The following is a 111991-nucleotide window of genomic DNA, read 5'->3' as shown; positions in this document are numbered from 1 at the left end:
GGTGGCGCTGGCGCCTTTGACGGTGACGTCGAAGCGGGCGAACTCATCGTCCACCTCGCTGGCGTCGCCCGCTGCGGTTTCCCATTTGTACTGTCCGTTGGACGTACCCACGCCGATGCGCGCCTGGTCGGCCGGGCGAGTGCCCTTGTTGACGAAGATGCCGGGCCAGTTCTCTTCACAGGTGAGGTAGGTGCCCCATGGGGTGTAGCCGTTGCCGCAATTGTTGTTGGTGCCTCGGCACTGGGTGCCGTCCGGCGAGAATTTGGTCTTCACATGGTCGGTGCCGCGCAGGGGGCCAGCGATGTCCATTTGCGAGGCGGTGGTGAAGCGGCGGTTGAGCGGGTCGTTGTCGACCACCTGCCAGCGGCCACTGACTTTCTGCAGGCGCACCACGCCAGCGCCGTGGGCGTTGATCTCCTTGCGCACCTCTTCCACTGGGCGGTTGCCGCTGCCATCGGTGGTCGGGCCGGCGGGGTGCAGGGCGGCGGTGTCGATGTATTCGAAGTTGATCGCCAGCAGGCCATCTTCGGAGCTGCCGTTGATGGGGAAGAAGTGCATGCCGTCATGGTGCATGCCCATGGCGTTGGCCTGGTCGGTCGAGGTGTTGCTGCCGTCGGACTTCCACGGATTGCCATTGCTGTTGAGCGGCGTGCCCCAGGGGGCTAGCACGTAGGCGCTGTAACCGGCGGCGACGACGCAGGCGTCGGTGCGCGAACCTGGAATGGACTGGAAGCCCAGTGCCAGTGCGGGCGGCTGCGGGTCGGTAACCGGAGGCTTGGAGGCTGCATCGTCGTCCGAGCCGCCACCACTGTCGAAGCAGCCCGTCAGGCCGGCCCCGGCGATCATGGCAATGGCCGCGCCGAGGCTGCCGCGCATCACGCTGCGACGGCTCAGGTAAGCATCCATGACGCTGGCCATCGGCAGGTTACCGCTCAGGTTGCGATCCAGGTTATCGCCGCTTTCTCGACTCATCAGGGTGTCCTTAAATTGGCTGAGTTGGAGGAAAGCGCGACTTTAGAGCGCAAGTGTGATGATTGATTGGCAGAAATGTTAAGGGGTTTTTAAAACTACCCGTTCTTACCGAGCGTTCACAAAGATCAATTTGGAATTGCTGTCGGATTTCTGCCATTAAACTGTCACGCGAACGCCGCAACATCCAGGGCCCAACAGGAACGTGGATAGGGACGGCAGGCAGCATGCACAGGCGTGAAGTAATCAGCTGGATGGGGATCGGTGCACTGGCACCGCTACTCGGCGCCTGTTCCGCACTGCCCGGCTCGCGTCGCGAGGACGCCAGCCTCGATTTGTTGTACATAGCCGATACCCTCGATGCACGCCAGCCGGGCCCGGCCGTGGTGCCGGCCACGCGGTTAGGGCCAGTCAGCCATCTGGGCCGCGCACCCTGGATGACTGGCGCCAGTGCCAGCGTCGCTCACCCGCAACTTGCACCACTGCTCGATGCCAGCCAGGCGTCAACCGCTCAGTTGGGAGGCTACGCGGTGCTGGGCGCCTTGCTTGAGCAGTTGCGCGCGCAAGCCGGTTCGGGGAATAGCCTGACCCTGGAAAACGGCCAGGGCTGGAATGGCAGTGGCCTGGCCTACCTGACCCAGGGCGAGAGCGGCCTGCAAGGCAGTCAACTGCTGGGCAGTGAGGTGCGGGTCAGCAGCGATGAGCGCGTGCTCTGGCCGCAGCGTTGCGCCGGCCTGTATCGTCAGTCTTCCTCCGTTACCCTCGGCGCCGGGCTTGCTGGCGAGCAACGCCAGGCCTTGGGGCTGGAGGCGCTGCACCTGTTCGAACGCGGCGGTGTACGCATCGCCGTGGTAGGCGTCACCGACCCCTACGCCCAGGACCAGAAAGCCTCATTGAAGCAGTGGTACCACTCGCTGAGCCCGGCCTTCGAACAGGCCCGACGCGAGGCCGACCTGGTGGTGGCCCTGGCCGATGTCGGTACCGGGCCGGGTTTGTGGCTGGCCGAGCGTGTCAAGGAAGTTGACGTCGTGTTGTGCGCCCGAGGTCAGGACCTGTGGCCCGCACCCGTGCCGGTGACCCAGGCCAGCGGTCGCCAGGTGCCGGTGCTCTTCGCCGGTTGTCGTGGCAGTGGGGCATTTCGGCTGCGTTGCCAGCAGGTAGCTGGACAATGGCAGTTCGATGCGCATTTTTTCCCTGCGTTCGCGTACCAGCTTTCACCCGCGGCGCAACGGCGCGCAGGCCAGTTGCAAAGCCAGTTGCGCCAGCAGCGCGCAGGTCATGCGGCCTGGCTTGACCAACCGTTGGCCCGCGCGCCGCAAGCGCTATGGCGCCGCGATACCCGCGCTGGCAGTTGGGACCAACTGCTGCACCAGGCCTTGGCGGATGACGGCAGCATGCCAGTGCTGTTGCCCGGTCTGCGCTACGACTACCCCGTGGCAATGGGCGATGCCATCACCCGTGAGCATCTGATCAGCCTCACCGGCAGCTATCCGGCCCCGGTGGTCGAAGCGCCAGCGCGCCAGGTCGAACACGTGCTGGAAAACGCCGCCGAGCAACTGTTCGGCGACCCATTGCTGCTGGACAACAGCCAGGACCTGCCGCGCTGGCAGGGCCAGCCATGGCGCGTCAGCTACAGCCCGCAGGGCAAGCGCATCACCGGCCTGGATCCGGTCCAGGGGGTGTGTCGCACCTTCGGCTTGCAGTTCGACGCCCAGGCCGGCGAACCACTGTGGCAGCGGGTCGAGGCCTGGCTGGCGGACCAGCCGACAGGCTGGCAGCTGGCGCCGCTTCAGTTGCCTGAAGTGCGTTATGTGCAGGGACACCCCGGCTGGCACCCACGGCAGGTGGCCTCGTGAGCCTGGGCGCCAGGCTAGTGACCGGCAGTTGCCTGACGCTGGCCGCCTGGCTCGCCGCCCAATGCCTGCTGCAACTGGGGCGCTCGCCGCAACCGGCCAGCCCGCCTGCCGCCGGCGACACACCGCTGCCTGGGCTGATGGTCGGTCACTGGTCGGCGTCAGGCAACGACGGTGCCATCGCCATCACGCGTCTGCCGCTGCAGTACCTCGGTGGCCTCAAGGCCCAGCCACTGTCCGCCAGTGTGGTGGTGCTGCGCTTCGGCCAGCAGGTGCGCACGCTCGGGCGAGGCCAGCGCCTGGCGCCGGGGATCGTGTTGCAGGACATCGACGCCGATGGCCTGATTTTCGACAACCAGGGGCGGCGTGAACGCCTGCCCTGGCCGCCACGCTCCGCCGTGGCCGGCTTCAAGCGGCAAGGATGAAAGATGCTCGTTAGATACTGCGTTGCCGCGACCATGAGCCTGGCGCTGACGCTTGCGTGGGCCGAGGAACCCGAGGTGTTCGAGGAGGATGGCACACCGCGGTATGAGGTGAATTTCGTCGATACCGAATTGGGCGAGTTCATCGACAGCGTGTCGCGTATCACCGGCACTACCTTCATCGTCGATCCACGGGTCAAGGGCAAGGTCACGGTCCGCACCGTCGACCGTCACGATGCCGATGCCATCTACGATATCTTCCTGGCGCAGTTGCGCGCACAGGGGTACGCCGCCGTCGACCTGCCCAATGGCAGTGTGAAGATCGTACCCGACCAGGCTGCGCGCCTGGAGCCGGTGCCGGTGGAGTCCGCCGGCCAACCAGGTGAAGGCAGCGATGGCGTGGCCACGCGGGTATTCAATGTACGCAACGCCGCCAGCGAGCAGATGCTCGGCATCCTCAAGCCGCTGATCGACCCTCGGGTCGGGGTCATTACGCCTTATCCGGCGGCTAACCTGCTGGTGGTCACGGACTGGCGCAGCAATCTAGAACGCATCGACAGCCTGCTACGTCAGCTCGACCAGGTCAGCGACGAACCGTTGCAGGTCATGCCCCTGCAGCATGCCAGCGCTACCGACACCGCGCCGTTGCTGACTCGTCTGTTGGCCCGGGAGCAGGGCGGCGACAGTACCCAAGTGGTCGCCGACCCTCGCAGCAATGCGCTTCTGGTACGCGGCAGCACAGACCGTGTGCGTGCCCTTCTCAAGCAGCTCGACCGCCCCAGTGACAACCAGCACAGCAGCAATACCCAGGTGATCTACCTGCGCCATGCCAACGCCGGCGAGGTGGTGAAGGTGTTGCGCGGGCTGAGTCAGGACGGCGCGGTGCCCGGCGAAGGCGAAGAGGAGGGCAAGGACAAGCGCTTGGCTCCGGCCAACGACCTGGGCATCCGCCTGGAGTACGAAGAAGGTACCAACGCGGTGGTGATGGTGGGGCCCGACAGCGCGTTGGCGGCCTATCGCACGATCGTCGAGCAGTTGGACATCCGTCGCGCCCAGGTGGTCGTCGAGGCGATCATCGCCGAGGTTTCCGACAGCCGCGCCCAGGAACTGGGTGTGCAATGGCTGTTCGCGGATGAAAAGTTCGGCGCCGGTATCGTCAACTTCGGCAGCAACGGGGTGAACATTGCCAACATTGCCGGCGCGGCGGCCAGTGGCGACAACGAGGCACTTGGCGATCTGCTGTCGGCCACCACGGGGGCCACGGCGGGCATCGGCCATATCGGCGGTGGCTTCAATTTCGCCATGCTCATCAACGCCCTCAAAGGCAAGAGCGGCTTCAACCTGCTGTCTACACCGACCCTGCTGACCCTGGACAACGCCGAAGCGTCGATCCTGGTCGGTCAGGAAGTGCCGTTCGTCACCGGCTCCGTCACCCAGAACAACGCCAACCCCTACCAGACCATCGAGCGCAAGGAAGTCGGGGTGAAGCTGCGGATCAAACCGCAGATCAACATCGACAACAGCGTGCGCCTGGATATCGTCCAGGAGGTTTCGTCCATCGCCGACTCCACCACCGCCAGCGATGTGATCACCAACAAGCGTGAGATCAAGACCAAGGTGATGGTCGAGGACAACGGCCTGGTGATCCTGGGCGGCCTGATCAGCGATGAGCTGAGCACCAGTGACCAACGCGTGCCATTTCTGGGGGACATCCCGGGCCTTGGCCGGTTGTTCCGCTCCGATGCCAGCAAGAACACCAAGCAGAACCTGATGGTGTTCATCCGCCCGCGCATCCTGCGCGACGGCCCCAGCCTGGCTGGCTTGAGCGAAGACAAATACCGCACCTTGCAGCAGACCACGCCGCTGAACCTGCCCGGCCTTGCCGGCGCTCAGAGCGCTACGCCGTTGATGCAGGCGTTCCCCGCCAGCCGGGCACGCCTCGAAGGCGGTGACTGGTGATGCTGCCCTACCGCCTGGCGCGTCACGCGGGGCTCGCCATCGCGCCTGCCGAAAGTGGCTGGCAACTCTGGCTGCGCCACGGGGCCGACAGCTGCCAGTTGCAGGAACTGCTGCGCGTCCACGGCCAGCCCAGTGCACTCCAATACCTGGCGCCAGATGCTTTCGATGCGCGCCTTGGCCAGCTGTACCAGGCGGGCGAAGGGGCCAACGAAGCATTGATAGAAGGCATAGGCGAGCAGGTCGACCTGGACAGCCTGATCAGCGACATGCCGCGCATCGAGGACTTGCTCGAAAGTGACGACGAAGCCCCGGTCATTCGCCTGATCAACGGGCTGTTCGGCCAGGCCTTGCGCCTGCGCGCTTCGGACATCCACATCGAAACCTTCGAGCAGAGCCTGGTGGTGCGCCTGCGGGTCGATGGCCACTTGCGCGAGGTGCTGCGCCCACCTCGGGCGCTGTCAGCGATGCTGGTATCGCGGATCAAGGTCATGGCGCGCCTGGACATCGCCGAGAAGCGCCAGCCGCAGGACGGGCGCATCACCTTGCGCGCTGCTGGGCGTGAAGTGGATGTGCGTGTCTCGACCCTGCCTGGCATCCATGGCGAGCGGGTGGTGATGCGTGTACTCGACAAGCAGGCCAGCCTGCTGGCGCTGGACAACCTGGGTATGCCGGCCGCCGTGCTGCAAGGCCTGCGCGCCTGTCTGGCGCGGCCCAATGGCATCGTGCTGTCCACCGGGCCGACCGGTTCAGGCAAGACCACCACCCTGTATGCCAGCCTCAATGGCCTCAACGATGGCAGCCGCAATATCCTTACCGTCGAGGACCCGGTGGAGTACGCCATTACCGGCATCGGCCAGACCGCTATCAACCCACGAGCCGGGCTGACCTTCGCCAATGGCCTTCGGGCCATCCTGCGTCAGGATCCGGACGTGATCATGCTGGGGGAAATCCGCGACCAGGAAACCGCGCAGATCGCCGTTCAGGCCAGCCTCACCGGCCACTTGGTGCTGTCGACCCTGCACACCAACAGTGCGGTAGGTGCCGTGACGCGCTTGCGCGACATGGGCATCGAGCCGTTCCTGATCGCTTCATGCCTGCGTGGCGTGTTGGCCCAGCGCCTGGTGCGCCGGCTATGCCATTGTGCGGTGGCGCATCCTCTGCAAGTGGCCGAACGCGAGATGTGGCCGGAACTGGCGACGCTGGGCAACAGCTACCACCCGGTAGGCTGTGCGGATTGCCAGGGTAGCGGCTATGTCGGACGCATTGGCCTGTACGAGTTCGTCGAACTGGATGCAGGCCTGATCGGCTTGTTGTATGACGGTGCCAGTGAAGTCGCCATGCACGATTACCTCGCCCCACGACGCCAGAGCCTGCTGGCCATGGCCAGCGATTGCCTGGCAAGCGGCCAGACTAGCCTGGCCGAAGTGCTGCGCGTGGTGCAGGGCTGAGCCATGCCGACCTACCGCTACCACGCCGTCGATCTAACCGGCAAAACCCACAAGGCTAGCCTGCAAGCCGACAGTGAGCGCCATGCCCGCCAGCTACTGCGCGAGCAAGGGCTGTTCGCCCGTCGATTGTCCGGTGCCAAGGGCGGGGGGCGCACGTCTCGTCGACAGCGGCTGAGCCGTGCGCAGTTGTGTGAGCTGACCCGTCAACTGGCCACGCTCACAGGCGCTGGTATCCCGTTGGTCGATGCCCTGGCCACGCTTGAGCGCCAACTGCGCGAACCGCAGTTGCACAGCGTGCTGGTGGCCTTGCGAGGCTCGCTGGCCGAGGGCCTGGGGTTGGCTCGCAGCCTTGCCCGTCAAGGGGCGCCATTCTCTGGGCTTTATTGTGCGCTGGTCGAGGCCGGCGAGCGTTCCGGGCGCCTGGCCCAGGTGCTCACACGTCTGGCAGATCATCTGGAGCAAGTCCAAAGGCAACAGCACAAGGCGCGCACCGCGCTGATCTACCCCGTCGTGCTGATGGGCGTGTCGCTGGCGGTGGTGGTCGGGCTCATGACGTTCGTGGTGCCCAAACTCACCGAGCAGTTCGCCCATGCCGGGCAAGGCCTGCCCCTGATCACCTCGCTGTTGATCGGGCTGAGCCAGGGCTTGGTGCAGGCCGGTCCCTGGTTGCTGGCATTGGCACTGCTGCTCACGGGTCTTTCTGGCTGGCTGCTGCGCAAGCCGTACTGGTGCCTGCGCCGCGATGAGCTGCTGCTGCGCCTGCCGCGCATCGGCACCCTGCTGCAGGTGCTGGAAAGCGCGCGGCTGGCGCGCAGCCTGGCGATTCTCAGCGGCAGTGGCGTGGCATTGCTCGAAGCCTTGCAGGTGGCCACCGAAACCGTCGGCAACCGGCGTATCCGCCTGGCCATGGAGCAGGTGCGCCTGCAAGTGCAGGGCGGTACCAGCCTGCATCGCGCCCTGGACGCCAGTCAGCAATTCCCGCCGCTGCTGGTGAACATGGTGGGCAGCGGCGAAGCCAGCGGCACCCTGTCCGACATGCTCGAACGCGTGGCCGACGACCAGGAGCGGGGCTTCGCCCGCCAGGTGGATACGGCCATGGCGCTTTTCGAACCCCTGATGATTCTGGTGATGGGCGCGGTGGTGCTGTTCATCGTGCTGGCGGTCCTGCTGCCGATCATGCAACTGAACCAGGGCCTGCAACTGTGAACACAAGGAGTACCGACATGCAGCAACGACGCACCCGCCAGAGCGGTTTCACCCTGATGGAAATCATGGTGGTGATCTTCATCATCGGCCTGTTGATCGCCGTGGTCGCGCCCAGCGTACTGGGCAACCAGGACAAGGCCATGCGCCAGAAGGTCATGGCCGACCTGGCCACCCTGGAACAGGCCCTGGACATGTATCGCCTGGACAACCTGCGCTTTCCCAGCAACGAGCAGGGCTTGGCCGCTCTGGTGAAAAAGCCTGCGCAGGAGCCGCTGCCACGGGCCTGGCGCAGCGATGGTTACGTGCGTCGCTTACCGCAGGACCCTTGGGGCACGCCTTACCAGTACCGCATGCCGGGCGAGCATGGTCGGGTCGATGTGTATTCGCTGGGGGCCGACGGCATGGCCGGCGGTGAAGGGCAGGATGCCGACCTGGGCAACTGGGAGCTGTAGCCCATGACGGACCAGCGCGGTTTCAGCTTGCTTGAGCTGCTGGTGGTACTGGCCATCGCCGGGTTGATGACCGGGCTTGCCGTCGCCTCACTCGAGAGCGGTGGGGCGAATGTCGACCAGGCGTTGCAGCGCCTGGCCGTCGAGACCCGCGCACAGGCTGCGTTGGCACGCCACACCGGACAACTGCGCGGGTTGCGCTGGACCGGCCAGCATCCACAGTTCGTCCGCAGGGAGGGGGCACGTTGGGTCGTCGAACCGGTCACCTTCGACCCTTGGCCCAAGGGCTTGCGCCCTGACTGGCCGGCCAGCGCGCAACCTCGCGTGCTGTTCACGGCCCAAGGCTGGGCGCAGCCGGGCAGTGTGCGCTGGCATTGGGCCGAGGGCAGCCAGCGCTGGGACTGGAGCCGCGATGGCCGTTTGCGGGTAGCGGCGGCGCCATGAAGCACAGGCAACAGGGCTTCACCTTGCTGGAAGTCACCGTCGCCCTGGCGATTGCCGCCGTGCTGGCGGTCATCACCAGCCAGGTCTTGCGCCAGCGCCTGGCCGTTCAGGATAGCGTGCAACACCACCGCCTCGGGCTGCTCTGCGCGCGGGAGCTGCAAGCGCGCTTCACCGTCGAGCAGTTTTGGCCGACCGTTAACCAGGTTGGCGGCGTGCTGAGCCAGGGCGGGCAAGCCTGTCATTGGCAATTGCAGTTGCGTGGCACCGGTGTGCGCGACTTGCGCCGGGGTGAGTTGCAGCTTTACGCCGACCGCGACCAGCGCCTTGCGCTGGGCCAGTTCAGCGTATTTCTGGAGCGCCCCTGATGCCCGCGATCAGCTGTTCTGTAGGCGCTGGCTTGGCGGAGATCAGGCTATGAAAGCGACCATGGGAGTGACCCAATGAAGCGGCGCCAGGCGGGCCTGACCCTGATCGAACTGTTGGTCGCACTGGCCCTGACCGCGCTACTGGGCGTCATGCTTTCGGCGCTGGTCAATGGCTGGCTGAAGGTGCGCGAACGGCTGCAGTCGACGACCCAGGAAACCAGTGTGCTGGACTTTTGCCTGGCCCTGGAGCGGCGTTTCGACAGCCCGGTGCTGCGCCGTGTCCATGAACAACGCCTGCCACTGGCCAGCCGGTGGCTCGATTGGCAGCCCGACCGCCAGCAACTGCTGTGGGTGGCTGCTGCCGCCATACCAGAAGCCGAAGGGGGTTCACGGCTTCAGCGCCAGCGTCTGCGTTTCGATGTCCGCCAACAGCGCGTGTTACTGGAAAGCTCTGCCGACCTGTACGCCGCTGGCGCGCCCCATTGGGTATTGCGTGAGCAACTGGAGCGGGTCAGCGCGATGAACATTCTTTACCACCAGGGTGGCCGCTGGCTGGCCTGGCCTTCCGATCAACCGGCGCACCCAGGTCGCGGCGTGCGCTTGGAACTGCAGCGTGATGGAGCACCCTATGTCTGCACCTTCGTTCTCCCTTGGGGGCGGTCATGATGCTTGAGTGGCGTCGACGGACAGCGAATCGGCCCCGCTTGTTGCTGCGGCCGGGCATCGTCTGGGACTGGATGCTGATCGACACGAGGGGCGCGACAACAGAAGGGGTAGGTAAGCCGCCGGTGCAGGAGGATGTTCAGGTTGTGCTGATCATCCCCGCGCAGCATTGCAGCCAGTTCCAAGTGGCGGCACCGCCGCGGCTCAAGCGCGAGGAGTGGCCGATGCTTCTGGAAGATCGCTTGCTTGAGCACCCGGAGGATGTCGTGTGCGCGCGCCTCTGCGCCCCACCCGGGCAACTGCAGTTGTTGGTGGTGGCGCGCCAGGCCCTGGCGGGCTGGCGCGAGCAGTGTGCCGAGTGGGGGCTGCAGGCCGAGCACTGTTGGGCCGAGTTCCAGTTGATGCCGATGCCTGAACCAGGTGCTGCCTGGCAGTGGCGAAGATCGTCGGGCCTGACGCTGTTCAAGGGCATGACGGCCGAGGCGAACGAGCTGTGGCTGGCCTGGCCCGATGGACTGGGCGAGCTGCCAGAACACCCTTGGTCAAGCCTGCGCAGACAATTCATGGAAGGCCCATGGCCGACGCCCTTGGCGTCGCTGGCGCAATTGCCTCGTGTGTTCGAGCAGCGCGGTGGGGCATGCAAGTTGCCTGGCGTGTCGCGGCAACAGCGCGGTCTGCTGGTCGCCTGCCTGCTGTTGGCGTGTACGTGGGGCGGGGTGTGCCTGACCCAGCAGTGGCACCAAGCCCAGGTCTGGCGTGCCGAGGTGGCGGCGGTTGCCGGCGAGCATGCCAGCCCTCGCCAGGCTGCCCAGGCGCTCAAGCGCCTGCGGGAAGGCCAGGTACAGCAGCAGCTGCGCTTACGCCAGCTCGACGAGCTGCAAGCACGTCTGCAGGGTTGGCTGCGTGAGCACCCCCAGTGGCGGCTGCAAGCGGTGCGCTTCGACGGCCAGCGTTGGCACCTGCGCCTGGAGGGTGACGGCGTTGCGCCGCCCTGGCGTGAAATGGCCGAGACGGCCGGTGCGCGTGTCGAGGTTCAAGGCGGGACGCCGGCGCTGCAGTGGCAAGTGACCTTCGACCTGGGGGATGCGGTATGAACCTGTACGGGTTGCAGCGCAAGCGGGGCGTGCTCGCAGGGTGCCTGATCGGGCTGCTGGTGGCGGTGCTGGTTACCCGTGAAGGGCTGAGCCTTTGGCGTGAGCTGGGGCAATGGCGCGAACTGGCGCAAACGGCTGGCCGTTTGCCTGGAGGGCCGGCGTTGAGCCTTGAGCGTTTGCATCAGTCGGCCCTGGTGGCGCGCATCGACATCAGCCAGGTCGAGCCGCAAGGCGAGCGCTGGCAGGTGCGCGGCCAGGTCGCAGATGCGCAGCATCTTCAGGGCTGGTTGCAGACACTCCAGGCAGAGGGCGTGCAGCCGCTGCAGTGGGGGCTGGAGCAGGACGCCGGGCGCTTGCGGTTCGACCTGTTGGTGCAGCCATGAGCCGACGCGGATTGTTGTGGATGGCACTGGTGTTCGGGCTGACCGTGCTGGTGGAATTACCCGCCAGTTGGGTGGCGCGCGCCTCGGGGGCCGCGCTTGGCGGCGTCAGCGGAACGCTGTGGCACGGACAGGCGCAACATTGGGGGGCGGTCGGTCCGTTGCGATGGACCTTGCAACCATGGCGTCTGGTAGCAATCGGCGAGCTGGGTTACCAAGGCCAGGCCTGGCAGTTACGTGCCGAAGGTTGGCCATGGCGCTGGCGCTTGCAGGTGCAGGCGACAGGTGCGCAAGCGACTGCGCAGGCGGACTATCGCCTGGCGGGGCAATGGCAAGGCACGCTGACGGCGCAAGGCTCGGGGCTGAACTGCCAGGGTTCGGCTGGGCGCCTGCAGGCAGTGGATGTGGCGGTGAGCGCACCCTGGTCATTGGCGTTGGGGCAAGGCTCGATCGAGCTGGATTGCCGGGCGGGCTGGCATCTGCTGGGACACCTGGCGCTGCAGGGGCAGCACCAGGTGAACCTGGATGCCGACCTGATGCAGCGAACGGCGCAGGTCCGATTCCAGATGCAGCCCGATGCCGCCTTGACGCCCGTGCTGCGTGGCGCGCAATGGATGGAGGCACAGGCGACTTCAGGTCAGCGTCGCTTGAGGTGGTAGGCGGGCAGGGCGACGACGCCCCACCCGCCCGGTCCAGTCAGTCACGCTTGCCCTGTACGCTCGATGCCCACGCCTGGTTGCGGTTGTAGCCGCTGGTGCGCAGCAAGCCCAGGTCGAGCGCATTCTCGCCATCGGCCGCCCCCTTGCCTTTGGTCAGCTGGGCCACGGCGGTACCCAGGTCGACTGGCGAGTTGGAGGCGTCGATCGACACGTCACGGCGATAATCGCTGCCGCTCAGGGTTTCACGGGTTACGGCTTGGGCACGCAGTGCGACATCGCCTTTGGCCGACTGCAACCGCGCGCCCATCAACTGCGCTTCGCCTGCGACGTTCAGGTCGATACCTTCGCTGCCTTTGAGCGCTGTCGGGTGAGCGACGCTGTCACGCTGCGCGTGGGTGAGGTCGAGACTGAAGGTTGGCGAGAAGCCGGGTTCCGCCTTGCTCAAGGCCGGGCCGGCTTTCTTCGCGACGTTCCCTCCCAATGGCCCGGCCAGCGAACTGGCGGCATTGACGTAGCCCTGCGGGTTCTTTTCCTGGCTCAATCGCGCATCGGCATTGATTGTCAGGGTATCGACGCGGTCCTTGAGACTGGCCAGCTTCAGGTCACCGCCGACATCGCCGGTGATGCGCTCGGCTTCCAGGCTGGTGCCTTCCAGCTGTGTGTCGCCGAGGCTTGCCAGGCTGATGTGCCCGGCGCGCAGGGTATTGGCGTTCCAGGTCTGGTTGTCGCGCTTGTCCAGGTCGACCTTGACGCGGCCATGCAGGCCGCGGGTATCGGTCGCGCCCGTGGCCATGCTGAAACCGGCACCTGCAGTGATGTCCAGGTTGTTGCGGCGCTCGATATCCTTCGACGCTTCGATCCGCAGGCCGCCGTTGCTTGCGTTCAGCGCAATCTGTTCGGCGGAAACCTGCAGCCCTTGCAAGTGCGCAGCGAGGTTGTCGCGGGCGCGGCTGGTCACGCTCAGTTTTCCGCCGCTGGCGATCTGCGCATCGACCGCCTGGCTGGCGTTCTCGTCCACCCTGCCGTTGCTGAAGTGGCCACCGAGGGCGCCGCTCTGGGTAGCGCCCGTCTTGGCCGCCAGTTCCATGCCGCCGCCCAGGTTGGCGCCACTGGCCTGTTGGGTATCGCTGGCGGCCTTGACCTGCAAACGGCCGCCGCTGTCCAGATAGGTATCGCCTACCTTGGCGGTGCGATCGCCGATGCGGGTGCCTTCGAGCAACAGGTCGCCCGCGCTGCTCAGGCGTACTTCGCCTTTGGCATCGACCTGTGCGACCTGTGCCTTGGTTTGCTCGCTGTTTTTCTGGACGTGGTCGAGGTAGCCGCGGGTCTCGCCTCCGGTGCTGTCCGGGCGGTTGCCGCCCTTGGCCCAGGCGTTGCCATCAAGCTGGCGCGACGACTGTTTGCTGTGGTTGGTCGCCTGGGTCAGGGCCAGGTCGCCGCCACTGCGAACGAGGACATGGCCGTCACCGCCATCGAAGCGTGTGCCTTCGTAGCGGCCGTCGCTACCCAACTGTACCTGGATGCCTTGTTGGCCATAGAGGCTGCCGGGCACCGCTGTGTTGGCGACTTCCAGCTTGTCCAGTGAACCGCCTTTGCCAGAGGCACGCATGTTCAGGTCGCTGCCGGTGGTGCTGTCCACGCGCAGGTCGCCGCCATAGGCCAGCCGCTGCACAGTGGTCTGCTGAGTGTTTTCGGCTGCCCGCAGGTGATGCCGGTCGGCGTCGATCTGCAAGGCGCCGGCGTTGGCTCGCCACGCGGTGCCTTGGTCTTCGATGATGTCAGCCTTGCTGGTCACCGCGCTGCCGGACAACTCGCTGACCTGGGCATAGCCACGGCGCTGGTTTTCCAGGCGCTTGATGTGCTCCAGCGTCAGGTCGGCACCCACGCTGGGCGCTGCCATGGCATCTTCGGGCGAAGCTTGCTGGAAGCGCTGAGCCTCCTCGCCCAGTATCAGGCGCTCGATCGGGCGGGTGAGATCACGGTACTCCACGCTGGCCCCCAGGCTGCCACGCCAGTTGTCGGTGACTTCCTCACGCTGTTCGATGTTTTCCGGGGCGCGGTTGTCGATGTGCGTGGCGACGACCTGCAGGGTTTTACCGGCCTCGACGCGTGCCGCTTCGTTGGCCAGTTCGCCCGTGTCGATCTTCACGTCGCCGCTGGCCTGGAGTTCGCTGCGTTGCACTTTGCTGTCGAGCGCGGTGACCGTGTGGGTGTCGTGGTGGCCATCGAACGCACTGCCGAGCCGGTCGATGCCGCCGGTCACGGTCAGGCCGCCACCGCTCTGCTGAGTACGGGTGGTTTCTTGCGTGTCGTTACGTGTGACGCCCAGGGTCAACTGTTTGCCGTGCAGGCCTAGGTCACCCGCGCTGGCCTGAACCTTCGAACCATTGACCTGCAGATGAGCGCCGCTGTCGAGGGTTACCGAGGCGCCCTTGAGTTCGCTGGCAACCTGGCGGGTCTCGACGCGTTCACCGGTCGTCGTGGCGACTTCATAGCCCACGCTGGCCGCGTACTGGCGCGATTCAGGCTTGCCGTCCTGGGCCGCATGGGTTTGCCTGGCATCGGCGCTGAAGCTGCGCTGCTGGGACGAGGTTTGGATGAGGTCCCGGGACTGTGCACTGTCGACCAGCAGGTCGCCCTTTGCTTCGACTTGCAGGTGCTTGCCGGCCTCCACCCTGGCGCCCCGCACACGCAATGCGTCGGCGCTGGCCAGGCGCAGGTTGGTGGTGGACGACACGTCACTGATCAACACCTGGGCTCTTTGCGTTTTGCTCTCGTGCTTGTTGCCGAGCAGACCGAACAACTTGCTGCTGCTATCGCGCTGGGTGGACGTGCTGCTGCCCTGATCGGCTTCGATGGCCAGGTGACCTTTTTCGCTGTAGAGCACGGCATCGCCCTCGGCCATGACACGGCTGCCCTTGAGGCTGACTTGATCGGCGACCACCTGCATGGCGCCGTCGCTGGTGATGCTGCTGCCGACCACGGTCTGGCCTTGGCTTTCCTTGCCTTTGCGGTCGCCGAAGAAGGTGCCGGATACCAGATCGCCCCGGTAATTGCGCTGAGTGCCCTGTTCTTTCAAGGCTGTGGTCCGCACCTCGACGGTCCTTGCCTTGATGGTCTGGTCGCCGCCGCTGTGCAGGGTGCTGCCGTTGACCCTGAGGGTATCGGCAACCTTGACCGTCATGCGTCCGGCATCGAGGGCGCTGGCATTGGCCTTCTCGGCGAGTAGGTCCGAGTCACGGTCTCCGCGCCACAGGTCCTTGCGATGGCGCACCTTTTCCTGGATACGCAGGCTGTCGATACCGGCTTCGATGTTCAGATTGCCGCCACTGTTCAGCTCAAGGTCGCTGGGGGTGCTGAGGTTGGCCGCCACCATTTGCATGTCGTCCCCGGACTGCAAGGCCATGCCGTCGCGACCGTGCAGGGTTGTGCCGTGCTGCGCCTTGTTGGTGGTGGTGCGCTCACGGTTGTAGGTTTCCCGGGTGACGAACAGGAACTTCTTGTTCCACTTGTCGCGATTTCGCTCGATGGTTTCCCGGGTTTCGGCATCCAGGGTCAGCTTCTTGTCGGCCTTGAGCTCGACGCGCCTGGCGTGGCCGTCGACGGCGCTCAGGCTCAGGTCGTCGGCAGCGCTGAGCGTCAGCGCGCCTTGTTCGCTGCGCAGCTTGGCATGATTTTCGGCATCGCCCTTCACCTGCAACCCGCCAGCGGAGCGGATGTCGATACCCTCGCGGCCTTCGACCTCCATCGCCCCCATGCGCACTCCAGCGCCCTCGGCGGTACTCACCACACGAATGCGTCCGGCACGCATGGCGCCGAACAGGCTGGCGTCGATGGTCGAGGGCAGCGCAGGCAGGTGCTCGACGATCTGGCCACTGCCGTGGTCGATCCGATGGCGGCCTACGGTGATGTTCAGATCCTGCTTGGCCTGCAGCAGCCCCGTGCTGTTCAGGCGGGGTGCGATCAGGTCGAGCGCGCCTTCGCTGTTGCTCTGCCCACCTTCGAGCACCTGCAAGCTGCCGCTGGCACTGAGCGTGTCGAGGTACTGGAGTTGCTCGGCTTGCATCTCGGGCGTGCCGACCACGAAGCCTGCACGGGTGGTGTTGATGAAATTGCCGCCGTTGAGGGTGATGCCGTTGGGGTTGGCCAGAATGTAATCGGCCGGGCGGCCGAAGATTTCCTGCGGCCCTTCGATCAACGATGCGTTGCGGCTGACGACCTCGTTGAGAATGGTGGAGGCTGCCTGCCCCTGGAACTGCGGATTGGCGGCCAGGGCACCGGCCAGCTGCGACTGGCCGGCTTGCAAGGCGTTGTTGAGCACTAAACCGGGTCTACCCACGTTGTAGTCGAGAAACTGGTTGTGCGACAGGCCATTGGCGTTGGGGGCGACGATGTCGATGACCGGAACGCCGTGGCCGCTGTTGATCACGGGTGTGCCGCCTGGGCCTGGTGCCGCTTGCAGGCCACCTTGGGCCATAGCGGTGCCGGGGCTCAGCACGGCGAGGAAAATGGCCCAGCGCAAGGTATCGGGACGGGGGGATTTCAACGGCGAGAGTGTTTGCATGTTCTCGTTCTCTTTTTGTGGGTGAATCAGATGTTCAGGGACCACTCCAGCACCCAGAAGCCGCGCTCCAGACCGGAACGGGGCAAATCGCTGGCATACAGGGCATGTTGGTAGTCCAGGCGCAGGCGGCTGCTGGGCAGGCTCAGTTCCATGCCCACCGCTGCTCCCGCCAGGCGGTGCCTGGGGGAATCCCCGGCAAGCTGCACCCAGCCAAGGTCCAGGCCGAGGTAGGGGCGCACCTGCACCGGCCCGGTCCAGTCCATTGGCAGCACCTGGCTCAGGGTGTTGCGCCACAGGGCCGCATTGGCGCCGGCGTGGGTGGCCTGGCGGAATCCGCGCACGGCCGAGTCATCGCTGAGCAGGCGTTGTTCGACGGCGGGTAGCACGTCGTCGCTCCATTGCAGGGCCAGCTCGCTGTGCCAGCGCCATGGCCGGTGCGCGGGGCCTTGGCGCAAATGGAACAGGCTGGCGCTGTACTTGCGAAAATCCGGGCGAGGCGCATCGGCGCGCAGAGCCGATCGGTCCGCGCCGAACCAGTCCACGCCTTGGCTCATGCCCAGGTAGGCGTTCCACAAGCCATGGTCGAGCCAGAGCAGGTTGACGCCCGCTTCGAGCGTCGTGAGGGTGGGGCTCTGGAAGGCCAGTACCGCGTTGTTGCTCCGGTTGATCAGCTGCTTGCGGTTCAGTCGGCCGCTGACACTGAGCATGCCGCGCTGGTCGCGCCAGAGCGTGCGCTCGAGGTTCAGCCCTTGATAGCTGCTGCGACCACTGGTGGTGTGCGGACTATGGGGAATGGGCGCGCCATAGCGCAGTTCGCTGGCGTTGAGGGCGAAGGTCCATGGACCGTAGGGAATGCTGTAGTGCAGGTTGATGCCCTGGCTCTGGCCCGGCGCATCGACGACGGTCGAGACCCGTGACAGGCGCAGGTCGTCATTCAGGCCCAGCGGGCTGTCCAGGCCAAGGCTTAGGCTCAGGCGGTGGCGGCCGGTGAGCGCGCTGCCGCGGTTGTCGAAGTGGCTGTCCAGATGCCAGCGTGAAGCCACTTTGTGCGGCACGACGTGTACGCGGGTCCCACCGGGAATCTGACCAGGCAATAGGTCGATACCCAGTTCGTAGGCACGCAAGCGGTTGAGTTGGTCCAGCCCTTGTTCCAGATCGGGAAGGTACAGGGGGCGCCCCAGGACGTCTGGAAATGCGCCGCGCAGCGACAGTGGCAGTTCGGCCCCGGCGAATTCGATGGACTCGACGAAGCCTTCGATGACGACGATGGCGAGCGGTTCGCCATCGTGGGGGGCTTGTTGCAGGTAAGCGCGACTGGTGGGGTAGCCGGCCTGGACATAGAGCTGGGTGATGGCTTTGAGCAACCGGTTGATGCTGGCGATGCCCATGCATGCGGGGACCAGTGGTCGTACCGTGGTTTCCAGCAGTTGCGGCGCCAGTAGCTGGCTGCCGGCCAGCCGTACGCCGGAGGTTTTCCAGCAGTGGCCGTCACTCGGCTGGTCGGGGGAGGTGACTTCGGTGCTGTCAGGCGTCCAGGGGCGTTGCCAGCGTTGCAGACGTTGCTGGTGTTCCAGCTGTCGCAACGCGCGCTGCTGATCGCGCAGTTGCTGGCTGGCGGGGTCGTCGGCCAGGGCCTGGGCCATGGTCAGTGCGCCGGCGATCAGCCAGGCAAAGATGAGGATGAGAAAGTGGCGTGATGGGTACTGCATCGAACAACCCCGCAAGGTCAGTACCGTTCAGGTACCGGTATGCGGGGATTCTAAAAATGCAGCGCAGGGCCTGGATGCGATCCCGTGCCTAGGCGGGCGTAGGCACGGAGTGGAAATACCGTGCGAAGCTTCCTACAGCTCAAATTGAAATGTAGGACCTTAGGGGCGAATCTCGATCAGTGTTCCGTCCTTGACCAGGTCCCAGACTTCGCGCATGTCGTTGTTGCGCATGGCGATGCAGCCATCGGTCCAGTCCAGGGTGTGGAAGTACCACTCCGGGTACTCGTCGTTGATCGGCGTGCCATGGATCATGATCATGCTGCCGGCACTGATGCCCTCGCGGGTGGCGCGGGCGGCGTCGCTGATGTTGGGGTAGGAGATGTGCATGGCCAGGTTGAAGCGGTCGCTTTGCTTGCGCCAGTCGAGCCAGTACAGCCCCTCGGGGGTCTTCTTGTCCCCTTCGCGTTCCTTGGGGCCCTTGGGCTGCTTGCCCAGCGAAATGCGGTAGGTCTTGAGCGGTTCGCCACGGCTGATCAGCTGCAGGCGGCGCTCGGACTTGATCACCAGCACCTTGTCGATCAGCGGTTGCATGGCGGTCTGGGAGGGCGAAGGCGCCTGCGCGGGCGGTTGCGGCTTGCGGATGATGACCTCGGTGTAGGCCGCCTGGGTCACCGACGTAATGCAAAGGCAGAAAAGGGCGAACAACCAGCGCATGAAGCGGTATCCCTGAAAACTTAAGTGGTAGACGTGACGTTCATCGGTGGCAGGTATTCATGGCCAACGGGGAAGGCCTGCCCGATGCGGTCGCGATAATAGCATTCTAGTGTGCGAGTGACGGTGCGGAAAGCCAGCTCGTCCCACGGGATCTCGTCTTCTTCGAACAGTCGCACTTCAAGGCTCTCTATGCCCACATCGAAGTCGAGGTCGAGCAGTTCGGCGCGGAAGAACACATGCACCTGGTTGATGTGCGGCAGGTCGAACAATTGGTAGAGACTCATCGAACCGACCTGGGCACAGGCTTCCTCGACGGTTTCGCGACGGGCGGCCTGGTCGAGGGTCTCGCCGTTCTCCATGAAGCCGCCGGGCAAGGTCCAGAAGCCACGGCGCGGTTCAATGGCGCGCCGGCATAGTAGCACCTGGCTACCCCAGGTAGGCAGTACACCGGCGACGATGTTGGGGTTCTGGTAATGAATGGTCTGGCAATGTTCGCAGACATACCGCTGGCGGCTGTCGCCATCGGGTACCCGCTGAATGACCGGTTGGCCGCACGCGCTGCAGAATTTCATGCTGTTCTTCCCTTGTGATCGACCTATCTTGGCGCGCCAGGCGGGGTGCTCGCAAGCTCACGGGGCTTGGGTGCTTCGCGGCTTTGGTGCATCATGCTCGAAGGCCTTGGAAACGAGAGTGCGCAATGCTGGACGAGCTTCTTCGCCGAATGAGCAACCATGAACCTGCATCATTGGAAACCGACCGACGGTTCCCAGAAGCGGCGGTGCTTTTGCCCATTACCCGTAGCGAAGAACCCGAGCTGGTCCTGACCTTGCGTGCCAAGGGGTTGTCGACCCACGGTGGCGAAGTCGCCTTCCCTGGCGGGCGTCGCGACCCGGATGACCCTGACCTGGTGTTCACCGCGTTGCGTGAGGCCGAAGAAGAAATCGGCCTGCCGCCTGGGCTGGTCGAGGTGATTGGACCGCTCAGTCCGCTGATCTCGTTGCATGGCCTGAAAGTAACGCCATTCGTCGGTTTGATCCCGGATTACGTCGAATACCGCGCCAATGATGCCGAGATCGCGGCAGTATTCACCGTGCCGCTGGCTTTCTTCCGCCAGGACCCTCGCGACCATACCCATCGCATCGATTACCAGGGCCGAAGCTGGTACGTGCCCAGCTACCGCTACGGCGAGTACAAGATCTGGGGATTGTCCGCGATCATGATCGTCGAGCTGGTCAACCTGTTGTTCGATGCCGGTATCAGCTTGCATGAGCCCCCCGAGCGCTACATCGAAAACTGAGCGGGATACACCCGCCATCTGCCTTGAGCCATGAGGAGCCAACATGAAATACCGCCTCGGCGACCTGCGGGTCGAGAGTCATCCCACCAGCTGGGCTGCGCCCAATGCCACGCTGATCGGCAAAGTGCGTCTGCAGGCCCGTGCCAGCGTATGGTTTGGCGCGGTGCTTCGGGGCGATAACGAGTTGATCGACATTGGCGAGGACAGCAATGTCCAGGACGGCACCGTGATGCACACTGACAAGGGCATTCCGTTGAGCCTGGGCAAGGGTGTGACTGTCGGGCACAACGCGATGCTGCACGGCTGCACGGTCGGCGATTACAGCCTGGTCGGTATCAATGCGGTGATTCTCAATGGGGCACGCATCGGCAAGCATTGCATCATCGGCGCCAATGCGCTGATACCCGAAGGCAAGGAAATTCCCGACGGTTCGTTGGTGATGGGCTCGCCGGGCAAGGTGGTACGTGAGCTCACCGAGCAGCAGAAGCGCATGCTCGAAGCCAGCGCTGCCCACTATGTACACAATGCCGAGCGTTATGCGCGGGAGCTGGTGATCGACGATGAGTGAAGTGGTAGCGACCGAGCGCCCGGTTGCCTCGCCGTGCGTGAGCATCTGTGCGTTGGATGAACAGGATATCTGCACCGGCTGCCAGCGCACCGTGGCGGAAATTGGCCGTTGGGGGCGCATGAGCAATGACGAGCGCCGGGCGGTGTTGAAGCTTTGCCATGAGCGGGCGGTGGCTTCTGGCCTGATCATGGGGCAGTGATGGGGTGTTGCCTTTGAAGGGGCGGCGTGCCTGTGGCAGCGGGTTTACCCGCGAAGAAGGCGGCGCTAATCTGTCAGGCTTGCCCTAAGATCTCCCCCACCATGTTCTATCTCATCGCCTACATCAGCAGCGTAGTGCTGATCAACTACGCCTTCTCCAGTGCACCGCACCTGGACGTTATCTGGTCCGCCTGGGGTGGGCTGGTATTCATCCTGCGCGACATGGTGCAGACCCGTTTCGGCCACGGCGCCCTGGTTGCCATGCTGGTGGCGCTGGTGCTGTCGTACGTCACGTCGGAACCGGCCATCGCGTTGGCCAGCGCCACCGCGTTCTTCGTCTCCGAACTGATCGACTGGCTGGTGTTCAGCATCACTCGCAGGCCGCTGCGTGATCGACTTTGGTTGAGCTCGGCGCTGAGCATCCCGGTCGATACCTTCATCTTCTTCGGCATGATCGGGGCAATGACCCCAGTGGTCATCGGTACCGCGATGGCTTCCAAGTTTGCCGGAGTCACCGCGGTGTGGCTGGCCATGGCATTTCGTGCCCGACGGGCCGCCGTGGCTGGTTGATGGTGTAGAATAGCGGTCCTTTTTTCAGCGGGCAGCGCACAGCCTGGCGCGGCCCCGGACGCCTTCGAGGACCTGAAATGACCCGTATCGGAACCCCATTGTCGCCCACCGCGACCCGAGTACTGCTCTGCGGCTGCGGCGAGTTGGGCAAGGAAGTGGTGATCGAGCTGCAGCGCCTGGGCGTCGAAGTGATCGCCGTGGACCGTTATGCCAATGCACCGGCCATGCAGGTGGCGCACCGCAGCCACGTGGTCAACATGCTCGACGGCGTTGCCCTGCGTGCGGTGATCGAGGCCGAGAAGCCGCACTACATCGTTCCGGAGATCGAAGCCATCGCCACCGCGACCCTGGTCGAGCTGGAAAACGAAGGTTTCAATGTGGTGCCCACCGCCCGCGCCACGCAGCTGACCATGAACCGTGAAGGCATCCGCCGCCTGGCCGCCGAAGAGCTCGACCTGCCGACCTCGCCCTACCATTTCGCCGATACCTTCGAAGACTACGCCAAGGCCGTCGCCGACTTGGGCTACCCTTGCGTGGTCAAGCCGGTCATGAGCTCGTCGGGCAAGGGCCAAAGCCTGCTGCGTAGCGATGCCGACCTGCAGAAGGCCTGGGATTACGCCCAGGAAGGCGGACGTGCCGGCAAGGGCCGGGTCATTATTGAAGGCTTCATCGACTTTGATTACGAAATCACCCTGCTGACCGTGCGCCACGTCGGTGGCACCACTTACCTCGAACCGGTGGGGCATCGTCAGGAGAAGGGTGACTACCAGGAATCCTGGCAGCCTCAGGTGATGAGCCCGAAGGCGCTGGCCGAGTCGCAGCGTGTGGCCAAGGCCGTCACCGATGCACTGGGCGGCCGCGGCCTGTTCGGCGTTGAGCTGTTCGTCAAAGGCGACCAGGTGTGGTTCAGCGAAGTGTCGCCACGCCCGCACGACACTGGCCTGGTGACCCTGATTTCCCAGGACCTTTCGCAGTTCGCCCTGCATGCCCGCGCCATCCTGGGCCTGCCGATTCCGGTGGTGCGTCAGTTTGGCCCGTCGGCCTCGGCGGTGATCCTGCCTGAAGGGAAGTCGCAGCAGACCAGCTTCGCCAACCTAGACGCCGCGCTGAGCGAGCCAGACACCGCGATCCGCCTGTTCGGCAAGCCGGAAATCAACGGCCAGCGCCGCATGGGCGTATGCCTGGCGCGTGACGAGTCGATCGAAGCGGCCCGTGCCAAGGCGACCCGCGCTGCGCAGGCGGTTCAGGTCGAGTTCTGATCCTGAAGGGGCCGCTCTGCGGCCCATCGCCAGCTAGCCGGCTCCTACAGGTACAGCCTTGACGTGTAGGCGCTGGCTTGCCGGCGATCAGGCTGTGAAGGCCGTGATGTTCAAAGCGCAGTATCGCGTGTCTCTTTCAGGCACAGCACGGCAATCAAGCTGATCACCGCCGCCACCGACACGTACCCACCCACCCAGCTCAACCCGCCCATGCTCACTAGTTTCTGGGCGAAGAACGGTGCCGCCGAGGCGCCAACGATACCGCCCAGGTTGTACGCCGCCGACGCGCCGGTGTAACGCACGTGAGTCGGGAACAGCTCTGGCAGCAATGCGCCCATCGGGGCGAACGTCACGCCCATCAGGAACAGCTCGATGGCCAGGAACAACGCCACGCCGGTGGTCGAGCCCGAGGTCAGCAGCGGTTCCATGGCAAAGCCCGACGCCACCGCCAGCAGGCCGCCGACGATCAGTACCGGTTTGCGCCCGTAACGGTCGCTGAGCCAGGCCGAAAGCGGCGTGGCCAGGGCCATGAAGACCACGGCGAAGCACAGCATGCCAAGGAAGCTCTCGCGGCTGTAGCCCAGGGTCGAAACGCCGTAGCTGAGCGAGAACACCGTGGAGATGTAGAACAGCGCATAGCACACCACCATGGCCGCGGCGCCCAGCAGGGTTGGCAACCAGTACCTGGCGAACAGATCCACCACTGGCATCTTGACCCGCTCATGACGGGCGACGGCCTTGGCGAACACTGGGCTTTCCTCCAGCTTCAGGCGTACATACAGGCCGACCAGCACCAGTGCAGCGCTAAGCAGGAAGGGAATGCGCCAACCCCAGTCACGGAATTGCTCGTCGCTGAGCACCAGCGCCAGTGTCAGGAACAAGCCATTGGCCGCGAGAAAACCGATCGAAGGGCCCAGTTGCGGGAACATGCCGAACCAGGCGCGTTTGCCCTCTGGTGCGTTCTCGGTGGCCAGCAGTGCTGCGCCACCCCATTCCCCGCCCAGGCCAAGGCCCTGGCCAAAGCGCAGCAGGCACAGCAGGATCGGGGCCCAGACGCCGATGCTGTCATAGCCCGGCAGTACGCCAATCAGTGTCGTGGACACGCCCATCAGCAGCAGCGAGGCCACCAGGGTCGACTTGCGTCCGATGCGGTCACCGAAGTGGCCGAACAGTGCCGAACCCAGCGGGCGGGCGAGGAACGCGATACCGAAGGTCAGAAACGCCGCCAGCATCTGTGCGGTGCCGGAGCCGGACGGGAAGAACACCGGGCCGATCACCAGCGCGGCGGCGGTGGCGTAGACATAGAAATCGTAGAACTCGATGGCGGTGCCAATGAAACTGGCGGTGGCGACCCGAGCCGGGGAATTGACCGGGGCGGCTGGCGCTTCGGCGTAAGTGCTGCTGGTTGTCATTAAGTAGGTCCCTAACAGTCTGGTCTTGCTCCATGGGCTTGGCCCACGATCGCGCGCACTCGAAACGACAGGCAGGCACGGTCTCGCGGACGCCGGAAGCGTATTGTTGTGATCGCTCGACTGACGGCAGCCCAAGGGGGATAGGGGCGGGAGCGGGCACTGTTCGGGGTGTTGAAGCAGGACCGCGGGGCGTGTCAGTGAAGCGGACTGGCCGTATGGCGCCGGGTGCGGGTAGCAGGCGTGACGGCGGGGCTGGGTAAGCGTGACCCGAGTATAGCTATCGGGTCACGGTCCACACCAGTACCTTGCTGGCGCAATTGTCCTCTGTTTCGAGGATCTCCAGGCGATAGCGGCCGATCTTCAGGCAAACGGCGCTTTCCGGAATGCTTTCCAGGGCTTCGGTCACCAGCCCGTTGAGGGTCTTCGGGCCGCCGTCGCAGGGTAGGTGCCAGCCCAGGCTGCGGTTGATTTCTCGCAACGAGGCCGCGCCTTCGATGACGAACCGACCATCGGCCTGGGGGTGTACGTGGGGGTTGTCCAGGCTGTGTTCGTCCTCGAATTCGCCGACGATCTCTTCGAGAATGTCTTCGAGGGTGACGATGCCCAGCACTTCACCATACTCGTCCACCACCACGCCCAGGCGTCGTTGCTGCTTGTGGAAGTTCAGCAATTGCAGCTGCAGCGGCGTGCTTTCTGGAACGAAGTACGGCTCGTAGCAGGCGCTGTGCAGTTTCTCCAGGGTCAGTTCGGCCTTGGGTAGCAGGTGGCTGATCAGCTTGGTGTTGAGGATGGCCTCAACCTGGTTGATATCGCTGTGGTAGACCGGCAGGCGGGTGTGACGGCTGACGATCAGTTGTTCGATGATGCGTTCGATCGGGTCGTCGAGGTTGATGCCGTCCACCTCGTTGCGCGGCACCAGAATGTCGTTGACAGTGATCTTGTCCAGCGATTGCAGGCCATCGAGCAAGCCGTGGGATGTTTCCGGCAGTTCGTCCTCATCGAAGTCCTGGCTTTCCTGAGGGTGGAGGGCCACGGCGGTGGGTTGCACACGGAATGGGCGCAGGATGAGTTTGGCGCAACCATCGAGCAGCAAGGCGAGCGGCTGCAGCAAGGTGAGCGGGAGCTTGAGCAGGCTGGTACCGAGGGTGGCAAAGGCTTGTGGGTTGCGTCTGGCGAGCCGCCGGGGCAGGAATTCGGCGAACACCAGCAGTGCCGCGGACGCTGCCAGGCCGGCCAACCAGAAACCGTGCTCGCCGTTGTAGCGTTGGCCCATCAGGCACGCCAAGCCCAGCACCAGCAACTTGCCCAGGCTGGCGCACAGCACCAGGGCTTGGCCCGGCAGGGCGGAATGGCCATCATCGCCCTGGCGCAGCGTGCCGTTGAGCAGCACGCGGGCGGTCTCCACGGCGGTGAACAGCGCCGACCACAGTAGCGCCAGTGCCAAGGTGCCGAGTAGCGGGGCGTACGGCAGGGAGTCCATGGGCAGTCGTCAGATGTGCAGGATGAATTCGCGAACCAGCTTGCTGCCGAAGTAGGCCAGCATCAGCAGGCAGAAACCGGCCAGGGTCCAGCGGATCGCCTTGTGGCCACGCCAGCCCAGGCGGGTACGGCCCCACAGCAGCACGCTGAACACCACCCAGGCGACGCAGGCCAGCAAGGTCTTGTGCACCAGGTGTTGGGCAAACAGGTTCTCGAGGAACAGCCAGCCCGAGATCAGCGACAGCGACAGCAGCCCCCAGCCTGCCCAGAGGAAGCCGAACAGCAGGCTTTCCATGGTTTGCAGTGGCGGGAAGTTGCGGATCAGCCCGGACGGATGCTTGTGCTTGAGCTGGCGGTCCTGCAGCAGGAGCAGCAAGGACTGGAACACCGCGATGGTGAACAGGCCGTAGGCCAGGATCGACAGCAGGATATGCGCCAGGATGCCCGGTTCCTCGTCGATCAACGGCACGGTGCCGGGAGGGGCGAACTGGGCCAGCAATGCGGTGACTGCGCCTAGCGGGAACAGCAACACCAGCAGGTTCTCTACCGGAATGCGCAGGCACGCCAGCAGGGTCAGGGCAATCACGGCCACGGCGATCAGGCTGGCGGCGCTGAAGAAGTCGAGGCTCAAGCCCAACGGTGTGATCAGTTGGAAGTAGAGGGCGCCGCCCTGGGCAGCCACGGCGAGAGCACCGAGCAAACCGAGCAGCCGCTTGTCGGCTTTGCGGCCCTGCGCCAGGTGCAAGCTCTGATAAATGGTCGCTGCTATATAAAGGCCGGCGGCGATCAGGTTGGGGATGAGGCTGGGTGAGGAGAACATAAGTCCTGGTTGGCGAGCCTTAAAGAGACGGAGTTTGGCATAGAACGCGTTGCGCAAGGAAGACTGGGCCGACCCGGTCGGCCGTTTCGCTGGCACATCTGTCCTGTGGGTGCAGGTTTGCCCGCGAAAGGATCGGCTGCAGCACCGAATATCCAGAGGGTCAGCGCCAAGGTGTGCGCCGCCGCCGCACTTCGCTATAATCGCCGCCTTGCTGTGTCCGGGGTGTGTGCGTTTCCCCCCCCAGGACGCCTGACAAACCTCGGCTTTTACTGGGCCTGAAAGGATCACCATGTTCGAAAACCTGACCGACCGCCTGTCACAGACGCTGCGCCATGTTACCGGCAAGGCCAAGCTGACCGAAGACAACATCAAGGACACGTTGCGCGAAGTGCGCATGGCCCTTCTCGAGGCCGACGTTGCCCTGCCGGTGGTCAAGGATTTCGTCAACAGCGTCAAGGAGCGTGCGGTCGGCACCGAGGTGTCGCGCAGCCTGACCCCAGGCCAGGCGTTCGTCAAGATCGTCCAGGCCGAGCTGGAAAGCCTGATGGGCGCGGCCAACGAAGACCTCGCGCTCAATGCCGCGCCACCTGCCGTGGTGCTGATGGCCGGTCTGCAGGGTGCGGGTAAGACCACCACCGCCGGCAAGCTGGCGCGCTTCCTCAAGGAACGCAAGAAAAAGAGCGTGATGGTGGTCTCGGCCGACGTTTACCGCCCGGCGGCGATCAAGCAGCTGGAGACCCTGGCCAACGACATCGGCGTGACCTTCTTCCCGTCCGACATCAGCCAGAAGCCGGTCGCCATCGCCGAAGCGGCGATCCGCGAGGCCAAGCTCAAGTTCATCGACGTAGTCATCGTCGACACCGCCGGCCGTCTGCACATCGACGCCGACATGATGGACGAGATCAAGGCGCTGCACGCTGCGGTCAAGCCGATCGAGACCCTGTTCGTGGTCGATGCCATGACCGGTCAGGACGCGGCCAATACCGCCAAGGCCTTTGGCGAAGCCCTGCCGCTGACCGGCGTGGTGCTGACCAAGGTCGACGGTGATGCCCGTGGCGGTGCCGCACTGTCGGTCCGTGCCATCACCGGCAAGCCGATCAAGTTCATCGGCATGGGCGAGAAGACCGAGGCCCTCGAGCCATTCCACCCAGACCGCGTCGCTTCGCGCATCCTCGGCATGGGCGATGTGCTCAGCCTGATCGAGCAGGCCGAGCAGAACATCGACAAGGCCAAGGCCGACAAGCTGGCCAAGAAGCTCAAGAAGGGCAAAGGCTTCGACCTCGAAGACTTCCGCGACCAGCTGCAGCAGATGAAGAACATGGGCGGCCTGGGCGGCCTCATGGACAAGCTGCCGAGCATCGGTGGTGTCAACATGGCGCAGATGGGCAACGCCCAGGGCGCGGCCGAGAAGCAGTTCAAGCAGATGGAAGCGATCATCAACTCCATGACGCCGGCCGAGCGCCGTGATCCGGAGCTGATCAGCGGCTCGCGCAAGCGCCGTATCGCGCTGGGTTCCGGCACTCAGGTGCAGGATGTCGGCCGGCTGATCAAGCAGCACAAGCAAATGCAGAAGATGATGAAGAAATTCTCCGCCAAGGGCGGCATGGCCAAGATGATGCGCGGCCTTGGTGGAATGCTGCCAGGCGGCGGCATGCCGAAACTGTAAAACCTATTCGGACGCTCGCCTTTGACAAGGCAGGCGTCCAGAACCCCGCTGCGGCGGGATAATGGCCGTGAAATTCGCGGCTCAACCGGCAGATCTGGACGGTGAGGTGAGGCCTTGCCGAAAAAGGCATTTGCAAATGTCCGTGTATTCCCCGAGAATATGCGGCCTTTTGGGCACCCGTGTGCCCATTTGGCATTCAGATTTGCAGCACCGACTATAGGAACGATGTTCACATGGTAACCATCCGTCTTGCCCGTGGCGGCTCCAAGAAGCGCCCTTTCTACCACCTGACCGTGACCAACTCGCGTAACGCCCGTGACGGCCGTTTCGTTGAGCGCGTTGGCTTCTTCAACCCGATCGCTTCGGGCGCTGAAGTCAAGCTGTCGGTCAACCAGGAACGCGTCAACTACTGGCTGAGCCAGGGCGCGCAGCCGTCTGAGCGTGTTGCTCAGCTGCTGAAGGACGCTGCCAAGGCCGCTGCCTAAGTAATATGAACGCGACGCCAGAAAAGGCTGACGACCTCATCGTCGTTGGCAAGATTTTTTCGGTTCACGGCGTTCGCGGCGAGGTGAAGGTGTATTCCTTTACCGATCCGATTGAAAACCTGTTGGATTATCGGCGCTGGACGCTTCGGCACGAAGGCACTGTAAAGCAGGTCGAACTGGTCAACGGTCGTGGCTCCCAAAAGGGCCTGGTCGTGAAACTGAAAGGCCTCGATGATCGCGATGAAGCCCGTCTTCTGAGCGGTTACGAAATCTGCATTCCGCGGAGCCTTTTGCCCAACCTGGCTGCTGACGAGTACTACTGGTACCAGTTGGTGGGTCTGAAGGTCATCAACCAGGACGAACAGCTGTTCGGCAAGGTCGATCACCTGTTGGAGACCGGTGCGAACGATGTAATGGTGGTCAAGCCCTGCGCAGGCAGCTTGGATGATCGCGAGCGTTTGTTGCCCTATACGGCGCAATGCGTGCTCAACGTCGACCTCGAAGCAGGCGTGATGCGGGTCGAGTGGGACGCGGACTTCTAATCGATGGGTAACCTTCGCGTAGACGTCATCACGTTGTTCCCCGAGATGTTTTCGGCCATCACGGAGTACGGCATTACCAGCCGCGCGGTGAAACAGGGGTTGCTTCAGGTGACTTGCTGGAACCCGCGGGACTACACCACAGATCGTCACCACACGGTGGATGATCGGCCGTTTGGCGGTGGTCCGGGCATGGTGATGAAAATCAAGCCTCTGGAAGACGCCTTGGTTAGCGCTAGGCAAGCGACCGGAGCATCGGCAAAGGTGATCTACCTTTCGCCGCAAGGCCGCAAGCTGACTCAGCAAGCGGTCAAAGGCCTGGCCGAACAGGAATCGTTGATCCTGATCGCCGGTCGTTATGAAGGCATCGACGAGCGTTTTATCGAGGCTCATGTCGATGAGGAGTGGTCGATTGGTGACTATGTGCTTTCCGGTGGCGAGCTGCCGGCCATGGTACTGATCGATGCGGTTACACGACTGCTGCCCGGAGCTTTAGGGCATGTGGACTCGGCGGAGGAAGACTCCTTCACCGACGGTCTGCTCGATTGCCCGCACTACACCCGACCTGAGGTGTATGCGGATCAGCGTGTTCCCGACGTGTTGCTAAGTGGCAACCATGCACATATCCGGCGTTGGCGGATGAAGCAGTCCCTTGGTAGGACCTTCGAACGACGCGCCGATCTTCTGGAAAGTCGCTCGCTTTCTGGAGAAGAGAAGAAGCTGCTCGAGGAATATCTCCGCGAGCGGGACGATAGTTAACGTATCGATGGTGGATCGAGTTATCCATCTTAGGAGCACAGCATGACCAACAAGATCATTCAGCAGCTCGAAGCCGAGCAGATGAACAAGGAAATCCCAACCTTCGCACCAGGCGACACCATTGTCGTCCAGGTTAAAGTGAAGGAAGGTGAGCGTTCCCGTCTGCAGGCGTTCGAAGGCGTCGTTATCGCCAAGCGTAACCGCGGTCTGAACAGCGCCTTCACCGTGCGCAAGATCTCCAGCGGCGTTGGCGTAGAGCGTACCTTCCAGACCTACAGCCCACAGATCGACAGCCTGGCCGTGAAACGTCGTGGTGACGTGCGTAAAGCCAAGCTGTACTACCTGCGCGACCTGTCCGGCAAAGCCGCTCGCATCAAAGAAAAACTGTCCTGAGTGCAGTTTTCCGGGTGGCCAAGGCCACCCAGCGAGAACAAAAAAGCAGCCTTCGGGCTGCTTTTTTGCGTTTTGAAACCCTTGCGATGTATCAGCCATGACGACCCGAGACCAGGAAATCCTGCGCCGCACCGAACTGTCGGTGACCCGCGTGACCAAAGCCGTTTTCCCCAATACCACCAACCACCACAACACCCTGTTCGGCGGCACTGCGCTGGCCTGGATGGACGAAGTGTCGTTCATTGCCGCCACGCGTTTCTGTCGCTTGCCGTTGGTGACCGTTTCCACTGATCGGATCGATTTCAAGCACCCGATTCCAGCTGGCTCGATCGTCGAGCTGGTCGGGACGGTGATCAAGGTCGGCAATACCAGCCTGCAGGTGCAGGTCGATGTATTCGTCGAGAACATGTACCTCGATGGCCGTGAGCGCGCGATCCATGGCGTGTTCAGCTTCGTCGCCATCGATGAGGACAAACGTCCGGTGCCAGTGTTGCCAGAGGCCTGAGTTCATTGGGCCGGAGCAGGCTCGATCAACGCCACCAAGGTCCACCCTGGTTGCGGCGCGAGCGAGTTGTCCGGGCTGGCCACATGGACCCAACCATGGTCGTCACGGGCGAACAGCAGGTGCGCACGCTCCCCATGCAGCGCCTGATAGTCTTCCCAGTCGAATCCTTGGGTAAGGTGGGTGCTGTAGAGCTCTGCGCCCTGATGCAGGCGGTTGGCCAGTTGCAGGTAGGTCATTGGGCTCGCACCCAGTAAATGCCCGCGATGCTCCTCGGCGGCCCGATGTTTGTCGCTTCGCTGTTTTTCCAGTCCGCTGGCGAGCACGAACAGGCGGCTATGGCCGAAATCATGGCGAAAGCGCGCACAGGCCAGGGTGTTGATCTCGCCAGCCGGCGACAGGCCAAGGAGATGGCCGAGACCGACCAGGTCCAGGTGCGCGTCGGCATGTTGCGAGGCCGGGTTGCCGAAATAGGTGTGCAGCCCGTCCATGCGTGCAGCACGGATGTTCTCCCAACTCGAATCGGTCAGCAGTACCCGGCAACCCAACTGTTGCAGGGCTTTGCCGATGGCGCGCGCCGGCTCGTTGGCGCCGACGATGAGGAAGCCGCTCGGTGCCGGCTCGGCAACCTTGAGCAGGCGCGCCAGGGGCCTGGCTGTGGCGCTTTGCAGCACCACCGTGCCGATGATCACGGCGAATGTCAGCGGTACCAGCAGCAAGGCATCCTGGTGCCCGGCTTCGTGCAGGCGGATGGCAAAAATCGCCGAAACCGCTGCGGCGACGATGCCTCGCGGGGCAATCCAGGCCAGGAGTGCGCGTTCGCGCCAGTTCAGTGGTGAGCCCAGGGTGGAGACGAGCACGTTCAACGGGCGTGCCAGCAATTGTATGACCAGCAGCAGGGCCCATACGGCAGGGCCGAGGGCCAGTAGCGCATGCAGGTCCAGGCGCGCAGCCAGCAGAATGAACAGTCCGGAAATCAGCAGTACGCTGAGGTTTTCCTTGAAGTGCAGGATCTGCCGGACATCCACGCCCGGCATGTTGGCCAGCCACATGCCCATCACCGTCACTGCCAGCAGCCCCGACTCGTGAACGATCTGGTTGGCGGCAATGAAAATGCCCAGCACGGCCGCCAGCGATGCCAGGTTGTGCAGGTATTCCGGCAGCCACTGGGCGCGCATGATCTGGCCCAACAGCCAGCCTCCGGCGGCGCCGAGTGCACAACCGCAGAAGATCACCCCGGCGAAGGTCACCAGGCTCTGGCTCAGACCGTTACCCTCTGCGCTGGCAATGATGAAGCTGTACACCACCACTGCCAGCAGTGCACCAATCGGGTCGATGACGATACCTTCCCAGCGCAGGATGTTGGCGATGGTGGTGTTAGGCCGTACGACCCTGAGCATGGGCACGATGACCGTGGGGCCGGTGACCAGGGTCAGGGCCCCGAACAGAATCGCCAGAGGCCAGTCGAAACCCAGCAGCCAATGGGTCGCGACAGCGATCACTGCCCATGTGGTCAGCGCGCCGAGCGTCACCAACCGGTGCACCACGCTGCCGATCTCTCGCCACTGTGACAGGTGCAAGGTCAGGCTGCCCTCGAACAGAATCAGGGCCACCGCCAGCGAGACCAGCGGCATCAGCAACGATCCGAACAATGCCTGCGGGTCGAGCCAGCCCAACACCGGGCCTGCGAGAATGCCGCACAACAGAAGAAAGAGAATGGCCGGCAATTTCAGGCGCCAGGCCAGCCATTGGCAGGCGAGGGCGGCCGCTCCGATGCCACCGAAGCTCAGAAGGATTTGCTGTTCGCTCATGCGGGCTCCCTATGCCTGCGTTGTTATGAAAGACTAAGCGTCATTTCGTTCTTCGCCACCGAGTTTTCATGCCCGCTCTAGACCACCCACTGATCGACCAATTCCTCGACGCTCTGTGGCTTGAAAAAGGCCTGTCCGACAACACCCGCGTTTCCTATCGCAGTGACCTGGCCTTGTTCAACGGCTGGCTGCAGGAGCGTGGCGTAAGTCTGCCCGACGCCGGCCGCGACCTGATCCTCGATCATTTGGCATGGCGGTTCGACCAAGGCTACAAGCCGCGTTCCACCGCGCGATTTTTGTCTGGGCTGCGTGGCTTCTTTCGTTATCTGCTGCGAGAAAGGCGGGTGGGGGTCGACCCGACCCTGCTGGTAGAGATGCCCCAGTTAGGTCGTCCGTTGCCCAAATCGTTGTCCGAGGCCGACGTCGAGGCACTGCTCCTTGCGCCGGACCTTGGCGAAGCCATCGGTGAGCGCGACCGGGCCATGCTCGAAGTGCTGTATGCCTGTGGCTTGCGGGTAACCGAACTGGTCAGCCTGACGCTCGATCAGGTCAATCTGCGCCAGGGTGTTCTGCGGGTAATGGGCAAAGGCAGCAAGGAGCGTCTGGTGCCCATGGGCGAGGAGGCGGTGGTCTGGCTGGAGCGTTACCTGCGTCAAGGCCGCAGCGAACTGCTCAATGGCCGCCCCAGCGACGTGCTGTTTCCCAGCTTGCGCGGCGAGCAGATGACCCGGCAGACGTTCTGGCACCGCATCAAGCACCATGCCCGGGTTGCCGGCATCGACAAACCTCTTTCGCCCCACACTTTGCGCCACGCCTTCGCCACGCATCTGCTGAACCATGGCGCCGACTTACGTGTCGTGCAGATGCTGCTGGGCCACAGTGACCTGTCGACCACGCAGATTTACACCCATGTTGCCAAGGCGCGCCTGCAGCAACTGCACGCCCAGCATCACCCCCGTGGATGAATCATTTTCATGTTCCGCCGACCGGTACCCGTAGACCCATTCAGCACCCGTCTGATGTGGTAGGCTTGAGCGGTTTAGCACCAAGGGCCGCTTGGTTGCCGCGTTTTTGCGCGTACAACGTCCCCCGGCCCCGGTTCGCCTTCAGGAGTTCCCATGCGCTTGACCCAGATGTTCGCCGCCGCCGCCCTGGCGCTGGCCAGTACCTTTGCCGTCGCCGCGGCCACCGATGCCAATAGCGGCGCGGAGCAGGCTATTCGCAAGTCGTTGCAGAACCTCGAGCTGGAAGTTCCAGTGGAAAGCGTGGCCAGCAGCCCGGTCAGTGGCCTGTACGAGGTCAAACTGCAGGGTGGTCGCGTGCTGTATGCCAGTGCCGACGGCCAGTTCGTCATGCAGGGCTACCTGTTCCAGATCCAGGATGGCAAGCCGGTCAACCTGACCGAAAAGGCCGAACGCCTTGGTATCGCCAAGCTCATCAACGGCATTCCAGCCGCCGAGATGGTGGTTTATCCTGCCAAGGGCGAAACCAAGTCGCACATCACCGTGTTCACCGACACCACCTGCCCGTATTGCCACAAGCTTCACGCCGAAGTGCCTGAGCTGAACCGTCGCGGTATCGAAGTGCGCTATGTCGCCTTCCCGCGTCAGGGCCTCGGCTCGCCGGGCGATGAACAGTTGCAGGCGGTGTGGTGCTCCAGTGATCGCCGCGCGGCCCTGGACAAGATGATCGATGGCAAGGAAATCAAGGCCGCCAAGTGCACCAACCCGGTCAGCAAGCAGTTCCAGCTGGGGCAGTCGATCGGTGTCAATGGCACACCGGCGATCGTCCTGGAAAACGGCCAGGTGATTCCGGGCTACCAGCCCGCGCCGCAAGTGGCCAAGCTGGCCCTGGCCGGCCAGCAGCAGGCCGCCAAGTAATTCATTCAGTACGCCGTCGTCATGGGGTGACGGCATGTTTCACGGTCGGCGCAGGTGCCGGCCGTTCAATGGGGAGTTCACAGTGAAACCGGTCAAAGTAGGCATCTGTGGGTTGGGGACCGTCGGTGGCGGAACCTTCAATGTACTTCAGCGCAACGCCGAGGAGATTGCCCGCCGTGCCGGGCGCGGTATTGAAGTGGCACAGATCGCCATGCGCTCGCAGAACCCGAACTGCCAGATTACCGGTACCCCCATTACCGCTGATGTGTTCGACGTTGCGAGCAACCCGGAGATCGACATCGTCATCGAGCTGATCGGTGGCTACACCGTTGCCCGCGACCTGGTGCTCAAGGCCATCGAGAATGGCAAGCACGTGGTCACCGCCAACAAGGCGCTGATTGCCGTGCATGGCAACGAAATCTTCGCCAAGGCCCGCGAGAAAGGCGTCATCGTTGCCTTCGAAGCGGCGGTGGCCGGCGGCATCCCGGTGATCAAGGCCATTCGCGAAGGCCTCTCGGCCAACCGTATCAACTGGCTGGCCGGCATCATCAACGGCACCGGCAACTTCATCCTCACCGAGATGCGCGAGAAGGGCCGTGCCTTCCCCGACGTGCTGGCCGAAGCCCAGGCGCTGGGCTATGCCGAAGCCGACCCGACCTTCGACGTCGAAGGCATCGATGCTGCGCACAAACTGACCATTCTGGCGTCCATTGCCTTCGGTATCCCGCTGCAGTTCGACAAGGCCTATACCGAGGGCATCACCCAGCTGACCACCGCCGATGTGAACTACGCAGAGGCCCTTGGTTATCGCATCAAGCACCTGGGCGTTGCTCGCAGCACGCCAGCGGGCATCGAACTGCGCGTGCACCCGACGCTGATTCCGGCAGACCGGCTGATCGCCAACGTCAACGGTGTGATGAACGCCGTGATGGTCAACGGCGACGCTGCAGGGTCGACCCTGTACTACGGCGCTGGCGCCGGCATGGAACCGACCGCATCGTCGGTGGTGGCCGACCTGGTCGACGTGGTCCGCGCGATGACTTCCGACCCGGAGAACCGCGTGCCGCACCTGGCCTTCCAGCCAGACTCGCTGTCGGCTCACCCGATCCTGCCGATCGAAGCCTGTGAAAGCGCCTACTACCTGCGTATCCAGGCCAAGGACCACCCGGGCGTACTGGCCCAGGTTGCCAGCATTCTTTCCGAACGCGGCATCAACATCGAGTCGATCATGCAGAAGGAAGCCGAGGAGCAGGACGGCCTGGTACCGATGATTCTGCTGACCCACGGTGTGGTCGAGCAGCGCATCAACGACGCCATCGTCGCCCTGGAGGCCTTGCAGGACGTGGTCGGCAAGGTCGTGCGCATCCGCGTCGAACAGCTCAACTAACAAATACCGCCGTCGGGCCGCCAGCGCGGCCCGGGCCCCAGCACCGAAGGTTTGTACCCATGCGCTATATCAGCACCCGCGGCCAGGCACCGGCCCTGAACTTCGAAGACGTCCTGCTGGCGGGCCTTGCCAGCGATGGCGGCCTGTACGTACCGGAAAACCTGCCGCGCTTCACCCAGGAAGAAATCGCCTCCTGGGCTGGCCTGCCGTACCACGAATTGGCATTCCGCGTGATGCGTCCGTTCGTCGACGGCAGCATCGCCGATGCCGATTTCAAGAAGATCCTCGAGGAAACCTACGGCGAGTTCGCCCATGCCGCGGTAGCGCCGCTGCGTCAGCTCAACACCAACGAGTGGGTGATGGAGCTGTTCCACGGCCCGACCCTGGCGTTCAAGGATTTCGCCCTGCAATTGCTCGGTCGTCTGCTGGACCACGTACTGGCCAAGCGCGGCGAGCGTGTGGTGATCATCGGCGCCACCAGTGGTGACACCGGCTCCGCCGCTATCGAAGGCTGCCGTCGCTGCGACAACGTCGACATCTTCATCCTGCACCCGCACCAGCGTGTTTCGGAAGTCCAGCGTCGTCAGATGACCACCATCTTCGGCGACAACATCCACAACATCGCCATCGAAGGCAACTTCGACGACTGCCAGGAGATGGTCAAGGCCAGCTTCGCCGACCAGTCGTTCCTCAAAGGCACTCGTCTGGTCGCGGTCAACTCGATCAACTGGGCGCGCATCATGGCCCAGATCGTCTACTACTTCCACGCAGCACTGCAGCTGGGTGGCCCGGCTCGCTCGGTGGCATTCTCGGTACCGACCGGCAACTTCGGCGATATCTTCGCAGGCTACCTGGCCCGCAACATGGGCTTGCCGATCAGCCAGCTGGTGGTGGCCACCAACCGTAACGACATCCTGCACCGCTTCATGAGCGGCAACCAGTACGTCAAGGAAACCCTGCACGCGACCCTGTCGCCGTCGATGGACATCATGGTTTCTTCCAACTTCGAGCGCCTGCTTTTCGACCTGCACGGTCGCAACGGAGCAGCGATCGCCGAGTTGATGGCGAACTTCAAGCAAGGGGGTGGTTTCAGCGTCGAGCAAGACCGCTGGACCGAAGCGCGCAAGCTGTTCGATTCGCTGGCAGTGAACGACGAGCAGACCTGCCAGACCATCGCCGAGGTGTTCGCCACTACGGGTGAGGTGCTCGATCCGCACACCGCCATTGGCGTCAAGGCCGCCCGTGAGTGCCGTCGCAGTCTCGACACCCCGATGGTGGTGCTGGGTACCGCGCACCCGGTCAAGTTCCCGGAAGCGGTGGAAAAGGCGGGCGTTGGCAAGGCGCTGGAACTGCCGGCTCACCTGAGCGACCTGTTCAGCCGTGAGGAACGTTGCACGGTACTGGCCAACGACCTCAAGGCGGTCCAGGCCTTCGTCAGCCAGCACGGCAACCGCGGCAAGCCGCTGTAATCCCGGCAACCTGACAAACAGGCGCCTGCGACGTACTGCAGGCGCCTGCTTGCTGGCGATAGGTTGCGGCGCGCACTTATCGCTGACGAATTTTCCGAAACCCCTTTCAGATATCTCCTATATAAGGCGTTTGGTGCCCCGCCTAGAGTGACCGGTCCTCCCATCAGGAGCGGTTCATGCATCAGCCCCACGTCTTGCTCCACCAGCCACGCCCCTCTCACCAGATCCTCCTGCATCAGGCCTGTAATGCCGTGGGCGTTTTCAATGTGCGCGTCATTCCAACGCTCGATGACCTGTATGCGTGCCTGGCATGCGAGCAGGTCGCCGATGTGCTGGTCCTCGACCATGCCATTGCGCCTGAAAGCGGCATGGCCCTGCTGGAGCAGATCGCAAACAAGCGCTGCTTGCGCGCTTTGCTGTTCGTCGGCCAGGCGAACGAGGGCTGCCTGAACCTCGCCAACGAAGCCCGGCGGCGCGGTCTTTGGGTGTTGGCCGAGCTGCCTTGGCCGCTGCCAATGCCGCGCTGGCAACAGGCCTTGCAGCGTATTCAAACTGTCATCTCACCTACGCATGCTCATTGAAGCGAATGCTTCATGGCGAACTTTGCACCGTATTCGCAGGTCAGTTCCTTCATGTCCCACCACCCAGCGAGTGATCCGGATGGAAAGAATCTGCAAGCTGCTCAATGACGCACTTTCCCCTTATAAAACCCAACTCGGTGAAGCGCAGGCCAGCGGTAATCGCTTGCTGAGCGTGTACGACAGTCTTGGTAGCCTGACGCTCAGGCGCACCGTCAGTGTGCGCCAGTTGCAGGAACAACGCTTGTTGATCGACTTGGTGGATGGCCTGCACCGCGACCTGCAGATCGCAGAGGGTCGCTTGCAGCCCTGTGTGATAGCGGCACTGCAGCAACGGCCTGCAAGCCAGGGAACCTTTGCATGAAGGGGGTATCAGACACAGTAGGGCAGCCAGCCAGAACTTCGCTCCGGTGATGGCGGGGCTGTCACGGGAAGCCCATGAGGGCTTTCGATTGACCCCGGGCGTCTTCCCCAGCGCTCCGGGGTTTCTTTTTCATGGGGTGTGGAAAAAGTGGCGGCTCTGTTCCAGATAACTCTCACGTTGCTCGGGATCGAGCCAGTGCGAGTAATAGAGCGGCAGCGTGTCCTGACGAAGCGCCGGTAGCAACTGGTCGATATGCTCGACCACTTGGCGCCCCATCGGTGTGTCCGAGCAGCCTACGTGAAGGAACTGGAAGCGGTTCACACCCAAGATAGGGTAGAAGAGGTAGTCATCCGCCGAGCCCCCTTGTTGCCCTGTCAGGTAGTTGACCTCGTGCCGATACCCCAGCATCAGCTTCAGTCTCCCTTTCTGCTGCATCTGCAGAAGACTGGCGGTAGCGTCGTTGCCGTAATGGCGGCTGAAGGCTTCGTCGGGCAACTGACGTAGTATCGCGTCGATCTGGGCGCTGTAGCTGCGCTCGGCGACAATGCCTAGTTTAAGCCGTGTGTCGGTGAGCAAGCGCTTGAGATCCACCTGCTGGTCATCCAAAAATGGTTCGACCACGTCGCGGTCTTGCTTGCGGACCAGCAGCCCACCGCTCAGCACGCCCAGGGATGGAATGGAGAAATGCACGAACTTTTCCCGCTCTGGCGTCCACAGTAGTGTCGGGTCGCACGTGAGGCTGCGCGGGTCCTGGAGCATCTGAATCCCGCGGGCGCGGTTAACCCGCACGATGTCATGTTCATACTCCGGCATCTGCGAGATCAACAGCGGCAGCAGTTGGTCGATGACACCCTGGCCTTTCTCTGTCCCTTCGAAAATGGTGAACGGCGGCAGGTCTCGCACCAGCCACAGCACGCGTTCCTTGGCCAGCGCCGGCCCAGTGGCCAGGGTAGCCAGCAGGCCAAGCAGGCCGGTCAGCCGACGTAGCAGGCCAGGTGCTGGCATGGGCGGGCGCGGCAGTATCAGACTGCGCCACTCTGGCGCAGGTTGGCGATGGCGGCAGCGTCATATCCCAAGCGCTCAAGCACGGCGTCGGTATGTTCTCCCAGTGCTGGGCCAACCCACTCGGCAGAACCGGGTGTTTCCGACAGCTTTGGCACGATGCCAGGCATCTTGAACGGCTTGCCGTCAGGCAGGCGAGCCTGGAGGAACATTTCGCGCGCCAGGTACTGTGGATCGTTGAACATGTCCTCGGCCGAGTAGATCCGGCTTGCCGGTACCTCGGCGCTGGTGAGTACCTGCATGACTTGCTCCAGCGTCAGGCTGTTGGCCCAGCGGTCGATCACCCCATATAGCTCGTCGCGCCGCAGGTCGCGGCCATCATTGGTGGCCAGGCTTGGGTCGTTGGCCAGGTCGTCGCGGCCGACGGCGTGCATGAAGCGTTTGAAGATCGCATCACCGTTGGCGCCGATCTGCACATGCTTGCCGTCGGCGGTGGTGTGGATGGAGGAGGGGGTGATGCCTGGCATGATGTTGCCGGTGCGTTCGCGGATAAAACCGAACACATCGAACTCCGGGACCATGCTTTCCATCATGGCGAAAATCGCCTCGTACAACGCCACGTCGACGACCTGGCCCTGGCCGCCATTGACTTCACGATGGCGCAGAGCCATCAATGCCCCGATCACGCCCCACAGGGCGGCGATCGAGTCACCGATGGAAATCCCGGTGCGCACCGGCGGGCGGTCTTCGAAACCGGTGATGTAACGCAGCCCGCCCATCGACTCGCCAACCGCACCGAAACCGGGCTGATCTTTCATCGGGCCGGTCTGGCCGAAGCCGGACAGGCGCACCATCACCAGTTTCGGATTCAGAGCCTGCAGCACATCCCAGCCCAGGCCAAGTTTTTCCAGCACCCCTGGACGGAAGTTCTCGATGAGAATGTCGGCTTCGGCCAATAGCCGCTTGAGGACTTCGCGGCCTTCCGGGTGTTTGAGGTTAAGGGTCAGCGACTGCTTGTTGCGGGCCTGGACGAACCACCACAGCGAGGTGCCTTCGTAGAGTTTACGCCACTTGCGCAGTGGGTCGCCGCCGTCGGGGGACTCGACCTTGATCACCTCGGCGCCGAATTCGGCGCAGATGCGCGAGGCGAACGGGCCGGCGATGAGGGTGCCGAGTTCGATGACTTTCAGACCTGCGAGGGGTTTGCTGGGCGTAGGCATGTGGCATCCGTGGCGACTGGGCAGAGCGGTGGTTTTATCATAGGTCGCTGGCGGCAGAAACTGCTGCGCGGCAACGACGTCGCGTATCGGTTAGACTGTGCCACTTTTCTTTGCGCAAGAAGCCCGTCGACCATGGCCCAGCCGTCCACCACCTACAAATTCGAACTGAATCTGACCGATCTTGACCGTGGCGTGTACGAAAACGTCAGGCAGACCATTGCCCGTCACCCTTCGGAAACCGAAGAGCGAATGGCCGTGCGTTTGCTGGCTTATGCCCTCTGGTACAACGAAAACCTGTCGTTCGGTCGTGGACTGTCCGATGTGGATGAAGCGGCGCTGTGGGAAAAAAGCCTGGATGATCGCATCCTGCACTGGATCGAAGTCGGCCAGCCGGACGCCGAGCGCCTGACCTGGTGCTCGCGCCGCACCGAGCGCACCAGCCTGCTGGCCTACGGCAGCCTGCGGGTTTGGGAAGGCAAGGTGGTGGGTGCGGTCAAGGGCCTGAAGAACCTCAGCATTGCCGCTGTGCCGCAAGAGGTGCTGGAAACCCTGGCCACCGACATGCCCCGCACCATCAAGTGGGACGTGATGATCAGCGAAGGGACGGTCTTCGTCACCGACGACCGTGGCCAGCACGAAGTGCAGTTGCAATGGCTGCTCGGTGAGCGTGGCTGACCTTCATAGACCCTGACTGCCGAAGCCATTATGCGTATCGAACCTCGCCCACTGCCGCCGACCCTGCCATTTCTGGGTAACCTACCCCCGTTGTTGACGCGCTTGTACGCCGCCCGTGGCGTGCAATCCGAGGCTGAGCTGGACAAAAGCCTGGGGCGCCTATTGCCGTACCAGCAACTCAAGGGGATCGAGGCGGCGGTCGACCTGTTGGTGGAGGCGATCGACCAGCGCCAGCGAATCCTCATCGTCGGCGACTTCGATGCCGACGGTGCGACGGCCAGTACGGTGGGCGTGCTCGGCCTGCGCTTGCTGGGTGCGGCCCATGTCGACTACCTGGTGCCCAATCGTTTCGAGTACGGCTACGGCCTGACCCCGGAGATTGTCCAGGTCGCATTGCAACGCCAGCCGCAATTGCTGGTCACAGTCGACAACGGGATCTCCAGCGTGGACGGTGTGGCTGCTGCAAAGGCCGCGGGGCTCAAGGTGCTGGTGACCGACCACCACCTGCCGGGCGAGCAATTGCCGGATGCCGACGCCATCGTCAACCCCAACCAGCCGGGCTGCGAGTTCCCAAGCAAGGCGCTGGCCGGCGTCGGGGTCATCTTCTACGTACTGATGGCCTTACGTGCGCGCCTACGCAGCCTGGGGCGCTACCAGACCCAAGCCCAACCGAATATCGGCGAGTTGCTCGACCTGGTGTCCCTTGGCAGTGTGGCGGACGTGGTGCCCCTGGATGCCAACAACCGCATCCTGGTGCACCAGGGCCTCGAGCGCATCCGTGCAGGCCGCGCTCGTCCTGGCCTCAAGGCCATCCTGGAAGTGGCGCGGCGTGATCATCGGCGTATCACCTCGACCGACCTCGGCTTCATTCTCGGCCCACGGCTGAACGCGGCCGGGCGACTGGATGACATGAGCCTGGGTATCGAATGCCTGCTGTGCGAGGACGCCGCCCTGGCGATGGACATGGCCCAGCAGCTGGATGACCTGAACCAGGACCGCAAGTCCATCGAGCAGGGCATGCAACGCGAAGCCCTGGCCCAGCTCAAGGACCTGCCGGTCGAGTCCATGCCCTATGGCCTGTGCCTGTTCGACGCCGACTGGCACCAGGGGGTGATCGGGATTCTTGCTTCGCGCCTGAAAGAGCGCTACCACCGTCCTACCATCGCGTTTGCCGATGCGGGGGAGGGCATGCTCAAGGGCTCGGCGCGCTCTGTGCCGGGCTTTCATATTCGCGATGCGTTGGATGCCGTGGCAGCCCGGCATCCGCAGCTGATCAGCAAGTTTGGTGGACATGCCATGGCCGCCGGGCTTTCCTTGCCGGAGGCCAACTTCCCGGCATTCGCCGAGGCGTTCGACGAGGAAGTCCGTCGCCAGTTGCGCGAGGAGGACCTGACCGGCCGCCTGTTGTCCGATGGCACCCTTGCGGTCGAAGAGTTCCACCTCGACCTGGCCAAGGCCCTGCGCAACGCCGGCCCTTGGGGGCAGCACTTCCCCGAACCGCTGTTCCATGGCGTGTTCCAACTGGTCGAGCAACGGGTGGTCGGCGAGCGGCACCTGAAGGTGGTGCTCAAGAGCGAATGTGGTGCCGTGAAGTTGGATGGCATTGCCTTCGGGATCGACCGCGAGGTCTGGCCAAACCCCACCGTGCGTTGGGTGGAATTGGCCTACAAGCTGGATGTGAACGAGTTTCGCGGTAATGAAAGCGTGCAGTTGATGATCGCCCACATGGAGCCGCGCTGAGCGCTCCTTCAGACGGCAGATCTGCATGACGGCATCCACGCGCCTGTCTGGAGGGTTTGGGGGTGTGAATCGAGCGCCGCTCGCGCGGCGCATCGCGAGCAAGGCTCGCTCCTGCAGACGCGTGCGGTCATTGGGCCGTGCACCAAGGCGATCACGCGCAAATCGTGCAGGCATGACTGGCCCGAAGCAGCGGTAGGAGCGAGCCTTGCTCGCGATGCGCCGCGCGGGCGGCGCTCGGTTTCATAGCCACCGAAAATCTGTTGCCCTCCAATCTGGTCTAGTCTGATTAATGACCGGCACCGGGCCAGGGATGTGCACTTGAGTGTCCGGACTGGATCACCATTGGAGTCCTTGGGAGGTGCCCTCATGAGCCTGCTGCTCGAGCCTTACACCCTGCGTCAGTTGACGCTGCCCAACCGCATCGCGGTCTCGCCGATGTGCCAGTATTCTGCGATCGATGGCCTGGCCAACGATTGGCATCTCGTTCACCTGGGGAGCCGAGCCGTGGGTGGCGCCGGCTTGGTCATCAGCGAGGCCGTCGCGGTGACCGCCGATGGTCGGATCACTGCCGAAGACCTCGGCCTGTGGAACGACGATCAGATTGCGCCTTTGCAGCGCATTACCCGTTTCATTACCGCCCAGGGCGCCGTGCCGGGCATCCAGCTGGCCCACGCTGGGCGCAAGGCCAGTACGTATCGGCCCTGGTTGGGCAAGCAGGGCAGTGTGAAGATCGAAGACGGTGGCTGGCAGCCGGTGGGCCCCTCGAAGATCGCCTTCGACCCGCAGCACACGCCACCGCGCGAGTTGAGCAAGGACGAGATTCAGAGCGTGATCGATGCCTTCGTCGCCTCGACCGAGCGAGCGCTGAAAGCGGGCTTCAAGGTCGTCGAAGTCCACGCGGCCCATGGGTATCTCCTGCATCAGTTCCTCTCACCATTGAGTAACCAGCGCCGTGACGAGTACGGAAGCTGCTTCGAGAACCGCATCCGCCTGACCCTCCAGGTGGTGGAGGCCGTTCGCAAGGTCTGGCCGGCAGAACTGCCGCTGTTCGTGCGCGTCTCGGCAACCGACTGGGTCGAGGATGGCTGGAACCCGGATGAAACCGTCGAACTGGCGCGCCGCTTGCGGGTGCTGGGTGTCGACCTGATCGATGTTTCCTCCGGTGGCACCTCGGTCAACGCCGAGATTCCTACCGGCCCCGGCTATCAGACGCGCTTCGCTGAGCGCGTGCGCAAGGAGGCGGAGATTGCCACGGGCACCGTCGGTATGATCACCGAACCGGCCCAGGCCGAGCACATTCTGCGCACTGGCCAGGCCGACGTGATCTTCCTGGCCCGGGAACTCCTTCGCGATCCTTACTGGCCGCTGCATGCCGATGATGACCTGGGCGGCAACAAGGCCACCTGGCCGGCGCAGTATCAAAGGGCAACCAGCCGAGCCAACCCAATTCACGAATCGGATTTGCGGGATTAGGGCGTATGGCGACAGCGGTGGGGTGGGGCTGAAATCGAGCGCCGCGCGGGCGGCGCATCGCGAGCTGCGCTCGCTCCTACAGGCGCACGCGAACGCCTTGTGGGTACGATGCGATATCGCGTCATGCGCCAAGACGTTCGCGCACAAATCCCACAGATTAATTGGCCCGGAACGATCGTAGGAGCGAGCGCAGCCCGCGGTGCGCTCGATCTTATTATTGGCGCTAGACCTCTAAAGGAATACCCCAGCCGGCAACCTCAATGTTTGATCATCACATGCCGCACACAGGTGTAGTCCTCCAGCCCGTACATCGACAGGTCCTTGCCATACCCTGAATGCTTCTGGCCGCCATGGGGCATTTCGCTGACCAGCATGAAATGGGTGTTGACCCAAGTGCAGCCATACTGCAAACGGGCGGCCAAACGGTGTGCCCGGCCCGTGTCGCGGGTCCATACCGATGAGGCCAGGCCGTACTCCGAGTCGTTGGCCCATGCCAGCGCTTGGGTTTCGTCAGTGAAACGGGTAACCGAAACCACCGGACCGAATACTTCATGGCGCACGATCTCGTCATCCTGAAGGGCATCGGCCAGCACGGTCGGCTCGAAGAAGAAACCATCACCCGGCAAGGCCTTGCCCCCGGTGACCAGGCGGATATGCGGCTGGGCGACGGCGCGTTGCACTAGGCCTGCGACCTTGTCGCGGTGCTGGGCGCTGATCAACGGGCCAAGCTCGGTATCTTCAGCGTCCTGCAGGCCGGGTTTGAGGCTGGCCACCGCCTTGCCCAGTCGTTCGACGAATTGCTCGTAGATGCCATCCTGCACATACAGGCGACAGGCGGCGGTGCAGTCCTGGCCGGCGTTGTAGAAGCCGAAGGTGCGGATGCCATCGATGGCTGCATCCAGGTCGGCATCGTCGAACACCAGCACCGGCGCCTTGCCGCCCAGTTCCATGTGCATGCGCTTCACGCTGTCGGCGGTGGCGCCGATGATGTGCGCACCGGTGGGGATGGAGCCGGTCAGTGACACCATGCGCACCTTGGGGTGGGTGACCAGCGGGTTGCCGACCGTCTGGCCGCGGCCGAAGAGGATGTTGAGTACCCCCGGCGGCAGCAGGCTCTGCGCCAGTTCACCCAGGCGCAGCGCGGTCAGCGGGGTCAGCTCCGAGGGCTTGATCACCACGGTATTGCCCGCCGCCAACGCTGGCGCGATCTTCCAGGCCAGCATCATCAGCGGGTAGTTCCAGGGGGCGATCGAGGCAACCACGCCCAGTGGGTCACGGCGAATCATCGAGGTGTGCCCGGGCAAGTATTCGCCAGCCGCAGAGCCGCCCAGGCAGCGCGCAGCACCGGCGAAGTAGCGGAACACATCGGCGATGGCCGGGATCTCGTCGTTCAGCGCCGCCGTGAAAGGCTTACCGCAGTTCTGCGACTCTAGCCGGGCCAGTTCCTCGCCATGATTTTCAAGGGTGTCGGCCAGCGCCAGCAGGGCAAGGGAGCGGTCCTTGGGGCTGGATTGGGACCAGCTGTCGAACGCCTGGTCCGCTGCGCACACGGCCTGGTCGACCTGTGCCTCGGTGGCTTCGTTGATTTGCGCCAGGGCACTGCCCAGGGCCGGGTTGAGCACGGTCCAGGTTGGCCCCTCGCCGGTCACCAGGCGGCCATTGATGAGCATTTGGGTTTGCATGGAAGACACCTCCAGGGTCATTTGCCGCCGCCCGCAACGCTTTCGCCGCCGCGGGTCAGGTAATAGGCGCCGAGGATCGGCAACATGGTCACCAGCATCACCAGTAGAGCGACGACATTGGTGACTGGCACATCGCGGGGACGGCTCAACTGATTGAGCAGCCAGATCGGCAGCGTGCGTTCATGGCCTGCGGTGAAGGTGGTGACGATGATCTCGTCGAACGACAAGGCGAACGCCAGCATGCCACCGGCCAGCAGGGCCGAGCCCAGGTTGGGCAGGATGATGTAGCGGAAGGTCTGCCAGCCGTCGGCACCCAGGTCCATCGAGGCCTCGATCAGGCTCTGGGAGGTGCGCCGCAGGCGGGCGATGACGTTGTTGTAGACGATCACCACGCAAAAGGTCGCGTGGCCGACCACGATGGTGAGCACACCAGGCTCGATGCCCAAGGTCTTGAAGGCTGACAGCAAGGCAATGCCGGTGATAATGCCGGGCAAGGCGATGGGTAGGATCAGCATCAGCGAGATGCTCTCCTTGCCAAAGAAGCTGCGTCGATATAGCGCCGCCGAGGCCAGGGTGCCCAGTACCAGGGCTATCAGCGTGGCGAGGCTGGCGACTTTCACCGACAGCATGATGGCCTCGAGCACGTCCGGGCGCGCGAAGGCTACGGTGAACCAGTTCAGGGTGAATCCCTGGGGTGGGAAGCTAAAGGCTGCGTCCTCTGTGTTGAAGGCGTAGAGGATGATGATCACGATCGGAAAATGCAGGAAAAGCAGCCCGCCCCACGCAGCCAGGCGCAGCCCCAGCGAAGCACTTTCAGAGTGCATCGAAGGCTCCCAGGCGTTTGACGATGGCTAGGTAGACTGCGATCAGCACGATGGGCACCAGAGTAAAGGCGGCCGCCATGGGCATGTTGCCGATCGCCCCTTGCTGGGCGTAGACCATGCTGCCGATGAAGTACCCGGGCGGGCCGATCAGCTGCGGGACGATGAAATCGCCGAGGGTGAGGCTGAAGGTAAAGATCGAGCCTGCGGCGATACCGGGTATGGAAAGCGGCAGAACAACCTGCACGAAGGTTTGCCCCGGCGTAGCCCCAAGGTCGGCCGAGGCCTGCAGGAGCGATGGCGGCAAGCGTTCCAGGGCCGCCTGAATGGGCAGGATCATGAACGGCAGCCAGATGTAAACGAACACCAAAAAGCGCCCCAGGTGCGAGGTGGACAAGGTGCTGCCACCCACCCCCGGCACCGCCAACACCAGTTGCAAGAGGCCTTCGAGGTGCAACTGCTGGACGAACCACTGGGCGACGCCGCCCTTGGCCAGCAGCAGGGTCCAGGCGTAGGTCTTGACGATGTAGCTGGCCCACATCGGCATCATCACCGCGATGTAGAAAAACGCCTTGGTCCTGCCGGTGGTGTAGCGCGCCATGTAGTAGGCGATAGGGAAGGCCAGCACGGCGCTGGCCAGCGATACCGCCACGGCCATGCTCAAGGTGCGCAGGATGATGTCGAAGTTCGACGGATTGAACAGGGCGGCGAAGTTGCCCAGGGTCAGGTCCGGGGTTACCGCCATGGTGAAGTCGTCGAAGGTATAGAAACCTTGCCAGAGCAGGTTCAGCAGCGAACCCAGGTAAATCGCGCCGAACCAGGTGAGTGGCGGGATCAGCAGCAGCGCCAGGTACAGGTTTGGCCGTCGGTACAGCAGGTTGGAAAACCTGCGCAGCAGGCCTGGGGACGCCGCGGCCGGGTTCATTTCGGCAGGGCTCGTTCAGGTGTATCGAGGAGGGTTTCGCGCAGGGCCGTCATGGCCTCGCGTGGCCAGCGCGCCTGCACTCGCTGTCCCGGTTGCCAGGGCTGAGCCTGGTCCTGCCAGCGATCGTTGGCATGACTCACCGCCAACAACTGGCCACTGTCGAGCTGGACTTCGTAGCGGGTGGCGCTGCCCTGGTACTGGATGTCGCGCAGCAAGCCACTGACCTGGACCTCGGTTCCCGTAGTGGCCGCGTCACCGAGGCGGATGTGCTCCGGACGAATGGAGAACGGCGTGGCGCTGCCATTGAGCTGCTTCGCCAGTTCGCCCCGCAGGACGTTGGACGTGCCGACGAACTCGGCGACGAAGGTGGTAGCCGGTTTCATGTACAGGTTGCGTGGGGTGTCGACTTGTTCGATGCGACCCCGGTTGAACACCGCCACACGGTCGGACATCGACAGCGCCTCGGTCTGGTCGTGGGTAACGAAAACGAAGGTGATGCCCAGCTGGCGCTGCAGCTTCTTGAGCTCGCCTTGCATCTGTTCGCGCAACTTCAGGTCCAGGGCGCCGAGGGGTTCGTCCAGCAGCAGGACCCGCGGGCGATTGACCAGTGCGCGGGCCAGGGCCACACGCTGACGCTGGCCACCAGAAAGCTGCGCCGGTTTGCGCTCGCCATAGCCAGAAAGGGCGACCATCGCCAAAGCCTCGTCGGCGCGGGCATGGCGCTCGGCCTTGGCCACGCCTTTTACCTTGAGGCCATAGGCGATGTTGTCGCGCACGTTCATGTGCGGAAACAGTGCGTAGTCCTGGAACACGGTGTTGACGTCGCGCTGGTAGGGCGGCACGCCCGTGGCTTCGACGCCGTGAATACGGATCGAGCCGCTGCTGGGATGTTCGAAGCCCGCTATCAGGCGCAGGCAGGTGGTCTTGCCCGAGCCTGAGGGCCCGAGCATGGAGAAGAACTCGCCGTCTTCGATGTCGATGCTGACCTGGTCGACAGCCTTGACCTCGCCGAAGGTGCGGGAAACCTGGGTGAACTGGACGGCTAGGGGCATGTGTGGGCTCCAGGAAACGTTCTTACTCCTGCTCTGGCCCCTTCGCGGGCTAACCCGCCCCCACAGCTACTGCGCGGTACTCTGTAGGAGCGGCTTGCCCGTGAGGAAGCCAGGTCGGGTTTCAACCGGCTTCAGCGTCCGCCCATGATCGCAATGTAATCCTGGGTCCAGCGGCTGTACGGTACGAACTTGCCTCCTTGGGCCTGTGGGGTTTTCCAGAAGGCAATCTTGTCGAAGTTGTCGAAGCCGTTGGTCTTGCACCCTTCGGCACCCAGCAGCTCGCTGGCGGTACAGGCCGCCGGAACGGCCGGCAACGAGCCGAACCAGGCCGCCACATCGCCTTGCACCTTCGGCTGCAACGACCAGTCCATCCACTTGTAGGCGCAGTTGGGGTGCTTGGCCTCGCTGTGCAGCATGGTGGTATCGGCCCAGCCCGTTGCACCCTCCTTCGGTATGGTCGAGGCCACCGGCTGGTTTTCGGCTTTCAGGCCGTTGACCATGTAGCCCCAGGAACTGGAGGCGACCACGCCTTCGTTCTTCACATCGCTCATCTGCACGGTTGCGTCATGCCAGTAGCGATGGACCAGCGGCTGTTGCTGACGCAGCAGCTCGAGCACGGCCTTGTACTGCGTTTCGGTGAGCTCGTAGGGGTCCTTGATGCCCAGCTCAGGCTTGGCCGACTTCAGGTAAAGCGCGGCATCGGCGATGTAGATCGGCCCGTCATAGGCTTGCACCCGGCCTTTGTTGGGCTTGCCATCGGGCAGGTCTTGCGGGGCGAACACCACGCTCCAACTGGTGGGCGGTTGCTTGAATACGTTGGTGTTGTACAGCAGCACGTTCGGCCCCCACTGGTACGGGGTGCCGTAAACCTGCTTGTCGACCACGTACCAGTCACCGTTCTGCAGGCGCGGGTCAATGTGCTTCCAGTTGGGAATCAGCGCGGTATTGATGGGCTGCACCCGCTTGCCAGCGATCAGGCGGAGCGAAGCGTCGCCCGAAGCGGTGACCAGGTCGTAGCCGCCCTTGGTCATCAGGCTGACCATTTCGTCGGAAGTCGCGGCGGTCTTGACGCTGACCTTGCAGCCGGTTTCCTTTTCGAAGCCTGTGACCCAGTCATAGGCCTTGTCGCTTTCCCCACGCTCGATGTAGCCCGGCCAGGCGACGATATCCAGTCGTCCTTCGCCGGCGCCCAGGGCCTTGGGCAAATCGGCGGCCTGCAAGCTGGCGCTGGCCACTAGCGCGCCGCTCACGGCGCCGAGCAATGCGGTCTTGTGCACTGACATGGTGTTCCCTCTTCTTGGAGATCTTGGTCGGGGCAGTCATCAAGAAAGCTGTGAAGCCATTGTTATAAGCGTAGTGCGGTTGTGCAGGTTGTCGGCGAAGTCGAGTCTAGTTGGGTTTTGTGCCGGCAACGCAACATCTGGAAGCAAATCCACAGGTGGTGTTCATGGCGGTAAGCCTTACTCTGGCCGTGACTTTACGCGCCGTGGAGACGTGCACATGAACACCCGAGGCCTGCTCGACCAATTGCTCAAATCTGGCCAGGAACTGCTGAACAAGCAAACCACCGCAGGCGGCGCGGGCAAGCCTGCGGCAGGTGCCGGTGGCCTGGGCGGCCTGCTTTCCGGCGCCGGCGGCAGCGCCTTGGCTGCCGGGGCGATGGGGCTGCTGCTGGGCAACAAGAAGGCGCGCAAGTATGGCGGCAAGGTTCTGACCTACGGTGGCCTGGCGGCGCTCGGTGTGCTGGCCTACAAGGCCTACGGCAACTGGCAGGCACGCCAGGGCCTGGGGGCGGGCGCAGAGCCTCAGACCCTCGACCGCCTGCCTGCGTCCCAGGCCGAGCAGCACAGCCAGGCGGTGCTGCAGGCGTTGGTGGCAGCGGCCAAGTCCGACGGCCACATCGATGATCGCGAGCGTGCCTTGATCGAGGGTGAGTTCACCCGCCTGGACAGCGACCAGGAGCTGCAGCACTGGTTGCACGCCGAGCTGAACAAGCCACTGGACCCGGCGGAAGTCGCCCGTGCCGCGCAGACGCCGGAAATGGCCGCTGAGATGTACCTGGCCAGCGTGATGATGGTCGATCAGGAAAACTTCATGGAGCGTGCCTACCTGGATGAACTGGCCCGCCAGTTGCGCCTGGACCCAGCCCTGCGGCAGGAGCTGGAGACCCAGGTCAGGTTGGCGTCGACGCCATGATCAGGCAAAACGCCATATTGTCGGGCAAGGATGCCTGAAACAACGAATTTCAGCCGCAATTGCAGAGGAAGCCTGGGCTATACTTCGGCGATTTTTCCCGCTCGTTGTGAATTCCTGAGGGCTGAATGTGAAGAACTGGACCTTGCGCCAACGGATCCTGGCAAGTTTCGCCGTGATCATCGCCATCATGCTGCTGATGATCGTGGCCGCCTACTCGCGGCTGGTGGCGATCGAAAGTGCCGAGGAGGCGGTGGGGACCGACAGCATCCCCGGGCTTTACTACAGTTCGATGATTCGCAGTGCGTGGGTCGACAGTTACGTCACCAGCCAACAATTGGTAGGCCTGTCCAAGCGGCGTGAAATCACCGCGGCCGACATGGAGTTGTTCAAGAGCTTCGAGGATCGGCTCAAGCAACAGATGGCCAACTACCAAGGCACCATCCAGGGCGCCGACGATCAGGCCCGGTTCGACACCTTCATCCAGATGGAAGAAAACTACCTCAAGACTGTAAACCAGGTGCTTGAGGCGTACCGTCAGCGCAATTACGCCGAAGCCGAGCGACTGATCGTCGAGGTGCTTACCCCCGCCTGGCTGGAAGGCCGCAAGCATCTGAACACCGTCATCGAACACAATCGTGAGTCCGCCGGTACAGCCACCCAGGAAATCGTCAGCGCGGTAAGCACCGCCAAGGGCAGCATGTTGGTCTCACTGCTGCTGGCGATCGTCGCGGCAGGCATCTGTGGTTTGCTGCTGATGCGGGCCATTACCGCACCGATGCAGCGTATCGTCCATGCCCTCGACAAACTGCGCTCGGGTGACCTGAGCATGCGCTTGAGCCTGGACCGCAAGGATGAGTTCGGCGCCATCGAAAGTGGCTTCAACGAGATGGCCGAGGCCCTCGCCAACCTGGTCGCCCAGGCGCAGCGCTCATCGGTGCAGGTCACCACCTCGGTGACCGAGATCGCCGCCACCTCCAAGCAGCAGCAGGCCACCGCCACCGAAACCGCCGCCACCACCACCGAAATTGGCGCTACATCGCGTGAGATCGCCGCCACCTCTCGCGATCTGGTCCGCACCATGACCGAGGTTACCAGCGCTGCCGATCAGGCTTCCAGCCTCGCCGGTTCCGGTCAGCAGGGCCTGGCGCGAATGGAAGAGACCATGCACCAGGTGATGGGCGCTGCCGACCTGGTCAATGCCAAGCTGGCGATCCTCAACGAGAAAGCCAGCAACATCACCCAGGTCGTGGTGACCATCGTCAAGGTGGCCGACCAGACCAACCTGCTGTCGCTCAATGCCGCCATTGAGGCGGAAAAAGCCGGTGAGTACGGCCGAGGCTTCTCTGTGGTTGCCACCGAGGTGCGCCGGTTGGCCGACCAGACCGCCGTGGCTACCTACGACATCGAGCAGATGGTGCGGGAAATCCAGTCAGCGGTGTCGGCTGGCGTCATGGGTATGGACAAGTTCTCCGAGGAAGTGCGCCGCGGCATGTTCGAGGTGCAGCAGGTGGGCGAGCAGCTCAGCCAGATCATCCACCAGGTACAAGCATTGGCGCCGCGCGTGTTGATGGTCAACGAAGGCATGCAGGCCCAGGCCACCGGTGCCGAGCAGATCAACCAGGCGCTGGCCCAGCTCAGTGATGCCAGCACCCAGACGGTGGAATCCTTGCGCCAGGCCAGTTTCGCCATCGACGAACTGAGCCAGGTGGCTGCGGGGCTGCGCGGCGGTGTGTCGCGCTTCAAAGTCTGACGGCGATGAGTGACCTTCATCCCCACACGGTAGTGGCGGCCGATGCCAAGGGCGTGCTGTACCTGCAGTTTCGTATAGGCGAGCAGCGCTTCGCCCTGGATGTCCGGGAAGTCATCGAAGTGTTGCCGCGTCGCCCGCTGAAGCCGATCGCCCAGGCGCCGACGTGGGTCGCAGGCGTCCTTGCCCATCGAGGCGTGATGGTGCCGGTGATCGACCTTTCGGTCCTGAGTTTCGGTAGGCCCGCCGTGCAGCGCACCAGCACCCGACTGGTGTTGGTACGCTACCGCCAAGACCAGCAGCTCGGCCTGGTGCTCGAGCAAGCCACCGACACCCTGCGCTGCCACCCCGAAGCCTTCCAACCTTATGGCCTGGATAACCCTGATGCGCGTTACCTGGGGCCTGTGCTTCAGGATGCCGAGGGCATGTTGCAACGCATCGAGGTGGACGACCTGTTGACCGATAGCGTGCGGATGCTGTTGTTCCCGACCCAGCCCCTGCAGGTGCCGACATGAACCTGCATCGATATTTCCGATTTTTGCAGGAACGCATCGGCCTTGATGTGGAGTCGGTGGGCGAGGCCATGATCGAGCGCGCCCTGCGTCAGCGGTGCATGGCCCTGGACGCGGCCGATCTGGACGATTACTGGTTGCGTCTGCAGCAATCGACCGACGAACAGCAAGCGCTCATCGAGGCTGTGATCGTTCCGGAAACCTGGTTTTTCCGCTACCCGGAGTCGTTCACCGCCCTGGTCGGGTTGGCCCAGAGGCGCCTGGCAGAGCTCGCCGGCGAGCGCCCCCTACGCCTGCTCAGCCTGCCCTGTTCGACCGGCGAGGAGCCGTATTCGGCGGCCATGGCATTGCTCGATGCAGGCTTGAGTCCCGCTTCGTTTCACATCGACGGCATCGACATCAGCCCCAATTCGGTGACCAAGGCCCAGCAAGCCATCTACGGACGCAACTCGTTCCGGGGCAGTGAACTGGCGTTTCGTGAGCGGCATTTCCGTGAGATCGAGGATGGCCACCAGCTGGATCAAAGGGTGTGCTCACAAGTGAGCCTGCAGGTAGGCAATGTGCTCGACCCGGCGCTGTCGAGCCGTGATGGCCTTTACGACTTCGTGTTCTGCCGCAACTTGCTCATCTACTTCGATGTGGCGACCCAGCAGCGGGTGTTCGAGATGCTCAAACGCCTGATCCATGCCCAGGGGGTTTTGTTCATCGGCCCCGCCGAGGGCAGTCTGCTGGCACGCTTGGGCATGCGCCCATTGGGTATTGCCCAGTCGTTCGCCTATGTTCGCCAGGACAGCCATGCGCCAACGCCTGAGGTTCGGCCACGGCGTGCGATGCCCCTGCCATTCACGCCACGTTCGCCGCTGCCGCCGCCGGCACCGATGTCGACGGCCAAGCCTCGCCCGTTACGTACCTTGCCACCGGCGCAGCCTTCGCCTGAGCCGCGAGAGAGCGAGAGCGAGCTGTTGGCCAGCATCGCGCGCCAGGCCAATGCCGGTGACAGCGCACAGGCCCGGGCCAGCTGCCAGCGCTACCTGCGGCAATTCGCCCCCAAGGCGCAGGTGTATTACTGGTTGGGGTTGCTGAGCGACACCGACGGTGACGCCTCGCAGGCGCTGACCCACTATCGCAAGGCACTCTACCTCGACCCCCAGCATCCAGAGGCCCTGGTGCAACTGGCGGCCTTATTGGCAGCCCAAGGGGATGAGGCGGGCGCGCGACGTCTGCAGGAGCGTGCGGCGCGTGTAGGGCGGGAGTCTGAACGATGAAGGTCGATAGCGCGATGGAATTGATCGCTCACGATGACGATCGCATAGATGACTGCTGGAACCGCATCGGCGTGCACGGTGACAAGCAGTGTCCGCTGCTGGATCGGCACATACACTGCCGCAATTGTGAAATCTACGCAGCGGCCGCCACGCGCTTGCTGGACCGCTACGCGCTGTTGCAGGACGACGTGGTGCAAGCGGCCGTGCCGGTGGAAGCGTGTGTGGGCCGCTCGATGCTGCTGTTCCGGCTGGGCGAGGAGTGGATGGCGCTGGCCACCGCCAGTCTTGCTGAAATCGCCCCGGTTCAGCCCGTGCATTCGCTGCCTCATCAACGTTCGCGAGTGCTGCAGGGCGTGGCCAATGTGCGCGGTGCCTTGGTGCCCTGCCTGTCGCTGGCCGACTTGCTCGAGGTGGAGGCCGTGCAAGGCGACGCCCGCGGCGTTCGGGCCATGCCACGGTTGTTGATCCTGGCTGCCTTAGGTGGGCCGGTGGTGATGGCGGTGGATGAAATCGACGGTATTCACCGGCTCGACCCAGCCTTGCTGGATGGCGAACACGAAGGCGCACCGTTCACCGCAGGCGTGTTGCAGTGGCGTGGACGCAGCGTGCGCGTGCTGGACGATCACCAATTATTGTCTGCCGTGCAGCGGAGCCTGTCATGACCCCAGAACAATTGCGTGACGCCTCGCTGCTCGAACTGTTCAGCCTCGAAGCCGAGGCCCAGACCCAGGTGCTCAGCGTTGGGTTGATGGCCCTGGAGCGCAATCCGAACCAGGCTGACCAGTTGGAAGCCTGCATGCGTGCGGCCCATTCGCTGAAAGGCGCCGCGCGAATCGTTGGCATCGATGCCGGCGTCAGCGTCGCCCACGTCATGGAGGACTGCCTCGTGGCAGCCCAGGAAGGGCGGTTGTTGCTGCGCGCCGAGCATATCGACGCCCTGTTGCGCGGCACCGACTTGCTGATGCACATCGCCACGCCGGGAGACCCGGCCGGTGAGGCGGCTGTCCCAGCTTTCCTGGCGCAGATGGCGAGCCTGCTGGATCCCGCCACAGCCGCCGCGCCCTTCGCAGTCGAGGTTCCAGAACCTGAGAGGCTCGTGCAACCGCCAGTGATCGGGCCTGTCCCGGCAGAGCCAGAGGCTGACCTCGAACCGACGCCGCGCAAGGCGGGCAAGCGAGGCAGCGAGGGCAGTGAGCGGGTATTACGCGTGACCGCCGACCGCCTCAACAGCCTGCTCGATCTTTCCAGCAAGTCACTGGTCGAGACCCAGCGACTCAAGCCGTACCTGGCCACCTTGCAGCGTCTCAAACGCATGCATGGCCAAGGCATGCGCGCGCTCGATGGCCTGAAAACCCAGCTCGAAGGCAGCGGTCAGCGTCTGGAAGTGCTCGAAGCCCTGGCTCAGACCCAGCGCCTGCTGGCGGAAACCCAGGAGATCCTGCAGCAGCAGGCCGCCGACCTCGACGAGTTCGGCTGGCAGGCCAGCCAGCGCGCCCAATTGTTGTACGACACCGCCCTGGCCTGCCGTATGCGGCCGTTCGCCGATGTCCTGACCGGCCAGAGCCGCATGGTGCGCGACCTTGGTCGCTCGCTGGGCAAACAGGTGCGCCTGCAGATCGAGGGCGAGAAGACCCAGGTCGATCGCGACGTGCTGGAAAAGCTCGAGGCGCCACTGACTCACCTGCTGCGCAATGCGGTCGACCATGGCATCGAGCTGCCCGAGCGGCGGGTGCTGGCGGGCAAGCCGGCCGAGGGCGTGATCCGCTTGCGCGCTTCCCACCAGGCGGGTCAGTTGATGCTTGAGCTCAGTGACGACGGTGCCGGTATCGACCTGGAGCGACTGCGCCGCAGCATCGCCGAGCGCGGATTGTCGCCTGCCGAAACGCTGTCGCGAATGAGCGAGGCGGAGTTGCTGACCTTCCTCTTCCTGCCGGGCTTCAGCCTGCGCGACAAGGTGACCGAGGTGTCCGGGCGTGGTGTCGGCCTGGATGCGGTGCAGCACATGGTGCGCGACCTGCGCGGTGCCATCGAACTGACCCAGGTGGCCGGGCAAGGCTGTCGTTTTCAACTGGAAGTGCCGCTGACGCTGTCGGTGGTGCGCAGCCTGGTGGTCGAGGTAGGCGGTGAGGCATATGCCTTCCCGCTGGCTCACATCGAGCGCACCCTGGAGGTGGCTGCCGAGGAGATCGTGCAGGTCGAGGGCCGCCAGCACTTCTGGCACGAAGGCCGCCATGTAGGCCTGGTCGCCGCCACCCAGTTGCTCAACCGTCCAGCGGGGCAGGGCGATGAAAGCAGCCTGCGGGTGGTGGTGATCCGCGAGCGCGAACAGCTTTATGGCGTGGCCGTGGAGCGTTTGATTGGCGAGCGCGTGCTGGTGGTGATGCCGCTCGACCCGCGGCTGGGCAAGATCCAGGACATATCCGCCGGTGCGCTGCTCGATGATGGCTCAGTGGTGCTAATCGTCGACGTCGAAGACCTGCTGCGCTCGGTCGAGAAGCTGCTCAGCACCGGCCGCCTGGAGCGCATCGAACGCAGCGCCCACGGCGCGCGTGGTGCGGATCGCAAACGCATCCTGGTGGTCGACGATTCGCTGACGGTGCGCGAGCTGCAACGCAAGTTGCTGAGCACGCGCGGCTACGAGGTAGCCGTGGCGGTCGATGGCATGGACGGCTGGAACGCGCTGCGTGGCGAGGACTTCGACCTGCTGATCACCGATATCGACATGCCGCGCATGGACGGTATCGAACTCGTCACCCTGGTGCGCCGTGACCAACGCCTGCAAACCTTGCCCGTGATGGTGGTGTCGTACAAGGATCGTGAAGAAGATCGCAGGCGTGGCCTGGATGCTGGCGCCGACTACTATTTGGCTAAAGCCAGCTTCCATGACGATGCGTTGCTGGATGCCGTGGTGGAGCTGATTGGGGGTGCTCAAGGATGAAGATCGCCATCGTTAACGACATGCCACTTGCCGTTGAAGCCCTGCGCCGGGCCCTGGCCTTCGAGCCTGCACACCAGGTGATCTGGGTGGCCGGCGACGGCGCCGAAGCCGTGCGCCGTTGCAGCGAGGAACTGCCGGACCTGATCCTGATGGACCTGATCATGCCGGTGATGGACGGTGTCGAGGCCACACGGCGGATCATGGCCGAGACCCCATGCGCCATCGTGATCGTCACCGTCGACCGCAAGCAGAACGTGCACCGGGTGTTCGAGGCCATGGGCCATGGTGCGCTGGATGTGGTCGATACCCCGGCCCTGGGGGCGGGAGATGCCCGCGAGGCGGCGGCACCGCTGCTGCGCAAGATCCTCAATATCGGCTGGTTGATCGGCCAGCAACGCACCAGTGCGGCGAAGTCGGTATCGGCCCCGCTGCGATCGGCATCACAGCGCCGCGGACTGGTGGCCATCGGCTCTTCGGCCGGAGGGCCAGCAGCGCTCGAAGTGCTGCTCAAGGGCCTGCCGCCAGAGTTTCCCGCCGCCATCGTGCTGGTCCAGCACGTCGACCAGGTGTTTGCGGCCGGCATGGCCGAGTGGCTCAGCACCGCCAGTGGACTCCCTGTGCGCCTGGCCCGTGAAGGCGAGCCGCCGCAACCTGGGCAGGTGCTGCTGGCGGGAACCAACCACCACATACGTCTGCTGCAAAATGGCCAGTTGGCCTACACTGCCGAACCGGTCAACGAAATCTATCGGCCTTCGATCGATGTGTTCTTCGAGAGCGTTGCACGTTTCTGGAGCGGTGACGCGGTAGGCGTGCTGCTCACCGGCATGGGCCGCGACGGTGCCCATGGCCTGAAACTGATGCGCCAGCAAGGCTTTTTGACCATCGCGCAGGATCAGTCCAGCAGCGCGGTGTATGGCATGCCCAAGGCTGCTGCGGCCATTGATGCTGCGGTGGAAATACGCCCGCTGGAGCGAATCGCCGGGCGACTGATGGAAATCTTTGCAAAATGACGATATGTATTGCATCACGCCGCCTGGCCGGCAGTGACTGGATGATTACGGATGAATGATCTACCGATCGACGGTTTCACGACCACCAACGAAAACTCGGCAATGGTCCTGTTGGTCGACGACCAGGCCATGATCGGCGAGGCGGTGCGTCGTGGCCTGGCCCACGAAGAGAACATCGACTTCCACTTCTGTGCCGATCCGCACCAGGCCGTGGCCCAGGCAGTGCTCATCAAGCCTACGGTGATTCTTCAGGACCTGATCATGCCTGGCCTGGACGGGCTGACCCTGGTGCGCGAATACCGTAGCAATGCAGCGACCCAGGACATCCCGATCATCGTGCTGTCGACCAAGGAAGACCCGCTGGTCAAGAGCGCGGCGTTCGCTGCTGGAGCCAACGATTACCTGGTCAAGCTGCCGGATACCATCGAGCTGGTAGCACGTATTCGCTACCACTCGCGTTCATACCTGACCCTGTTGCAACGAGACGAAGCCTACCGCGCCTTGCGCGTGAGCCAGCAGCAACTGCTCGACACCAACCTGATGCTGCAGCGGCTGATGAACTCCGACGGCCTTACCGGCTTGTCCAACCGCCGTCACTTCGATGAGTACCTGGAACTGGAGTGGCGTCGGGCCATGCGTGAACAGCAGCAACTGTCGCTGCTGATGATCGACGTCGACTACTTCAAGGCCTACAACGACAGCTTTGGCCATTTGGCAGGCGATGAGACCCTGCGTCAGGTCGCCGATGCCATCCGGGACTGCTGCTCGCGTCCCTCCGACCTGCCGGCGCGCTATGGTGGCGAAGAGTTTGCCCTGGTGTTGCCCAACACGTCGCCGGGAGGCGCCCGGCTGGTGGCGGAGAAGCTACGCCAGACCATCCTCGGGCTGAATATCCCGCACAGTGCCCCCCACGCCGACTCGGTGCTGACCGTGAGCATTGGCCTGGCAACGCAGACGCCGAGTATCGGCAGTCATTGCCGGCAATTGATCTCGGCGGCGGACAAGGGGTTGTACCTGGCCAAGAACAGCGGTCGCAATCAGGTTGGTATCGCCTGACAGGGCCGCATCGCCGGCAAGCGGGTGCCTGCCGTGGTCGCACCGGGCTTGCTGGCGAGAAGACCGTGCAAGCGCTTTACGTCCCCTGGGCCGACACCATTTTCTACCGCCCGGCGGGTCTGCCGCCAGGCTCCAGACTGGGTTATACTCGCGGGCTTTTCACCGAATTCGCACGAGAGCTGCCCGCCCATGGAAATCCAACCGATTCTGAACACCATCAAGGACCTCACCGAGCGTTCCCAGTCCATTCGGGGGTATCTTTGACTACGATCACAAGCATGACCGCCTGATCGAAGTCAACCGCGAGCTGGAAGACCCCAACGTCTGGAACAAGCCTGAGTACGCCCAGGCGCTGGGCCGTGAGCGTGCCATGCTGGCGCAGGTCGTCGAGACCCTGGACAAGATGTCCAACGGCTTGACCGACTGCAAGGACCTGCTGGACATGGCCGTCGAAGAAAATGACGAAGGCGCCGTCAGCGACGTCGTGACCGAGCTGCAAGGCCTGGAAGAAATCCTGGCCCAGCTTGAGTTCCGTCGCATGTTCAGCGGCGAGATGGACATGAACAACGCCTACCTGGACATCCAGGCCGGCTCTGGCGGCACCGAGGCGCAGGACTGGGCCAACATCCTGCTGCGCATGTACCTGCGCTGGGCCGACAAGCGTGGTTTCGATGCCACCATCATCGAGCTTTCCGAAGGTGAGGTCGCCGGCATCAAGGGCGCTACGGTGCACATCAAGGGCGAGTACGCCTTTGGCTGGCTGCGTACCGAGATCGGCGTGCACCGCCTGGTGCGCAAGAGCCCGTTCGACTCCGGTGCCCGTCGCCACACCTCGTTCTCGGCGGTATTCGTCTCGCCCGAGATCGACGACAAGGTCGAGATCGAAATCAACCCGGCCGACCTGCGTATCGACACCTACCGCTCCTCCGGTGCCGGTGGTCAGCACGTCAACACCACCGACTCGGCGGTGCGTATCACTCACGTGCCGACCAACACCGTGGTGGCCTGCCAGAACGAACGCTCCCAGCACGCCAACAAGGACACCGCCATGAAAATGCTGCGGGCCAAGCTGTACGAGCTGGAAATGCAGAAGCGCAATGCCGCTTCGCAGGCGCTGGAAGACAGCAAGTCGGACATCGGCTGGGGCCACCAGATCCGCTCCTACGTGCTGGATGACTCGCGCATCAAGGACCTGCGTACCGGCGTCGAGCGTAGCGACTGCCAGAAGGTCCTGGACGGCGACCTCGACCAGTACCTGGAAGCAAGCCTCAAGCAGGGCCTGTAAACCGCATACCACCGCCGCGATACGAGGCCATCGGCCCGTATCGCGTGCCCTGCCCGACAGGGGCAACGAACACCTGATGGAAAGAATGACGACATGAGCGACCTCAACACCCAACCGCAAGACCTGCAACAGGAAGAAAACGCCCTGATCGCGCTGCGCAAGGAAAAACTTGCCGCCGAGCGCGCCAAAGGCAATGCCTTCCCCAACGACTTCCGCCGCGACAGCTACTGCAACGACCTGCAGAAACAGTACGCGGACAAGACCAAGGAAGAGCTGGAAGCTGCAGCGATTCCGGTCAAGGTGGCAGGCCGCATCATGCTCAACCGTGGCTCGTTCATGGTCATCCAGGACATGACTGGCCGCATCCAGGTCTACGTCAACCGCAAGACCCTGCCGGAAGAAACCCTGGCTGCGGTCAAGACCTGGGACCTGGGCGACATCATCAGCGCCGAAGGCACCCTGGCCCGTTCTGGCAAGGGCGACCTGTACGTGGAAATGACCGATGTGCGCCTGCTGACCAAGTCGCTGCGCCCGCTGCCGGACAAGCACCACGGCTTGACCGACACCGAGCAGCGCTACCGCCAGCGCTACGTCGACCTGATGGTCAACGAAGAAACCCGCCACACCTTCCGCGTTCGTTCGCAGGTGATCTCGCATATCCGCAAGTTCCTCATCGAGCGCGACTTCCTCGAAGTCGAAACGCCGATGCTGCAGACCATTCCGGGCGGCGCTGCGGCCAAGCCGTTCGAAACCCACCACAACGCGCTGGACATGGCCATGTTCCTGCGTATCGCGCCCGAGCTGTACCTCAAGCGCCTGGTGGTCGGTGGCTTCGAGAAAGTCTTCGAGATCAACCGCAACTTCCGTAACGAAGGTGTGTCGACTCGTCACAACCCCGAGTTCACCATGCTCGAGTTCTACCAGGCCTACGCCGACTACCGCGACAACATGGACCTCACCGAGGAACTGTTCCGCGAGCTGGCGCAGCTGGTCCTGGGTTCCACCGATGTGCCGTACGGCGACAAGGTATTCCACTTTGGCGAGCCGTTCGCCCGCCTGTCGGTGTTCGACTCGATCCTCAAGTACAACCCGGAACTCACCGCTGCCGACCTGCAGGACGTCGACCGCGCCCGTGAAATCGCCAAGAAGGCCGGTGCCAAGGTGCTGGGCCACGAAGGCCTGGGCAAACTGCAGGTGATGATTTTCGAAGAGCTGGTCGAGCACAAGCTGGAGCAGCCCCACTTCATCACCGAGTACCCGTTCGAGGTCTCGCCGCTGGCCCGTCGCAACGACCAGAACCCGGCGGTTACCGACCGCTTCGAGCTGTTCATCGGTGGCCGCGAAATCGCCAATGCCTACTCCGAGCTCAATGATGCCGAAGACCAGGCCGAACGCTTCCTGGCCCAGGTGGCCGAGAAGGATGCCGGTGACGACGAAGCCATGCACTACGATGCCGACTTCGTCCGCGCCCTCGAATACGGCATGCCGCCGACCGCGGGCGAAGGTATCGGTATCGACCGCCTGGTGATGTTGCTGACCAACTCGCCGTCTATCCGTGACGTGATCCTGTTCCCGCACATGCGTCCGCAGGCCTGAGTCAATTGAACGAGCCGCCTTTCGAGGCGGCTTTTTCTTGCCTGTACATCCGTATTGGTGGTGCCGGCCGCTTCGCATCCGCAGCCGCGAAGCGTCCGGCACTGACGAAACACTGTTCATGAGGTACCCCCCGTGACACCCGCAATGCCTCACCAGGGCGCCGCCGGCATCGCCACCGCCGTCGCCGAAAGCGTGCAATACCAAGGCCGCAAGACTGCCCGCCAAGGCAGCGAGCAACGCCGCCAGCTGATCCTCGACGCCGCCATGCGGATCGTCGTGCGTGATGGTGTCCGTGGTGTGCGCCACCGGGCGGTAGCCGCCGAGGCGGGTGTGCCGCTATCGGCTACCACCTATTACTTCAAGGATATCGAGGACCTGCTCACCGATACCTTCGCCCAGTACGTCGAGCGAAGTGCCGCCTATATGGCCAAGTTGTGGGCCAATACTGAAGTGCTGCTGCGCCAGTTGGTGGCGCAGGGTGATGGCAGCCTGGAGTCGCGGGCACGGCTGGCCGACGAGGTGGCGCGCATGACCGCCGACTATGTGTCGCGCCAGTTGCTCAACCGCCGAGACTTCCTCATGGCCGAGCAGGCCTTCCGTCAGGAGGCATTGCTGTGCCCGCGTCTGGCCGAGCTGGTCTGTGCCCACGAGCAGATCCTGCTGCATGGCACCCGCCAGCTGCTGCAAGTGGTCGGCTCGCGGCAACCGGAACAGGACGCCCACATGTTGACGGCGATAATCGAGCAGATGGAATATCAGGGCCTGCTCAAGGACGCTGACACGCAGGCCGATGGGCAGATGCTCGCTATGCTTACCCGATACTTGCACCTGGTGTTGGCATCGGGCTGAGCTGAGACCGAACTTTCAAGGAGAACTTGATGAAAGCCTGGCGTGTGGTGTTGTTGACGTTGTCATTCCTGCTGCTGGGCGGTTGTCTGGTGACCTTCCATGAGCCGCTGCCGAGCAACCAGGCGGCGCCCAAGGCCTTGCTCGGCAAATGGAGCAGCAAGGACGCGTGGGGCGAGCCGCTGAAGCTGGTGATCAGCCGCAGTGGTGCCGATGCCTACAAGGCGGTTGCCACTGCGAAGGGCAAGAAACCCGAAGAATATGTGTTCACTGTGTCGCGCCACGGCAACCGCTGGTACCTGTCGGCCGGGGTTCCCAAGCGCCTGGGCGGCAATTTCCTGATCGGCGGTTTCGACATCGTCGATGGCAAGGAGCTGGTGCTTTACAACCTGGACGTCGAGCAGGTGCAGCAGGCGGTCGAGAAGAAGGAGCTGAGTGGGCGCAGCACCGAGGTGCCTGAGGACAATGGTGAGGGCATATTGATCGACAGCCCGTCGGCGCGGGTATTGGCCTACCTGGACGACCCGGCCAACTCCGACCTTTTCGTCGAGGTGGCGCGGTTCCAGCGGGCCGGCAAATAACCGTGTTGGCTGCTTCGCGGCTAAAGCCGCTCCTACAGGGATTGCAGTACCTGTGGTGGATTTAGCCGCGAAGAGGCCGGTACAGGCAATGCAAAGGCTTGGCACTCAGTTCCAATAAGGAGTCCCCGGTGGACGAATACCAGCAAACCATCCGCGCCCTGTCCGACCGCATCGTCGCGGCACAGACCCCGATCCGGGTCCTGGACGCGGTGAAGTGGGACGACAGCATCCGCCAAGGCTTTCTCAAGGCCAAGGGCAAGGAACCGCCGGCCGTCGACCGTGCCTATTACCAGTCCCGCCCTCTGTCGTTCGATTCCAGCGCGGTCAAGGCCGAGTTCCAGAGCATCGAGCGCGATATCACCCGCCAGTTGGGCCAATTCAACCCGGTTGGGCAGATCATGCGGCGCATGTGCAAGGAGTACCGCATGGTGGTGCGCATGCTCGAAGCGCGTGGCACCGAGGATTTCGGTCTGATCTCGCAGGAGCTCTACGGCGCCGCTTCCGACGCCTTCCACGCGGGTGACCCGACCTTGGCCGATCTGGGCCTGATGCTCTCGGACTACCTGAACAACATCGACGGCCGTGGCGACCTCAAGGACGAACCGAAGAACCTTACCGCCAAGGAGGCCGTGGACATCCTCCAGCACCGCCTGAACAAGGTGTTCGGCGAGGCAGAGGAAACCATTCGCGTATTCGAGTCCGACGGTATCGTCGCCGATGCCGCGGCGGGAGCCGACTACATCAAGGTCCGCGCCGACGCCATGTTCAACAGCCGCGATGTGCGCGCGCTGGAAGTTCACGAGGGACTGGTGCATGTGGGCACCACGCTGAACGGTCTCAACCAGCCGATCTGCACCTTCCTGGCCAAGGGCCCGCCCTCGTCGACGGTGACCCAGGAGGGGTTGGCCATCCTCATGGAGGTGATCGCCTTTGCGTCCTACCCCTGCCGGTTGCGCAAGCTGACCAACCGCACCCGGGCCATCCATATGGTCGAGGAGGGGGCGGACTTCTTGCAGGTCTTCGCGTTCTTCCGCGAGCAAGGTTTCGAAATGGCGCAGTGCTACAGCAATGCCAGCCGGGTATTCCGCGGTTCGGTGCCCAATGGCTTGCCATTCACCAAGGACTTGTCCTACCTCAAGGGCTTCATCATGGTTTACAACTACATTCAGTTGGCCGTGAAGAAGGGCAAGCTGGAGCAGATTCCACTGCTGTTCTGCGGCAAGACCACCCTGGAAGACATGCGCACCCTGCGCCAACTGGTCGAAGAAGGCCTGGTGGAGCCCCCCAAATACCTGCCGGAGCAGTTCCGGGACCTGAGTGCGCTGTCGGCCTGGATGTGCTTCTCCAACTTCCTCAACCACCTGAGCCTGGACCGTATTGAAGCCGACTACGCGAACATTCTCTGAATGCTGGCGCCTGCTGGCCCTGAGCGTGCTGCTGGGGCTGGGTGGCTGCAGCAGCCTGCTGTTCTACCCTGAACCAGGGCAGGCGTTCACACCGGCGCGAGCCAAGCTCGACTACCGCGATGTCAGTCTGATGACCTCGGATGGTGTCCGTCTGCACGGTTGGTGGCTGCCGGCCAAGGCCGGTGTCCAGCTCAAGGGCACGGTGCTGCACCTGCACGGCAATGGTGGCAACCTGCCGGGACACCTGGGTGGCAGCTACTGGCTGCCGGAGCAGGGCTACCAGGTACTGATGATTGACTATCGCGGTTACGGCTTATCCGAAGGCAAGCCGTCGTTGCCGGAGGTCTACCTGGACATCGCTGCCGCGATGGCGTGGCTGGACCAGGCTCCCGAGGTGAAGAACAAGCCATTGGTATTGCTGGGCCAGAGCCTCGGCGGAGCGATGGCGATCCATTACCTGGCGGCCCACCCCGAGCAGCAGCAGCGCTTCAGCGCGCTGGTGTTCGACGGCGTGCCGGCCAGTTATCGCGCCGTCGGCCGCTACGCCTTGAGCACTTCATGGATGACCTGGCCGCTGCAGGTGCCACTGTCCTGGCTAGTGCCGGACGGCGACAGTGCGATTCGCTCGGTCGAGCAACTGAGCAGACCGCCGAAGCTGTTCTTCCACAGTATCGATGACAACCTGGTGCCGATGGACAATGGTATTCGCCTGTACCAGCACGCGCCGCCACCGCGGGTCTTGCAGTTGACCCGTGGTGGCCATGTGCAGACCTTCGCCGACCCGGTCTGGCGCCAGGTGATGCTGCGTTTCCTCGACGACCCCAGCCGTTTCAACGGTCTGCGGCGGCTGGCCGAAATACCCAATTACCCTGACGAGAAGAACAAGCAATGAGTGAAGAACGCAACGCCATCCCGCTGATCCTGACCGGCGTCGGCAGCATCATCGTGACGGTGGGGGCCCTCTGGTACTACGGTTACCTGCATTTCGCCAAGCCCGAGGACGCGTTGTTGTTGCAGGACTACACCATGCTCAAGACCGTTCCAGGGGAGGACTACAAGGTTTCCCTGGACCCGGCACCTCAAGTGGCCCAGTGCGTCGATGGGGTGCTGGTGCTGTTCGATACGCAGCAGAAAGGCCTGACCGGCGTGTTGGTGGACAACCGCAAGCGGGCGGTACGCTGCATGGGCGAGGAGACGCCGCAACAAGCGCAGTGAAAGGAGCGGTTCAAGGGTCAAGCTGCTGCGCAAGCTGTCGCGAAACAGGGCAGCCGCCGCAAGCGGATATTGTGCAGGCGATGTGGGAGCCTTGCGTCGCGAAAGGGCCGCAAAGCGGCCCCCGCGATCACGTCATTGAAGCTTACTGCACCTGGCTCACCGCCCGCGGCGCCACCGGCTGGTTGTCGTTGGAGATGGTGACCTCTACCCGACGGTTCTGTGCACGCCCGGAGTTGCTGGCGTTGTCCGCAACCGGGTACTCCTTGCCATACCCTTGGGCAACGATGCGCGCCGGATCGACGCCAGCGCGCACCAGTGCCATGCGCACGGCATTGGCGCGCCGTTCCGACAGGCTCTGGTTGTAGCTGGCCGAACCGACGCTGTCGGTGTAACCCTCGACGATCACCTTGCGCTCCGGATTCTCCTGAAGGAACTGGGCCAGTTTGGTGACGTTCGGGTAGGCACTGCTCTTGAGCTCAGCCTTGTTGAAGTCGAACAGCACGTCGCCGAAGGTCACCAACGTGCCACGGTCGGTTTGCTTGGCGTTGAGGCTTTCCTGGAGCTTGGCGATCTGCGCGTCACGGGCATCGAGCTTGGCCTGGGCACGTTGCGCGGCGGCATTCTTCAGCTCGTTTTCAGCCGAGCGCAAGGCGATGGTCTGTTTGGCCACCTCCACACGCTGGTTGGTCAGGTAGGCCAACTGGTCGACCTTCTTGCTGTCTTCACGCTCCATGAACGCCTTGTCGGCCTTGTTCAGCCAGTCCTGGGCGTCCTTGGTTTCCAGGGCCGCCACTTTGCTCGACTGAGGGTCGCTTTGCAAAGAGGAGAAGTTGGTGCGGGCCGACTCCAGGTTCGGGTTCGGGTCGTGGGCGCACGCGGCGAGGCCGACGCTCAGGGCCAGCAGGGTGGGAATCATGATGGCATTGCGCATAGTGTTCTTCCTTTGATCAGTTGCGAAGGCTGGGATTGGCGTAGGCAGGCTCATTGAGCACTGCGCAGGCCTTCCTCACGCACGTCCTGAGCGCCCTGGCGGGCATCCTGTACGGCTTTCTGGGCCTTGGCGGCCTGGGCCTTGCGTTCGGCCACGCGAGCGTCCCACTCGGCCTGCTCGGCCAGGCGCTTGGCCTCGTCGTACTTTTTGTCGTGCATGGCGATTTCCGCCTGCTTGAATTTGTCCTGGGCGGCTTTCATTTCAACTGCGGCGAACTCGGTGCCCCCGGCGCTGACCGCCGAATTCACCGCGGACTGGGTGACGGCGTACTGCTCGGTGGGCGGTTTACCGGCGCATCCGGCCAGGATCAGGCTACCGCCAAGGGCTAGCGCGGCCAGCTTGATTCCACGCACAGGGGTGGATGAGGGGGAGCAGGTGCGGCGCTTCATAGTCAGTTCCATTGGATCACTCCTGTTTACGACGTTGTCCGTAGCAGTCCATCGCTTGTTCCCTGACACGACCGCGTGCTGGCGCCTCACAGTGCACAACCGCAAGTGTGCAGGGTTTTAGCGTGGTGGCTAATGGCTGTGACTTGGGCGTTTTTCGAATAGTTCAGAAAAAATCACCTGGCCCGCTCCTGCAGGCGAGGCAATGCAACTGCAGGAGCCGGCTTGCCGGCGAGAGAGGAGGGCAGGGAGAGGCCAGGGCCCGGAAGGTCAGTTCTTGCCGTCTTTGGCCAAGTCGCTGAGTGCGTGAAGATGATGGCGGGACAGTGCGAGGAAGCGTGGGGTGGGGCCTACGTCTTCGTACAGTGGGTCGCCTTGTTCGTCGGTGGAAATGACCCGCTGGCCCTTCACATAGGGGAGGCTGGCCTCCAGCTCCTCGAGTGCGGCGGCGACCAGCTCGCCGAGCAGTTCCTCGGCCGAGCGTTTGGGGTACATGTCGATCAGCGCAGCCAGACGCGCTTCGGACTCAAGGTCCAAGTGCAGTATGTGGGGCGTTGGGCTCAGGGCGCCTGCTGCATTCTGTTCCCAGTGCTGGACGAGTTCACGGATTTTCATGATCACCTCTTTCTATGCCTTGAAGGACGGCATTGCATCGGACGCTTTGCTCTAACTTTAGTTTGCTTTGCCCGATCGCGGCTTGCCATGGCAGCTCGGCTGTGGGCACTCTTGGTGCCTGTGCTGTTACCTGGGCGAGCGCGCGGGCGAGCCGCGCCAAAGAGAGGGCCAATGACTGATATCGATGTGCGCTTGCGTGAAGATGTCCATCTGTTGGGTGAGCTGCTTGGCGAGACCATTCGTCAGCAGCACGGCGAAGCGTTCTTGCAGAAGATCGAGGACATCCGCCACAGCGCCAAGGCCGATCGCCGCAGCGCTGGGGAGAAGTTGAGCTCGACCCTGGCGGACTTGGCCGACGAAGATCTGCTGCCTGTCGCCCGAGCGTTCAACCAGTTCCTCAACCTGGCCAACATGGCCGAGCAATATCAACTGATTCGACGCCGTGACGCTGACCAGCCAGAGCCGTTCGAGTCGCGCGTATTGCCAGAACTGCTGGCGCGCCTCAAGCAGGCAGGGCACAGCAACGATGCGCTGGCCCGGCAACTGGCCAAGCTGGATATCCAACTGGTGCTCACCGCTCACCCGACCGAGGTTGCCAGACGTACGCTGATTCAGAAGTACGATGCCATCGCCGGGCAATTGGCCGCCCAGGACCATCGGGACCTTATCCCGGCTGAGCGTCAACAGGTACGCGAGCGCTTGCGCAGGTTGATCGCTGAGGCCTGGCACACCGAAGAAATACGCCGCAGCCGGCCCACACCGGTGGATGAAGCCAAATGGGGCTTCGCGGTGATCGAACACTCCCTGTGGCAGGCCATTCCCAACCACTTGCGCAAAGTCGATAAAGCGCTGTTCGAGGCCACGGGCTTGCACTTGCCACTGGAGGCGGCGCCGATCCGTTTCGCGTCCTGGATGGGCGGCGACCGGGATGGCAACCCCAACGTCACGGCCAGCGTTACCCGGGAAGTCTTGCTACTGGCTCGCTGGATGGCCGCCGACCTGTTCCTGCGCGACATCGATACCTTGGCCGCCGAACTTTCCATGCAGCAGGCCAGCGCTGCACTGCGTGAACAGGTCGGCGACAGCGCCGAGCCATACCGGGCCTTGCTCAAGCAGTTGCGCGACCGCCTGCGGGCGACCCGAGCCTGGGCCCAGGCCTCGCTGGCCAGCCCGCAGCCGATGCCTGCCGAAGTGCTGGTGGACAACCGCGACCTGATCGCACCGCTGGAACTGTGCTACCAGTCCCTGCATGCGTGCGGCATGGGTGTGATCGCCGACGGTCCGCTGCTCGACAGCCTGCGTCGGGCAGTGACCTTCGGCCTGTTCCTCGGCCGCCTGGACGTGCGCCAGGATGCTGCCCGGCATCGCGATGCGCTGTCGGAAATCACCGACTACCTGGGTCTGGGCAGTTACGCCGAGTGGGATGAAGACCGGCGGATCGAGTTCCTCCAGACCGAACTGAAAAACCGCCGGCCGCTGCTGCCGGCGCATTTCAAGCCCCAGGCCGACACCGCCGAGGTATTGGCCACGTGTCGGGAAGTCGCGGCGGCGCCCGCAGCTTCCTTGGGTTCCTATGTCATCTCCATGGCGGGAGCCGCCTCGGATGTGCTGGCCGTGCAATTGCTGCTCAAGGAAGCTGGCCTGACCCGACCGATGCGTGTGGTGCCGCTGTTCGAGACCCTCGCCGACCTGGATAACGCCGGCCCGGTGATGGAGCGGCTGCTGGGCCTGCCGGGCTATCGCGCCAGCCTGCGCGGCCCGCAGGAAGTGATGATCGGCTATTCCGACTCGGCCAAGGACGCGGGCACTACCGCAGCGGCCTGGGCTCAGTATCGCGCTCAGGAGAACCTAGTGCGTATCTGCCAAGAGCATCAGGTGGAACTGTTGTTGTTCCATGGCCGCGGTGGCACCGTAGGCCGTGGCGGTGGCCCGGCCCACGCGGCGATTCTGTCGCAGCCGCCAGGCTCGGTGGCGGGGCGGTTCCGCACCACTGAACAAGGCGAGATGATCCGTTTCAAGTTCGGTTTGCCAGGCATCGCCGAGCAGAACCTCAACCTTTACCTGGCCGCCGTGCTGGAGGCCACCTTGTTGCCGCCTCCGCCCCCTGAGCCGGCATGGCGCGAGGTGATGGACCAGTTGGCGGCCGATGGCCTCAAGGCTTATCGCGGGGTGGTGCGAGAGAACCCCGATTTCGTCGAATATTTCCGTCAGTCGACGCCAGAGCAGGAGCTGGGGCGCCTGCCGCTGGGCAGTCGCCCGGCCAAGCGCCGCGCCGGCGGTATAGAGAGCTTGCGCGCCATTCCGTGGATCTTCGGTTGGACCCAGACCCGCCTGATGCTGCCTGCCTGGCTGGGGTGGGAGACCGCGCTGACCAATGCCTTGAGCCGTGGCCAGGGCCCGCTGCTGGCGCAGATGCGCGAGCAATGGCCGTTCTTCCGCACCCGTATCGACATGCTGGAGATGGTGTTGGCCAAGGCCGACGCGCAAATTGCCGAGGCCTACGACGAACGTCTAGTGCAACCGCACCTGCTTCCTTTAGGTGCGCACCTGCGCGACCTATTGTCGCAGTCATGCCGGGTCGTACTGGGTTTGACCGGGCAACCGGTGCTACTGGCACACAGCCCCGAGACCCTGGAATTCATCAGCCTGCGCAATACCTACCTGGACCCGCTGCACCGCCTTCAGGCGGAGTTGCTGGCCCGATCGCGCAGCCGTGAAGCCGCTCTGGACAGCCCGTTGGAGCAGGCCTTGCTAGTGACTGTGGCGGGTATCGCCGCGGGCTTGCGCAACACCGGTTGAGGTCTGCAAGCGGCCGTCATGCCCGGGTTACGCCAAGGGGGCATGGCCGGGTGAGGAGGGTGGTTGCGCCGAGCGCAACCGCCTCTTGGGCAGGTCGTACATGGCGCAATCCTGAAACTTTGGGACGCTTGTCTGGCTGCCGGGCGCTGTGTATCTTGAGCAGCCTTTTGACCGATTTCTGGTCAATACCCGATTTTCCGGACTTGGCCCTGGTCGCCGAATCCATTGAATTGCATAGAAAAATATGAGGAGCACAAGATGCGCGTAATTCTGCTGGGAGCTCCCGGGGCCGGTAAAGGTACTCAGGCAAAGTTCATCACCGAGAAGTTCGGTATTCCACAGATCTCCACCGGTGACATGCTGCGTGCCGCCGTCAAGGCCGGTACCCCGCTGGGCCTGGAGCTCAAGAAAGTCATGGATGCCGGCCAGCTGGTCTCCGACGAGCTGATCATCAGCCTGGTCAAGGAGCGCATCGCCCAGCCTGATTGCGCCAAGGGCTGCCTGTTCGACGGTTTCCCGCGCACCATCCCGCAGGCTGAAGCCATGGTTGCCGCCGGTGTCGATATCGACGCCGTGGTTGAAATCGCCGTGGACGACGAAGAAATCGTTGGCCGCATGGCCGGTCGCCGCGTGCACCTGGCTTCGGGCCGCACCTACCACATTCAGTACAACCCGCCGAAAGTGGAAGGCAAGGACGACGTCACTGGCGAAGACCTGATCCAGCGCGACGACGACAAGGAAGAAACCGTGCGTCACCGCCTGTCGGTCTACCACAGCCAGACCAAGCCGCTGGTGGACTTCTACCAGAAGCTGTCGGCCGCCCACAACGGCAAGCCGAAGTACAGCCACATCGAAGGCGTTGGTTCGGTCGAGTCGATCACCGCCAAGGTGCTGGCAGCGCTGAGCTGATCCATCACCGTGCGTCACGACGGCCCGCTTGCGGGCCGTTGTCGTTTATACTGCCGCTCTTTTTCCCCGTTGCCTGGAAACCTGTTCGATGACCACCTTGCTGGCCCTGGATACCGCCACCGAAGCCTGTTCCGTTGCATTGCTGCATGACGGCAAGGTCACCAGCCACTATGAAGTCATCCCCCGCATGCACGCGCAGAAACTGCTGCCGATGATCAAGCAGTTGCTGGCTGAGTCAGGCGTTGCGCTCAATGCTCTGGATGCCATCGCCTTCGGTCGCGGTCCAGGTGCCTTCACCGGTGTGCGCATCGCCATTGGCGTCGTGCAGGGCCTTGCATTTGCCCTGGAGCGCCCGGTATTGCCGGTCTCCAACCTGGCCGCATTGGCCCAGGGCGCTCTGCGCGAGCGCCGTGTGCAGCAAGTGGCAGCCGCCATCGATGCGCGCATGGACGAAGTGTACTGGGGTTGCTACCAGGCCGAGGCCGGCGAAATGCGCCTGGTTGGCCAGGAAGCGGTACTGCCGCCAGAGCGCGTGAGCTTGCCTGAGGGGAGCCGTGGCGAATGGTTCGGCGCAGGTACCGGGTGGGGCTACGCCGAGCGCCTGGCCGTACCGGTCAGCGCCAGCGACGCAGGCGCATTGCCCCATGCATTGGATATTCTCAGCCTTGCCGGTTACGCCTGGGCGCGTGGCGAGGCCATCGCCGCCGAGCAGGCGCAACCGGTCTACTTGCGCGATAATGTGGCTACGCCAAAGGCACGTTGACGGTCGTTCGTCGGTTATCGCGGTTGTCGATAAACCTTTTGTGCGAACTGTGGTCCAGTTATCACTCGAGCATTAGCGATGGATCCCTGATGCTGCTAAATTGCCATCATTGGTCCAGAGTGCTCACTCCATGCGTATCGACGGTTTCTCATCGCAGTCCTATCCGATCAAGCGTGCACCGCGCAAGGCTCCGGTACGCGATGAATCTGTCGACGATGCCGAAGTGATCGAGGAGGCCGTTGACGAGCAGGCGGCCGCACCTCGACGCAATGGCGGCTTGCCCGCCCGTCAACAAGACCTGATCTTTCCCCGTGCCCGAGACCGCCGAACCGCCACTGCGCTGGCCAGTTACCTCAGCACCGCCGGTTTTACCGATTGGGACATGGAAGTACTTGGGCTCGACCTGTACATTTGAGGGATGACGCCCTCACCCCTGCCTTATTTTCTCGGTTGTCCGTCCTGGAGCGAAAACGCCTGGCGCGACTACCTGTATCCCGCCGATGCCAGCAGCGCTGAAATGCTTGGCTACTACAGCCAAGTGTTCAACGCCGTCGAAGGCAACACCACGTTCTATGCTCGCCCTGCGCCCAGCACCCTTGCCCGCTGGGCGCAGGTCATGCCTGAGCACTTTCGTTTCACCGCCAAGTTTCCCAGGGATATCAGCCACGAGGGTGACCTGCGTGACCAGCTCGAGCCTGCCTTGGATTTCACCCGCCTGATGGCTCCGCTGGGCCAGCGCGTATCGCCGTACTGGCTGCAGTTACCAGCCCAGTTCAGCCCCGCGCGGTTGGGCGAGCTGTGCTATTTCCTCGACGAGATTGGCGTACCGGTAGCTGTCGAGGTGCGCAACCTGGCGTTCTTCGCCAAGGGCGAGGAGGAACGGCTGCTCAACCGGCTGTTGCACGAACGTAGTGTCGAGCGCATCTGCCTCGATCCCCGTGCGCTGTTCAGCTGCAACTCCCGTGACCCTGCCGTACTGCACGCGCAGTCGAAAAAGCCCAAGGTGCCGCCACGCCCTGCTGCCTTCAGCCAGCACCCGCAGGTGCGTTTCATCGGCCATCCCCAGCTTGAGGCCAACGAAACGTTCCTTACCCCTTGGGTGGACAAGGTCGCGGTGTGGATCGAGCAAGGGCGCATGCCTTATGTGTTCCTGCACACCTCCGACAATCGCTTGGCCGCGGCGCTGGCGCAACGGTTTCACCAACGGCTGATGGCGCGCCTGCCCGGCCTGCCCGCCTTGCCGGAATTGCCGCGCGCCCCCGAGGTCGAACAACTGGGGCTACTCTGATCACTCGCCGACCCCGGAGGTTATGACCATGGATGTACAGACCCTACGAGCCGAGGCCTTCAAGGCACTGCACGAGCGTGACGGCGCCTTCGTCATCCCTAACCCGTGGGATGCTGGATCCGCCAAGCTGCTGGCCAGCCTTGGCTTCGAGGCATTGGCCACTACCAGTGCGGGCCTGGCCTTCAGCCTGGGGCGACCGGATGCCGAAGGCGCCTTGAGCCTGGATGAGACGCTGGACAACGCCGGTGTGATCGTCGATGCGACGCCTTTGCCGGTGGCCGCCGACTTGGAAAACGGCTTCGGCGATCTGCCCGAGCAGTGTGCCCAGACTATCCTGCGTGCCGCCGAAACAGGTTTGGTCGGTGGTTCGATCGAGGATGCCACTGGCCATGCCGATGCGCCGATCTACGACTTCGAGCTGGCTGTGGCGCGGGTGCGCGCCGCGGTGCAGGCTGCCCGCAGCCTGCCATTCCCCTTCACCCTGTGCGCCCGGGCGGAAAACCTGCTGCACGGGCGCCTGGATCTGGATGACACCGTCCGGCGCCTGCAGGCCTTTGCCGAGGCGGGAGCCGATGTGCTCTATGCGCCGGGACTGCGCACTGTCGATGAAGTGCGTGCCGTGGTACAGGCGGTGGCGCCGAAGCCAGTCAATGTGCTGATGGGGCTGGCGGGTGTGCCGCTGAGCGTCAATCAGCTGCAGGACTTGGGCGTGCGTCGCATCAGCGTTGGCTCGTCACTGGCCCGCGCGGCGCTGGGCGCATTGCAGCGCGCAGCGCTGGAGATTCGCGAGCAAGGCACTTTCAGCTACGGCGAGCAGGCCTTGTCGTTCGCCCAGCTCAACGACCTGTTCCGCCGCTGAGGCGCCATGCGCGCATTGGGGCTGCTGTGCGGCTTGCTGCTGTTGGCGGCGGGCCTCGCCTGGCAGTACGGCTGGCGCCTGCCTGATGCCTGGAACCCCTGGGCTGCGCTGGATGTGCGTCAACCGCCGAACCTGCTGACAGCCTATAAGTTGTCACGCCTGCGCAACGACCCCCGCTTATGCCGCCAAGCGCTGGAGATCTCTGGCTTGCGCTACCGGGCGCAAGCCGACAGCCCGGCGTCGGCCAAATGCCCGCTACAGAACGTGTGGCGCATCGAGCAAGGGCAAGCCCACCTGAGCAGTAGTTTCCTTGCCAGCTGCCCGTTGGCGGTGGCTTACGCGCTGTTCGAGCGCCATGGGCTGCAACCGGCTGCGCAGCGGGTGTTCGGCCAGTCGGTGGTTCGAGTGGAGCACCTTGGCAGCTTCGCTTGCCGCAATGTCTACAACCGCGAACAGGGCCGCCTGAGCCAGCATGCGACGGCCAATGCCCTGGATATCAGCGGTTTTCGCCTACAGGACGGCCAGCGCATCCTGCTGGCGCGAGACTGGCAGGCGGGCGGGCAGAAGAGGGCGTTCCTGGGTCTGGTGCGACAAGCGGCGTGTGACAGTTTCAACACGGTGCTCGGGCCAGACTACAACGCTGCCCACCACAACCACTTTCATCTCGATATGGGGCGCTGGCAGATCTGCCGTTGATTTCAGGCCTGGGCGCGAACGTTGTTCAGCACCACCGGGCGCGCCCAGTGGATATCGAATTCCAGGTCGTTCTGCTGCTGGGCCATGGTTGCATCGTCGTACGGGGTCGGCGCAGGGTCGAGCAGGTCCATCTCGAACTCGGCGATCGGCAGGTGCAGCGGGCGCGGCGAGGGCGCAGGGCCTGGCGCTGGGAGAGGGTGGCCCTGGCTCATGACGATAGGGCGCAGCCAGTTGTTGCTGACGTCGAGCTGGCGCTGCTGCTGGATCATTTCGGCGACGCTGAAAGGCTCCGGAGCCGGCTCCAGCAAATGGGCCTCAAGCTCTGCCTTGGGGAGGAACAGCGGCTCGGGCGGCGCGACGATGGTGTCCTGCACCGGGCAGGCGCGCTGGGTTTCGATCAGCGCCAGGGCCTTGGCCCCGCCAATCGGCTCACCGCTGTCTTTGTCGTACTGCACCCACGCCTGGCTGACGCTGTCGGGCTCTTCGGCCTGCTGTTCGGCCATCGCGCGGGCGAAGAAGTCCTGCCACAGGTGGCTGACGCCTCCGAGTGCCTGGGTATTCTGTCGACCGTAGTTGCCGACAGGCGACAGGTAGGTCAAGCCGATGGGAAGAGTATCTGACATGGCAGTCGCGCGCGTTGTGCTCTGGCAGAATAGCGGGATATTGCCTGTATCGGCCGAAGGTGCCGATTCATTAAGGGCTTGGTTTGATTTTTTAGGTGTGGACGATGCAAGAGCAAGGTGCGGGGATCAGGGTCGAAGCGATGTCGGTTGAATATGCGGAGCAGGCCGTGGCGTGGGCCGAGCGCCTGGGGCTGCCGCTGTCTGACGATGGCGCAGGCTTTGCCGTGCAGGTGGGCGCCGATGGCTTGCAGATCCAGCAGTTGGGCGCGCAGGCGCCAGGGCCGGTGCGGGTGGATTTCGTGGAAGGCCAGGCCGCGCACCGGCGCCTGTTCGGCGGTGGCAACGGGCAAATGATCGCCAAGGCCGTGGGCATTGCCCAGGGTGTGCGCCCGCAGGTGCTCGACTGCACGGCGGGCCTGGGCAAGGATGCGTTCGTGCTGGCCAGCCTGGGTTGCCAGATGACGCTGATCGAGCGCCAGCCGCTGATTGCCGCATTGCTGGAGGATGGCCTGGCACGGGCTCGCGCGGATGAAGAAGTGGGGCCGATTGTAGGGCGCATGCGCTTGCTGACCGGTAATGCCATCGAGCACATGCGCGCCTGGGAGGGCGAGCCGCCACAAGTAATCTACCTCGACCCGATGTTCCCGCACCGGGACAAGAGCGCGCTGGTGAAAAAGGAAATGCGCGTGTTCCGGCCGTTGGTGGGGGACGATCTGGATGCGCCGGCATTGTTGGAAGCGGCCCTTGCGCTGGCCAGCCACCGGGTGGTGGTCAAGCGACCGCGCAAGGCGCCAATCATCGAGGGGCCGAAGCCGAGCCATAGCCTTGAGGGCAAGTCGAGCCGGTATGATATTTATCCGAAGAAGGCGTTGAAGGCTTGATGCTGTTCTGCATGTGCGGGACTCTCCGCGGCTAAAGCCGCTCCCACTGGGATCTCACTGAATCCGAAGTGTGTGAAATCTCTGTAGGAGCGGCTTTAGCCGCGAACACCGACGAAGTCGGTGTCATACCTTCGTCACATCTTTGCGAACAAGCGAATTCCCTTGGGCAAAGCGCAGTCTGAGGTCAATGCTTATACCTGTGAAAAGCGCAGATCCTGAGTGGACCTGTTAAATTTGCTAGTTGTAAATTACAGTCCGTCTGCCAAAAATAGAGAGCATTCTCCACAGTGAAGGTGTTTGGGCCATGATTACCGTACCCGCTACCCAACAACAGGGACACAAGCGCTTCTATTGTAAGGGCCTTCTGTCTACTGAAATTAATGGTCAAGGCCACTGGCGCGCCCTTCAGGCCGCTGGCCATTTACTCGCGCAAAAGAACGAGAATGCGCCCGACTTGCCCAGCGCACTAATGGCATGCGATCAGAAGCGCTCAGTACTTTCCATGCTTGAAGGAGGCCGCTCGGTACCGCAGGTCTATTCGCCATACGGCCAGCTTACGCGGGGTGGTGGCGTCCCTTCATTGCTTGCCTTCAATGGCGAGCGACCGGATGCGATCACTGGAAACTATCTGCTGGGGAATGGTTACAGGCAGTTCAGTCTTGTAACAATGCGGTTCTGCAGCCCTGACAGTTGGAGCCCGTTTGGGGGCGGAGGCCTGAATGCGTATGCCTATTGTGCAGGAGATCCTGTTAATCGTACTGATCCAACAGGGCATTTTTGGGGCATCGGGAAATTCTTTAGAAGACTCTTTGGGATGAAGGCGAAGGCGCCAAAGGTAGCGAAAGCTGTTGTACCGGACGTCACGAGTCAAACAAGCCAAGTTCATAGCGTATCGACGCATACTCAGTCGACAGGCGGCGCAGGTGATAAATTTTCGAATTTATTCAATCAAGTTGAAATTGATGAACAGTTTGCGATTGAGCTACAAATTAAGGAATCATTGGGTGATAGTGGAATCGCTCAGTCGCAAAGTTTGAATCCTATTGCCTCTCCGGCCCCCCGAGCCAGAACAACCCTGGTCGAGCGAAGAGCGGCGCAGGAAGCATTAAATAGGGAGGCTGCGATTAAAAGGGCTTTTGCAGAGTTAGAAGAAGTCAATCTCAAGACACGCGGGGGTGCGAGTACAACGAGAGATGCGGCAATGATCGAACATTTGCAAGGTAATATCCGACGCTGGACTGGAGATTAAGAAATCATGCCGTTTTCTCTGTCTTTCGCAGGTGAGGCACAAAAGACAGAGATGGCATTTTAGGCTTTAGGCGAACATGTCATCTATCTGCTCTTCAAGGCTTGAACGCCCGCACAAATATCCCAACCACCTCCCGCACATGCGCCTCGGCCTCTTCACCTTCCAGCGGCCCCGCACACCCCAGCAGCAGCCGATAATCCGGCGCACCTTTCACCAGGCAAAAGAAGTGCTCCGCCGCCCGCAGCGGGTTGTCGATGCGCAGCAGCCCGCGCTCATGCGCGCCGCGCAGCAGCGCTTCCATCCCCGCCAGCACACGCTTGGGGCCGGCTTCGTAGAAATACTCGCCGAAACTCGGGTCCAGGCTGCCCTGGGCCATGATCAGGCGGCTGAGCTTGACCGCTTCGTCACTGCTGATCAGTGCCTGGAAGCCACGGGCAATGTTCAGTAGCACCTCTTCCACGGGCACACCTTCAGGGTACTCGAACAGCAGGTCGGGCAGTTGGATCTGGCAGGTGGCCATTACCGCAGAGCAGAACAGCGTCTGCTTGTCCTGGAAGTGGCTGTAGACCGTGAGTTTTGAAACACCTGCCGCCGCAGCGACCGCATCCATGCTGGTGTTGGCATAGCCAAGGCTGAGGAACAGCGACTTGGCCGCTTCGAGGATGGCCTCGCGCTTGGCCAGGTCCTTCGGCCGGCCCGGGCCAATGGTTGCGTCGTTGGGCATTGGAGTCCGCATCTGGTGGAAAAGTCGACCATCTTACCGGTTCGGACGGCATCCGGCTGCAAGGTCAGACCAATCGTTAATGTTGATTTTCTTTCCAGCACCCGCTTCCCGGCGCGGGTGGCCTGATTTAATATACTCGTCAGTATAAATATTCGATGTGCACTTCGCGAAAGGATTCATCATGTTGCGTCATGCCTTGTCCCTCGCCTTGCCCGCCGTCGCCGCGTTGTTGTTGGCGGCGTGTGGCCAGGAAGCCGCTTCACCAGCCGCGCCTCGTCCGGCTCTGGTGGTGCAACCGCAACCCGCGCAAGCCGCTGCCGACAGCTTCCCCGGCGAAGTGCGTGCACGCCTGGAGCCCGAGCTGGCGTTTCGTATCGGCGGCAAGGTCAGCAAACGTTTGGTCGAGGAAGGGCAGCGGGTCAAGGCCGACCAGCCGCTGGCCGAACTCGACCCACAGGACGTGCGCCTGCAACTGGAAGCCAACCGTGCCCAGTTGGCGGCAGCCGAGGCCAACCTGTCGCTGGTCCGAGCCGAACGTGATCGTTACCAGAAGCTGCTGGACCGGCAGATGGTCAGCCATTCCCAGTACGACAATGCCGAAAACCTCTATCGGGCTGGTCTGGCGCGGCTCAAGCAGGCCAAGGCCCAGTTCGAGGTGGCGGGTAACCAGGCCGAGTACGCGGTACTGCGCGCGCCACAGGCAGGAGTGATCGCCAAACGCCAAGTTGAGGTTGGCCAGGTGGTAGCAGCCGGCCAGACGGTGTTCACCCTCGCCGCCGACGGTGAGCGTGAAGTGGCCATCGGCCTGCCGGAGCAACAGTTTGCCCGCTTCAGCGTGGGGCAAAGCGTGAGCATCGAGCTGTGGTCGCACCCCAATCAACGGTTCGAAGGACGCATTCGTGAGTTGTCACCCGCCGCCGATCCGCGCTCGCGTACCTTCGCGGCACGTATTGCGTTCGCCTCCTCGCAAACACCGGCCGAGCTGGGTCAGAGTGCCCGGGTGTTCATCGCCCACGACGGTCTGATCCCGTTGTCGGTGCCCCTCTCGGCAGTGACGGCAGAGAACGGCCAGGCCTATGTCTGGCGGGTTACCCAGGACAGCCGACTGGAACGGGCTGCCGTGCGTCTTGGGGCTTATGGCAGTGACACTGTGCCAGTGCTCGAAGGCCTCAACCCTGGCGACTGGGTGGTCGCCGCCGGCGGCCATGTGCTGCGCGAAGGGCAGGAGGTGCGGCCTGTGGATCGCACCAACCGTGTGGTGAACCTGACGGCCAAGGAGTAAGTCCCGATGGGTTTCAACCTTTCCGCATGGGCGCTGCGTAACCGCCAGATCGTGCTGTTCCTGATGATATTGTTGGCCGCCATTGGTGCCATGTCCTACACCAAGCTGGGGCAGAGCGAGGACCCACCGTTCACCTTCAAGGCCATGGTCATCCGCACCCTCTGGCCCGGCGCCACGGCCGAGGAAGTATCGCGGCAGGTCACCGAGCGCATCGAGAAAAAGCTCATGGAAACCGGTGAGTACGAGCGGATCGTCTCGTTCTCCCGCCCTGGCGAGTCCCAGGTGACCTTCATGGCCCGTGACGCGTTGCACTCCAAGGACATCCCCGAGCTGTGGTACCAAATCCGCAAGAAAGTCGCGGACATCCGCCACACCTTGCCGCCCGAAATTCAAGGGCCGTTCTTCAACGATGAATTCGGCACGACCTTCGGCAATATCTACGCGCTCACCGGCAAAGGCTTTGATTACGCCGTGCTCAAGGATTACGCCGACCGTATCCAGATCCAGCTGCAGCGGGTGAAGGATGTGGGCAAGGTCGAGTTGATCGGCCTGCAGGACGAGAAAATCTGGATCGAACTGTCCAACCTCAAGCTGGCGACCCTCGGTGTGCCGCTGGAGGCCGTGCAGCAAGCTCTGCGCGAGCAGAACGCGGTCAGCACGGCTGGCTTCTTCGAAACCCCTAGCGAGCGCTTGCAACTGCGGGTGAGCGGGCGTTTCGACAGTGTCGACCAGATTCGTCAGTTCCCTATTCGAGTGGGGGATCGCACCTTCCGTATCGGTGATGTCGCCGATGTGCACCGTGGCTTCAACGACCCGCCCGCGCCGCGCATGCGCTTCATGGGCGAGGATGCCATTGGCCTGGCGGTATCGATGAAGGACGGGGGCGATATCCTGGTGTTGGGCAAGGCGCTTGAGGGCGAATTCGAGCGCCTGGCTCGAGGCCTGCCGGCCGGCATGGAGCTGCGCAAGGTTTCGGACCAACCGGCGGCGGTAAAGGCTGGGGTCGGCGAGTTCGTGCAGGTGCTGGTGGAAGCCCTGGCCATCGTGCTGCTGGTAAGTTTCTTCTCCCTGGGCCTGCGCACCGGCCTGGTGGTGGCCCTGGCCATTCCACTGGTGTTGGCAATGACCTTCGCCGCGATGCACTACTTCGGCATCGGCCTGCACAAGATCTCGCTCGGCGCACTGGTGCTGGCCCTGGGCCTGCTGGTCGATGACGCCATCATTGCCGTGGAGATGATGGCGATCAAGATGGAGCAGGGCTATGACCGGCTCAAGGCGGCCAGTTACGCCTGGAGCAGCACGGCATTCCCGATGCTCACCGGGACCCTGATCACCGCTGCAGGTTTCCTGCCGATTGCCACGGCGGCCTCCAGCACCGGCGAATATACCCGTTCGATCTTCCAGGTGGTGACCATTGCCCTGCTGACCTCATGGGTGGCGGCCGTGGTGTTCGTGCCCTACCTGGGTGAACGGCTGCTGCCAGACCTGGCCAAACTGCATGCCGCACGGCACGGCAAGGACGGCCACGCGCCAGACCCCTACGCCACACCTTTCTACCAACGGGTACGGCGCGTGGTGGAGTGGTGCGTGCGGCGTCGCAAGACGGTGATCCTGCTGACCATCGCCGCTTTCGTCGGCAGCATCCTGCTGTTCCGCTTCGTTCCCCAGCAGTTCTTCCCAGCCTCGGGTCGTCCCGAGCTCATGGTCGACCTGAAGCTGGCCGAAGGCGCGTCGTTGAGCAATACCGCCGAGCGGGTCAAGCAACTGGAAGCGCTGCTCAGGCAGCAGGACGGCATCGACAACTACGTGGCATACGTGGGCACCGGCTCGCCACGCTTCTACCTGCCACTGGACCAGCAGTTGCCCGCCGCCAGCTTTGCCCAGTTCGTGGTGCTGGCCAAGTCGATGGAGGACCGCGAGCGCCTGCGCAGTTGGCTGATCGCCACCATGGACCAGCAGTTCCCCGACCTGCGCGCCCGTGTCACGCGCCTGGAAAATGGTCCGCCCGTGGGCTATCCGGTGCAGTTCAGGGTCACCGGCGAGCACATCGAGAAGGCCCGCGCCCTGGCCCGCGAGGTGGCCGAAAAAGTGCGTGAGAACCCTCATGTGGTGAACGTGCACCTGGACTGGGAGGAGCCGAGCAAGGCGGTGTTCCTGGAAATCGATCAGGATCGTGCGCGAGCCCTCGGCGTGAGCACCTCGCATCTGTCGAGCTTCCTGCAAAGCTCGCTCACCGGCACTTCGGTGAGCCAGTACCGTGAAGACAACGAGCTGATCGAGATCCTGCTGCGCGGTACCCCGCAGGAACGCAGCCAGTTGGGCAACCTCGGCAGCCTGGCGTTACCCACCGACAACGGCCAGAGCGTTGCGCTCTCGCAGGTCGCGACCCTGGAGTATGGTTTCGAGGAAGGCATCATCTGGCACCGCAACCGCCTGCCGACCGTCACCGTGCGTGCGGACATCTACGACAACGAACAACCGGCAACGCTGGTGCGGCAGATCGAGCCGACCTTGAAAGACATCAGGGCCAAGCTGCCGGACGGCTATTTGCTGGAGGTTGGCGGTACGGTGGAGGACTCCGAGCGCGGTCAGAAGTCGGTGAACGCCGGCATGCCGTTGTTCATCGTGGTGGTGTTGAGCTTGCTGATGATCCAGTTACGCAGCTTCTCGCGCACGGTGATGGTATTCCTCACCGCGCCGTTGGGGCTGATTGGCGTGACCTTGTTCCTGTTGGTGTTCCGCCAGCCGTTTGGCTTCGTCGCCATGCTCGGCACCATTGCCCTGGCAGGGATGATCATGCGCAACTCGGTAATCCTGGTGGACCAGATCGAACAGGACATCGCGGCGGGTATGGAGCGTTGGCAAGCGATCATCGAGGCCACGGTACGACGGTTCCGGCCCATCGTGCTGACTGCGTTGGCGGCGGTACTGGCAATGATTCCGCTGTCGCGCAGCGTGTTCTACGGACCGATGGCGGTGGCGATCATGGGGGGGTTGATCGTTGCGACCGTTTTGACGCTGCTGTTCCTGCCGGCGTTGTATGCGGCTTGGTTCAGGGTGAAGAAGGGCTGAGGAGCGTGAGGAGGGCGTTGCCCTCCTTTCGCCGGCAAGCCGGCACCTACGCACGCGGTTGTAGGGGCCGACTTGCGCGATCAGGCCTCAGAGGGCGCCGAACACCTTCTTGGCCAGGCTGGTAGCGGCCTCGGCCGGGTTCTGGCGAATGCTCTGCTCTTGCTTGCCAATCATTTCGAACAGGCCATCCAGTGCCTTCTCGGTCACGTAGTTCTCGATGCTTGCGCTCTTGGCATCGACCACGCCCAACGCCACGGCTTGGCCGGCGAAGTTGTTGTACTGCTGGGCCAGGCCAACCTTGTCGGTCGCCTGCTTGACGATCGGCAGGAACTTGGCGCGAATCTGTTCGCGGCTGCTCTTGTTCAGGTACTGGGTCGCCGAATCGTCACCCCCGCTGAGGATGCCCTTGGCGTCCGTCACGCTCATGTTCTTCACCGCATCGACCAGAATCGCCTGGGCTTGCGGCACGGCAGCTTCAGCGGCTTTGTTCATGCTGTTTTCCAGGGCTTCGACCTGTTCACCCTTGCCGAACATTTTCATCGCCTTGGCAGCCTTGCCCAGGTTGCCCGGCAGTTCGATGCGCACATCCGGGTTGTTGCTGAACCCGCCTGGGGTGCTCAGTTGCTTGACGGCGAGTTGGGCGCCCTGGGTCAGGGCATCTTTCAGACCGCCAGTGGCGTCTTTCTGGCTCAGGTCGCCGAGCGACAGGGCCAGGGCGCTGGCCGACAGCAGCAGGCCGGCGCACAGGGTAGTGAAGCGCAGGGAGGCGCGAATCATGAGTATTTCCTTATCAACGAAAATGTACAGGCTCAGCGAACCGGATCGACCTTGATGCGTACCGGCTGCTGGTCACTGCCATCGAGTTTAACGCCGTGGTGTTCGGTGTTGATGAACAACAGTTTGCCGTTCAGTTCGATGCGGGCGCTGACCGCGTAACGGTGGCCGGGCTTGACGTGGGCCGGGTCATAGCTGAGACGGAACGGCAGCGGCACGTTGCCTTTGACCGGCCCGGCCTGGCTGGCCAGGGTGACCGCTGGCGCGTCCATCAAAGAAACGTCCTGCAGGCTCACGCTCAAGGTGGCTGTCGGTGGCAGGGCCATGCGCTGCAAGTAGAAGACTTCGCCCTCCAGGCTGGCCTGGTTGGACGGGGTGTGGCTGGAGCAGGCTGCGAGCAGGGATGCGCAACACAGCATAAAGAGTTTTTTCATGGAATCTCCGGTGTCCTTGGAGCTGGCTTGTGGCCAACCCCAGGGACTGTAGCGGATTTTCACTCCCCGCGAAGCCTTCAGGGCTGCGAAGTTTCCAAGGGATCGTCACGGTGCAGGGCCACCTGCCGTATCGACAAGCGCAACTCCGCCGACAGCACTCGCTTGGCCACGCCCTCGGCTAGCTCGCCCAGTTTGTCGTGGTAGCCCAGCTTGCCGTTGCCATCGGGGCGCAGCACATTCTGCTCGACCAGCGTCTGGATGAAATGGCGGAACAGGGTCTTGTCGAAGAACTCCGGGGCGTTCAGGCCATGCAGGATCGACAGTCGCTGGGCCATCATCACGCTGAGGTCTTCCAGTTCTTCAGCACTCAGGGTGTTCTGCCCGCTGTTGAGCAGCAGCGAGGTGGCCATGTAGAAGCGCTGCAGGGTCTGGGTGATGGTTCGGGCGAGCAGGGTCAGCAGGACGAATTGACGCGAGCTCGGTGCCGGGCGCATGTACAGGTCGTTCTCCTGGCGCAGCAGGCCCTGTGCCACCAGCGCTGCAAGCCATTGGTCGATCACCTCGTCCAGTTGCTCTGGCGTCCAGCGCAGGAACAGTTCGGCCTGCAGGTACGGATACAGCGCATGCACGTACTGACCAAGCAGCTCGCGGCTCATGCGCGAGCTGCTGAGGAAGAAGCTCGCCAGCAGTGCTGGCAGGGCGAAGATGTGCAGGACGTTGTTGCGGTAATAGGTCATCAGTACCGCGTTGGCTTCATCCAGGTAGAGGATTCGGCCCAGGGCATCCTTCTGCTCGGACAGCAGGTCCATGCGCCTGACGTGTTCGATCAGTGCCAAGCCATCGCCCTCGGGCAACGTGGTATGAGGCGAGTAGGGCACCTGACGCAGCAGGGCCAGGTACAGGTCGAGGACACGGCTCAGCGCCCGTTCGTCCAAGGCGAGGCGGCTGGTGGACAGCAGCGCCAGCGCCACCAGGTTGACCGGGTTGACCGCCGCCGCCTCGTTCAGGTGGCGGGCCACGGTCTCACCCAGGCGTGTGGTGGCTTCGTTGAGCCAGGTTGGGCGAAATTGTGGGGCCAGCTGCTGGTCGCGCCAGCCGGGTTGCTGCTGATCGAGGAAGCCTGCCAGGCGGATCGGCTCGCCGAAGTTGACGTAGACCTGACCAAAGCGCTGCTTCAGCGCCCCCAGGACCTTGAAGATGTCGAAGATCGACTCTTTCTTCTTGCTCGCCCCCCTCAGCTCGCCTAGGTAGGTGCGGCCTTCGAGCACGCGCTCGTAACCGATGTACACCGGCACGAAAACGATTGGCGTACGCGACGAGCGCAGGAAGCTGCGCAGGGTGATGGCCAGCATCCCCGTGCGTGGCTGCAGCATCCGACCGGTGCGCGACCTGCCACCCTCGACGAAGTACTCCACCGGGAAGCCCTTGGTGAACAGGGTGTGCAGGTACTCGTTGAAAACCGCCGTGTACAGCGGGTTGCCCTTGAAGGTGCGGCGCATGAAGAACGCCCCGCCACGGCGCAGCAAGCCGCCGATGACCGGCATGTTGAGGTTGATCCCGGCGGCGATGTGAGGCGGCGTCAGGCCGTTGCGGAACAACAGGTAGGACAGCAGCAGGTAGTCGATATGGCTGCGGTGGCAAGGGACGTAGATCACCTCGTGGCCGGGGGCGATGCCCTGCACCTGCTCGATATGGTTGACCTTGATGCCGTCGTAGATCTTGTTCCAGAACCAGCTGAGCACCACTTCCAGGAAGCGGATGGCGGTGTAGGTGTAGTCCGAGGCGATCTCATTGCCATAGCGCAGCGCCTGGGCTTCGGCCTTGGCATACGGGATATTCTGTCGTTCGGCTTCGTCAGTGATCGCCTGGCGCACCAGGGGGTCGTGAACCAGGCCTTTGACCAGGTTGCGTCGGTGCGACAGATCGGGGCCGATGACCGCGGTCTTGAGGTTGCGAAAGTGCACGCGCATCAAGCGTTGGGCCATGCGCACGGTTCGCTCGTGCCCTTTGTTGTGCTGTACCAGTTCGCGCAGGTGAATGGGGGCGGAGAACTGCACACGGGTCTTGCGGCCCAGAATGAGGATGGTCAGCAGTCGGCGCAGGCGGCCGGTGACAGCCCAGCTGTCGGCGAACAGCAATTTCCAGGGGCTGGATTCGCTGGCAGGCGTCTGCCCCCAGAAGACGCTGACCGGGATGATCTGGGCATCCTCCTCGGCATGTTGGCTCACGGCCGCCACCAGGCGCTCCAGTGTCGGTGGGGCGCCACGCTTGTCGTGGCGCCCCAGCCAGTCCGGGTCGGGCGTGAGGTAGAAGAAGGCGGCAGGTTCGTGCAGGGTGCCCACGGCCACGGGCAGTACCGGGCGTGGCAGCCCTGCTTTGGTGCATTCGCGGTCGACCACGGCCAGGTCGGTGAGCGATGGCGAAGGCAGGGCGTAGAACACCGGGCGACTGCGGTCGAGCTTGAGGGTCAAGGACGACTGGTTGATGGTCTCGGAGCGCACCCACAGGTAAAGCACGCGGCGCAGGGCACCGAAGATCAGGCGGCGCAGGGGAGAACGGGTCATGGGGTGTGAGCCTTGGGTGTGAATTTCAATGAATTTCCAGCCAGTTAGTCTGCCGTATATGCGCAAGTTCAGCAAAATACGGTAATTGGCAGGGCAGTCATGAAATTTTTTTGTTCTGTGTCATATACTCGGCCTGCCACTTGCAGGATATTTCGGCAAGCGGCGTCGGCACAGGTCCGTGACCCTGTGCCTACAAGGCGATCTTCACAATAAAAATCCGGAGTAGTTCAGATGTCGTCTCGTGAGACTGGGAATGTAAAGTGGTTCAACGATGCCAAGGGCTATGGCTTCATTCAGCGCGAAGGTGGTGCGGATGTCTTCGTCCACTATCGGGCGATCCGCGGTGAGGGGCATCGTACCCTGGTCGAAGGTCAGCGGGTGGAATACGCCTGCGTGCAGGGCCAGAAAGGCCTGCAGGCCGAGGACGTAGTCGGGCTCTGAGCCCCGGGTTGTAGGAGTCGGCTAGCCGGCGATCACCCACGAAGCTGGGATCGGGTGCTTCGGCGTCCGCGTCGTCGGCCAGTCGGCTCCTACCAGGTAAACGCTCAGGTACGCCAGGTGATTTCTTCTTCACCGTCGGCGCTGATGCGGACCCAGCGGTCGGCATCTTCTTCACCGTCTTCCTCGACCCAGCCACCTGGCGCACAGCGCACTTCCACGCCCAGCGCGGCGAATGCGGCGCGGGCGCAGGCGACGTCATCCTCCCATGGCGTCTGGTCGCTTTCCAGGTAAAGGCTGTTCCATTTCCCTACAGCCTTGGGTAACCAAGTGACTGGAATGTTACCGGCCTTGCATTTGAAGGTCTGGCCTTTCTGTTGCCACTCACTGCAAGAGCCGATCGCCTCGGCGAGCCATTGGGCAATTCGCTGGTGGTCGACGTCGGCGTCCTTGAGGTAGATCTCGATATCAGGTTGGCGCATGGGGGCTCCGGATGTGCTCAGTCTTGGCGCACGAAATAGTCATATCGCATGGAAACCGTCACCTCGAACGGCTCGGGCTGTTCGATCACCCGCGTTCGTCTTTCGGCGCTGGCACGCCAGCCATGCGGGGTCATGGCCAGCAGGTCGGCGCGGGCCTTGGGTTCGACCAGGCTCAGGCGGAATTCAAGGACCTCGTGATGGGCGTGAACCATGCCTTCCGGTACCAGGGCCAGATGCTTGTCGTCGGCGTAAGGGCGTACTTCATCGTAGAGCACTTCCCGCAGCTCCATCAGGTGACCGCTGGTTGGACCGACCCGCATCAGGCCGCCGCCTGGGCCTAGCAGGCGCTTGGCCTCGGCCCACTCCAGCGGGCTGAACACGCTGGCGATGAACTGGCAGCTGGCGTCCGCCAGCGGCACACGGGCCATGCTGGCGACCATCCAGGTGACCGACGGCTCACGGCGGCAGGCGCGCTTGACGGCCTCGCGGGAGATGTCCAGGGCATAGCCGTCGGCCGATGGCAGTGCCTGGGCGATCTGCGCGGTGTAATAGCCTTCGCCGCAGCCGATGTCCAGCCAGGCACCGGGTTGGCGCTCGGCGGCCAGCTCGGCCAGGCGCCGGGCCACCGGGGCGTAGTGCCCGGCTTCGAGGAAGTCGCGGCGCGCCTCGACCATGGCCTGGTTGTCGCCGGGGTCGCGGCTGTTCTTGTGCTGCACCGGCAGCAGGTTGAGGTAACCCTGGCGCGCGCGATCGAAACGGTGCCCCGCAGGGCACACGACGCCATTGTCGAGCCGCGTCAGGGCCGCCTGGCAGAGAGGGCAGGCAAGCATCAGGCGAGCAACCGGACGAGGGTCTGGTAGTAGATCTCGGTCAGCAGGTCGAGGTCGCTGGCCAGGATCCGCTCGTCCACCTGGTGGATGGTGGCATTCACCGGGCCCAGTTCGACCACCTGTGTACCCATGGTGGCGATGAAGCGACCGTCCGAGGTGCCGCCGCTGGTGGACGGCTGGGTTTCGCGGCCGGTAACGTCTTTGATGCTGGCCGACACGGCATCGAGCAGGTCGCCTGGCTCGGTGAGGAAGGGCAGGCCAGACAACGCCCAGTCGATCGTCCAGTCCAGCTCGTGCTTGTCGAGGATGGCCGAGACCCGCGCTTGCAGGCCTTCGACGGTCGATTCGGTGGAGAAGCGGAAGTTGAACAGGGCGGTCAGCTCGCCCGGCACGACGTTGGTGGCGCCAGTGCCGGAGTTGAGGTTGGAAATCTGGAAGCTGGTAGGTGGGAAGAATGCGTTGCCCTCGTCCCAATGCTCGGCGGCCAGTTCCGCCAGGGCAGGTGCCGCCAGGTGGATCGGGTTGCGTGCCAGGTGTGGGTAGGCCACATGGCCCTGCTTACCGCGCACGGTCAGCTTGGCGCCGAGCGAGCCACGACGGCCATTCTTGACCACGTCGCCGAGCAGGGTGGTGCTCGACGGTTCGCCGACGATGCACCAGTCCAGGCGCTCGTTGCGCGCCTTCAGGCGCTCCACCACGGCCTTGGTGCCGTGATGGGCCGGGCCTTCTTCGTCGCTGGTGATCAGGAAGGCGACCTTGCCACGGTGGTCGGGGTAGTCGCGCACGAAGCGCTCGCTGGCTACCACCATGGAGGCCAGGCTGCCTTTCATGTCGGCGGCGCCGCGTCCGCAGAGCATGCCATCGGCATCGATCAGGGCCTCGAAGGGCTCATGCTGCCATTGCTGTACCGGGCCGGTGGGGACCACATCGGTGTGGCCGGCGAAGCACAGCACCGGACCGTCCTGGGTACCGTGGGTGGCCCAGAAGTTGTCGACGTCCTCGATGCGCATCGGCTCGAGCTGGAAGCCGACGGCGCCCAGACGATTCATCATCTGCGCCTGGCAGTCAGCGTCGACGGGGGTGACCGAGGGGCGACGGATCAGGTCGCAGGCCAGTTGAAGGGTAGGCGAGAGCTCGGCTGGGGCCGTCATGGGGGACTCCGGGGCAAGGCAAGGCGAGAAAACGAGGGGCGTTATCTTATATCAAACAAGGTGTGTCGGCACGGGGCATTGGGGCCGCAGTGCGGCCCCGCAAGCTCAGGCCTCCTGTGGCTCTGCCAGCTTGTCCGCAGGCTTGGGCAGCGACGAAAGGAATGCCATCACCAGCGCCGCCAGATACGGCAGCGACTGCACCAGCAACATCGCCACCCAGAAGCGCATGTCCGAACTCGGCAGCCCTTGCACCAGGTAGATCCCGGCCGCCGCGCCCCACAGCAGCAACATGATGAACAGCTCTTCCCGCGCCTCGGAAATCGCCACCATCAGTCCATGGCTGTCAGCATTCTTCGGTGTGCGGAAGAACGGCATGCTGCTGGTGAAAAAACCGTACAGCACTGCCTTGGCGATGGTATGCGACAGTGCCAGCCCTGCCAGGGCCGCGGCGAATGCGTCCTTGAGGTTGACCCCGACCGCCCGGCGATAGAGGAAGATGATCTTGCCGACCTTGAAGAAGAACAGCGCCAGCGGCGGAATGGCGAAAATCATCAGCGGCGGGTCGACCCGGTGCGGCACGATGATCATCGCCGCCGACCACAGCAGCGCGCCGACCGTGAAGAAGATGTTCATGCCGTCTGCGATCCACGGCAGCCACCCGGCCAGGAAGTGGTAGCGCTGGCCACGGGTCAATTCGCTGCCCTTGCCGCGCAACAAAGCGCCGGCGTGGTGCTTGATGATCTGGATGGCGCCGTAGGCCCAGCGGAAACGCTGCTTCTTGAAGTCGATGAAGGTGTCGGGCATCAGCCCTTTGCCGTAACTGTTGTGGGCGTACGCCGCGGACAGGCCCTTCTCGAACACGCGCAGGCCCAGTTCGGCATCCTCGCAGATGCACCATTCGGCCCAACCCAGCTCCTCCAGCACACTGCGCCGGGTCATGGTCATGGTGCCGTGCTGGATAATCGCGTCACGGTCGTTGCGGGTGACCATGCCAATGTGGAAAAAGCCCTTGTACTCGCTGTAGCACAGTTTCTTGAAGGCACTCTCGTGCTGGTCGCGGTAGTCCTGGGGCGACTGCACCACGGCGATCTTCGGGTCGGCGAAGTGCGGCACCATGTGCTTGAGCCAGTTGCGGTCCACGCAGTAGTCCGAATCGATGACGGCGATCACTTCGGCGTCCTTGGCCGTGTGCGGAATCAGGTAGTTGAGCGCGCCACCCTTGAAGCCGGCCAGCGGGGCGACGTGGAAGAACTTGAAGCGCTCGCCCAGTTTCTCGCAGTGGGCCTTGAGGGGCTCCCACACGGCAGGGTCCTTGGTGTTGTTGTCGATCACCAGCACTTCGTAATCCGGGTAATCGAGCGCCGCGAGGGCATCGAGGGTCTGCTTGACCATGTCCGGTGGCTCGTTGTAGCACGGCACATGCACCGACACCTTCGGCCGATAGGCGGTATCGGCCTGTACTGGCAGAAACTCGCGACGCCGTTTGTGAATCCACACGGCTTCGGCCAGCTCGTGGGCTTCGGTCAACAGGACGATGAATACCCCCAGTGCGCCGAGCGCCAGCAACACGCCCACGGTCAGGCTGAACCAGGTGCTGTACTGCTGGCTGTAGTCGTAGGCGATCCACACCAGCACCGACCCGCACAGGAAGGTGATGAAGGTCAGGAAGGTGCGCCCGCGCTGGCGCAGGGCCGAGCCATCGATCAGCAGTACGGTGAGCGCGATCATCGCCAGCACCACCGAGGCCACCGCCAGAGCCCGCCATTGCGGGATCGCCACCACTGGCCCGTCGAAGTTGAACTTCTGCTGGCGCTCGGCATTGAATACGCCCCAGTAAGCACCCACGGATCCTTCGTCGCTGGCCTTCCAGGGTTGGTCGTAGGCTTCGATGACGAAGTAGTTGTAGCCTCGCCGGTTCAGGGTATTGACCAGTGTGCGCAGGTAGATGGCCTGGTCAGCCTGAGTGGCGTCGGCACCGCCGCGCATGCGACCGTTGCTCGGCCAGCCCACCTCCGACAGCAGCAATGGCTTGCGCGGGAACTGCTGCTTGAGCTCACGGGCGCGGTCGAGCACGAACTCGACCGAGTCCTTCATCGGCACGAATTCCCAGTAGGGCAGGATGTGTGCGGCAATCAGGTCGACATGCTTGGCGAGCTCGGGGTGTTCCTTCCAGATGTGCCATTGTTCACTGGTGGTGACCGGCACCTTCACCGCGGCGCGCACGCGGTCCAGGTACTGGATGAGCGCCTCGGGCGTGACCTCTTCGCGGAACAGCGCCTCGTTGCCGACGACCACCCGCACCACGCTGCGGGATTTGTTGGCCAGTTCGATGGCCGTGGCGATTTCGCGTTCGTTACGCTCAAGGTCCGGGCTGATCCAGATTCCCAAGGTCACGCGCAGGCCAAGTTCTTCGGCCAGGCGGGGAATGTCGGCCTGGGTGCCCTCGACGGTGTAGATGCGGATGCTGTCGGTCAGCTTGCTCATCTGCTCCAGGTCCTGGCGTATCTCATCGTCGCTGGGGTATTGGCCCTTTTGCGGACTCTCGCCAAGACGGAAGGGCGAGTACGACAAACCAGAGATCTGTTCCGGCCAGGCTGGTGCGGTGACCGGCCGGTTGATAAGCGCCCAGAACCCGGTGAACAGCGCGGCAATGGCCAGCACCACCACCAGATTGAGGCCGAATTTGCGTGAAGACATGTTCGTTCAATTCTGTCGAAGGGATAGGACATTAAAGCAGGGTTGGTAGGTACTTTCCTAACGATGGAGGCCACAAGCGCTCTTGGCCTATAATGCGCGCCGGTTTTTTCGGGGTATCAACATGAGCACAGAAGATCCACGCTTTGCCGGCGTAGCCCGGCTGTACGGCGACGAAGGCCTGCAACGACTGAGCCAGGCCCATGTGGCGGTCGTCGGCATCGGCGGGGTTGGCTCGTGGGCGGCCGAGGCCCTGGCCCGCAGTGGCGTGGGCGAAATCACCCTGTTCGACCTCGACGATGTGTGCGTCAGCAACACCAACCGTCAGGCGCATGCGCTGGAGGGGCAGGTGGGGCGGCCCAAGGTCGACGTCATGGCCGAGCGCCTGCGGGCGATCAACCCTGCCTGCACGGTGCATGCGGTGGCCGACTTCGTCACCCGCGATACCATGGCCGAATACATCACCGAGCAGATGGACTGCGTCATCGACTGCATCGACAGTGTGATGGCCAAGGCCGCGCTGATCGCCTGGTGCCGGCGGCGGAAGATTGCCATCGTCACCACCGGGGGCGCCGGTGGGCAGATCGATCCGACCCAGATCCAGGTCGGCGACCTCAACAAGACCTTCAATGACCCACTGGCGTCACGGGTACGCTCGACCCTGCGCCGCGACTACAACTTCTCGCGCAACGTGAGCCGCAACTATGGCGTACCGTGCGTGTTTTCCAGCGAGCAACTGCGCTATCCGAAGGGCGACGGCAGCGTGTGCCTGCAGAAGAGCTTCGTCGGTGAAGGCGTGCGCCTGGATTGCGCCGGGGGCTTCGGCGCGGTGATGATGGTGACCGCGACGTTCGGCATGGTGGCGGCGAGCAAGGCAATAGAGAAGCTGGTGGCAGGCGCGCGGCGGCCTTCGGAGCGGGTCAAGGCCCAGTAGCCGCAAGCCGACCCCGTAAAGGCCAGCTTGCGCGATCGCTTCAGCGCTGATCCAGCGTCAACTGCGCCATCCGCTGCAACACCGCATGCAGCCCGTTGCTGCGCGACGGCGACAATTGGCGCTCAAGGCCCAGTTGGGTGAACCAGCCTTGCAGATCCAGCCTGCTCAGTTCGCTGGTGGCCAAGCCTTGCACCCGAACCAGCAGCAGCGCCAGCAACCCGCGCAATAAGCGCGCATCGCTGGCCGCCTTGAACTGCCATTGGCCGTCGACCTGAGTGGCCACCAGCCACACAAGGCTCTCACAGCCATGCACCCGATTGCTCTCGGTCTTCTGCGTGTCCTCCAGCGGTTCCAGCCGTTCGCCCCACTGCATCAGCAGTCGTGCCCGCTGCTCCCAGCCGCGCGCTTGTTCGAAGCTCTCCCGCGCCTGGCGCGCCTGCTCTGACAAGTTCATCGCAGCAACTCCAGGCCTTGGTCCAGCGCAGCGAAGAACCGTTGCAGGTCGTCGCTGTCGTTGTAGATCCCCAACGACACCCGAATCGCCCCCTCCAGCCCCAAACCCTTGAGCAGCGGCATTGCGCAATGATGGCCGGCGCGCACGGCGATGCCTTGCTCGGTCAGCAGATGGGCGATATCGGCGTTGTGCACGCCTTCGATGACGAAACTGGCCAAGGCCGCCTGGGGTGTGCCGAGTACACGAATACCGTCGCGGTCCGCCAGGCCTCGCAGCAGGTGCTGGTGCAGGCTCGCTTCGTGGTTCTCGACGGCATGGACGTCGAGGCTGGCGAGGTAATCAAGGGTTGCGCCCAAGCCAATCACGCCGGCAATGGGCGGTGTTCCTGCCTCGAACCCCAGCGGCGCTGGCCGGAAACTGGCGCTCTGATAATCGGCCATTTGCACCATCTCGCCACCGAATTGCCAGTGATGCAGCAGGTCAAGGGCCTGGCGCCGGCCGTAGAGCACGCCAACGCCGTCCGGCCCGTATAGCTTGTGACTGGAGAACACGTAGAAGTCGCAGCCCAGTTGCTGCACGTCATGGCGGCCATGGACCACCCCCTGGGCGCCGTCGACCACCGTGATCGCGCCTTGGGCACGGGCATGGGCGAGCAAGGCAGGTAGCGGCTGCCAGGTACCCAGTACGTTGGACAACTGGCTGACCGCCAGGACCCGGGTGCGCGGCCCGATCAGTTGCAGGGCCGGGTCAAGGTCGATGCGTCCGTGTGCGTCCAGCGGCAACACCACCAGGCGCAGATTGCGCCGTCGCGCCAGTTGTTGCCACGGCAACAGGTTGGCGTGGTGTTCCAGGGCGCTGACAGCGATTTCGTCACCGGCCTCGAAACGGTGCTCAAGCCCATAGGCCAACAGGTTCAGTGCCGAAGTGGCTCCGTGAGTGAACACGATCTGCTGGGCATCGGCGGCGTTGAGCCAGGCGGCGACCTTGTCCCGGCTGGTTTCGAACGCTTGGGTCGCCAGGGCGCCGGGAAGGTGCTGGGCGCGATGCACATTGGCTGCACCATGACCGTAGTAATGGCTCAGGGCATCGAGCAGCGCCTGGGGTTTCTGGGTGGTGGCGGCGCTGTCCAGGTAGGTCTGGTGCTGCCGTTGCAGGGCGGCGATGGCGGGGAAATCGGCACGCCAGGGGGAGGGCTGGAACATGTTCGCAAGGCCTGGAATGAAAATCGGGTCTGGCATTACGCCAGACCCGATCTTATCACTTCAAACCGTGCAGGGTTCTCAGTTATGGGCGTGCAGCGCCTCATTCAGCTCGATGGCCGACTTGTGGGTCTTGCACTCGACGGCGCCGTTCAGCGAGTTGCGGCGGAACAGCAGGTCGGTCTGACCGGCCAGGTCGCGGGCCTTGACCACTTTGACCAGCTCGTTGTTTTCGTCGAGCAGGTTCACCTTGGTGCCGGCAGTGATGTACAGACCGGCTTCCACGGTGTTGCGATCGCCCAGCGGGATACCGATGCCGGCGTTGGCGCCGATCAGGCAGCCTTCGCCGACCTTGATGACGATGTTGCCGCCACCGGACAGGGTACCCATGGTCGAGCAGCCGCCACCCAGGTCCGAGCCCTTGCCGACGAACACACCAGCCGAGACGCGGCCTTCGATCATGCCCGGGCCTTCGGTGCCGGCGTTAAAGTTGACGAAGCCTTCGTGCATGATGGTGGTGCCTTCGCCGATGTAGGCGCCCAGACGTACACGGGCGGTATCGGCGATACGCACGCCAGCCGGAACCACGTAGTCGGTCATCTTCGGGAACTTGTCCACCGAGAACACTTCCAGCAGCTCGCCCTTCAGGCGTGCTTCCAGTTGCAGCTCAGCCAGCTCGGCCAGGTCAACGGCGCCCTGGTTGGTCCAGGCGACGTTCGGCAGCAGCGGGAAGATGCCGGCCAGGCTTACGCCGTGCGGCTTGACCAGACGGTGCGACAGCAGGTGCAGCTTCAGGTAGGCCTCTGGGGTCGAGGTCAGTGCGGCGTCTTCGGCCAGCAGGGTGGCGACCAGTGGCTTGTGGCTTTCGGCCAGGCGGGTCAGCAGGGCGGCCTGGGCGGCATCGACGCCTTTGAGGGCTTCGGCCAGTTGCGCGGCCTGGGCGTTGCTGAAGGCGATGGCCTGGTTGCCACCTTGGTAACCGAGGATCGGCGCAACGGCGGCGACCAGCTCGGCACTCGGGTTGAGCAGGGGTTGTGCGTAGAAGACTTCGAGCCAGGCGCCCTGGCGGTTCTGGGAGCCGACACCGAAGGCCAGGCTGAACAGGTTATTGGACATGTGATTACCTCGTGCGAAATAGGGGGTGGGCTCAGGCCAGCGCAGCGCCGTACAGGTCAGGCTTGAAGCCAACCAGCGTGCGTGCGCCGAGGTCGAGCACCGGGCGCTTGATCATCGACGGCTGGGCCAGCATCAGCTCCACGGCCTTGGCCTGGTCGAGATCGGCCTTGCTGGCGTCGTCGAGCTTGCGGAAGGTGGTGCCGGCACGGTTGAGGATGACTTCCCAGCCGTGTTCATCGCACCAGCGGTTCAGGCTGTCGCGGTCGATGCCTTGAGTCTTGTAGTCGTGGAATTCGTAGCCGATGGCGTGTTCTTCGAGCCATGTGCGGGCTTTTTTCATGGTGTCACAGGCTTTGATGCCGTAGAGCGTGTAAGTCATCGCGTACATTGGGGTTCAAAGGTGCCCCCAATCTCTCCGTTTTCCGAATGTCAGTCGCGGGATTATGCGGGAACGATTCTTTGAGCGCCACGGGTGTGCATGCCTTGTGTCCTGCAGCACCTCGGAGATTGCCAGGTGCCTGCCTTGAAATTTCGGGCGCTCTATCTCTTGGGCGCCAAGATCTTAAGGCGCACACCTGCCAGCCATGACCCCAGTATCATCATGTTACATATACATTTGCCACCTGCGACTATCGTGCAGCGGTCTCGATTTACCTATCCCCGCTAACATATTGTTTCAATGGCGATGTTTCGCCCTGATGTCGTTTTTGGTTCACAAAGGAAGCTTTCACGGATGCAGTCCGCCTACACCGTCCTCATCCTGCTGACGCTGGTAAGCGTGTCGAAACTGGTCGGGCGAGTCATTCCGCTACCGCTGCCATTGGTGCAGATCGCCGCTGGCGCCTTGCTGGCATGGCCGACCCTGGGCCTGCATGTGGCCCTGGACCCAGAACTGTTTCTGTTCCTGTTCCTGCCACCGTTGCTGTTCGCCGATGGCTGGCGCATTCCCAAGCGTGAGCTGTGGCGTATTCGCGGACCAGTGGTGGCCCTGGCGGTGGGCCTGGTGCTGTTCACCGTGGTCGGCGCCGGATATTTCATCCACTGGCTGTTGCCTACTATCCCGCTGCCGGTAGCGTTCGCGTTGGCAGCCGTGCTTTCGCCCACCGACGCCGTGGCTGTGTCGGCCATCACCCAGGACCGCCTGCCAACCCCGCTCATGCACATGCTGCAGGGCGAGGCGCTGTTGAACGATGCCTCGGGCCTGGTGACCTTCAAGTTCGCCCTGGCAGCGGCGATCACAGGGGCATTCTCGCTTGCCGACGCGGGCATGAGTTTCGTCCTCGTTGCCATCGGTGGCTTGGCGGTGGGGGTCGCGCTTAGTTGGCTGATCGGCCGCCTGCGTGCGTGGATGATCGCCCGGGGCTGGGACGACCCGGCCACCCATGTCGTGTTCATGCTGCTGCTGCCGTTCGCGGCCTACGTATTGGCCGAGCGCCTGGGCGTTTCTGGCATTCTTTCCGCCGTGGCTGCCGGCATGATGCAGAGCTGGCTCGACCTGCTGCCCCGCCAGACCAGCACACGGCTGTTGAACCGCAGTGTCTGGTCGTTGCTGGAGTTCGCCTTCAATGGCCTGATCTTCCTGCTGCTGGGCCTGCAGTTGCCGGACATCATCAAGGCGGTGGTCAGCCATGAGACCACTGTCTGGCCGACCCTGGCCTGGCGCTGTCTCGATGTGCTGGCGATCTTCGCTGCGTTGATACTGCTGCGTTTCGTGTGGGTACAGAGCATCTGGCGAGCGATCGGTGTGGTGCGGCGTTGGCGCGGTAAACCGGACCTGGTGCTGATGCCCACCGCGCGCTCTTGCTGGCTGTTGACTCTGGGCGGCGTGCGCGGTGCCGTGACGCTGGCTGGTGTGATGTCTATCCCGCTGCTGATAGGGGCGGGCAAGGCGTTTCCCGAGCGTGATCTGCTGATTTTCATCGCCGCGGGGGTGATCCTGTTGTCGTTGATCAGCGCGTGCGTCGCCTTGCCGTTCCTGCTGCGGGGCGTTACCAGAAGTCCGGATGAGCGTTTGCACCAGGAAGTGCAGGAAGCCTGGCGGCGCACCGCGGAGGCGGCCATTCATGCCTTGGAGGCAGAAGAAGTGATCGATGCCAGCGCACCCCAGGATGCGGCGCAGGCGACCTTGGCCACCGAGCTGAAGGCGCGGTTGATGGCCGAATACCGGGACGAGCTGGACAGCTACAACGACACCGCCGAAGCGCGGGCACTGGCCGAGCAGATGGACTTGCTGGAGCGGCGACTGCGCTTGCGTGCGCTGCGGGCCCAGCGTCTTGAGCTGTACAACCTGCACCGCCAGCACTTGGTGGGCGATGAGGTCGTGCGCCAAGTGCTGGGCGAGCTGGATCTGAGTGAAGCCAACCTAGGGCAGGTCAAGTAGCGGATCTGTCTGTCGGAGGGCCGCGTGGCGGCCCTTCGTCTTCAGCGGCTTTGCAGGAACTGGCGAATCCGCTCCGCCGCTTCGATACACTCGGCCAGCGGCGCAACCAGGGCCATGCGCACTCGACCAGCCCCTGGATTCACGCCGTTAACTTCACGCGAAAGGTATGAGCCTGGTACCACGGTCACATGCTGGGCCTCGAACAGGTCGCGGGTGAAGTCGGCGTCGCTGCCCGGGACCTTGGCCCACAGGTAGAAACTGCCATCCGGGCGCTGCACATCCAGCACCGGTTGCAGGATGTCCAGCACGGCGTCGTACTTGGCGCGGTACTGGTCGCGGTTGTCGCGCACATGGGCTTCGTCCTGCCAGGCTGCGATGCTGGCCAGCTGGGTCTGAACCGGCATCGCGCAGCCGTGGTAGGTGCGGTACAGCAAAAACGGCTTGATGATCGAGGCGTCACCGGCCACGAAGCCCGAGCGCAGTCCTGGCAGGTTGGAGCGCTTGGACAGGCTGTGGAACACCACGCAGCGCTTGAAGTCGCTACGGCCAAGCTCGGCGCAAGCGGTCAGCAGGCCAGGTGGCGGGGCGTCCTCGTCGAAGTACAGCTCGCTGTAGCACTCGTCGGCGGCAATCACGAAGTCATGCTCGTCGGCCAGGGCGATCAGTTTCTTCAGGGTGTCCATTGGTACCAGGGCACCTGTCGGGTTGCCCGGGGAGCACAGGAAGAGGATTTGGCAGCGCTTCCAGACCTCGACCGGCACTGCGTCGAAGTCGGGGTTGAATCCGTTGGCTTCCAGGCAGGGCAAGTAGTGCGGCGTGGCCCCGGCCAGCAGGGCCGCGCCTTCGTAGATCTGGTAGAACGGGTTGGGGCTGACCACCAGGCCATCGTCGGCGCGGTTGACCACGGCCTGGGTGAAGGCGAACAGTGCCTCACGGGTGCCGTTCACCGGCAGGATGTGGCGGTCGGCGTCCAGCCAGCCGGTTGGCACGCCAAAGCGGCGCTCGCACCACTGGCCGATGGCCTGGCGCAATGCCGGCAGGCCGATGGTGCTCGGGTACACCGCCAGTTTGTCGAGGTTGTCGGCCATGGCCTTGGCGACGAAGGCCGGCGACTCGTGCTTCGGCTCGCCAATGGACAGGGCGATGGCGCGTTTGTCCGCGGCCGGTTTCACGCTGCCCAGCAGGGCACGGAGTTTCTCGAACGGGTAGGGCTGCAGCTGGGTCAAGGCATGATTCATCGGCGCAAGGTCTCGTCAATCGTTAAAAGGTCACGCGGGTGGGGCTGGCATCGCTGGCCTGGCCAGCCTGCAACTGCTGGACGATCGCTTCCTGCAGGCGGCTGCACAGTTGTGGGTCGGACAGCGGCTGGTTGTCGGCGTCGGTGATGAAGAACACGTCCTCGACCCGTTCGCCGAGGGTGGCGATCTTGGCGTTCTGCAGCGACAGGTCGAACTCCAGGAAGATCCGTCCGATCCGCGCCAGCAGGCCGGGGCGGTCGGGAGCGGTGATTTCCAGGATGGTCACCGGGCGCTGCGCATCGTTGTGGATGGTTACCTGCGGCGCGAAGGTGAAGTGCTTGAGCTGGCGCGGCACCCGGCGCTGGATGATGGTCGGGTAGTCCTCGGGGTTGCGCAGCGCTTCGGTCAGGCCATCGCGAATCTGCTTGACCCGCTGCGGGTTGTCGCCGATCGACCCGCCGTCGTTGTCGAGCACGATGTAGGTGTCGAGGGTGAACTGGCTGCTCGAGGTGATGATCCGGGCATCGTGGATGTTCAGGTTGAGCTGGGACATGGCCGCCACGGTCACGGCGAAGAAGTCGTGTTGGTCAGGGGCATAGATGAAGATCTGCGTCCCGCCCTCGAACTCGCGCTGGGTGGTTTCCTTGATCAACACCAGTGGCCCGCCGTCCGCCGGCTGCTGCAGGATCGCATCACTGTGCCAGGCCACGTCGGCGGCGGTATGGCGCAAGAAATAGTCATCGCCCAGCTGCGACCAGAGCTGCTCGACATCGTCCGGGTCGGTGCCTTCGCGCACCAGGATGTCCAGCGCTGCGGTCTGGGTCTGGCGAATCTGTTCTTCGCGATCCAGCGGGTTTTCCAGGCCCCTGCGCAGGGCACGCTTGGTCTCGGTGTAGAGCTGGCGCAGCAGGCTGGCGCGCCAAGAGTTCCACAGGCTGGGGTTGGTGGCGTTGATGTCGGCCACGGTCAGCACGTAGAGGTAGTCCAGGCGGGTTTCATCGCCGACATGCAGGGCGAAGTCATTGATCACCTGCGGGTCGGACAGGTCCTTGCGCTGGGCGGTGGTGGACATCACCAGGTGGTTCAGCACCAGCCAGGCGATCAGGCGGCTATCCCAGGCTGGGAGTTGGTGGCGCTCGCAGAAGGCCTTGGCGTCCACCGCGCCCAGTTCGGAGTGGTCGCCCTGGCGGCCTTTACCGATGTCATGGTAAAGGCCGGCCAGGTAGATGAGTTCGGGCTTGGGCAGTCGTCCCATGAGCTTGCTGGCCAGCGGGAATTTTTCGGACACTGGCGTGTACTGCAGCTTGCGCAGGTGCTTGATGAGGTTGAGCGTGTGGGCATCGACCGTATAGATATGGAACAGGTCATGCTGCATCTGCCCCACGATCAGGCCGAACTCCGGCAGATAGCGGCCAAGAATGCCGTAGCGGTTCATGCGCCGCAGGTTGCGGTGGATGCCGATTTCGCACTTGAACAGTTCGATGAACAGGCTGGTGTTGCGGATGTCGTGGCGGAACGTTTCGTCGATCAGGTGACGGTGCTCGCGCAGCAGGCGCACGGTGTCGGCGCGTACACCCTTGATTTCCGGGTGCTGGGCCATCAGCACGAAGATTTCCAGCATGGCGAAGGGCGTGCGTTTGAACACGTTCGCATTGACCGCTTCGATATAGCCGTCGTGCAGGCGGAAGCGCGCATTCAGAGGTTGCGTGGCGCCGCTGTCGTCATCGGCGAGGATCACTTCCTCGAAATGCTGGATGATCAGGTCGCACAACTGGCTGATGCTCATGACCACGCGGTAGTACTGCTGCATGAACTGCTCGATGGCCCGCTTGGGGTTCTCGTCGCTGTAGCCCAGTAGCGCGGCGATGCTGCGCTGGTGGTCGAACAGCAGGCGGTCCTCGGCGCGACCGGCCAGCATGTGCAGGGCGTAGCGCACCCTCCACAGGAAGTCCTGGGAGGACGCCAGCAGCTCGTTCTCGCTTTCCAGCAGGAAGCCTTCGCCGGCCAGGGCATGCAGGTTCAGCGTGCCGTACTGGCGTCGAGCCACCCACAGCACGGTCTGGATGTCGCGCAGGCCGCCGGGAGAACCTTTGACATTGGGTTCGAGGTTGTACTCGGTGTCGTTGTACTTGTGGTGGCGGGCCTTGAGTTCGGCGCGCTTGGCCAGGAAGAACTCCTTGCTCGGCCACATGTGTGCGGTGCTGGTGACGTCCAGCATGCGCTGACGCAGGCTCTCCGGGCCAGCAATGGTGCGGCTTTCCATCAGGTTGGTGATTACCGTCAGGTCGGCGCGGGCTTGTTCTGCGCATTCGTCGACGGTACGAACGCTCTGGCCAACTTCCAGGCCGATGTCCCACAACAGGGTGAGGAAGCGCTCGATGGCGTCGCGGTACTGTTCGTGTTCGGCGGCACCCAGCAGAATCAGCAGGTCGATGTCCGAATAGGGGTGCAGTTCACCGCGTCCATACCCACCCACTGCAACCAGGGCGATCCCGCTTTGGTCGCCCCAATCGAACTGGTTCCAGGCTTGTTGCAGGATGTTGTCGACGAGCCAGGCGCGATCCTCGATCAGTCGGCGGATTTCGCGGCCGCTGCGAAAACGCCGGTCAAGCACCTCGCCCGCCTGGCGGATGGCTTTCTTGAAGGCGGCGATAGGGCTCGCCTTGAGGGCCAGTTCCGCCTGGAACTGGCCGCGGTCGAACAGCTCGGGATCCACCTGGGGCATCGCGTCGCGTTCCTGTCTGAGTGTTTGCCTAGTGTGGGCTCAAGCCGAGGTGCGCGGGATGGTATCGTCCTTGCGCAGGGTGAAGATCTCGTAGCCGGTGGCGGTGACCACCAGGGTGTGTTCCCACTGGGCCGAGAGCTTGCGGTCCTTGGTGATGGCGGTCCAGCCGTCGCCCAATACCTTGGTGTCGGCCTTGCCCTGGTTGATCATCGGCTCGATGGTGAAGGTCATGCCTTCCTTGAGCTCCATGCCGGTGCCGGCCTTGCCGTAGTGCAGGATCTGCGGCTCTTCGTGGAACACCTTGCCGATGCCGTGGCCGCAGAACTCGCGCACCACCGAAAAGCCGTTCTTCTCGGCGTGCTTCTGGATGACCTCGCCGATGTCACCCAGGCGGCAGCCCGGCTTGACCAGCTCGATGGCCTTGTACATGCACTCTTGCGTCACCTTGGACAGGCGCTCGGCCCAGGGGGCGACGGTGCCGACGTGGAACATGCGGCTGGTATCGCCGTGGTAGCCATCCTTGATGACGGTCACGTCGATGTTGATGGTGTCACCGTCCTTGAGCGGCTTGTCGTTGGGAATGCCATGGCAGACGACGTGGTTGATCGAGGTGCAGATCGACTTGGGGTAGCCCTTGTAGTTGAGCGGGGCCGGGATGGCCTGCTGGACGTTGACGATGTAGTCGTGGCACAGGCGGTCCAGCTCCTCGGTGGTGACACCGGGCTTGACGTGCTCTTCGATCATTTCGAGCACTTCGGCGGCCAGGCGGCCGGCGATGCGCATCTTCTCGATGTCTTCTGCGGTCTTGATGGTGACGGTCATTGCAGGCTCTCTACGGCGCCATCGATGGCGCGAACAAACGGGAAAGGCCGGATTCTACCAGAGCAGGGCGGCAATCGGTCGGGATAAAGGCGGTCGTCCTGCTGTCTATAGAGGGCATTCTGGCCTGAAAGCCAGGGTGCTGCAAAAAACGCTGACGGACGAGACCTTATTCGGGTTCCGTTCGCCTGCGGTCTGTGGTATAAAATGCGCCGCTTTCGGGGACGACCCCGAGAGTACTAAACCCCACACACGTGTCGACACGATGGCCTGGGTGCCCCGACTCTTCGGAATCGCGGGTTGGTCATTGGGATACGTGGAGGCCCAACCCGACTTATCAAGGAACTATCATGTCCCAAGTCAATATGCGCGATATGCTGAAGGCCGGTGTGCACTTCGGCCACCAGACCCGTTACTGGAACCCGAAAATGGGCAAGTTCATTTTCGGCGCGCGTAACAAGATTCACATCATCAACCTGGAAAAAACCCTGCCGATGTTCAACGACGCTCTGTCGTTCGTAGAGCGCCTGGCCCAGGGCAAGAACAAGATCCTGTTCGTCGGCACCAAGCGTTCCGCCGGCAAGATCGTCGCCGAGCAAGCTGCTCGTTGCGGTTCGCCATACGTTGACCACCGTTGGTTGGGCGGCATGCTGACCAACTACAAAACCATCCGTGCTTCGATCAAGCGTCTGCGCGACCTGGAAACCCAGGCCGAAGATGGCACCTTCGCCAAGCTGACCAAGAAAGAAGCCCTGATGCGCACCCGTGATCTGGAAAAGCTGGATCGCAGCCTGGGCGGTATCAAGGACATGGGCGGTCTGCCTGATGCCCTGTTCGTGATCGACGTTGAGCACGAGCGCATTGCTATCACCGAAGCCAACAAGCTGGGCATCCCGGTCATCGGCGTTGTCGATACCAACAGCAGCCCGGAAGGTGTTGATTTCGTCATCCCAGGTAACGACGACGCCATTCGCGCCATCGAGCTGTACATGACTTCGATGGCTGACGCCGTCATCCGCGGCCGCAACAACGTTGCTGGCGGCACCGAAGTCTACGCTGAAGAAGCGGCTGCACCTGCTGCTGAGTAATTGACGCTTAGCGTCTGACTTGGCACGCAAAAAGGGGGCTTGGCCCCCTTTTTGCCACCTTGAAATCCTGCTGTCAGCAACGGCCCCGCATCATGGGTCGCTGACGATAAAAGCAGTGGATTTGCAGAATTGAACGCCCGTCACAAGCGGGTGGAATGGTTGAAAAACTTTCCAAGAGGATTTTGAAATGGCAGCAATTACTGCAGCGCTGGTCAAAGAACTGCGCGAGCGTACCGGCGAAGGCATGATGGATTGCAAAAAGGCCCTGGAAAAGGCCGGCGGCGACATCGAGAAAGCCATTGACGACATGCGTGCCTCGGGCGCCATCAAGGCCGCCAAGAAGGCTGGCAACGTTGCCGCCGAAGGCGCCATCGCCGTCAAGACCGACGGCAAGGCCGCTGTCCTGCTGGAAGTGAACTCGCAGACCGACTTCCTGGCCCTGCAAGATGACTTCAAGGCCTTCGTTGCTGAAAGCATCGAAGAAGCTTTCGCTCAGAAGCTGACCGACGCCGCTCCGCTGATCGCTTCGCGCGAATCCGCTCGTGAAGCCCTGGTTGCCAAGTGCGGCGAAAACGTCAACATCCGTCGCCTGGTGCGCGTTGAAGGTGACGTTGTCGGTGCTTACCTGCACGGTAACAAGATCGGCGCAGCCGTTGTTCTGAAAGGCGGTGACGTTGAACTGGCCAAGAACATCGCCATGCACGTCGCAGCTTCGAACCCAGAGTTCCTGCTGCCTTCGGAAGTTTCCCCTGAAGCCATCGAGCGTGAGAAGGGCGTCTTCCTGCAGCTGAACGCTGACAAGATCGCTGGCAAGCCAGAAAACATCGTCGAGAACATGATCAAGGGTCGTATCTCGAAGTTCCTGGCCGAAGCTTCGCTGGTCGAGCAAGCTTTCGTCATGAACCCAGAAGTCAAAGTTGGCGAGCTGGCCAAGAAAGCCGGTGCTGAAATCGTTTCCTTCACCTACTTCAAAGTCGGCGAAGGCATCGAGAAGCCAGTCGACAACTTCGCTGAAGAAGTTGCCGCTCAGGTCGCTGCCGCCAAGCAGTAAGACAGACTCGTCTGTCGCCCCAAAGAGGCTGCCCGCTCACGCGCGCAGCCTCTTTGTCAAAACGGAGACGGGTTTATCGAACCGGTCTCTGCTGGCACCAAAACGGTGCCACGCTACAGTTAGCAGGCTGCAAACAGCCCGCACGGAATTTTCTACAGTACGCCGCAGGAGAGACTCGCAATGGCTCAGCAGGTGAGTGGTCGCCAACCTCGCTATAAACGCATTTTGCTCAAACTTAGCGGCGAGGCCCTGATGGGCTCGGAAGACTTCGGGATCGACCCGAAGGTGCTGGATCGCATGGCCCTGGAAGTCGGCCAATTGGTCGGTATCGGCGTCCAGGTTGGCCTGGTGATCGGCGGTGGTAACCTGTTCCGCGGCGCCGCGCTCAGTGCAGCCGGTATGGATCGCGTCACCGGTGACCACATGGGTATGCTGGCCACCGTGATGAACGCCCTGGCCATGCGCGACGCCTTGGAGCGTTCGAACATCCCGGCCCTGGTCATGTCGGCCATTTCCATGGTCGGTGTCACCGATCATTACGATCGTCGCAAAGCTATTCGCCACCTCAACTCCGGGGATGTGGTAATTTTCTCCGCCGGTACCGGCAATCCGTTCTTCACCACCGACTCCGCAGCCTGTCTGCGCGCCATCGAAATCGATGCCGACGTTGTGCTGAAGGCGACCAAGGTCGATGGTGTGTACACTGCCGATCCATTCAAGGATCCGCATGCCGAGAAGTTCGATCACCTGACCTACGACGAGGTTCTGGATCGCAAGCTCGGCGTTATGGATCTGACCGCAATCTGCCTGTGCCGCGACCACAAGATGCCATTGCGGGTATTCAACATGAACAAGCCTGGCGCCCTGCTGAATATCGTGGTGGGTGGCGCTGAAGGTACTTTGATCGAGGAAGGCGAAGCATGATCAACGACATCAAGAAAGACGCTCAGGAGCGCATGACCAAGTCCATCGAGGCCCTGGGTCGCAACCTGGCGGCGATCCGCACCGGTCGCGCCCACCCAAGCATTCTGGACAGCGTCAAGGTCCCTGCGTGGGGCAGCGAGATGCCGCTGAACCAGGTGGCCGCGATCACCGTCGAAGACGCCCGTACCCTGAAGATCGTCGCCCACGACAAGAACCTCAGCGCCGCCATCGAGAAGGCGATCCTGACCTCCGACCTGGGCCTGAACCCCTCCAGCGCCGGCACCACCATCCGTGTTCCGATGCCTGCCCTGACCGAGGAAACCCGCAAGGGTTACACCAAGCAGGCCAGCGGCGTCGCCGAAGATGCCAAGGTGGCGGTACGTAACGTTCGTCGTGACGCACTCGCCGACCTGAAGAAGCTGACCAAGGACAAGGAAATCAGCGAAGACGAAGAACGCCGCGCCGCGGACGAGATCCAGAAGCTGACCGACAAGTTCGTCGCCGAAATCGACGCTGCGTTCAAAGCCAAGGAAAAGGACCTTATGGCCGTCTAAGGCCGAGGTTTTTTAATGGAAAAGACCAAGCTGGCGGCACTGTCTTCGGTGCCGCGTCACGTCGCGATCATCATGGATGGCAACAATCGCTGGGCGAAAAAGCGTCTGTTGCCCGGCGTTGCCGGGCACAAGGCGGGCGTCGACGCCGTTCGTGCGGTCATCGAAGTGTGCGCGCAGTCCGGGGTCGAGGTGCTGACCCTGTTCGCGTTCTCCAGCGAGAACTGGCAGCGTCCGGCCGATGAGGTAGGGGCGCTGATGGAGTTGTTCTTCTCGGCCCTGCGTCGTGAGGCCAAGCGGCTAAACGAGAACAACATCAGCTTGCGCATCATCGGTGATCGCTCGCGTTTCCATCCTGAGCTGCAGGCGGCCATGCGTGAAGCCGAGGCGCTGACTGCGGGCAACAACCGCTTCATCCTGCAGATCGCCGCCAATTATGGCGGTCAATGGGATATCGCCCAGGCCGCCCAGCGCCTGGCCCGTGAAGTCCAGGCCGGCCACCTGCGTCCGGAGGACATCACGCCTGACTTGTTGCAGACTTGCCTGGCGACGGGGGAGCTGCCTTTGCCCGACCTGTGCATTCGCACCGGCGGCGAGCACCGCATCAGCAACTTCCTGCTTTGGCAGCTGGCTTATGCCGAGCTGTATTTCTCCGACCTCTATTGGCCGGACTTCAAACACGAGGCCATGCGCAACGCGTTGGCCGATTTCGCTTCGCGCCAGCGCCGCTTCGGTAAGACCAGCGAGCAGGTCGAGGCTGGAGCTCGTGCTTAATGCTTAAACAACGCATCATTACTGCGCTGATCCTGCTGCCGGTCGCGCTGGGCGGCTTTTTCCTGCTCAACGGCGGGGATTTCGCCCTGTTCATCGGCTTCGTGGTCACCCTTGGTGCCTGGGAGTGGGCGCGCCTGGCCGGGCTGATGGCCCAGCCGCTGCGTATTGCCTACGCCGCCGTGGTTGCCGGGGCGCTGATGCTGCTCTACCTGATGCCCGACCTTGCGCCCTGGGTGCTGGGTGCGGCGGTGATCTGGTGGGGGCTGGCCACCTGGCTGGTGCTCACCTACCCACGCAGCAGCGAGCTTTGGGCCAGCGCCGCCTGCCGATTGCTGATCGGCTTGCTGGTGCTGCTGCCGGCCTGGCAAGGGCTGGTCTTGCTCAAGCATTGGCCGTTGGGCAACTGGTTGATCCTGTCGGTCATGGTGCTGGTCTGGGCGGCCGATATCGGGGCTTATTTCTCCGGGCGTGCTTTCGGCAAGCGCAAGCTGGCTGCGCAGGTCAGCCCAGGCAAGAGCTGGGAAGGCGTCTATGGCGGTCTGGCCCTGTGCCTGCTCATCACCCTGGTGGTGGGTATCAGCCGGGACTGGAGCTTCGGCCAGATCGTCCTGGGGCTGCTGGGCGCTGCGGTAGTGGTCATGTCCTCGGTAGTGGGTGACCTGACCGAGAGCATGTTCAAGCGCCGCTCGGGCATCAAGGACAGCAGCAACCTGCTGCCAGGTCACGGCGGCGTGCTCGATCGCATCGACAGCCTGACGGCGGCGATCCCGATCTTCGCGGTGCTGCTGTGGGCGGCTGAATGGGGTGTGATGTGAGTACGCTGCAACGCATTACCGTACTCGGCGCTACCGGGTCCATTGGCCTTAGCACGCTGGATGTGATCGCTCGCCATCCCGAGCGCTATCGGGTGTTCGCGCTCAGCGGTTATTCGCGTATCGACGAGTTGCTGGCACTGTGCGTTCGCCATGATCCGGTCTATGCAGTGGTGCCGGATGCAGAAAGTGCTGCGCGTCTGCGCGAGGGCCTGGCTGCCGCGCGCTGTGCCACCGAAGTGCTCGAGGGCGAGGCGGGGCTGTGTCAGGTCGCGGCGGCGCAGGAAGTCGATGCGGTGATGGCCGCTATCGTCGGCGCCGCTGGGTTGCGTCCGACCTTGGCTGCCGTCGAGGCAGGCAAGAAGGTGTTGCTGGCCAACAAGGAAGCCTTGGTGATGTCCGGCGCACTGTTCATGGATGCGGTGCGGCGCAGTGGCGCTGTGCTGTTGCCCATCGACAGTGAACACAATGCCATTTTCCAGTGCCTGCCCGGCGACTACGGTCGTGGGCTGGTTCAGGTCGGGGTGCGGCGCATCCTCCTGACGGCGTCGGGCGGCCCATTCCGCGAGACGCCCCAGGCGGCCCTGGCCAATGTCACGCCGGAGCAGGCCTGTGCCCACCCTAACTGGTCCATGGGGCGCAAGATTTCCGTGGACTCGGCCAGCATGATGAACAAGGGCCTGGAGCTGATCGAAGCATGCTGGTTGTTCGATGCAGCGCCGGCCAAGGTCGAAGTGGTGGTTCACCCGCAGAGCGTGATCCACTCGTTGGTGGATTATGTCGACGGTTCGGTGCTGGCCCAGCTGGGCAATCCAGACATGCGCACGCCCATAGCAAACGCCCTGGCCTGGCCCGAGCGGATCGACTCCGGGGTAGCCCCGCTGGACTTGTTCGCCATCGCTCGTCTGGATTTCCAGGCGCCCGACGAACAACGCTTCCCTTGCTTGCGCCTGGCGCGGCAGGCTGCCGAGGCGGGCAACAGTGCGCCTGCCGTGCTCAATGCGGCCAACGAAGTGGCGGTCGAGGCATTTCTCCAGCGGCGCATCCGCTTTCCAGAAATCGCGAGTATGATCGAACAGGTGCTTGACCAGGAGCCAGTGGTCTCGCTGCCGTCGCTGGATGCGGTGTTCGCTGCCGACCAGCGCGCCCGGGAACTGTCCCGTGAGTGGTTGAGGCGCCACGGCCGCTGATGCAGGCCTTGCTCCAGGTTCCGCTGAACGTCATTCGGAGATGGATATGACTGCGCTCTACATGATTATCGGCACCCTGGTGGCCTTGGGTGTATTGGTCACTTTCCACGAGTTCGGCCACTTCTGGGTGGCCCGACGCTGTGGCGTCAAGGTGCTGCGCTTCTCCGTGGGGTTCGGCACACCGTTGATTCGCTGGCATGACCGCCATGGCACCGAGTTCGTGGTGGCGGCGATCCCGCTGGGCGGCTACGTCAAGATGCTCGACGAACGCGAGGGTGAAGTGCCGCCAGCGCTGATCGAGCAGTCGTTCAATCGCAAATCCGTCCGTCAGCGTATCGCCATCGTGGCGGCGGGGCCGATCGCCAACTTCCTGCTGGCCATTTTCTTCTTCTGGCTGCTGGCCATGCTCGGCACCCAGCAGATCCGTCCGGTCATCGGTGCGGTCGAGTCCGGTAGCCTGGCGGCTTCGGCGGGCTTGGTCGCTGGTCAGGAAATCGTATCCATCGACGGAAAACCGACCAGTGGCTGGTCGGCAGTCAACCTGCAGCTGGTTCGGCGCCTGGGCGAGAGCGGCACCCTGCAAGTCGGCGTGCGGGACGAAGGAGCCACGGTCGAGCGTCAGTACCAGATCACGCTCGCGGGTTGGCTCAAGGGCGCCGACGAGCCGGACCCGATCCAGTCCCTGGGCTTGCGTCCATGGCGTCCGGCCATTTCGCCGGTTCTGGCTGAAATCGATCCAAAGGGGCCGGCCGCAGCGGCCGGGCTCAAAAGTGGTGACAAATTGTTGGCCGTCGATGGCGTGACGGTGAGCGACTGGCAGCACGTGGTCGACACCGTGCGCGCACGCCCCGAAGCCAAGGTGTTGCTGCGTGTGGAGCGTGATGGCGCGCCGCTGGACGTCCCGGTGACGCTGGCCCGGCGCGGCGAAGGCAAAGCCTCCGGCGGCTACCTGGGGGCAGGAGTCAAGGGCGCCGAATGGCCCGCCAGCATGCTGCGCGAAGTCAGCTATGGCCCGCTCGAGGCAGTGGGCGAGGGCTTGTCGCGCACCTGGAACATGAGTGTGCTAACCCTCGAATCGCTAAAGAAAATGCTGTTCGGGGAGCTCTCGGTAAAAAACTTGAGCGGACCGATAACCATTGCTAAAGTGGCGGGCGCTTCGGCCCAGTCCGGCGTGGGGGATTTCCTGAATTTCCTGGCCTACCTGAGCATAAGCCTGGGGGTTCTTAACCTGCTGCCCATCCCGGTACTGGATGGGGGGCATTTGCTGTTTTACCTGGTCGAGTGGGCGCGCGGTCGTCCGCTGTCGGATCGGGTGCAAGGTTGGGGGGTCCAGATCGGTATCAGTTTGGTCATTGGGGTGATGTTGCTCGCCCTGATCAACGATCTGGGTCGACTATAAAAGATTCGCTCAATTGCGAACCTGCCGTTTTCATACGGCGGGTGGTTTATTGCCAGTTGGAATAAAAGGACTTCATGAAACGTCTGCTGCTAACTGCGGTCCTCTCCGCACTGATGATCGCTGAAGTTCACGCCGAGTCCTTCACCATCTCCGATATTCGTGTCAACGGCCTGCAGCGGGTGTCCGCCGGCAGCGTCTTTGGCGCCTTGCCCCTGAACGTGGGCGATCAGGCCGATGACCGACGCCTGGTGGAATC

At 63.3% G+C, this 111991-nt stretch carries 103 protein-coding genes and 2 pseudogenes (1 of these 105 cut by a window edge); 70 read left to right on the top strand and 35 right to left on the bottom strand.

Annotation, left to right across the window (positions count from 1 at the left end):
• Window positions 1–972, bottom strand: partial view of a PhoX family protein gene (locus H620_RS0100530; protein WP_027906562.1) — the 5' portion only. Its footprint begins 1089 nt before the window's first position; 972 of the gene's 2061 nt are visible here — the first part of the coding sequence; it begins with the start codon at window positions 970–972; the stop codon falls past the left edge of the window.
• A gap of 224 nt (window positions 973–1196) precedes the next feature.
• On the opposite strand from H620_RS0100530, the gene H620_RS0100525 reads away from it, so the two are divergent.
• From H620_RS0100525 to gspN, 12 genes are all read left to right on the top strand, one after another.
• Window positions 1197–2825: a bifunctional UDP-sugar hydrolase/5'-nucleotidase gene (locus tag H620_RS0100525; RefSeq protein WP_027906561.1), complete on the top strand. Its 1629-nt coding sequence runs from the start codon at window positions 1197–1199 to the stop codon at window positions 2823–2825.
• Window positions 2822–3247 carry a type II secretion protein C gene (locus H620_RS0100520; protein ID WP_023382065.1) on the top strand — a complete coding sequence of 142 codons (426 nt, stop codon included), beginning with the start codon at window positions 2822–2824 and terminating at the stop codon, window positions 3245–3247. Before H620_RS0100525 ends, H620_RS0100520 begins: the two co-directional genes overlap by 4 nt.
• A 3-nt stretch (window positions 3248–3250) precedes the next feature.
• Entirely contained in the window at window positions 3251–5203 is a 1953-nt protein-coding gene (gspD, locus tag H620_RS0100515) for a type II secretion system secretin GspD (RefSeq protein ID WP_027906560.1), read from the top strand.
• Window positions 5203–6651: a GspE/PulE family protein gene (locus H620_RS0100510; RefSeq protein ID WP_027906559.1), complete on the top strand. Its 1449-nt coding sequence runs from the start codon at window positions 5203–5205 to the stop codon at window positions 6649–6651. Before gspD ends, H620_RS0100510 begins: the two co-directional genes overlap by 1 nt.
• 3 nt (window positions 6652–6654) lie before the next feature.
• Window positions 6655–7857, top strand: coding sequence for a type II secretion system inner membrane protein GspF (gene gspF, locus H620_RS0100505; protein ID WP_023382062.1), 1203 nt, complete (start codon window positions 6655–6657; stop codon window positions 7855–7857).
• 17 nt (window positions 7858–7874) lie between these two features.
• Window positions 7875–8309 (top strand): type II secretion system major pseudopilin GspG, encoded by a 435-nt coding sequence (gene gspG / locus H620_RS0100500; protein WP_023382061.1) that lies wholly within the window; start codon window positions 7875–7877, stop codon window positions 8307–8309.
• Between the two features lie 3 nt (window positions 8310–8312).
• A complete protein-coding gene (gene gspH, locus H620_RS0100495) occupies window positions 8313–8750 on the top strand; it encodes a type II secretion system minor pseudopilin GspH (protein WP_023382060.1) in 438 nt (145 codons plus the stop codon).
• Window positions 8747–9115, top strand: a complete 369-nt coding sequence (locus H620_RS0100490) for a type II secretion system protein GspI (RefSeq protein ID WP_023382059.1) — start codon at window positions 8747–8749, stop codon at window positions 9113–9115. Before gspH ends, H620_RS0100490 begins: the two co-directional genes overlap by 4 nt.
• A 75-nt stretch (window positions 9116–9190) precedes the next feature.
• Entirely contained in the window at window positions 9191–9781 is a 591-nt protein-coding gene (locus H620_RS0100485; protein WP_027906558.1) for a prepilin-type N-terminal cleavage/methylation domain-containing protein, read from the top strand.
• Window positions 9778–10872 carry a GspL/Epsl periplasmic domain-containing protein gene (locus H620_RS0100480; protein WP_027906557.1) on the top strand — a complete coding sequence of 365 codons (1095 nt, stop codon included), beginning with the start codon at window positions 9778–9780 and terminating at the stop codon, window positions 10870–10872. Before H620_RS0100485 ends, H620_RS0100480 begins: the two co-directional genes overlap by 4 nt.
• Complete coding sequence (gene gspM / locus H620_RS0100475; RefSeq protein WP_027906556.1) at window positions 10869–11255, top strand: type II secretion system protein GspM; 387 nt, start codon at window positions 10869–10871, stop codon at window positions 11253–11255. Before H620_RS0100480 ends, gspM begins: the two co-directional genes overlap by 4 nt.
• Window positions 11252–11911, top strand: coding sequence for a type II secretion system protein N (gene gspN, locus H620_RS0100470; RefSeq protein WP_027906555.1), 660 nt, complete (start codon window positions 11252–11254; stop codon window positions 11909–11911). The genes gspM and gspN overlap by 4 nt, the downstream gene beginning before the upstream one ends.
• A 37-nt stretch (window positions 11912–11948) precedes the next feature.
• Here gspN and H620_RS0100465 read toward each other — a convergent pair whose 3' ends face one another.
• The 4 genes and pseudogenes from H620_RS0100465 to H620_RS0100450 all read right to left on the bottom strand — a co-directional run bounded on the left by H620_RS0100465 (window position 11949) and on the right by H620_RS0100450 (window position 19470).
• Entirely contained in the window at window positions 11949–16475 is a 4527-nt protein-coding gene (locus H620_RS0100465) for a hemagglutinin repeat-containing protein (protein WP_027906554.1), read from the bottom strand.
• A gap of 26 nt (window positions 16476–16501) precedes the next feature.
• Window positions 16502–18184: a ShlB/FhaC/HecB family hemolysin secretion/activation protein gene (locus tag H620_RS0100460; protein WP_023382053.1), complete on the bottom strand. Its 1683-nt coding sequence runs from the start codon at window positions 18182–18184 to the stop codon at window positions 16502–16504.
• Window positions 18185–18343: 159 nt separating this feature from the next.
• A pseudogene (locus H620_RS0100455) lies at window positions 18344–18763 on the bottom strand (L,D-transpeptidase family protein); the annotation flags it as partial.
• 155 nt (window positions 18764–18918) lie between these two features.
• Window positions 18919–19470, bottom strand: coding sequence for an NUDIX hydrolase (locus H620_RS0100450; protein WP_027906552.1), 552 nt, complete (start codon window positions 19468–19470; stop codon window positions 18919–18921).
• 125 nt (window positions 19471–19595) lie between these two features.
• Between H620_RS0100450 and H620_RS0100445 the strand changes: the two genes are divergently transcribed.
• From H620_RS0100445 to purT, 5 genes are all read left to right on the top strand, one after another.
• Window positions 19596–20195, top strand: coding sequence for a CoA pyrophosphatase (locus tag H620_RS0100445; protein ID WP_023382050.1), 600 nt, complete (start codon window positions 19596–19598; stop codon window positions 20193–20195).
• Window positions 20196–20238: 43 nt separating this feature from the next.
• A complete protein-coding gene (locus H620_RS0100440) occupies window positions 20239–20763 on the top strand; it encodes a gamma carbonic anhydrase family protein (protein WP_023382049.1) in 525 nt (174 codons plus the stop codon).
• On the top strand, window positions 20756–20962 hold the full coding sequence (locus H620_RS0100435; RefSeq protein ID WP_023382048.1) for a DUF1289 domain-containing protein: 207 nt from the start codon (window positions 20756–20758) through the stop codon (window positions 20960–20962). Before H620_RS0100440 ends, H620_RS0100435 begins: the two co-directional genes overlap by 8 nt.
• A gap of 101 nt (window positions 20963–21063) precedes the next feature.
• Window positions 21064–21531: a 7-cyano-7-deazaguanine/7-aminomethyl-7-deazaguanine transporter gene (locus H620_RS0100430; protein ID WP_023382047.1), complete on the top strand. Its 468-nt coding sequence runs from the start codon at window positions 21064–21066 to the stop codon at window positions 21529–21531.
• A gap of 77 nt (window positions 21532–21608) precedes the next feature.
• Entirely contained in the window at window positions 21609–22790 is a 1182-nt protein-coding gene (purT, locus tag H620_RS0100425) for a formate-dependent phosphoribosylglycinamide formyltransferase (protein ID WP_023382046.1), read from the top strand.
• Between the two features lie 110 nt (window positions 22791–22900).
• Here purT and H620_RS0100420 read toward each other — a convergent pair whose 3' ends face one another.
• The 3 genes from H620_RS0100420 to H620_RS0100410 form a co-directional block, all read right to left on the bottom strand.
• Window positions 22901–24202, bottom strand: a complete 1302-nt coding sequence (locus tag H620_RS0100420; protein WP_023382045.1) for an MFS transporter — start codon at window positions 24200–24202, stop codon at window positions 22901–22903.
• A gap of 277 nt (window positions 24203–24479) precedes the next feature.
• A complete protein-coding gene (locus tag H620_RS0100415) occupies window positions 24480–25682 on the bottom strand; it encodes a transporter associated domain-containing protein (RefSeq protein ID WP_023382044.1) in 1203 nt (400 codons plus the stop codon).
• A 9-nt stretch (window positions 25683–25691) separates the two neighbouring features.
• Window positions 25692–26501, bottom strand: a complete 810-nt coding sequence (locus H620_RS0100410) for a cytochrome C assembly family protein (RefSeq protein WP_023382043.1) — start codon at window positions 26499–26501, stop codon at window positions 25692–25694.
• A 289-nt stretch (window positions 26502–26790) separates the two neighbouring features.
• On the opposite strand from H620_RS0100410, the gene ffh reads away from it, so the two are divergent.
• From ffh to H620_RS0100380, 6 genes are all read left to right on the top strand, one after another.
• A complete protein-coding gene (gene ffh / locus H620_RS0100405) occupies window positions 26791–28167 on the top strand; it encodes a signal recognition particle protein (protein WP_023382042.1) in 1377 nt (458 codons plus the stop codon).
• A 233-nt stretch (window positions 28168–28400) separates the two neighbouring features.
• Window positions 28401–28652, top strand: coding sequence for a 30S ribosomal protein S16 (gene rpsP / locus H620_RS0100400; RefSeq protein ID WP_023382041.1), 252 nt, complete (start codon window positions 28401–28403; stop codon window positions 28650–28652).
• A gap of 5 nt (window positions 28653–28657) precedes the next feature.
• Window positions 28658–29194, top strand: coding sequence for a ribosome maturation factor RimM (gene rimM / locus H620_RS0100395; RefSeq protein ID WP_023382040.1), 537 nt, complete (start codon window positions 28658–28660; stop codon window positions 29192–29194).
• A 3-nt stretch (window positions 29195–29197) separates the two neighbouring features.
• Window positions 29198–29950, top strand: a complete 753-nt coding sequence (trmD, locus tag H620_RS0100390; RefSeq protein ID WP_008094486.1) for a tRNA (guanosine(37)-N1)-methyltransferase TrmD — start codon at window positions 29198–29200, stop codon at window positions 29948–29950.
• Window positions 29951–29992: 42 nt separating this feature from the next.
• Window positions 29993–30343, top strand: coding sequence for a 50S ribosomal protein L19 (rplS, locus tag H620_RS0100385; protein ID WP_023382039.1), 351 nt, complete (start codon window positions 29993–29995; stop codon window positions 30341–30343).
• A gap of 97 nt (window positions 30344–30440) precedes the next feature.
• Window positions 30441–30848 (top strand): acyl-CoA thioesterase, encoded by a 408-nt coding sequence (locus H620_RS0100380; RefSeq protein ID WP_023382038.1) that lies wholly within the window; start codon window positions 30441–30443, stop codon window positions 30846–30848.
• Between the two features lie 2 nt (window positions 30849–30850).
• Here H620_RS0100380 and H620_RS0100375 read toward each other — a convergent pair whose 3' ends face one another.
• On the bottom strand, window positions 30851–32656 hold the full coding sequence (locus H620_RS0100375) for a cation:proton antiporter (RefSeq protein WP_027906551.1): 1806 nt from the start codon (window positions 32654–32656) through the stop codon (window positions 30851–30853).
• A 68-nt stretch (window positions 32657–32724) separates the two neighbouring features.
• Between H620_RS0100375 and xerD the strand changes: the two genes are divergently transcribed.
• The 6 genes from xerD to H620_RS0100345 all read left to right on the top strand — a co-directional run bounded on the left by xerD (window position 32725) and on the right by H620_RS0100345 (window position 38334).
• A complete protein-coding gene (gene xerD, locus H620_RS0100370) occupies window positions 32725–33621 on the top strand; it encodes a site-specific tyrosine recombinase XerD (protein WP_023382036.1) in 897 nt (298 codons plus the stop codon).
• Between the two features lie 153 nt (window positions 33622–33774).
• Window positions 33775–34536, top strand: a complete 762-nt coding sequence (locus H620_RS0100365; protein ID WP_023382035.1) for a thioredoxin fold domain-containing protein — start codon at window positions 33775–33777, stop codon at window positions 34534–34536.
• 82 nt (window positions 34537–34618) lie between these two features.
• Entirely contained in the window at window positions 34619–35923 is a 1305-nt protein-coding gene (locus H620_RS0100360; protein WP_023382034.1) for a homoserine dehydrogenase, read from the top strand.
• A 59-nt stretch (window positions 35924–35982) separates the two neighbouring features.
• Window positions 35983–37392: a threonine synthase gene (gene thrC, locus H620_RS0100355; RefSeq protein ID WP_023382033.1), complete on the top strand. Its 1410-nt coding sequence runs from the start codon at window positions 35983–35985 to the stop codon at window positions 37390–37392.
• A gap of 176 nt (window positions 37393–37568) precedes the next feature.
• Window positions 37569–37973, top strand: a complete 405-nt coding sequence (locus H620_RS0100350; protein ID WP_027906550.1) for a hypothetical protein — start codon at window positions 37569–37571, stop codon at window positions 37971–37973.
• Between the two features lie 79 nt (window positions 37974–38052).
• On the top strand, window positions 38053–38334 hold the full coding sequence (locus tag H620_RS0100345) for a DUF3509 domain-containing protein (protein WP_027906549.1): 282 nt from the start codon (window positions 38053–38055) through the stop codon (window positions 38332–38334).
• Window positions 38335–38463: 129 nt separating this feature from the next.
• Here the strand turns inward: H620_RS0100345 and H620_RS0100340 are convergent, their stop codons facing one another.
• Window positions 38464–39339, bottom strand: coding sequence for a TIGR02285 family protein (locus H620_RS0100340; protein ID WP_027906548.1), 876 nt, complete (start codon window positions 39337–39339; stop codon window positions 38464–38466).
• Between the two features lie 17 nt (window positions 39340–39356).
• The gene (locus tag H620_RS0100335; RefSeq protein WP_023382029.1) at window positions 39357–40556 is read right to left on the bottom strand and encodes a CaiB/BaiF CoA transferase family protein; all 1200 of its coding nucleotides are present in this window, start codon (window positions 40554–40556) and stop codon (window positions 39357–39359) included.
• Window positions 40557–40688: 132 nt separating this feature from the next.
• On the opposite strand from H620_RS0100335, the gene H620_RS0100330 reads away from it, so the two are divergent.
• The 3 genes from H620_RS0100330 to H620_RS0100320 all read left to right on the top strand — a co-directional run bounded on the left by H620_RS0100330 (window position 40689) and on the right by H620_RS0100320 (window position 44444).
• Window positions 40689–41231, top strand: coding sequence for a YaeQ family protein (locus tag H620_RS0100330; RefSeq protein ID WP_023382028.1), 543 nt, complete (start codon window positions 40689–40691; stop codon window positions 41229–41231).
• A gap of 30 nt (window positions 41232–41261) precedes the next feature.
• Window positions 41262–42971 (top strand): single-stranded-DNA-specific exonuclease RecJ, encoded by a 1710-nt coding sequence (recJ, locus tag H620_RS0100325; protein WP_023382027.1) that lies wholly within the window; start codon window positions 41262–41264, stop codon window positions 42969–42971.
• Between the two features lie 366 nt (window positions 42972–43337).
• Window positions 43338–44444 carry an NADH:flavin oxidoreductase/NADH oxidase gene (locus tag H620_RS0100320; protein WP_027906547.1) on the top strand — a complete coding sequence of 369 codons (1107 nt, stop codon included), beginning with the start codon at window positions 43338–43340 and terminating at the stop codon, window positions 44442–44444.
• Between the two features lie 257 nt (window positions 44445–44701).
• Here the strand turns inward: H620_RS0100320 and H620_RS0100315 are convergent, their stop codons facing one another.
• The 5 genes from H620_RS0100315 to ydcS form a co-directional block, all read right to left on the bottom strand.
• Complete coding sequence (locus H620_RS0100315; protein WP_023382025.1) at window positions 44702–46126, bottom strand: gamma-aminobutyraldehyde dehydrogenase; 1425 nt, start codon at window positions 46124–46126, stop codon at window positions 44702–44704.
• A gap of 17 nt (window positions 46127–46143) precedes the next feature.
• A complete protein-coding gene (locus H620_RS0100310; RefSeq protein WP_023382024.1) occupies window positions 46144–46950 on the bottom strand; it encodes an ABC transporter permease in 807 nt (268 codons plus the stop codon).
• Complete coding sequence (locus tag H620_RS0100305; protein WP_023382023.1) at window positions 46940–47872, bottom strand: ABC transporter permease; 933 nt, start codon at window positions 47870–47872, stop codon at window positions 46940–46942. The genes H620_RS0100310 and H620_RS0100305 overlap by 11 nt, the downstream gene beginning before the upstream one ends.
• Window positions 47869–48924: an ABC transporter ATP-binding protein gene (locus H620_RS0100300; RefSeq protein ID WP_023382022.1), complete on the bottom strand. Its 1056-nt coding sequence runs from the start codon at window positions 48922–48924 to the stop codon at window positions 47869–47871. The genes H620_RS0100305 and H620_RS0100300 overlap by 4 nt, the downstream gene beginning before the upstream one ends.
• A 131-nt stretch (window positions 48925–49055) precedes the next feature.
• Window positions 49056–50207 carry a putative ABC transporter substrate-binding protein YdcS gene (gene ydcS, locus H620_RS0100295; protein ID WP_027906546.1) on the bottom strand — a complete coding sequence of 384 codons (1152 nt, stop codon included), beginning with the start codon at window positions 50205–50207 and terminating at the stop codon, window positions 49056–49058.
• A gap of 217 nt (window positions 50208–50424) precedes the next feature.
• Here ydcS and H620_RS0100290 point away from each other — a divergent pair, with 217 nt between their 5' ends.
• The 15 genes from H620_RS0100290 (at window position 50425) to H620_RS0100215 (ending at window position 66577) form a co-directional block, all read left to right on the top strand.
• Window positions 50425–51120: a tellurite resistance TerB family protein gene (locus H620_RS0100290; RefSeq protein WP_027906545.1), complete on the top strand. Its 696-nt coding sequence runs from the start codon at window positions 50425–50427 to the stop codon at window positions 51118–51120.
• Between the two features lie 127 nt (window positions 51121–51247).
• Window positions 51248–52870 (top strand): methyl-accepting chemotaxis protein, encoded by a 1623-nt coding sequence (locus H620_RS0100285; RefSeq protein WP_023382019.1) that lies wholly within the window; start codon window positions 51248–51250, stop codon window positions 52868–52870.
• A gap of 5 nt (window positions 52871–52875) precedes the next feature.
• Window positions 52876–53382, top strand: a complete 507-nt coding sequence (locus tag H620_RS0100280) for a chemotaxis protein CheW (protein ID WP_023382018.1) — start codon at window positions 52876–52878, stop codon at window positions 53380–53382.
• Window positions 53379–54644, top strand: coding sequence for a CheR family methyltransferase (locus H620_RS0100275; protein ID WP_027906544.1), 1266 nt, complete (start codon window positions 53379–53381; stop codon window positions 54642–54644). The genes H620_RS0100280 and H620_RS0100275 overlap by 4 nt, the downstream gene beginning before the upstream one ends.
• Window positions 54641–55306 (top strand): chemotaxis protein CheW, encoded by a 666-nt coding sequence (locus H620_RS0100270; protein WP_023382016.1) that lies wholly within the window; start codon window positions 54641–54643, stop codon window positions 55304–55306. The genes H620_RS0100275 and H620_RS0100270 overlap by 4 nt, the downstream gene beginning before the upstream one ends.
• The gene (locus tag H620_RS0100265; protein WP_027906543.1) at window positions 55303–57582 is read left to right on the top strand and encodes a hybrid sensor histidine kinase/response regulator; all 2280 of its coding nucleotides are present in this window, start codon (window positions 55303–55305) and stop codon (window positions 57580–57582) included. Before H620_RS0100270 ends, H620_RS0100265 begins: the two co-directional genes overlap by 4 nt.
• Window positions 57579–58592 carry a chemotaxis response regulator protein-glutamate methylesterase gene (cheB, locus tag H620_RS0100260; protein ID WP_023382014.1) on the top strand — a complete coding sequence of 338 codons (1014 nt, stop codon included), beginning with the start codon at window positions 57579–57581 and terminating at the stop codon, window positions 58590–58592. Before H620_RS0100265 ends, cheB begins: the two co-directional genes overlap by 4 nt.
• Before the next feature lie 51 nt (window positions 58593–58643).
• On the top strand, window positions 58644–59648 hold the full coding sequence (locus H620_RS0100255) for a response regulator (RefSeq protein ID WP_023382013.1): 1005 nt from the start codon (window positions 58644–58646) through the stop codon (window positions 59646–59648).
• A gap of 189 nt (window positions 59649–59837) precedes the next feature.
• Window positions 59838–60933, top strand: a protein-coding gene (gene prfB, locus H620_RS26820) for a peptide chain release factor 2 (RefSeq protein WP_104881346.1) whose coding sequence is annotated in 2 segments (ribosomal slippage) — window positions 59838–59909 and window positions 59911–60933 — 1095 coding nt in all. Because the reading frame shifts where the segments join, the coding sequence is not laid out codon by codon here.
• Window positions 60934–61026: 93 nt separating this feature from the next.
• Window positions 61027–62529: a lysine--tRNA ligase gene (lysS, locus tag H620_RS0100240; protein ID WP_023382011.1), complete on the top strand. Its 1503-nt coding sequence runs from the start codon at window positions 61027–61029 to the stop codon at window positions 62527–62529.
• Window positions 62530–62673: 144 nt separating this feature from the next.
• Complete coding sequence (locus H620_RS0100235) at window positions 62674–63378, top strand: TetR/AcrR family transcriptional regulator (RefSeq protein WP_023382010.1); 705 nt, start codon at window positions 62674–62676, stop codon at window positions 63376–63378.
• Between the two features lie 29 nt (window positions 63379–63407).
• A complete protein-coding gene (locus H620_RS0100230) occupies window positions 63408–63956 on the top strand; it encodes a hypothetical protein (protein ID WP_023382009.1) in 549 nt (182 codons plus the stop codon).
• A 128-nt stretch (window positions 63957–64084) separates the two neighbouring features.
• Window positions 64085–65362 (top strand): flavohemoglobin expression-modulating QEGLA motif protein, encoded by a 1278-nt coding sequence (locus tag H620_RS0100225; RefSeq protein ID WP_027906540.1) that lies wholly within the window; start codon window positions 64085–64087, stop codon window positions 65360–65362.
• Window positions 65334–66254 (top strand): alpha/beta hydrolase, encoded by a 921-nt coding sequence (locus H620_RS0100220; protein ID WP_027906539.1) that lies wholly within the window; start codon window positions 65334–65336, stop codon window positions 66252–66254. The genes H620_RS0100225 and H620_RS0100220 overlap by 29 nt, the downstream gene beginning before the upstream one ends.
• On the top strand, window positions 66251–66577 hold the full coding sequence (locus tag H620_RS0100215) for a PA3694 family proteiin (RefSeq protein ID WP_023382006.1): 327 nt from the start codon (window positions 66251–66253) through the stop codon (window positions 66575–66577). Before H620_RS0100220 ends, H620_RS0100215 begins: the two co-directional genes overlap by 4 nt.
• A gap of 142 nt (window positions 66578–66719) precedes the next feature.
• Here the strand turns inward: H620_RS0100215 and lptF are convergent, their stop codons facing one another.
• From lptF to H620_RS0100200, 3 genes are all read right to left on the bottom strand, one after another.
• Window positions 66720–67508 carry a lipotoxin F family OmpA-related lipoprotein LptF gene (gene lptF / locus H620_RS0100210; RefSeq protein WP_023382005.1) on the bottom strand — a complete coding sequence of 263 codons (789 nt, stop codon included), beginning with the start codon at window positions 67506–67508 and terminating at the stop codon, window positions 66720–66722.
• A 50-nt stretch (window positions 67509–67558) separates the two neighbouring features.
• On the bottom strand, window positions 67559–67969 hold the full coding sequence (locus tag H620_RS0100205; protein ID WP_023382004.1) for a DUF4398 domain-containing protein: 411 nt from the start codon (window positions 67967–67969) through the stop codon (window positions 67559–67561).
• 255 nt (window positions 67970–68224) lie between these two features.
• Window positions 68225–68569: a hypothetical protein gene (locus H620_RS0100200; RefSeq protein ID WP_023382003.1), complete on the bottom strand. Its 345-nt coding sequence runs from the start codon at window positions 68567–68569 to the stop codon at window positions 68225–68227.
• A 171-nt stretch (window positions 68570–68740) separates the two neighbouring features.
• On the opposite strand from H620_RS0100200, the gene ppc reads away from it, so the two are divergent.
• The 7 genes from ppc (at window position 68741) to H620_RS0100165 (ending at window position 75883) form a co-directional block, all read left to right on the top strand.
• Window positions 68741–71368 carry a phosphoenolpyruvate carboxylase gene (gene ppc / locus H620_RS0100195; protein WP_023382002.1) on the top strand — a complete coding sequence of 876 codons (2628 nt, stop codon included), beginning with the start codon at window positions 68741–68743 and terminating at the stop codon, window positions 71366–71368.
• Window positions 71369–71626: 258 nt separating this feature from the next.
• A complete protein-coding gene (adk, locus tag H620_RS0100190) occupies window positions 71627–72277 on the top strand; it encodes an adenylate kinase (protein ID WP_023382001.1) in 651 nt (216 codons plus the stop codon).
• An 88-nt stretch (window positions 72278–72365) separates the two neighbouring features.
• Complete coding sequence (gene tsaB / locus H620_RS0100185) at window positions 72366–73040, top strand: tRNA (adenosine(37)-N6)-threonylcarbamoyltransferase complex dimerization subunit type 1 TsaB (protein ID WP_027906538.1); 675 nt, start codon at window positions 72366–72368, stop codon at window positions 73038–73040.
• Window positions 73041–73170: 130 nt separating this feature from the next.
• Window positions 73171–73455 (top strand): hypothetical protein, encoded by a 285-nt coding sequence (locus tag H620_RS0100180; RefSeq protein WP_023381999.1) that lies wholly within the window; start codon window positions 73171–73173, stop codon window positions 73453–73455.
• Window positions 73456–73458: 3 nt separating this feature from the next.
• Window positions 73459–74328, top strand: coding sequence for a DUF72 domain-containing protein (locus tag H620_RS0100175; RefSeq protein WP_027906537.1), 870 nt, complete (start codon window positions 73459–73461; stop codon window positions 74326–74328).
• A 28-nt stretch (window positions 74329–74356) separates the two neighbouring features.
• On the top strand, window positions 74357–75187 hold the full coding sequence (locus tag H620_RS0100170) for an isocitrate lyase/PEP mutase family protein (RefSeq protein ID WP_023381997.1): 831 nt from the start codon (window positions 74357–74359) through the stop codon (window positions 75185–75187).
• A gap of 6 nt (window positions 75188–75193) precedes the next feature.
• Complete coding sequence (locus H620_RS0100165; protein ID WP_023381996.1) at window positions 75194–75883, top strand: extensin-like domain-containing protein; 690 nt, start codon at window positions 75194–75196, stop codon at window positions 75881–75883.
• A 2-nt stretch (window positions 75884–75885) separates the two neighbouring features.
• Here the strand turns inward: H620_RS0100165 and H620_RS0100160 are convergent, their stop codons facing one another.
• The gene (locus H620_RS0100160; protein ID WP_027906536.1) at window positions 75886–76506 is read right to left on the bottom strand and encodes a hypothetical protein; all 621 of its coding nucleotides are present in this window, start codon (window positions 76504–76506) and stop codon (window positions 75886–75888) included.
• Window positions 76507–76610: 104 nt separating this feature from the next.
• Between H620_RS0100160 and H620_RS0100155 the strand changes: the two genes are divergently transcribed.
• On the top strand, window positions 76611–77387 hold the full coding sequence (locus H620_RS0100155) for a class I SAM-dependent methyltransferase (protein WP_027906535.1): 777 nt from the start codon (window positions 76611–76613) through the stop codon (window positions 77385–77387).
• Window positions 77388–77691: 304 nt separating this feature from the next.
• On the top strand, window positions 77692–78636 hold the full coding sequence (locus tag H620_RS26155) for an RHS repeat-associated core domain-containing protein (protein ID WP_081669612.1): 945 nt from the start codon (window positions 77692–77694) through the stop codon (window positions 78634–78636).
• 94 nt (window positions 78637–78730) lie between these two features.
• Here H620_RS26155 and H620_RS0100150 read toward each other — a convergent pair whose 3' ends face one another.
• Window positions 78731–79372 carry a TetR/AcrR family transcriptional regulator gene (locus H620_RS0100150; RefSeq protein ID WP_027906534.1) on the bottom strand — a complete coding sequence of 214 codons (642 nt, stop codon included), beginning with the start codon at window positions 79370–79372 and terminating at the stop codon, window positions 78731–78733.
• Between the two features lie 169 nt (window positions 79373–79541).
• Between H620_RS0100150 and H620_RS0100145 the strand changes: the two genes are divergently transcribed.
• Both H620_RS0100145 and H620_RS0100140 read left to right on the top strand, forming a co-directional pair.
• Window positions 79542–80642 carry an efflux RND transporter periplasmic adaptor subunit gene (locus H620_RS0100145; protein ID WP_023381992.1) on the top strand — a complete coding sequence of 367 codons (1101 nt, stop codon included), beginning with the start codon at window positions 79542–79544 and terminating at the stop codon, window positions 80640–80642.
• A 6-nt stretch (window positions 80643–80648) separates the two neighbouring features.
• Complete coding sequence (locus H620_RS0100140) at window positions 80649–83714, top strand: efflux RND transporter permease subunit (RefSeq protein ID WP_023381991.1); 3066 nt, start codon at window positions 80649–80651, stop codon at window positions 83712–83714.
• 87 nt (window positions 83715–83801) lie between these two features.
• Here the strand turns inward: H620_RS0100140 and H620_RS0100135 are convergent, their stop codons facing one another.
• The 3 genes from H620_RS0100135 to plsB all read right to left on the bottom strand — a co-directional run bounded on the left by H620_RS0100135 (window position 83802) and on the right by plsB (window position 87486).
• Complete coding sequence (locus tag H620_RS0100135) at window positions 83802–84491, bottom strand: DUF4197 domain-containing protein (RefSeq protein WP_023381990.1); 690 nt, start codon at window positions 84489–84491, stop codon at window positions 83802–83804.
• A gap of 32 nt (window positions 84492–84523) precedes the next feature.
• A complete protein-coding gene (locus tag H620_RS0100130; protein WP_023381989.1) occupies window positions 84524–84922 on the bottom strand; it encodes a YbaY family lipoprotein in 399 nt (132 codons plus the stop codon).
• A gap of 77 nt (window positions 84923–84999) precedes the next feature.
• Window positions 85000–87486, bottom strand: a complete 2487-nt coding sequence (gene plsB / locus H620_RS0100125; RefSeq protein WP_023381988.1) for a glycerol-3-phosphate 1-O-acyltransferase PlsB — start codon at window positions 87484–87486, stop codon at window positions 85000–85002.
• Window positions 87487–87717: 231 nt separating this feature from the next.
• Here plsB and H620_RS0100120 point away from each other — a divergent pair, with 231 nt between their 5' ends.
• On the top strand, window positions 87718–87927 hold the full coding sequence (locus tag H620_RS0100120) for a cold-shock protein (protein WP_003252255.1): 210 nt from the start codon (window positions 87718–87720) through the stop codon (window positions 87925–87927).
• A gap of 104 nt (window positions 87928–88031) precedes the next feature.
• On the opposite strand, the gene H620_RS0100115 is transcribed toward H620_RS0100120, so the two are convergent.
• The 4 genes from H620_RS0100115 to H620_RS0100100 form a co-directional block, all read right to left on the bottom strand.
• Window positions 88032–88406, bottom strand: coding sequence for a hypothetical protein (locus H620_RS0100115; protein ID WP_027906533.1), 375 nt, complete (start codon window positions 88404–88406; stop codon window positions 88032–88034).
• 17 nt (window positions 88407–88423) lie between these two features.
• On the bottom strand, window positions 88424–89236 hold the full coding sequence (locus tag H620_RS0100110) for a putative RNA methyltransferase (RefSeq protein ID WP_027906532.1): 813 nt from the start codon (window positions 89234–89236) through the stop codon (window positions 88424–88426).
• Window positions 89236–90387: a succinyl-diaminopimelate desuccinylase gene (gene dapE, locus H620_RS0100105; protein ID WP_023381985.1), complete on the bottom strand. Its 1152-nt coding sequence runs from the start codon at window positions 90385–90387 to the stop codon at window positions 89236–89238. Before dapE ends, H620_RS0100110 begins: the two co-directional genes overlap by 1 nt.
• A 105-nt stretch (window positions 90388–90492) precedes the next feature.
• A complete protein-coding gene (locus H620_RS0100100; protein ID WP_023381984.1) occupies window positions 90493–93084 on the bottom strand; it encodes a glycosyltransferase in 2592 nt (863 codons plus the stop codon).
• A 121-nt stretch (window positions 93085–93205) separates the two neighbouring features.
• Between H620_RS0100100 and tcdA the strand changes: the two genes are divergently transcribed.
• Window positions 93206–94015, top strand: a complete 810-nt coding sequence (tcdA, locus tag H620_RS0100095) for a tRNA cyclic N6-threonylcarbamoyladenosine(37) synthase TcdA (RefSeq protein WP_049818684.1) — start codon at window positions 93206–93208, stop codon at window positions 94013–94015.
• Between the two features lie 40 nt (window positions 94016–94055).
• Here the strand turns inward: tcdA and H620_RS0100090 are convergent, their stop codons facing one another.
• From H620_RS0100090 to H620_RS0100075, 4 genes are all read right to left on the bottom strand, one after another.
• The gene (locus H620_RS0100090) at window positions 94056–94469 is read right to left on the bottom strand and encodes a SufE family protein (protein ID WP_027906530.1); all 414 of its coding nucleotides are present in this window, start codon (window positions 94467–94469) and stop codon (window positions 94056–94058) included.
• Window positions 94466–95671 (bottom strand): cysteine desulfurase, encoded by a 1206-nt coding sequence (locus H620_RS0100085; RefSeq protein ID WP_023381981.1) that lies wholly within the window; start codon window positions 95669–95671, stop codon window positions 94466–94468. Before H620_RS0100085 ends, H620_RS0100090 begins: the two co-directional genes overlap by 4 nt.
• Before the next feature lie 78 nt (window positions 95672–95749).
• Entirely contained in the window at window positions 95750–96784 is a 1035-nt protein-coding gene (dapD, locus tag H620_RS0100080) for a 2,3,4,5-tetrahydropyridine-2,6-dicarboxylate N-succinyltransferase (RefSeq protein ID WP_023381980.1), read from the bottom strand.
• A 31-nt stretch (window positions 96785–96815) separates the two neighbouring features.
• Window positions 96816–97163, bottom strand: a complete 348-nt coding sequence (locus H620_RS0100075; protein ID WP_023381979.1) for an ArsC family reductase — start codon at window positions 97161–97163, stop codon at window positions 96816–96818.
• A 354-nt stretch (window positions 97164–97517) separates the two neighbouring features.
• Between H620_RS0100075 and H620_RS0100070 the strand changes: the two genes are divergently transcribed.
• Window positions 97518–99164 carry a Na+/H+ antiporter gene (locus tag H620_RS0100070; protein WP_023381978.1) on the top strand — a complete coding sequence of 549 codons (1647 nt, stop codon included), beginning with the start codon at window positions 97518–97520 and terminating at the stop codon, window positions 99162–99164.
• A gap of 41 nt (window positions 99165–99205) precedes the next feature.
• Here H620_RS0100070 and dapC read toward each other — a convergent pair whose 3' ends face one another.
• The 3 genes from dapC to map are packed head-to-tail and all read right to left on the bottom strand — an operon-like array spanning window position 99206 to window position 103949.
• Window positions 99206–100402, bottom strand: a complete 1197-nt coding sequence (gene dapC / locus H620_RS0100065; RefSeq protein WP_023381977.1) for a succinyldiaminopimelate transaminase — start codon at window positions 100400–100402, stop codon at window positions 99206–99208.
• Window positions 100403–100424: 22 nt separating this feature from the next.
• Window positions 100425–103127, bottom strand: coding sequence for a [protein-PII] uridylyltransferase (locus tag H620_RS0100060; protein WP_023381976.1), 2703 nt, complete (start codon window positions 103125–103127; stop codon window positions 100425–100427).
• A gap of 39 nt (window positions 103128–103166) precedes the next feature.
• Complete coding sequence (gene map, locus H620_RS0100055) at window positions 103167–103949, bottom strand: type I methionyl aminopeptidase (RefSeq protein WP_023381975.1); 783 nt, start codon at window positions 103947–103949, stop codon at window positions 103167–103169.
• Window positions 103950–104296: 347 nt separating this feature from the next.
• On the opposite strand from map, the gene rpsB reads away from it, so the two are divergent.
• From rpsB to H620_RS25450, 9 genes and pseudogenes are all read left to right on the top strand, one after another.
• Window positions 104297–105034, top strand: a complete 738-nt coding sequence (gene rpsB, locus H620_RS0100045; protein ID WP_023381974.1) for a 30S ribosomal protein S2 — start codon at window positions 104297–104299, stop codon at window positions 105032–105034.
• A gap of 187 nt (window positions 105035–105221) precedes the next feature.
• Window positions 105222–106085: a translation elongation factor Ts gene (gene tsf, locus H620_RS0100040; RefSeq protein ID WP_023381973.1), complete on the top strand. Its 864-nt coding sequence runs from the start codon at window positions 105222–105224 to the stop codon at window positions 106083–106085.
• 180 nt (window positions 106086–106265) lie between these two features.
• A complete protein-coding gene (gene pyrH, locus H620_RS0100035) occupies window positions 106266–107009 on the top strand; it encodes a UMP kinase (protein ID WP_023381972.1) in 744 nt (247 codons plus the stop codon).
• Complete coding sequence (frr, locus tag H620_RS0100030) at window positions 107006–107563, top strand: ribosome recycling factor (RefSeq protein WP_023381971.1); 558 nt, start codon at window positions 107006–107008, stop codon at window positions 107561–107563. The genes pyrH and frr overlap by 4 nt, the downstream gene beginning before the upstream one ends.
• Before the next feature lie 15 nt (window positions 107564–107578).
• The gene (gene uppS, locus H620_RS0100025; protein ID WP_023381970.1) at window positions 107579–108334 is read left to right on the top strand and encodes a polyprenyl diphosphate synthase; all 756 of its coding nucleotides are present in this window, start codon (window positions 107579–107581) and stop codon (window positions 108332–108334) included.
• Window positions 108334–109149, top strand: coding sequence for a phosphatidate cytidylyltransferase (locus H620_RS0100020; protein ID WP_023381969.1), 816 nt, complete (start codon window positions 108334–108336; stop codon window positions 109147–109149). The genes uppS and H620_RS0100020 overlap by 1 nt, the downstream gene beginning before the upstream one ends.
• A complete protein-coding gene (gene ispC / locus H620_RS0100015; protein WP_023381968.1) occupies window positions 109146–110336 on the top strand; it encodes a 1-deoxy-D-xylulose-5-phosphate reductoisomerase in 1191 nt (396 codons plus the stop codon). Before H620_RS0100020 ends, ispC begins: the two co-directional genes overlap by 4 nt.
• Window positions 110337–110382: 46 nt before the next feature.
• On the top strand, window positions 110383–111735 hold the full coding sequence (gene rseP / locus H620_RS0100010; RefSeq protein WP_027906529.1) for an RIP metalloprotease RseP: 1353 nt from the start codon (window positions 110383–110385) through the stop codon (window positions 111733–111735).
• A 74-nt stretch (window positions 111736–111809) separates the two neighbouring features.
• Window positions 111810–111991: pseudogene (locus H620_RS25450) on the top strand (POTRA domain-containing protein); the annotation flags it as partial.

Source organism: Pseudomonas taiwanensis DSM 21245 (genome assembly GCF_000425785.1).
GTDB classification, from domain to species: Bacteria; Pseudomonadota; Gammaproteobacteria; order Pseudomonadales; family Pseudomonadaceae; genus Aquipseudomonas; species Aquipseudomonas taiwanensis.
The sequence above is the reverse complement of the archived record's forward strand: the minus strand, read 5'-3'. Positions and strand labels throughout refer to the sequence as shown.

What these genes read in the sequence shown, in the direction of transcription:
- H620_RS0100525 (WP_027906561.1), top strand. Translation starts at nt 1,197, where the DNA reads ATGCACAGGCGTGAAGTAATCAGCTGGATGGGGATCGGTGCACTGGCA.
- gspD (WP_027906560.1), top strand. Translation starts at nt 3,251, where the DNA reads ATGCTCGTTAGATACTGCGTTGCCGCGACCATGAGCCTGGCGCTGACG.
- H620_RS0100510 (WP_027906559.1), top strand. Translation starts at nt 5,203, where the DNA reads ATGCTGCCCTACCGCCTGGCGCGTCACGCGGGGCTCGCCATCGCGCCT.
- gspF (WP_023382062.1), top strand. Translation starts at nt 6,655, where the DNA reads ATGCCGACCTACCGCTACCACGCCGTCGATCTAACCGGCAAAACCCAC.
- gspG (WP_023382061.1), top strand. Translation starts at nt 7,875, where the DNA reads ATGCAGCAACGACGCACCCGCCAGAGCGGTTTCACCCTGATGGAAATC.
- gspH (WP_023382060.1), top strand. Translation starts at nt 8,313, where the DNA reads ATGACGGACCAGCGCGGTTTCAGCTTGCTTGAGCTGCTGGTGGTACTG.
- H620_RS0100490 (WP_023382059.1), top strand. Translation starts at nt 8,747, where the DNA reads ATGAAGCACAGGCAACAGGGCTTCACCTTGCTGGAAGTCACCGTCGCC.
- H620_RS0100485 (WP_027906558.1), top strand. Translation starts at nt 9,191, where the DNA reads ATGAAGCGGCGCCAGGCGGGCCTGACCCTGATCGAACTGTTGGTCGCA.
- H620_RS0100480 (WP_027906557.1), top strand. Translation starts at nt 9,778, where the DNA reads ATGATGCTTGAGTGGCGTCGACGGACAGCGAATCGGCCCCGCTTGTTG.
- gspM (WP_027906556.1), top strand. Translation starts at nt 10,869, where the DNA reads ATGAACCTGTACGGGTTGCAGCGCAAGCGGGGCGTGCTCGCAGGGTGC.
- gspN (WP_027906555.1), top strand. Translation starts at nt 11,252, where the DNA reads ATGAGCCGACGCGGATTGTTGTGGATGGCACTGGTGTTCGGGCTGACC.
- H620_RS0100465 (WP_027906554.1), bottom strand. Translation starts at nt 16,475, where the DNA reads ATGCAAACACTCTCGCCGTTGAAATCCCCCCGTCCCGATACCTTGCGC.
- H620_RS0100460 (WP_023382053.1), bottom strand. Translation starts at nt 18,184, where the DNA reads ATGCAGTACCCATCACGCCACTTTCTCATCCTCATCTTTGCCTGGCTG.
- H620_RS0100450 (WP_027906552.1), bottom strand. Translation starts at nt 19,470, where the DNA reads ATGAAATTCTGCAGCGCGTGCGGCCAACCGGTCATTCAGCGGGTACCC.
- H620_RS0100445 (WP_023382050.1), top strand. Translation starts at nt 19,596, where the DNA reads ATGCTGGACGAGCTTCTTCGCCGAATGAGCAACCATGAACCTGCATCA.
- H620_RS0100440 (WP_023382049.1), top strand. Translation starts at nt 20,239, where the DNA reads ATGAAATACCGCCTCGGCGACCTGCGGGTCGAGAGTCATCCCACCAGC.
- H620_RS0100435 (WP_023382048.1), top strand. Translation starts at nt 20,756, where the DNA reads ATGAGTGAAGTGGTAGCGACCGAGCGCCCGGTTGCCTCGCCGTGCGTG.
- H620_RS0100430 (WP_023382047.1), top strand. Translation starts at nt 21,064, where the DNA reads ATGTTCTATCTCATCGCCTACATCAGCAGCGTAGTGCTGATCAACTAC.
- purT (WP_023382046.1), top strand. Translation starts at nt 21,609, where the DNA reads ATGACCCGTATCGGAACCCCATTGTCGCCCACCGCGACCCGAGTACTG.
- H620_RS0100420 (WP_023382045.1), bottom strand. Translation starts at nt 24,202, where the DNA reads ATGACAACCAGCAGCACTTACGCCGAAGCGCCAGCCGCCCCGGTCAAT.
- H620_RS0100415 (WP_023382044.1), bottom strand. Translation starts at nt 25,682, where the DNA reads ATGGACTCCCTGCCGTACGCCCCGCTACTCGGCACCTTGGCACTGGCG.
- H620_RS0100410 (WP_023382043.1), bottom strand. Translation starts at nt 26,501, where the DNA reads ATGTTCTCCTCACCCAGCCTCATCCCCAACCTGATCGCCGCCGGCCTT.
- ffh (WP_023382042.1), top strand. Translation starts at nt 26,791, where the DNA reads ATGTTCGAAAACCTGACCGACCGCCTGTCACAGACGCTGCGCCATGTT.
- rpsP (WP_023382041.1), top strand. Translation starts at nt 28,401, where the DNA reads ATGGTAACCATCCGTCTTGCCCGTGGCGGCTCCAAGAAGCGCCCTTTC.
- rimM (WP_023382040.1), top strand. Translation starts at nt 28,658, where the DNA reads ATGAACGCGACGCCAGAAAAGGCTGACGACCTCATCGTCGTTGGCAAG.
- trmD (WP_008094486.1), top strand. Translation starts at nt 29,198, where the DNA reads ATGGGTAACCTTCGCGTAGACGTCATCACGTTGTTCCCCGAGATGTTT.
- rplS (WP_023382039.1), top strand. Translation starts at nt 29,993, where the DNA reads ATGACCAACAAGATCATTCAGCAGCTCGAAGCCGAGCAGATGAACAAG.
- H620_RS0100380 (WP_023382038.1), top strand. Translation starts at nt 30,441, where the DNA reads ATGACGACCCGAGACCAGGAAATCCTGCGCCGCACCGAACTGTCGGTG.
- H620_RS0100375 (WP_027906551.1), bottom strand. Translation starts at nt 32,656, where the DNA reads ATGAGCGAACAGCAAATCCTTCTGAGCTTCGGTGGCATCGGAGCGGCC.
- xerD (WP_023382036.1), top strand. Translation starts at nt 32,725, where the DNA reads ATGCCCGCTCTAGACCACCCACTGATCGACCAATTCCTCGACGCTCTG.
- H620_RS0100365 (WP_023382035.1), top strand. Translation starts at nt 33,775, where the DNA reads ATGCGCTTGACCCAGATGTTCGCCGCCGCCGCCCTGGCGCTGGCCAGT.
- thrC (WP_023382033.1), top strand. Translation starts at nt 35,983, where the DNA reads ATGCGCTATATCAGCACCCGCGGCCAGGCACCGGCCCTGAACTTCGAA.
- H620_RS0100350 (WP_027906550.1), top strand. Translation starts at nt 37,569, where the DNA reads ATGCATCAGCCCCACGTCTTGCTCCACCAGCCACGCCCCTCTCACCAG.
- H620_RS0100345 (WP_027906549.1), top strand. Translation starts at nt 38,053, where the DNA reads ATGGAAAGAATCTGCAAGCTGCTCAATGACGCACTTTCCCCTTATAAA.
- H620_RS0100340 (WP_027906548.1), bottom strand. Translation starts at nt 39,339, where the DNA reads ATGCCAGCACCTGGCCTGCTACGTCGGCTGACCGGCCTGCTTGGCCTG.
- H620_RS0100335 (WP_023382029.1), bottom strand. Translation starts at nt 40,556, where the DNA reads ATGCCTACGCCCAGCAAACCCCTCGCAGGTCTGAAAGTCATCGAACTC.
- H620_RS0100330 (WP_023382028.1), top strand. Translation starts at nt 40,689, where the DNA reads ATGGCCCAGCCGTCCACCACCTACAAATTCGAACTGAATCTGACCGAT.
- recJ (WP_023382027.1), top strand. Translation starts at nt 41,262, where the DNA reads ATGCGTATCGAACCTCGCCCACTGCCGCCGACCCTGCCATTTCTGGGT.
- H620_RS0100320 (WP_027906547.1), top strand. Translation starts at nt 43,338, where the DNA reads ATGAGCCTGCTGCTCGAGCCTTACACCCTGCGTCAGTTGACGCTGCCC.
- H620_RS0100315 (WP_023382025.1), bottom strand. Translation starts at nt 46,126, where the DNA reads ATGCAAACCCAAATGCTCATCAATGGCCGCCTGGTGACCGGCGAGGGG.
- H620_RS0100310 (WP_023382024.1), bottom strand. Translation starts at nt 46,950, where the DNA reads ATGCACTCTGAAAGTGCTTCGCTGGGGCTGCGCCTGGCTGCGTGGGGC.
- H620_RS0100305 (WP_023382023.1), bottom strand. Translation starts at nt 47,872, where the DNA reads ATGAACCCGGCCGCGGCGTCCCCAGGCCTGCTGCGCAGGTTTTCCAAC.
- H620_RS0100300 (WP_023382022.1), bottom strand. Translation starts at nt 48,924, where the DNA reads ATGCCCCTAGCCGTCCAGTTCACCCAGGTTTCCCGCACCTTCGGCGAG.
- ydcS (WP_027906546.1), bottom strand. Translation starts at nt 50,207, where the DNA reads ATGTCAGTGCACAAGACCGCATTGCTCGGCGCCGTGAGCGGCGCGCTA.
- H620_RS0100290 (WP_027906545.1), top strand. Translation starts at nt 50,425, where the DNA reads ATGAACACCCGAGGCCTGCTCGACCAATTGCTCAAATCTGGCCAGGAA.
- H620_RS0100280 (WP_023382018.1), top strand. Translation starts at nt 52,876, where the DNA reads ATGAGTGACCTTCATCCCCACACGGTAGTGGCGGCCGATGCCAAGGGC.
- H620_RS0100275 (WP_027906544.1), top strand. Translation starts at nt 53,379, where the DNA reads ATGAACCTGCATCGATATTTCCGATTTTTGCAGGAACGCATCGGCCTT.
- H620_RS0100270 (WP_023382016.1), top strand. Translation starts at nt 54,641, where the DNA reads ATGAAGGTCGATAGCGCGATGGAATTGATCGCTCACGATGACGATCGC.
- H620_RS0100265 (WP_027906543.1), top strand. Translation starts at nt 55,303, where the DNA reads ATGACCCCAGAACAATTGCGTGACGCCTCGCTGCTCGAACTGTTCAGC.
- cheB (WP_023382014.1), top strand. Translation starts at nt 57,579, where the DNA reads ATGAAGATCGCCATCGTTAACGACATGCCACTTGCCGTTGAAGCCCTG.
- H620_RS0100255 (WP_023382013.1), top strand. Translation starts at nt 58,644, where the DNA reads ATGAATGATCTACCGATCGACGGTTTCACGACCACCAACGAAAACTCG.
- lysS (WP_023382011.1), top strand. Translation starts at nt 61,027, where the DNA reads ATGAGCGACCTCAACACCCAACCGCAAGACCTGCAACAGGAAGAAAAC.
- H620_RS0100235 (WP_023382010.1), top strand. Translation starts at nt 62,674, where the DNA reads ATGCCTCACCAGGGCGCCGCCGGCATCGCCACCGCCGTCGCCGAAAGC.
- H620_RS0100230 (WP_023382009.1), top strand. Translation starts at nt 63,408, where the DNA reads ATGAAAGCCTGGCGTGTGGTGTTGTTGACGTTGTCATTCCTGCTGCTG.
- H620_RS0100215 (WP_023382006.1), top strand. Translation starts at nt 66,251, where the DNA reads ATGAGTGAAGAACGCAACGCCATCCCGCTGATCCTGACCGGCGTCGGC.
- lptF (WP_023382005.1), bottom strand. Translation starts at nt 67,508, where the DNA reads ATGCGCAATGCCATCATGATTCCCACCCTGCTGGCCCTGAGCGTCGGC.
- H620_RS0100205 (WP_023382004.1), bottom strand. Translation starts at nt 67,969, where the DNA reads ATGGAACTGACTATGAAGCGCCGCACCTGCTCCCCCTCATCCACCCCT.
- H620_RS0100200 (WP_023382003.1), bottom strand. Translation starts at nt 68,569, where the DNA reads ATGAAAATCCGTGAACTCGTCCAGCACTGGGAACAGAATGCAGCAGGC.
- ppc (WP_023382002.1), top strand. Translation starts at nt 68,741, where the DNA reads ATGACTGATATCGATGTGCGCTTGCGTGAAGATGTCCATCTGTTGGGT.
- adk (WP_023382001.1), top strand. Translation starts at nt 71,627, where the DNA reads ATGCGCGTAATTCTGCTGGGAGCTCCCGGGGCCGGTAAAGGTACTCAG.
- tsaB (WP_027906538.1), top strand. Translation starts at nt 72,366, where the DNA reads ATGACCACCTTGCTGGCCCTGGATACCGCCACCGAAGCCTGTTCCGTT.
- H620_RS0100180 (WP_023381999.1), top strand. Translation starts at nt 73,171, where the DNA reads ATGCGTATCGACGGTTTCTCATCGCAGTCCTATCCGATCAAGCGTGCA.
- H620_RS0100175 (WP_027906537.1), top strand. Translation starts at nt 73,459, where the DNA reads ATGACGCCCTCACCCCTGCCTTATTTTCTCGGTTGTCCGTCCTGGAGC.
- H620_RS0100170 (WP_023381997.1), top strand. Translation starts at nt 74,357, where the DNA reads ATGGATGTACAGACCCTACGAGCCGAGGCCTTCAAGGCACTGCACGAG.
- H620_RS0100165 (WP_023381996.1), top strand. Translation starts at nt 75,194, where the DNA reads ATGCGCGCATTGGGGCTGCTGTGCGGCTTGCTGCTGTTGGCGGCGGGC.
- H620_RS0100160 (WP_027906536.1), bottom strand. Translation starts at nt 76,506, where the DNA reads ATGTCAGATACTCTTCCCATCGGCTTGACCTACCTGTCGCCTGTCGGC.
- H620_RS0100155 (WP_027906535.1), top strand. Translation starts at nt 76,611, where the DNA reads ATGCAAGAGCAAGGTGCGGGGATCAGGGTCGAAGCGATGTCGGTTGAA.
- H620_RS26155 (WP_081669612.1), top strand. Translation starts at nt 77,692, where the DNA reads ATGATTACCGTACCCGCTACCCAACAACAGGGACACAAGCGCTTCTAT.
- H620_RS0100150 (WP_027906534.1), bottom strand. Translation starts at nt 79,372, where the DNA reads ATGCGGACTCCAATGCCCAACGACGCAACCATTGGCCCGGGCCGGCCG.
- H620_RS0100145 (WP_023381992.1), top strand. Translation starts at nt 79,542, where the DNA reads ATGTTGCGTCATGCCTTGTCCCTCGCCTTGCCCGCCGTCGCCGCGTTG.
- H620_RS0100140 (WP_023381991.1), top strand. Translation starts at nt 80,649, where the DNA reads ATGGGTTTCAACCTTTCCGCATGGGCGCTGCGTAACCGCCAGATCGTG.
- H620_RS0100135 (WP_023381990.1), bottom strand. Translation starts at nt 84,491, where the DNA reads ATGATTCGCGCCTCCCTGCGCTTCACTACCCTGTGCGCCGGCCTGCTG.
- H620_RS0100130 (WP_023381989.1), bottom strand. Translation starts at nt 84,922, where the DNA reads ATGAAAAAACTCTTTATGCTGTGTTGCGCATCCCTGCTCGCAGCCTGC.
- plsB (WP_023381988.1), bottom strand. Translation starts at nt 87,486, where the DNA reads ATGACCCGTTCTCCCCTGCGCCGCCTGATCTTCGGTGCCCTGCGCCGC.
- H620_RS0100120 (WP_003252255.1), top strand. Translation starts at nt 87,718, where the DNA reads ATGTCGTCTCGTGAGACTGGGAATGTAAAGTGGTTCAACGATGCCAAG.
- H620_RS0100115 (WP_027906533.1), bottom strand. Translation starts at nt 88,406, where the DNA reads ATGCGCCAACCTGATATCGAGATCTACCTCAAGGACGCCGACGTCGAC.
- H620_RS0100110 (WP_027906532.1), bottom strand. Translation starts at nt 89,236, where the DNA reads ATGCTTGCCTGCCCTCTCTGCCAGGCGGCCCTGACGCGGCTCGACAAT.
- dapE (WP_023381985.1), bottom strand. Translation starts at nt 90,387, where the DNA reads ATGACGGCCCCAGCCGAGCTCTCGCCTACCCTTCAACTGGCCTGCGAC.
- H620_RS0100100 (WP_023381984.1), bottom strand. Translation starts at nt 93,084, where the DNA reads ATGTCTTCACGCAAATTCGGCCTCAATCTGGTGGTGGTGCTGGCCATT.
- tcdA (WP_049818684.1), top strand. Translation starts at nt 93,206, where the DNA reads ATGAGCACAGAAGATCCACGCTTTGCCGGCGTAGCCCGGCTGTACGGC.
- H620_RS0100090 (WP_027906530.1), bottom strand. Translation starts at nt 94,469, where the DNA reads ATGAACTTGTCAGAGCAGGCGCGCCAGGCGCGGGAGAGCTTCGAACAA.
- H620_RS0100085 (WP_023381981.1), bottom strand. Translation starts at nt 95,671, where the DNA reads ATGTTCCAGCCCTCCCCCTGGCGTGCCGATTTCCCCGCCATCGCCGCC.
- dapD (WP_023381980.1), bottom strand. Translation starts at nt 96,784, where the DNA reads ATGTCCAATAACCTGTTCAGCCTGGCCTTCGGTGTCGGCTCCCAGAAC.
- H620_RS0100075 (WP_023381979.1), bottom strand. Translation starts at nt 97,163, where the DNA reads ATGACTTACACGCTCTACGGCATCAAAGCCTGTGACACCATGAAAAAA.
- H620_RS0100070 (WP_023381978.1), top strand. Translation starts at nt 97,518, where the DNA reads ATGCAGTCCGCCTACACCGTCCTCATCCTGCTGACGCTGGTAAGCGTG.
- dapC (WP_023381977.1), bottom strand. Translation starts at nt 100,402, where the DNA reads ATGAATCATGCCTTGACCCAGCTGCAGCCCTACCCGTTCGAGAAACTC.
- H620_RS0100060 (WP_023381976.1), bottom strand. Translation starts at nt 103,127, where the DNA reads ATGCCCCAGGTGGATCCCGAGCTGTTCGACCGCGGCCAGTTCCAGGCG.
- map (WP_023381975.1), bottom strand. Translation starts at nt 103,949, where the DNA reads ATGACCGTCACCATCAAGACCGCAGAAGACATCGAGAAGATGCGCATC.
- rpsB (WP_023381974.1), top strand. Translation starts at nt 104,297, where the DNA reads ATGTCCCAAGTCAATATGCGCGATATGCTGAAGGCCGGTGTGCACTTC.
- tsf (WP_023381973.1), top strand. Translation starts at nt 105,222, where the DNA reads ATGGCAGCAATTACTGCAGCGCTGGTCAAAGAACTGCGCGAGCGTACC.
- pyrH (WP_023381972.1), top strand. Translation starts at nt 106,266, where the DNA reads ATGGCTCAGCAGGTGAGTGGTCGCCAACCTCGCTATAAACGCATTTTG.
- frr (WP_023381971.1), top strand. Translation starts at nt 107,006, where the DNA reads ATGATCAACGACATCAAGAAAGACGCTCAGGAGCGCATGACCAAGTCC.
- uppS (WP_023381970.1), top strand. Translation starts at nt 107,579, where the DNA reads ATGGAAAAGACCAAGCTGGCGGCACTGTCTTCGGTGCCGCGTCACGTC.
- H620_RS0100020 (WP_023381969.1), top strand. Translation starts at nt 108,334, where the DNA reads ATGCTTAAACAACGCATCATTACTGCGCTGATCCTGCTGCCGGTCGCG.
- rseP (WP_027906529.1), top strand. Translation starts at nt 110,383, where the DNA reads ATGACTGCGCTCTACATGATTATCGGCACCCTGGTGGCCTTGGGTGTA.